This window comes from Candidatus Methylomirabilota bacterium, assembly GCA_035764725.1.
Lineage (GTDB): Bacteria > Methylomirabilota > Methylomirabilia > Rokubacteriales > CSP1-6 > DASRWT01.
In genome coordinates, this window is the sequence record DASTYT010000101.1 from 1 (window position 1) to 84,514 (window position 84,514).

Consider the following 84,514-nt stretch of genomic DNA (forward strand, 5'->3'; position numbering starts at 1 on the left):
CTGGCGGCACTTCGCGGCGGGCTGTCATCGCGTGTGCTCCTCGAGGAAGGCCACCAACATCACGCGGACGATATTCGGGAGCAGTTCGCCGCGCTGCACCTCGGTCAGCCCCGCCACGCTGTAAACGATGGGGGCTGCGGCGCGGAATATAGGGCGCTCGACCTGAGTCGCGTCCATCGCGCCGGTGCGACACGCTACCCTCAGCTCACCACCTGAGCAGATTGGGGAGCACTCCAGCACGCCCGCTGCCTGGAGGTGAGGGGCGTTCGACAGGCTGGGCATTGGCGGGAGGCTAACACGGGGCCACGATGCAACCGTGCGAAATTGCAGCGTACAAAAGGTATCTGAAGTACGCGGCTTTCCAGATATTATCATGTCGTATCAGCCCAAGGCCCTCACAGCCCAACGCTTGGCTTTAACGGTGCGGCCCGAGAGAGGACTTTTGTCTAGTGCCTATGCCGAGCAGTCCTGACCATTACGACGTCCTTCAAGTCAGCCGGGCGGCCCAGCCCATGATCATCACCAAGGCTTACCGGCTGCTCGCCGCCTTCTACCATCCAGACAACAAGGAGACCGGCGACCGCGAGGCGTTCCACAATGTCGTCGCCGCCTACCACGTGCTGTGCGATCCAGTCCGCCGGGCGGCGTACGACCGCGAGACCTTCGGCACGGCCTCGCCGCCCCCAGGCAATGGCGGTCCCCCAGAGCGAGAACTCTCGGAGCGACGTACCGAGGACGAGCGAGATTTGCGTCGTCAGCTGTTACAGGCCCTCTACAACATGCGCCGTGCTGAGCCACACCATCCAAGCTTGCCGCTCATGGTCATCCCCGAACTCTTCGGCTGCTCGATCGACGAGGCACAGTTCACGCTGTGGTATCTCCGAGGAAAGAAGTTCATCGAGATGACAGACGACGGGATGGCGATCACGGTGGCCGGTGTCGACTTCGTCGAAGGCCAGGATGTTGGGCCGACTACCGAGACTCCACCCGATCCTGCGCTGGGCCCCGGATTGTTCATGCTCGGGGCAGGCGACTAGACTGGACGGTTCAGGCCGGGGCACCATTTCGGTCCCGCCTCCCCGGAGTGCAATTCTTGTCGGTGTCATTCCCGTAACGGTCGCCGGACTGTAAGGACATCTGGCAAGTCACTGATTCGTAAGGTCCTTCCCATTGGCCCTTGCCTTGCTACTATGGTGCCTATGGAGCGGCGTGGCCCGGGACGGCATCCGAGGAGACGCGTGGTGGCACGGTGGCTTGCGCATGCCATTGTCTTGCTCGTACTCGGCTTCGCGGGCGTGGCCAGCGGCACCATCGCGGCGCTCGAGGCGGGTGAACCGCTCACGGGGCGCGTCGTGCGGGTGATGGATGGCGATACCATCGCCGTGCGCATCGACAAGAAGGTCCTCACGGTGCGCTACATCGGCATCAACACGCGCGAGTCCAAGATGCCGGCGGACAGCATGATCGCAGGCCCCACCGAGGCCGCCGAGTTCAACCGGGCGCTGGTCCTGGGGCAGACAGTGCGCCTCGAGATGGATCAACAGGAGAGGGACGCGCAGGGGCGCACGCTCGCCTATGTGTACGTGGGCGATCTCATGGTCAACGCCGAGATGGTCGCCAACGGCTACGCCGCGGTCTCGATCACGCCGCCGAACGCCATGCACGAGGACATGCTCCAGCAGCTCCAGTGGCAGGCCCGGCTGCTCAAGGTGGGGCGCTGGCGTGACTCGCCCTACATCTCGCGCGAGCCGGTGCGCAAGCCCAGCCCGCCGAGCCAGTCGGCCTCCACGGTGCCCGGGGGCGCGCGGCGGCCGGCCGCGCCGCCGCGGCAGTACGGCACCGTGGATCGTCCGGGCGCCGAGCCGCACGATGCCTGGACGTGCCCGATCTCGCACCCGGTGAAGGGCGCGCTGTTGCCGGGGTCGAACGAGCGCGTATTCCACATGCCGGGCGGCGAGGGATACGCGAAGGTCCAACCCGAGCGGTGCTACGCCAGCGCCGAGGAAGCCCGCGAGGACGGCGGGCGCCGCGTCCAGCGCTGAGCTCGCTCAGCCGCCCGGCGGCCGGTAGCCCGCGCCCTGGGCAAGCAACATCGCGTCGAACCCCTCGTCGGGCTGCATGAGCGGCGTCGTCTTGATCTCCTTCACCGCGCCGCCCGCCGCCACCGCCATCGACACCGCCGCGGCGTTCACGTTGTCGGGCACGTCGAAGAACATCACGACGTCGTAGTCGCCCCAGCAGTAGTACCAGGCGTGCAGGATCCCGCCGAGCTTCTCGATCACCGGTCGCATCGCCTCCAGCCGGTTCTCGGGGCGCTGGACCAGCTTGCTCCACGCGGTGCTCGTGTAGGCGGCCTGAACCATGTAGGTGGGCATGCGCGCCTCCTTGCCGGGCGCGCCAGCGGCGCCGCCCGGGCCGTGGGCCCACCGTAGTCCCGGGCGTCCGTCAGGGTCAAGCTGGCGGCGAGCTTCCCGAAGCCGTCGGGGAACTTTACGTCCCGATGACACTCCTCAGGGCATGAAAGCTAACTGATTGAAATGTCGCGCATGTCGTGACGGCACCAATCATGCACTCGGTGCCGCTCGGTCACCGAGAGAAGAGGATCGGCCAATCACCGGATCGGTGCAGGGGACCTCATGACGGAGCTACTCTTCCTCGTGTCGCGCCAGCGTGCCGAGCTCGCCAGCCACCTGAGCCACGAATTCGCGGGCGGCGACGTGCACGTGCTGATCGACCGGCGCAAAGCCGAGCGGCGCCGCAGCGCGGGCGGGCATCCCGGCAGGGCGCGGGAGCGCCGCGGCCACGAGCGCCGCACGCGGCGGGCGACCGATCACGAGCTCCGGTCGATCGGCTACTCCATCGTCCCGCTGGAAGCGCCGCCGGACCGCGCGCTCGAGACGGTGGCGCCGGTGAGCCCGAGCGCGGTGCGTGAGGTGGCGCGCTATCTTGGCGAGGCCTTTCGCCTCGCCACGCCGATCCCATCGTGGGACCTGCGGCGTGACGGGCAGGGGTTCGTGCTCCTCGACCAGGAAGGACGACCCGTGCATCGCCTGCTCTTCGCCAAGGAATTCCTCGACTATTACGGACGGCAGGTCGAGGACCGCATCCCGCGGCTGCTGGACGAGTGGAAGCTCGTCCAGTACGTCGAGATGGCCGGGCCCGAGATGGTGCTCGTGTCCTCCTACGGGGTGCGCACCGGCGGCTGGTAGCCTCTCCGTGCGCTAGCGCGCGCAGGTGTTGTGCCGGCCGCCGTCCACGAAGACACAGTTGCCCGTGATCATCCCCGCGCGGTCCGAGGCGAGGAAGCAGATCATGTCCGCCACTTCCTCGGGCTCGCCGATGCGCCCGATGGGGTGCGTGGTGCGGCTCCGCTCCACGAACGCGGCGTAGTCGCTCTCGCTCATGCCGCTGCGCCGGTGCAGGTTCGTCCGGGTCACCCCGGGATTCACGGCATTGATGCGCACGCCTTTCGGGGCCAGCTCGAGCGAGGTGCACATCACGAACTGGTCCACCGCCGCCTTGCTGCAGCAGTAGGCGAGCACGCCGGGAAACGCCCGCTGCCCGTTGACGCTCGAGACCACCACCACATTGCCCTTGCGGGGGATGAGGGCGGGGAGAGCGAGCTGGACCAGCCGGAACACGGAGCGGACATTGACCGCCATCATCTGGTCCCAGAGCTCGGCCGACGTCGTCTCGACGGTGCCGGTGCCGATGACGCCCGCGCCGCACACGAGCACGTCGAGCCCGCCGAAGGCGCGCACCGTCTCGTCCACCGCGCGCCGGACGTCCTCTTCGCGCGTCACGTCGGCGGTCACCGCGACCGCGCGCTCGCCCGCCGCGCCCATGGCGGCCCGCGTGGCCGTGAGAGCGGCGCGGTCCCGGCCGACCAAGGCCACACGCGCGCCCTCCGCGCCGAAGCGGGCCGCGGCGGCGCGGCCGATGCCGCTGGTCGCCCCGGTGACCAGGACTGCCTTGTCGGTGAAGCTCATGACGATCTCCTTTGGGGATGCGGGATGAAGGCCGCGTGTGCCGGCGGGCCGACGCGCGGTCGCCTCGGGGAGCCTAGCACGGCGCCGCCGTGCCGGGCGCTCGCGCGTCGGACGCCCGCATTTCTTGACTCGCGCGCGGGCCACCGCCTAGCATGAAGCCATGATCAACGCGATGCGGTCGGCTCTCGGCTACTTCGGCCTCGTGAGCGCGGACTCTCCGCGCCGCACGGACGCGATCGATCGGATGCCGGCGCTCACGCGCGGCGCGCGCGCGTCGACGACGCTTGACGGACCCGGCCTCGGCAGCCGCCTCGTGCTGCGCGGCGAGGTCAGCGGCGAGGGCGACTTCCACATCCACGGCAAGTTCGAGGGCGAGATCAACGTCACCGGCAAGGTCTTCGTCGCCGAGGGCGCCCAGGTCGACGCCAACATCAACGCCGCCGCCATCCAGATCGGCGGCGTGGTCCGCGGCAACCTCTCCGCGTCCACGCGCGTGGAGATCCTGCCGTCGGGGGTGCTCACCGGCACGCTGAAGACCGGGAGCTTCTCCGCCGCCGACGGCGCCTCCGTCAAGGGCGAGATCTGGGTGGAGCGCGCCGGTCTCGGCGCGGGCCTGGGCGCGCGTCCCGTCGAGCTCCGCAGCGGAAGCTGATACTCTAGGGGCGTGCTCGACACGCTCCGCGCCTTCCTCAGCGACTCCCGCACCATCCGCCTCGGCCTGATCGCCGTCGCCGTCCTCGTCGCCGTGGGCGCGCTCGCGCTCGGCGGCTGGGCGTGGTGGCAGAGCCAGCAGGCCCAGGGCGCGATGGCCCTGGCCGCCGCCACCGACCTGGCCCAGGCCGCCCAGGCGCCCGGCGCATCACCCGCCGCGCGCGCCGCCGCCATCCAAGCGCTGGAGGCCGTGATCTCCCAGCATCCCCGCTATGCGGGCGTTCCGCAGGCCGCGTATCGCCTGGGGAATCTCCGCTACGCCGCCGATGAATATGCCGCAGCCCGCGGCGCCTATCAGGTCGCGCTGGCCCAGGGTGCCACGGGAACCATCCGCACGCTGGCCGCGGTCGGTATCGGCTACACCTGGGAGGCGGAGAAGGACCTCGCCAAGGCCCAGACGGCGTACGAGGCGGCGCTGACCGGGCTCGCGCCCACGGACTTCCTCTACGAGGGGATCCTGCTCGATCTGGCCCGCGTGCAGGAGTTCGGCGGACGCCGCGAGGCCGCGATCGAGACGTATCAGCGGCTCCTCAAGGACGTCCCGGACAGCCGCCGCGGCGACGACGTGCGCACGCGGATCGCGTCGCTGCAGAGCAGCCCCGCCAAGCCCTAGCGCGCCATCTTCCGCCGGCCCTCGCCGGGCCCTTCCGCGCCAGGTCGGAACTTCCGATAAGAAGTATTATGTCAATCTCCGGACGAGCGGTCCGCCCGTCGACTCACCGCCTTCCTCTAGGGGTGCGCCAGCGGCGTGAACCGCACGGCGTTCCAGTCCACGTGAGCGATGCCGAAGAAGGCGCCCCGCGCAGCATCAAAGGCCCAACGTCCGTAGACGCCCCTGTTGATGGCGCTGCCCTCGGGCACGGGCAGCGGGCCCGCGGGCAGCTTGACCAGCACCTTCGCGTCGAGATCCATCGTCCACACCTCGTTCTGCCCGGCCCAGCCGTACCAGAGCCCGCTGGGGTGTTTGGCGAGCCCGGGGCCCTGCACCCGAAAGAAATCGGTGGCGCCGGTGAACGTCCACCGCTGCGCGCCGGCGTTGAGATCGTCGAGCGAGATGACCTGGATGGCGTCACACGGAGCGCCCTTATACACCCCCGCGCCCTGCGTCGCGTAGCCGCAGCGAGGACCGACGAAGAGGGCGAGGCGCCGCTCGGGGTCGATGCGGAACATCAGCGCCGGATCGGGCTCGGCCACCGCGGGCTGCGGGCCGATCACGCGCTCCCAGACGCCGGCGTCGAAGTCGTAGCGATGCAGCGCCCCGTTACGGGCCACGAAGTAGCCGAGCCGCCGCGTAGGGTCGTAATCGATCATCGCGGTGACGGTGGACCCCGGCGCGTCCGGCAGCTGCTCCCAGCGCGCGGGCGTCTCCCCGAGGTGGAGCAACCAGCTCGTCCGCAGCCCGCCACCCGACCCCGAATAACCCGAGCCGCCAACCATCCACACCGCGTCGAGATGGCTCACGTAGGCGAGCCCGGCATAGGTGTGGCGGGATGTCGGGACGCCGTCCGGATTCGGATCGACGGGATTGCCCGGCCGTGGCGGCGGGGTCTGGGAGGGCTCCGCCACCAGGCGCGACGCGCGGCCGTCGGCGTACACGGCGACCGCCCCGTTCCACCACGAGTCGGCGTGGCCGCCGCCAATGACGATCAGGCGCTGGCGACGGCTGTCGTAGGCGGCGCCGCTCCAGGCCGCGGTCACTGCCGAGCCGGCGGAACCTGGAGGCACGAGCGCGCGCAACGAGGTGCCGGGCAGCGCTTCCCAGCGGCCACCCGACGCCTGGCCCCACGCCGGCGCGGGCAGCGCCAGGAAGATCAGCAGGCCGACGCGGCGAAGCCGGTCCCCCACCCCGCCACTAGCCCGGAATCTGCGCCTCTTCCGGCAACTGATCCCATGCCGGCTTCCACTCCGGCACGGTAAGGCCGGCGGCGCCCGCCAGCGCCGTGACTTCGGCGGCGAAGGCTCGGCGCACCTCGTCGTTGTCGCGCACCTTGAGGCGATACTTCTGGTAGACGCGGTTCTTCGGCGAGCCGGGCCGTCCGAAGATGTTCATGGTGCGGACGAACCAGCGGTCGAGCGCCTGCTGGGCCTCGGCGCGCGTGGCGTCGTTCTGAGTCAGCCGCTGCACCCAGAGCTCGCCGTGCCGGATATGCATCTTCTCCTCTTTGAAGATGCCCTCGATGGCGCGCACCCACGGCCCGTAGGAGCAGTGGCGCACGTCCTCGAGCTGATGCCCGGCGCCCCGGTCCATGCAGAAGTTGAAGAAGATGAAGTCCGCCCAGCGGTCGATCGGGTAGTAGAAGATGTTCACGCGCTTGTCCGCGGCGACACGCGCGGTCCCGATATCGGCCGCGCTATCGTCGAGGCGCAGCGTGAAGTCGTGCCGTCCCACGTGGCCGGCCACGTCCACGCCCAGGTCCTCGAGGAGCCCGTACATCACGTGGGCGTGGCGCACCTCGTCCTTCACGATCTGGGCGACCACGTGCTTCTCCTCGATGGTGGGCGCCTTCATGATCCATGGCACGTAGCCGAAGGCCCCCGCCAGCTCGGAGTCGGCCTGCATGGTCATGAGATGGATGAGGTTCTTCCGGTAGTCGTCGGTCATCTCCTCCGCGGACTCGATGCGCTCCCCCGCCTCGATCCGAGCGAGCAAGCGTGCGTCCTTGCCGTCCATGCTCATCTCCTTTCCACCACCCGCACCGCTTTCCCCTCGCTGCGGGGAATCGTCTTGGGCGGCACGATGCTGATCTCGGGATTGAGGCCCAGGTGGCCGCGCAACCGGTCCGCCACCACGCCGGCGAGCGCGGTGACCTCGACGCGCCGGCCGTCGAAGCCGCCCCATGCTTCCACGGTACGCTCGGCGGGCTCGACGTGCACGGCGAGGGTCGGGAAGGCGGCGGTGCGATCCACCACGAGCTGATAGTGGGGGGCCAGCTCGCCCAGCGTCAGCAGCGCCGCCTCGACCTGCGAGGGGTACACGTTGACGCCGCGGATCACGAGCATGTCGTCGCTGCGCCCCTTGACCCGGGCCATCCGGACGGTGGTGCGCCCGCACGGGCACGGGTCGGGGTTGAGGCTGGTGAGGTCACCCGTCCGGTAGCGCAGCATGGGCAGCGCTTCCTTGGTGAGCGCCGTGAGCACGAGCTCGCCCTCCTCGCCGGGCGGGAGCGGCGTGCCCGTCGCCGGATCGATGATCTCCGGGAGGAAGTGATCCTCGTTGACGTGGAGGCCCTGCCGGGCCTCCACACACTCCGCCGCCACGCCGGGGCCGATCAGCTCCGAGAGCCCGTAGAAATCGAGCGCCGCGCAGCCCCACAGACTTTCGAGCTGGGCCCGCATCGCTTCGGTCCACGGCTCCGCGCCGAGGAGGGCATAGCGGAGACCAATCGCCCGTGGATCCAGGCCTTGCTCGCGCATGGTCTCGCCGATGTGGAGGGCGAACGACGGCGTGCACGCGAGGCCGTGGGAGTGGAAATCCTGGAGCAAGAGAATCTGTCGAAGCGTATTCCCCGAAGACAGGGGTACCACCGTGAGCCCCATGTGCTCGGCGCCATCGTGGAAGCCGAGCCCGCCCGTGAAGAGGCCGTAGCCATAGGCGATCTGGAGGAGGTGGCCGGGCTCCGCCCCCGCCGCGGCGAGGGAGCGCGCCATCACCTCGCGCCAGACCGCGAGGTCGCGCAGCGTGTACCCGACCACGGTGGGCTTGCCCTTGGTCCCCGACGAGGCGTGCACACGGGCCACGAGGGCGCGCGGGACCGCGAAGAGCCCCCACGGGTAATGCTCGCGCAGATCATCCTTTCGCGTGAAGGCGAGCGCGCCGAGATCCTCGAGGTCGCGCAGCGCGCCCGACGCGAGACCGGCCTTCCCGAGCGCCTCGCGATAGAAGGGCACGCGCGCGCCCGCCCAGCCGATCGCCGCGCGCAGCCGGTCGAGCTGCAGCGCGCGCCGGGCGTCCGGCGCCATCGTCTCCGCGTCGCGATTCCAGATCACCGGACGGTCACCGCTCGGAGCAACCAGGACTGCCGCTCCAGGAAGCGCTGGATGGTGTCGAGGAGGCGAGGATCAGACGCCGGATCGAGACGGATCCGGTCCGGGAGCACGTAGTGCACCTCCGGATAGGACACGAGCACCTTCAGGAGCGTGCGCACCTTGGGGTCACGGGCGAGGAGGCCGCCGCGGCCCGGATCCGCCGGACCGGGATCCCAGTCCGGCTGGAACGTCAGGCGCACCTCGCGGCCCTCGCTCATCCCCGGAGCGCGCCGTAGCGCGCCACCATCGCGTCGACCTGTCCTGCCGCCGAGAAGTGCCGCTCGACGACGAGCCGGCCTGCCGCGCCCATGGCCGCGCGGCGGACGGGATCGAGGAGCAGCCCGATCGCGGCGTCCGCGAGATCGCGCGCGTCGGGCTTGGTGAGGAGGCCTGTCTCGCCATCCACGACGACCTCCTCCACCCCGGACGCTCGCACTGCCACCGCGGCGAGGCCGCAGGCATGCGCCTCGGCGAGGACCAGCCCCTGCGTCTCCGTCTCGGAGGCGAAGAGGAAGAGATCAGCGGCCTGATAGAAAGGCGGCAGGGCCTCGCGCGCGTGAGCGCCCACGAGCCGGATCCGGCTCGCGGCCGGGCTCGCGGCCGCCAGGCGGCGCAGGGCCGCGGCATGCGCCCCCTGCCCCACGAGGAGGAGCTCGACTTCGGGCAGCGCGCCGACGATCAGCGCGAAGGCCTCGATGACCCGCTCCACGCTCTTCTCCCGGTCGAGCCGGCCCACGTAGAGACACGAGAGCCGCCTCGGCTCGAGCCCGAGCGCCGCCCGCGCGGCGGCGCGCGCGCCCGGGCGGAAGTGGTCGAGCGGTACACCGGTCGGGATCACAGCCACGGGCGCGCGCACGCCGCGCTCGCGCAGGGTCTCGGCGATGACGAGGGAGGGCGCGACGACCAGGTCCGCGCGGTCGGCGAAGCGACACGCCAGGCGCACCGCGAGCGCGGCGACCATGCGCTCGGGCAGCGGCACGTAGTGGGCGTACTTCTCGTAGCGCGTGTGATAGGTGAAGACCAGCGGGACGCCGAGGCGCCGGGCGAGGCGCCGGCCCGTCAGGCCGAGGAGGAACGGGTGCTGGACGTGGATGACGTCGGGGCGGAAGTCGCGGGCCAGGCGGGCGAGGCGCGGCGAGATGGGCACCGGGACCGCGAAGCCCGGGTAGGTCGGCGCGGGAATCGCGGGATAACGGAAGACGAACGGGGGATCAGCGGCGCCGCGCGCCCCCGGCGCGAAGATCCACGTCTCATGCCCTCCCGCCTCCAGCCCCGCCCGGAGCGTCTCCACCGCGGTGGTGACTCCACCCCGGAACGGCAGGTAGTTGTTGGTGAAGAGGGCGACCCGCATCCACCGCTACTCGGCCGGCGCGCCGGGATCCTTGCCGCGCTCCATGAAGTCTCCCGGCTTGATGGACTCCAGCCACTCCTTCACCTTGTCGGGATCCTCGCCGCGCGGGGCGGTCGCCGCGTCGGGCTCCTTCGCGCTCTCCGACATCTGCGCCTTGGTCACCACCGCCTCGTCCACGAAGATGGGCGCCGCCACGCGGAGGGCGAGCGCAATCGCGTCCGACGGGCGCGCGTCCACGGTGATCTCGGCGGCGCCGAGCTGCAAGTGCAGGACGGCGAAGAACGTGTTGTCGCGGAGGTCGTTCACCACCACCTTCAGCACGCGGGCTCGCAGGGCCTCGAGGATACTCTTCATGAGGTCGTGGGTCATCGGCCGCGCGGTGGGGATCTTCTCCAGCTCGTGCGCGATGGCATTGGCCTCGGCCAGGCCCACCCAGATGGGCAGGGTTCGCTTGTCCTCCTCGTCCCGCAGGATGAGGATCGGGAGCTTGGAGAGCGGGTCGAGCGTCAGTCCCTTCACCTTCATCTCGAGCCACATGACGCGCTCCCTCCTATGCGGGCGATCCGGCGGCCGCGAGGCGGTCCGCGCTCCGCGGCATCAGCACGCCGCGGAGGCTGTGGGGCAGCGCCTCGGTGATGCGAACGTGGACGATCTCGCCGACGAGGTCGCGGCCAGCGCCATCGAAATTCACCACGCGGTTGCAGCGGGTGCGCCCGCTCGCCTGGGCGGCATCCTTGCGCGAGGCCCCATCCACGAGGACCTCCATCTCGCGCCCGACGAGGCGCTGGCTCCGCGCCGCGCCCACTCGCACCGCCGCCTCGAGCACGCGCGTGTTGCGCTCGGCCTTCACCGCCTCGGGGACCTGATTGGCCATCTCCGCCGCCGGCGTGCCTGGGCGCCGCGAGTATCGGAAGGCAAACACATTATCGTAGCCGACCTCCTCCACCGCCTCCACCGTCCGGGCGAAGTCCTCCTCCGTCTCGCCCGGGAAGCCCACGATCAGGTCGGTGGACAGCGCGATCTCCGGCACGGTCTCCTTCAGCTCCGCGATGAGCTCGACGTACCGGGCGCGCGTGTAGCCGCGGTTCATGCGCTCGAGCACCCGGTCCGAGCCCGACTGCAGCGGGAGGTGAAGATACTCGACCACCTTCGGGACGTCGCGGATGGCGCGGATGAGCCGGCTGGTGAGGTTGTAGGGATTCGAGGTGGTGAAGCGGATGCGCGCGATGCCGTCGATGGCGTCCACGCGCTCCAGGAGCGCGGCGAGATCGGTGGCTGGATCGAGGTCACGCCCGTACGCGTTCACCGTCTGGCCGAGGAGCGTGACCTCGCGGCACCCGTGGGCGGCCAGCTCCGTGATCTCGGCCACGACGGCCTCGGGAGTGTGACTGCGCTCCCGCCCGCGCGTGGAGGGCACGACGCAGAACGTGCAGTGCTTCTCGCAGCCCTCCATGACCGTCACGAAGGCCTTGAGGCGCGAGGCGCCGTCGGGCTTCGCGGTGATCTTCACCAGGGGTCCCTCGCCCGTCTCGAGGACGGCGCGCCGTTCGGTCCGCGCCCGCGCCACCAGCTCGCCCACACGGGCGATGGCGGGCGAGCCGAAGACGAGGTCCACTTGCGGCGCGCGGGACTGGATGACGCCCTGACGGAGCTGCGCCATGCAGCCCATCACGCCAATGAGAAGCTCGGGCCGCCGGGCCTTGAGCCGCTTGAGCGTGCCGAGCTCAGAGTAGACCTTGTCCTCGGCCTTTTCGCGGATCGCGCAGGTGTTGAGCAGGATGAGGTCGGCGTCCTCGGGCGAGTCGGTGAGCTCGTAGCGCTCGTGCTTGAGGAGGCCGGCCACCCGCTCCGAGTCGTACTCGTTCATCTGGCAGCCGTACGTGATGAGGTGAAGTTTGGGCATGAATTCCTGGGGGTTACCGTAACACACGAGCCGAACCGCCGCTAGACCGCCTCCTCGAACACGCCGATGCGGCGGAACTTGTCGAAGCGATCCTGCACGAGCGCGTCCCCGGAGCGGGGGCGGAGATCGGCCAGGTGCTGGCGCAACGCGGTCCGCAGGTTGGCCGCGCACTCCTCCCAGTTGCGATGGGCCCCGCCCACCGGCTCCGGCACCACCGCGTCGATGACGCCGAGCTTGGCGAGGTCGGGGGCGGTGACGCGCATCAGCGATGCGGCCTCGGGCGCCTTCGCGGCGTCGCCCCAGAGGATCGCGGCGCAACCCTCGGGCGAGATCACCGAGTAGATCGCGTGCTCGAGCATGAGCACGCGGTTGGCCACGCCAATGGCGAGCGCGCCGCCACTGCCGCCCTCGCCGGTCACCACCGCGATCACCGGCGTGCGGAGCCCGGCCATCTCGCGCAAGTTGCGCGCGATGGCCTCGGCCTGGCCGCGCTCCTCGGCGCCGAGGCCCGGGAAGGCGCCCGGGGTGTCGATGAAGGTGACGATGGGCTTGGCGAACTTGGCGGCGAGCTGCATCAAACGCAGGGCCTTGCGATAGCCTTCCGGGTGCGGCATGCCGAAATTCCGCGCGATGTTCTCGCGCGTGTCGCGGCCCTTCTGATGGCCGAGCACCACCACCGGCACGCCCTCGAACACGGCGAGGCCGCCCACGATGGCCATGTCGTCGCCATACACGCGGTCGCCGTGCAGCTCCAGGAAGTCGTCGAGGAGCAAGCGGAAGAAATCGAGGGCGTGAGGACGCTTGGGATGCCGGGCGATCTGGGCCCGCTGCCAGGCGGTCAGGCTGCCGTAGACGCGGTGCTGGGTGCGGCGAAGGCGCTCCTCGAGCTTGGCGATCTCCTCGCGCGCGGCGGTCCCGTCCTCGGCCGCGCGCAGCGTGGCGATCCGGTTCTCCAGCTCGAGTATGGGTTTCTCGAACTCAAGCTCGTCCGGCATACTCCACGATGATACTGCCCGGCCCCAGCAGGCGCTCCACTTTCGCCACGAGCTCCGGCCCCGGCTCCACCGCGACTGGCGATGCCTTCAAGACCACCTCCTGCTCGGCCAGCAGCACGTGCACGAACAGCGGCGTGGCGCCGCGGTGCTCGTCGCAGGCCGCGCGCACCGCGGTCAGCGTGGCGGGCTCGACGGCGCCGCCGTTCCCCGCCCGCATCCGGATGCGGCAGGCGTGCGCGTGCCGGCCGTTCCCCTCCTCACTGCGTCCATTGGTCCGATACCCGCCGTTGGCCAGGAGCGATTCCTCCAGAGGTTTGACGTCCTCGACGAGCACCACCCGACCCTTGTCCGTCTCGTCGATGCGGCCCTTCACGAGCACAGGTCCCGGCGCGTGGAGCGCGGCGCCGCAGGTCTTGAGCGCCTCGGGGAAGATGGTGAGAGCCACCGCGCCGTCCACCGCGTCCAGCGAGGCGAAGGCCATGCGATTGCCGCTCTTGGTGGCGCGCTCGCGAAGCTGGCTCACCTGCCCCAGCAGCGCCACGCGCGCGCCCACCGGGCGCGCGGCCACATCGGCGGCAGACGCCGTGCCCAGCTGACGGGCGTGGTCCTTGTAACGCTCGAGCGGGTGACCGGAGAGATAGAAGCCGAGCACCTCCTTCTCGTAGCCCAGGAGCTGCTCGGTGGGCCACTCGGGGACGCTCGCCAGCGGGCTCTCCGCCTTGACGGCCGCAGGCGCCGCGCCGGGCGCGTCGAAGAGCGAGGCCTGTCCCTCCTCGCGATCGCGCTGGCGCCGCTGCCCCGCCTCCATGGCTTGATCGAGCCCGGCGAGGAGCGCGGCCCGCGTGGCCCCGCCGCCGTCGAACGCGCCCGCCTTGATCAGGCTCTCCAGCACCCGGCGGTTGAGCAGGCGGAGATCGACCCGCGCGCAGAAGTCGGTGAGCGAGCCGAAGGCCCCGCCGCTCTCCTGCCGCACCTGCACGATGGATTCGATGGCGGTCTCGCCCACGTTCTTGATCGCGGCGAGGCCGAAGCGGATGGTGTCGCCGTCCACGGTGAAGCGCGCGCCGGAGCGGTTGACGTCGGGCGGCGCCACGCGCAGGCCCATGGCGCGGCACTCCTCGATGTACTGGACGATCTTGTCCGTGCGCTCCATTTCCGACGTGAGCAGCGCGGCCATGAACTCGACGGGGTAGTTCGCCTTGAGGTACGCGGTCTGGTAGGCGACTAGGCCGTAGCAGGCTGCGTGCGAGTTGTGGACGGCGATGCCGTTGGCGATGAAGCTTCGCGCCACCGGGACCTCGAAGTCGTACGTCGGCTCCTCGCCGGTCACGACGTAGCCGCGCGGCCGGGACCAGCCGGTGGGCGCATCCGCGAGCGCGTGGAGCGCTGGCGAGTCGAGCTCCTCGGCGAGATACCGGAGCGTGTCGCGACGGAGCCCGCCTTTCGCCCCGTCGGAGAACATCAGCCGGTAGGACACACCCAGGGCGCGGCAGCCGGCCTGGAGGCTCGGGAAGGCCTTCGCGATCGCCTCCCGTACCGGCATGAGGCACAGGGCGCGCGGGATGACGTCCACGGTGCCGCGCGCGAGCAGTCGCGGCGTGTCCGCCGAGGCCTGGAGGAGCGCGGTGAGCGCCCGCCGCTTCCCCTCGAGGAGATGCGGCCCCACCTCGGTCGCGAAGCGTGAGAAGGCGTCACGACCGCCCAAGAGATTGACCGTGAACCCTGGACGCCGGCCGCCCCGATAGGCGAAGGACTTGCGGTGAATGGTCGAGGAGAGGCCCAGCTTGAGGAGGAGCCGCCGGACATCCAGCGCCAGCCCCTCTGACGAGGTGGCGTAGAAGATCGAGCGCGAGGGGGCATGGATGCAGCCATCGCCCTGGAACAGCTTCGCGACCAGGACCGCGATCGCAGCCCGGTCCCAGCGATCCGTCAATGCCGGTAGGCGCTTGGCGATGGCGCGCTGACCTCTGAGCCCGCAGGTCCCGAAGAGGTAGGCGACGGCCCCGCTGGGCTGCGTCCGGTCGCGCCGTGCCGGGCGCACGCAGCCGGCGCGGCCATCACGCCCCTGCTCGATCCTCGCCATCGTGTTCGGGAACCGCTCCATGACCGCGGCCATGTCAGCCCGCTCGTTCTGGCTGCTCGAATAGAGGTAGAAATGTCCCTCGTACCCGAGGCTACCCTCGGACAGGGCATAGCCAAGGAGCGCGGCGTGATGCGCGGGAACAGATTCGGCTCCCGCCGGCAGCTCGCGCGCGACCGCGACGAAGTCGTCGGCGGCCACCTCCTCCGCGTTCACCCAGCCGCGCTGCGTGAAGATCGGATGGTCGGGGGTGCAGCGGACCGTCATCCCATTGGCGAGGCGAAGCTCCCCCACCGTGCGTGTTCCGCTGGGCCGCGCGCCGAGGGCGCGGTAGGCGCCGTCCTTGGTCAGCACGCGATCGCCGGGACGAATCGCGGTGATGGGGCGGCGCGTACCGTCGGCCATCTCGATCTCGGTATCCGCGGTCAGGCATTTGTTGAAGCCGTAGCCCGCGAACTTCTCGATGAGGTCCCAGATGCGCTCGGCCTTGCGCCCGTCGACCTTGTGGGCCTTGCAGCCCTTGATGAACTCCTCGCGCTGCTGGGCCATGAGCTCGCGATCCTTCTTGCCCATCGCCTTGCGGAGGATGTCGGCCTGAGCGAGGGAGAAGCCGGCGAGGTCGGCGGCCAGGCGCATGACCTGCTCCTGGTAGACCATGATCCCGTAGGTCTCCTGGAGGTGCTTCTCCATGGCCGGATGCTCGTACGTGATCTCGGCGCGCCCGTGCTTGCGGTTGACGAAGTCGGGAATCAGGTCCATCGGCCCGGGGCGGTAGAGCGCCACCATGGCGATGATGTCCTCGATGCGTTCCGGACGCAGCCGCTGGAGGGCATCCCGCATCCCCTGGGATTCCAGCTGGAACACGCCGAGGGTGCGCGCCTCGCTCAGGAGCTGATACGTGCGCGGATCGTCGAGGGGCAGGCGGTCGGCGTCGAGCTCGATCCCGCGCGAGGCCTTCACCAGGTTGACCGCGTCCGTGATGACGGTGAGCGTCTTGAGCCCGAGGAAGTCCATCTTGAGCAAGCCGAGCTTCTCGATGGGGCCCATCGCGAAGCCGGTGATGAGCTCGGGGCGCTTGGGATCCTTGTAGAGCGGCACCCGGTCCATCAGGGGCTCGTCCGAAATGACCACCGCGGAAGCGTGCACCGAGGCGTGCCGGGTGCCGCCCTCGAGAGCCTTCGCCACGCTCCAGAGCTCCCCCACCCGCGGATCGCGCTTCACGTTCTGGGCGAGCTCGGGCGACTTCTCCAGCGACTCGTCGAGGCTGATGTTCAGCGGGAAGCTCGGCACGAGCTTGGCGATGCGGTCGGCCTCGCCGTAGGAGAAGCCGAGCACGCGGCCCACGTCGCGGATCACCGCCTTGGCGCCCATGGTGCCGAAGGTGATGATGTGGGCCACCCGGTCCTCGCCGTAGCGGTCGACCACGTAGCGGATGACCTCGTCGCGCCGGTCGTCGGCGAAGTCGATGTCCATGTCGGGCATCGAAATCCGCTCGGGGTTCAGGAATCGCTCGAAGAGGAGCCCGTAACGGATGGGATCCACGTTGGTGATGCTGAGGCAATAGGCGACCAGGGAGCCGGCCGAGGACCCGCGCCCCGGGCCCACCGCGATCCCCTGCCGGCGGGCGTAGGCGATGAAGTCCCAGACGACCAGGAAGTAGCCGGAGAAGCCCATCTTCGAGATCACGCCGAGCTCGTAGCGGAGGCGCTCGACCACGGGGTCGGCGGGCGAGGCGCCGTAGCGGGCCCGGAGGCCCTCGACGGCCAGGTGCTCGAGATAGCCGTCGAGCGTCTCGAAGCCCACCGGCAGCTGATAGTTCGGGAGATGGAATTTCCCGAACGCGAGCTGGAGATCGCAGCGCTCGGCCACCGCCAGCGTGTTGCGGTGCGCTTCCGGCAGCTCCCGGAACACCTCGCGCATCTGGTCGGCGGACTTGAGGTAGAACTCCTCGGTGGAGAACCGCCACCGGTTCGGGTCCGACATGGTGGTGCCGGTCTGGATGCAGAGGAGCGCCTCGTGGGCCTTGGCGTGCGAGGCCTCGAGGTAGTGGGAGTCGTTGGTGCCGCAGATCGGGGCGCCGAGCGCCTCGGCGATCCTGAGCGTGCCCGCTGTCACCTTGGCCTGGTCGTCGATCCCGTGGGACTGGATCTCCATGAAGTAGTGGTCGCGGCCGAACACGTCCTGGTACCAGCCCGCCACCTGCTTGGCCTTGGCGTCCTCGCCCGCCGAGAGGAGCTTGCTCACCTCGGAGTTGAGGCACCCCGAGAGGACGAGCAACCCGTCGGCATGCTGCGCCAGCAGCTCGCGGTCGACCCGCGGCTTGTAGTAGAAGCCCTCGAGATAGGCCTTGGAGACCAGCTTGACGAGGTTCCGGTAGCCCGTCTCGTTGCGCACGAGCACCGTGCAGTGGCTAGCGCCCTCGTAGCCGCCGTCCTGGCTGGAGCGCTCGAAGCGGCTCCCCGGCGCCACGTAGAGCTCGCAGCCCACGATGGGCTTGATGCCCGCCTTCTTCGCCGCGGTGTAGAAATCGATGGCGCCGAAGAGGTTCCCGTGATCGGTCAGCGCGATGGCGGGGAAGCCGAGCCCCTTGGCCGCCTCCACCAGCTTGTCGAGCTGGGCGGCGCCGTCGAGGAGGCTATACTCCGAGTGGACGTGGAGGTGGACGAAATCTCCGCGCGGGTCCTTCCCCATTATGGACGCGTGCTAAGTCCGAGTGGCACGGCATCCCTACTACGAGACCCTGTCCACAATTCGCCATAAGGCAGGACTACCCTGCCCTCTTCCGCGAGCACCCGTTGGCGTTGCCGGAGATACTCCGCCAGGCCAACCTCGTCGCCTAGGACCATTGACAGATCGTGCCCGTTGACGACGAAGAACGTCGGGCGCTTTCCATATGTGATTGACAGAGCCGCCTCGGCGGTAACGCCATTGAGACTAATGAATACTCCCCGCGTGTAAGCGGACTTGCCTTCAATCTTCCCTCTGAAGGTCAGCAGGGCCGCTTCGGAAAGTGGTTCCTTCTCCCATTTCGCCTCAAGCAGGTACGTCTCATGATCGAGATCGAATGATCCATCGATCTGTTCGCCGATGACGCGGAATGGATCTCTCGGATCGAGACCATGGAGAGAGAAGAGCCCGTTCAGAATGCGCTCGAACTCGAGTCCCGCAGCCTGAGGCGACGGCATGGCCGGAAGTCCGAAAAATCGCGTACGCAGATTGGCCAAGTCAGAGGACCGCTTGCTCTGCTTGGACGCGCGAACCTGTTCCTCCGCAAGGGCTTGCTCAACGCGGCTCTTGGCCCAATCCGTGGTCTCAAGCCGCAGAGAGGCAAGGAAGTTGGGGTCCCAGAGATCGGGAATCTTGAAGCCCAAGTCGAGAATCAGTCCGTTGAGCTTGGTGATATCCTCGGGCCCGATCGGCTTCCCGTTCTTCTGTCGGTATGGGATCGCGGCCCGAACGACTTCCAAGATCAATCGCTGAAAGCAGTCTCGCCGCTTTTCTAGAGTGGTCTCCAGCAACGCTACGGTCATCGGGTGCTTACTGCCCGGCTGCCAAAGGTTACCCACCCCGACCTTCTCTGAGATGGACCTGAAGGAGATGTGACCCTTCCAGTCGGCATGACCTGACCAAGGCAGGAAGTCGTAAGAGACGTCGGCGATGCCTGCAATTGCCTTCGACTCGCGCAGCGAGAGAGCCATAAAGCTAGAGAAGGACTACTCCCACTCGATCGTGCTCGGCGGCTTGGAGGAGATGTCCAGCACGACCCGATTGACGCCCTTCACCTCGTTGATGATGCGGCTCGAGATCCGCGCCAGCAAGTCGTACGGCAGGCGGGCCCAGTCCGCTGTCATCGCGTCCTGGCTGGTGACGGCGCGGAGCGCGATCACCTGGGCATAGGTGCGGAAGTCCCCCATGACGCCCACGGTGCGGACCGGGAGCAGCACGGCGAAGGCCTGCCAGAGCGCGCGCTCGAGATCGGCCTCACGGATCTCCTCCTGCACGATCAGGTCGGCGCCCCGGAGGATGGCGAGCCGATCCTCCGTCACCTCGCCGAGCACGCGGATGGCGAGGCCGGGCCCCGGGAAGGGCTGGCGCCAGACGATCTGCGCCGGGAGACCCAGCAGCGTCCCCACCTCCCGCACCTCGTCCTTGAAGAGCTCGCGGAGGGGCTCCACCAGCTTGAAGTCCATTTGCTCGGGTAGGCCGCCCACGTTGTGATGCGTCTTGATCGTGGCCGACGGGCCCTTGAACGAGACGGACTCGATCACGTCCGGATACACCGTGCCCTGGGCCAGCCAGGGGATGCGGCCAAGCCGGCGCGCCTCTTCCTCGAAGACCGCGATGAACTCGTTGCCGATGGCCTTGCGCTTGACCTCGGGATCGTCGACACCCTTGAGGCGGTCCATAAATCGCTTACTTGCATCGATATGGATCAGATTGATCTTGAATGTGTCGCGGAACGTCTTCACGACGTATTCGGCCTCGCCGGCACGGAGCAGGCCGTTGTCCACGAAGAGACACGTGAGCTGATCGCCGATGGCCTTGTGGACCAGAGCCGCCACCACGGACGAGTCCACGCCGCCGGAGAGCGCGCAGAGCACGCGATCGCCGCCGACCGTTTCACGGATCTTCGCGACGGCCAAGTCCACGAACGAGGTCATGGACCAATCGCGCTTTACCCCGCATGCGCGGAGGAAGTTGGCGAGCACGGTCTTGCCCTGCGGGGTGTGCGCCACCTCCGGGTGGAACTGCACTGCGTAGAGACGCCGCTCGGCATCGGCCATGGCCGCCACTGGACAGTTGGCCGTGGAGGCCAGGCTCACGAAGCCGGACGGCGGCTGCAGCACGGTGTCTCCATGGCTCATCCACACCGTGATCTGGTTACCGCGCTCCGGCGTGATGCCGTCCAGGAGCCCGCCCGTGCCCTCCAGACGCAAGTCGGCCGGGCCGTACTCGCGGCGCTCTGCCGGCACCACCTGCCCGCCGAGCAGATAGCCCATCGCCTGCATGCCGTAGCAGATGCCGAGGATGGGGATGCCCGATTCGAGGATGGCCTTGTCGGGCAGCGGCGCGCCGTCATCGTAGACACTGGACGGCCCGCCGGAGAGGACGATGCCCTGATACCCCCCGGCGAGCACCTCCGCCGCGGGCTGCGTGCACGGGAGAATCTCGGAGTAGACCGACATCTCCCGGATCCGGCGCGCGATCAGCTGGGTGTACTGCGCCCCGAAATCGAGGATCGCGATCTTGTCCAGGCCCAACCTCCTGCTAGCGCGGCGTCCCCAGCTTCTGGGCTCGCTGGAAGACCTTCCCTTCCGTCTTGATGGACGGGGCGATGATCAGCTCCGTCTGCTGCAGCTCGCGGATGTTCATGGCGCCCACCGAGCCCATGCACGTGCGAATCGCGCCGACAAGGTTGAGCGTGCCGTCCTCGGTGAAGGCCGGGCCGAAGAGAATCTGCTCGAGAGGGCCCGCCACGCCTACGCGAATCCGCGTGCCGCGCGGCAGGTTCGAGTGCGGCGTCGCCATGCCCCAGTGATAGCCGCGGCCGGGCGCCTCGGTGGCGCGCGCGAAGGCCGAGCCGATCATCACGGCGTCGGCGCCCGAGGCGAGCGCCTTGCAGATGTCACCCCCCGTGGTCATGCCGCCGTCGGTGATGATGGGCACGTACCGGCCGGTGCGCTTGTAGTAGAAGTCGCGCGCCGCCGCCGAGTCCGCGGTGGCGGTGACTTGCGGCACGCCCAGGCCCAGCACCTCGCGGCTGGTGCACGCCGCGCCGGGCCCCACGCCGATCAGGAGCGCGTCGGCGCCGCACTCCATGAGCTCGAGGCACGCCTCGTACGTCACGACGTTGCCGATGATGAGGGGAATGGCGAGGTTTTTCTTGAGGCGCTTGAGATCCACCGGCGTGTATTCGGTGGCGATGTGGCGCGCGGTGGTGACGGTGGACTGCACCACGAAGAAGTCCGCCCCCGCCTCCTCGGCGATCTTGGCGAAGCGCTCGGCCCGCTGGGGGATCGACGAGACCACCACGGGTCCGCCGCCCTTCTTGATCTCGGAGATCCGCTTGTGGATCAACTCTTCCTTGATCGGCTCGCTGTAGATGCCCTGGATGATCTTGGTGGCTTCTTCGAGGCTGGCCGAGGTAATGCGGTCGAGCACCTCGTCGGGATTCTCGTAGCGGGAGAAGATGCCTTCGAGATTGAGAACGGCGAGCCCGCCGTGCTTGCCCATCTCGATGGCGAGGCGCGGGCTGACCACGCCGTCCATGGCGGCGGCGATGATGGGGATCTGGAAGCGATGGCCGCAAAGGTCCCAGGAGATGTCGACCTCGCTGGGATTGATGGTGACCGATCCGGGGACCAGCGCGATGTCATCGAACCCGTACGCGGCCCGCGCCTTCCGCCCCCGTCCGACCCACATCCCCATGCCGTCGTCCTCCCCCCGACCGCCGCACGGGGCGGCCGCCCCAGACCCGATATTTAGAGAGCTCCCGCCGAACCCATACCGTATTTAGTAGGGACTGAGTATAAGGGGGGCTCCCGACCCTGTCAATCGGTTATCCCGCGCGGCCGTGCTTCCAGATGAGCCGCAGCCCCTCGAGGCGCAGGTCGGGGTTGACGATCTGGATGCTGCGCGCGACCTCACGCATCTGCGGGGCGAGCCCGCCGGTGCCGATCACCTTCACGTCGCCCTCGATCTCGCGCCGCATGCGCTCGATGAGGCCGTCGACGAGCCCGGCGTAGCCCAGCACCGCGCCGGACTGGATGTTGGTGGCGGTGTTGCGGCCCACTGCGGTGGCCGGCGCGACCAGCTCGACTCGATAGAGGCGCGCGGCCCGGGCGATCAGCGCCTCGGCGGCGGTGGCGATGCCGGGCGCGATGGCGCCGCCGATGAACTCGCCCCGCGCGTTCACGCAATCGAAGTTCGTGGCGGTGCCGAAATCCACCACGATGCAGGGCGGCCCGTAGATCGTCTTCGCGGCCACCGCGTTGCAGACGCGATCCGCGCCGACCTCGGGGGGATTGTCCACCGCGAGCGTGATGGGCACGTTGACGCCGGATTGCACGCTGAACGGCGTCACGCCGAAGTACGCCTCGATCATTCGCTCGAGCGTGCGCTGCACCGGCGGCACCACGTTAGAGATGGCCACGTCCGTGATCTGTCCGGGCTCGATGCCCCGCGAGCGGAGGAGGGTGTGGATGAAGAGCCCGTACTCGTCGGAAGTCTGCTCGCGTCGGCTCGTCAGGCGCCACGAGGCGATCAGCTTGGCGCCGTCGTGCACGCCCACGCTGGTATTGGTGTTGCCGACCTCAAGCAGCAGGAGCACCGGCGATCTCCCCCGAGACCACGCGCAGCAGCGCGCCGTCCTCCGCACGCACGAGCAACGCTCCGGTCTCGTCGAGGTCCACGGCCACGCCCTCGCGCCCGTCGGCGGCGCGGACGCGCGCGCCCAGGGTCACGCTGTGGCGCCGCCAAGCCGCGCGCAGATCCTCGCTCCCGGCAAGGAACTCGCGATAGCGCGCGTCGAGGGTCTCGAGCAGCGTCTCGAGCAGACGCTCCCGGTCGTGGACGCGTCCGGTGAGCAGGCGTAGCGACGAGGCGCGTCCCGCCACGTCGGGCGGGAACGACTCCTGGTTCACGTTGAGGCCGATGCCGAGGATCACCCGATCGACGCCGCCGTCGGCTCGAGTGGCCGCTTCGGCGAGCACGCCGCAGACCTTCCGCTCCCCCACCATCACGTCATTGGGCCAGCGCATGCCGGGCGTCAGGCCGGTTGCCGCCGCCACCGCGTCGATCACGGCGAGGCCACCGACCAGACTGAGCTGGGGCATGCGTATGGAGGCCACGGGAGGCCGCAGCAGCACTGACAGGAGCAGACTCTGCCCTGGCTGGTCCCACCAGCCTCGCCCGAGCCGCCCGCGGCCGGCGCGCTGGTGTCGGGCGGTCACCACCACGCCGTCCGGGGCGCCCTCGGCGGCGAGCCGCGCGACCTCGGCCTGGGTGGAGCCCACCTCGTCGAGCGCGTGGATGACCCGGCCGATGAGGCGGGCACCCCCGCGCGCCACCCCGCTCACGTGAGCGCGGCGAGGCTGGCGGTGAGCTTCTCGCGGACGGCCTGCTGCTCGCCGAGGCGCTCGCGCTCGCGGGCCACGATCTCCGCGGGCGCCCGCTCCACGAAGTCGGGGCGCGCGAGCTTGCCCTCGATGAACGCGATCTCCTTCGCCGCCTTGTCGATCTCCTTGGCAAGGCGCTGCCGCTCGGCAGCCAGATCCACCACACCCTCGAGCCGCACGTACACCTCGGCCCCCTGGGCCACCGCAAGCGCGGACTGGGGCGGTCGCACCGCGGCGGGATCCACGGTGATGCTGGCCCGGGCGAGCGTGCCCATCAGGGGGGCCGCCTCGCGGAGCGCGGCCGCGTCGAGGCCCGGCCCCGGGCGCACGATCGCCGCCAGCTCGACGGCGGGCGGAATGCGGCTCTCGCTGCGGATGGTGCGGATGGCGCTCACGATCGCGATCACACCGCTCATCCAGGTCTCGGCCTCCGTGTCGTGGCCCTTCCGCGAGGCCTTGGGGAACGCGGCGATCATGATCGAGTCGGGACCGCCCGCCGGTCGAGGCAGCCGCTGCCAGATGTCCTCCGAGATGAAGGGCATCAGGGGATGCAGCAGCCGCAGGGTGGTGTCGAGCGTCTCGACCAGGGTGTGCTGCGTCACCGCGCGAGCAAGGGGATCTTCCTTCTGATAGAGCGAGCGCTTGGCGATCTCGAGATACCAGTCGCAGAGCTCGTGCCACAGGAACTGGTACACCGCGGACGCGGCGTCGTTGAGCCGATAGGTGTCGAGCGCGCGCCGCACCTCGCGCGTCGCCGCGGCGGCGCGGCTACGAATCCATCGGTCGGCGACCGTCGGCGTGCCCTTGCGCGCGAGCTTCGGGTCATAGCCGTCGAGATTCGAGAGGACGAGCCGCGAGGCGTTCCAGAGCTTGTTGGCGAAGTTCCGGTTGCCCTCGATGCGCTCCTCGGAGAGGCGCACGTCCCGTCCCTGGGCGGCCATCGCCGCGAGGGTGAATCGGAAGGCATCGGTCCCGTACTGGTCCATGACCTGGAGCGGATCCACCACGTTGCCCTTGGACTTCGACATCTTCCGCCCTTCCGCATCGCGGACGAGGGCGTGCATGTAGACGTCGTGGAAGGGCGGCTCGCCCATGACCTTGAGCCCGAACATCACCATGCGCGCCACCCAGAAGAAGATGATGTCGAAGCCGGTGACGAGGCAGGACGTCGGGTAGAAGGTCTTGAGCTCCGGCGTGGAGTCCGGCCAGCCCAGGGTGGAGAACGGCCAGAGGCCGGACGAGAACCAGGTGTCGAGCACGTCCGGGTCCTGCCGGAGCGCGCCGCCGCACTTGGGACAGGCGGTGGGGTCCGTGCGCGAAACGATGACCTCGCCGTCCTTGTCGCAGTGCCAGGCGGGAATGCGATGCCCCCACCAGAGCTGGCGTGAGATGGTCCAGTCCCGGTATTGCTCCATCCAGGCGTAATAGGTCTTGGTCCAACCCCGCGGGATGATCTTGATCTTGCCCGAGCGCACCGCCTTGACGGCGGGTTCGGCGAGGGGCTTGATGCGCACGTACCACTGCTTGGAGACGAGTGGCTCCACCACCGTCTTGCAGCGATAGCAGACGCCCACCGCGTGACGATAGGGCTCGATGTGGTCGATGAGCCCGAGCGCCTGCATGTCCTCAACGATGCGCTTGCGGCACTCGAAGCGGTCCATGCCCGCGTACTTCCCCGCCGCCGCCGTCATCTTGCCGTCAAAGCCGATCACGGTGCGGATCGGCAAGTTGTGGCGCTTGCCGATCTCGAAGTCGGTCGGGTCGTGTCCGGGCGTCACCTTGATCACGCCGGTGCCGAACTTGGGATCCACCGCCGCGTCCGCCACCACCTGGATGGTGATGGTCCCCTCCACTGACGGGATCTCGAGCATCTTCCCCACATACTTCCGGTAGCGCCGGTCCTTGGGATGCACGGCGAGGGCCGTGTCACCGAGCTTGGTCTCAGGCCGCACGGTGCCGAGGGTGAGCGGGCCGTACTTGATGTACACGAACTCGCCGTCACGCTCCTCGCGCTCCACCTCGAGCTCGGAGAGCACCGTCTGGCAACGCGGGCACCAGTTGACGATGTAGTCGCCGCGGTAGATGAGCTTGTCTTCCCACAGGCGCACGAAGACTTCGCGCACCGCCGCGGAGAGCCCCGCGTCCATCGTGAAGCGCTCGCGCTCCCAGTCGCAGGAGGCGCCCAGACGCTTGAGCTGCTTGACGATGGTGCCCCCCGACTCCTCCTTCCACTTCCAGACGCGCTGGAGGAACGCCTCGCGGCCGAGGTCGTCCTTGGTCTTGCCCTCGTCGGCGAGCTGCCGCTCCACCACGTACTGGGTGGCGATGCCGGCATGGTCGGTGCCGAATTGCCAGAGCGTGTTGTACCCGTCCATCCGCTTGTAGCGGATGAGCACGTCCTGGATGGTGAAGTTGTACGCGTGCCCCATGTGGAGGAACCCCGTCACGTTCGGCGGGGGACACACGATGCAGTAGGGCTTGCCGGCGGCCTTGGCGTCCGCGCGGAAGTATCCCCGCCGCTCCCACTCGGCGTACCACTGCGGCTCGACGCGCGTGGGATCGTAGCGGTCGGAGATTTCCGTCATGATTATCGCGTCATTGTAGCACGGGGGCCGCGCCGGCCAGCCGCCACCCGCGCGGCTGCCGGTTCCAGACGAGCGACCATGGGCTGCGGCTGGCCGCGCCGTGGTCCGGGCGCTCCTGGGTCGCGGCCACCATCACGCTGCTCGGGGTCTCCGCGTTGGCCACGTCACACGCCGGCTCGGGCACGAGACCGCCGGGGAGCCGGGCGCGCAGCGAGGCGTCGGGCACCAGCTCGGCAAGGGCCCGCCGGTCGCCGCTCTCCACCGCCGCGAAGAAGCGCGTGACCTCGCGCGAAAGGTCCCGGTGCCATGCGTTGATCGTCTGCCGACGGACGCTCGTGATACCCTCCGCACCCTGGCGGAACACTTCCTCCTGCTCGGTCTGGCCATCGCAGCCCGGCTTCCAGCCGGGATAGCGCAGGTCGTAGCGCACGTCGATCTCGCCGACGCTGAGCCGCCAGTCCGCTGCGCGCAGGCCGTCGGGGAACGCCAACTCGGTGCTCCATGTCCGGCTGAAGCCAGCCGGCTCGGCGCGCCAGACGTCCACGCGCAACGGATAGCGGCGCGCCGCCACGGGTGCGCCGACCCACGTGAGCGCGAGCTGGGGCGAGCCGTCGCGCGCGGAGGGCCAGGAATAGGCCTCCGGTGTCCCCGGGTGCGTGATGGTGCGCGTGAGGGCGGCGGCGGCCCCGGTGCCGGTGAACACGCGCACCGACCCCGGGCCGTCGATACCGTTGAGCCCGTAGAGGGCGACGGTGAGCGCGCGCGGCCCCTCCGCTCCGAGCCGGAGCACGCGGAAGCGCGCGCCGCCCCATGCGGAGTTGAAGCCCTCGAGGCGCTCCTGGATGAAGTCGGGGCCGGCGAAGATCCCGCCGCCCCGCAGGTTCTCCACGATCTCGTCGTCGACGAGGCGGTAGAGGCCGCCCACCGCCTCCTCGCTCGGCGCCGGCCCGAGCCGCGCGGCCTGGTCGCGGTAGTCCTCGAGCCCGTCGGTGGCGGCCAGCGCGGGCGCCGCGCACAACGCGACCAGGGTCAAGAGCCGCGGAAGCAGGCGTGCGGGCCCCATTACCGCCTCATCGTACAATGAGGGGAGATGGGTCGCATCATCGACCGGTACATCCTGTCGGAGCTCCTGAGCCCGTTCTCCATGGGTGTCGGGGTCTTCACCTTCTTCCTCGTCATCGACCGGATCTACCACCTCACCGAGCTGGTCATCACCAAGGGTGTCCCGTTCTTCCTGGTGCTGGCTTTGCTGGGTTTCACCCTGCCCGCCTTCCTCGCCCTCACCCTGCCGATGGCACTGCTCGTCGCCGTCCTCATCGTCGGTGGCCGGCTGGCAGGGGACATGGAGGTGACGGCCTTCAAGGCTTCCGGGGTGAGTCCGCTGCGCCTGCTCCGGCCATTCCTGGCCGCGGGGATCGTGGTCGCGCTGATCTCGGGCATGCTCTCGATCTGGATCGCACCCATGGGCAATCGCTTGTTCCAGCAGCAGCTCTTCCAGATCCTCAAGTCGCGCGCGGCCACCGGGCTCAAGGAGCGCATCTTCAGCGCCTCGTTCGGGCAGTTCACAATCTATGTCCAGGACATCAGCGCCTCCCAGGTCGCCCTCAAGGGCCTCCTCGTCTCCGATGAGCGGGATCCCGCGCTCTCCCGCGTGATCGTGGCGAAGGAGGGCCGCCTCCTCACCGACGAGGAGCAAGGGCGCATCACTCTGCGCTTCATCGACGGCCAGATCAGCGAGGCCGACGTGGCCGACGGGCGGCGCGCGCGCTTCACCGACTTCAGCCTCTACGACATGAATCTGCCGCTGGAATCGCCGCTGGCCACCTCGTCGCAGAAGGAGAAGCCCGAGCGTGACCTGCCGTTGAGCCAGCTGGGCCCGCAGGCACGCGAGCTCGCCGCCCAGGGCCAGCCCGTGACCGCCTACTACGTGGAGTTCCACAAGCGCTTCGCGCTGCCGGTGGCGGCGATCGTGTTCGTGCTCGTGGGCTTCCCACTCGGCATCCGCAGCCAGGCCCGCGGGGGCGGCGGGCGTGGCCTCGCGCTCGCGGTCAGTCTCGGCATCGTCGTGTCCTATTACATGGTGTTCACGACCCTCGAGGGCATGTCGCTCCGCGGCCGGGTCCCGCCCTGGCTCGGCATCTGGCTCCCCGACGCCATCTTCCTCGTCGCCGGCCTCCTGCTGATCGCGGCCACCACCGTGGGGATGCCCACCGGCTGGGTGCACCGGCTTTGGCACTTGCGCGACGTGTTCCGGGCGCGCATTCCGGCATGGCGTATTCCGTGGCGACGGAGCGAGGAGGCCGAGGCGGGGCGGAGCCGGCGGCGGGCCTCCACGTTCATCATCGACCGCTACCTGCTCCGCGAGTACGTGAAGTTCATCGGCGTCTGCGTCGGCGTGGCGGCGGTGCTGTTCCTCGTCGTCGATCTCCTCCAGACGCTCGACCGCTTCCTGCGCATCAAGCCGCCCTTCACCTACATCCTCCAGCACTTCATCTTCCGGCTCCCCGGCGCGCTCTACGACGGGCTGCCCATCATGGTGCTGATCGCGACGCTGTTCCTGTTCTTGTCGCTGACGCGCGCCCACGAGCTCGACGCGCTCAAGGCGGCGGGGATGAGCCTCTACCGCGTGAGCGTGCCGATCCTCCTCCTCGCCCTCGCGCTGAGCATCGCCGCCGGCATCTTCCAGGAGACCGCCCTGCCCGCGATCAACGCGCGCGCGGAGGAGATCGACCGCGTGAAGATCCGCGGCAATCTGCCGCGCCATCTCCAGAAGCGCAACCAGCTCTGGTATCGGTCCACCGACACCCGCTTCTGGCGGATGGAGCTGCTCGATCCCGTCGAACGCTCGGTCGACGGGCTCCTGCTCCTCGAGGTGGACCAGAACTTCCAGCTCATGAGCCGTCTCGACGCCAAGCAGGCGAAGTGGACGCCGGGGGGCTGGGAGCTGAGCCAGGGCTTCATGCGCCCTGTCGTCAAGGGCACACGGATGGAATCCAAGCCCTTCGAGCGCATGGTGCTGAAGATGCCGGAGGACATCCAGGACTTCACCAACGTGCAGAATCCGCCCGAGATCATGAGCTTCTTCGAGCTGCGCGCCTACGTGCAGAAGCTCCAGGAGACGGGTCACCAGGCCGGCAAGTACATCGTGGAGCTCTATTCCAAGCTCTCGTTCCCCCTCATACACCTGATCATGGCGCTGGTAGCGATCCCCTTCGCTCTGGTCTCCCCGCGCAGCGGCGGCCGCGCTCTCGGCATCGCGATCGCGATTGTGATCTCGGTGGGGTACTGGCTCGTGCACTACATGGCGGTGGCCTTCGCCAAGGCCGATCTCTTGCCGCCCTTCCTCGCTGCGTGGACGGCCAACGTCGTCTTCGCGGGGCTGGGCACGGCGCTCTTCCTCCGGATCCGCACCTGAGCGTTGGCCGCCGCTCAGCGGCCTTCGCGAAGCTCGCGCAGGATCTCCTCGAGCTGCTTCTGCTCGATGCCGTAGGCCGCCCAGTCGCCGCGGCGTAGCGCCTCCTGACTCTTCTGCCAGGTGTCCCAGGCGCGCTGGGCGAGGACCCGGGACGCGGTCCCAGCCACCGGCGGGGCGCCCGCGGTCACCGCCGCGCGCGGACTCTCATCGCCCTTCACGCGGCCGCCGAAGATGCGCCCGAGGGCCTGCTCGAGGGTGGGCTCCATCGCGATCTGGTTCCCGTAGGCCACGATCACGCGGCGAAGCTCGGGGAGCGCCCCCTGCTCCGTCGCGGAGAGATACAGCGGCTGGACGTAGATGAGGGAGCGCTCGATGGGAATGGCGAGCAGCGAGCCCCGCAGCACCCGCGAGCCCTGCTGGTTCCAGAGGGAGAGCTGCTGGGAGATGAGCGGATCCTGGTCGATGCGCGCGTCGATCTGGCGCGGCCCGTAGACGAGCTTCTGCTTGGGGAAGGCGTAGACGATGATGCGCCCGTAGTTGGGCGCGTCCGCCCGGCCCACCATGATCGCGATCATGTTGTCGCGCCGGCTCGGGTTGAAGCCGCCGAGCAGCACGAATTCCTCGTGGGACTCGTCGGGGAGTCGCATGACCGTGTAGTACGGCTCCATCTCCGCCGCCGCGCCGCCGCGCCCCTCGGCGGGACGTCGCGGAATTGTCCACAGATCCTCCCGGTTGTAGAAGACCTGCGGATCCTCCATGTGGTAGGTGGCGTACATCTGCATCTGCAGCGTGAAGAGGTCCTCGGGATACCGGATGTGCGTCTGGAGGTCCTTGGGCATCTCCACCAGCGGCCGCAGCAGCCCCGGAAAGATCTTGGCGTAGGTCTGGGCGATGGGATCGTCGGGGTCGGCGACGTAGTAGCTCACGGTGCCGTGATAGGCGTCCACCGTCACCTTCACCGAGTTGCGGATGTAGTTCCCGATGCCGCGCACCGGCTGGGAGTACGGGTACCGGTCGCTGGTGGTGTAGCCGTCCGCCATCCAGACGAGGCGGCCGTCGTCGGTCACCACCATGTAGGGATCGCGGTCGAAGCGCAGGAAGGGCGCGACCTGGCGGATCCGGTCACGGATGTTCCGGTAGATCATGATCCGGCTGTCGGGCGACAACCGGCCCGTGATGAGGACATTGATCTCGCCGAAGCGCGCCGCGAACGCCACCCGGCGGAGGAGCGAGTCCACCGCGATGCCGCCCCGCCCCGCATAGCGCGTGTACTCGTTCTTGTCCCCCGCCGAGTAATCGAGCTCCCGCTCCTGGGTGCGGACGAAGACGTAGTCGTTGCCCGACTCGCCGTAGTAGATCTCGGGCCGGCTGATCTTGGCGAAGCCGCCCGTCACCACCGGCGGGATGTCCTTGGCGAAGAACTCGGGCAGCCCCTCGGGGCTGATGCGGTTCACCGGACCCACCACGAGGCCGTAGCCGTGGGTGAATGTCAGGTGCTCGTTGAGCCAGTTCCGGTCCTGCCCGGGCAGGTGGCGGTACGACAGCTCCCGCGGCGAGAGCATGACCTGGCGGTACTCTCCGTTCACGGTGTAGCGGTCGTTGTCCACGTCGAGGAACTTGTAGTAGGTGCGGATCTCCTGCAGCTGCCCGTAGGTGATCAGCAGCGGCCGGTGATCCCAGAGCCGGATGTTCTTGATCGTGAGCGCGTTCCGCTCGAGGGCGGCCGCGTTGAGGTGCTCCTCGACGGGGAAGTCCTTCTCCTGCACCCGGTCCAGCCCGAACGCGTGCCGGGTCATCCGGATGTTGTGCTCGATGTACGGGCGCTCGAAGGCCAGCTCGTTCGGCTTCACCCGCAGCCGCTGCAGCGCCGAGGGGAAGAGCCCGAGCCCGCCCACCCACACGACGACCAGCACCACGAGCCCGGCCACCGGGAAGAGCCATCCCGGCCGGCTCATCTGCACGAGGCACGCGGCGGCGCAGAGGAGGGCCAGCACCGTGAGCACGTTCAGGACGGGGAGCGCAGCGTTGACGTCGGTATAGGTGGCGCCGACCACCGCGCCCCGGGACGAGTAGAGGACGTCGAAGCGGTCCAGCCAGAAGCCGGCGGCGCGGATGACGAGGACGATGGCCCCCAGGGCGAGGAGATGCGTCCGCGCGGCCGCGGCCAGCCGCGGGCCTCGCGCGGTGAGGACGAGGCTGCGCTGCAGCACGTACACCGCGGCGGTCAGGACGAGGGCTCCTGCCGCGAGCGCGAGGCCCCAGCCATAGAGCAGGCGCCAGAAGGGGAGCCGGAAGAAGTAGAAGCCGAGGTCGCGCCCGAAGATCGGGTCGGTCCGTCCGAAGGGGGTCGCGTTGAGGAATTCCGCCAGCGTGTCCCACTCCGCGCTGGCACGGGCGCCGGCGATGAGCGCGATCACCGCCGTCACGGGCAGGAGGAGGCGGCGGATCAGCGGCTCGATGCTTGCCCGGCCGGGCAGGCCGAGCTGATCCTCGAGCTCCCACAGCACGTCCGGTGGGGCCGTGCGCGCGGCCACCCAGAGATTGGCGAAGAGGAAGATCCACACCGCGAGTCCGACGCCCAGCACGAGCCAGCCCCGCAGGCTGAGCACGGTGGTGAACACCTGGGTGTAGCCGGTCTCTTGGAACCAGAGCCAGTCGGTGTAGAGAGGAACGGCCTGACCCACGATCCCCAGGGCGAGGAACGCGAGCAGGAACCAGACTGCGGGCCGCGGGCGTCGCCCGTTCGCCACCTAGTCCCTCAGAGCGCGGCGGTGACGCCGTCGATCAGATGCCAGCGTCGTCCCGGAGATCTTTCACCCGGTCGGTCCGCTCCCAGGTGAACTCGGGCTCCGTGCGCCCGAAGTGCCCGAAGGCGGCAGTCTGCTTGTAGATGGGCCGGCGGAGGTTCAGGTACTTGATGATGCCGGCGGGCGTGAAGTCGAAGTGACGCCGCACCATCTGCTCGAGCTTGCTGGTGGGCACCTTCCCGGTGCCGAACGTCTCCACCATGATGGACACCGGCTCGGCCACGCCGATCGCGTACGCCACCTGCACCTGCGCCCGCTCGGCGAGGCCGGCGGCCACGATGTTCTTGGCCACGTGACGGGCCATGTAGCACGCGGAGCGGTCGACCTTCGTCGGATCCTTGCCGGAGAACGCGCCGCCGCCGTGCGGGCACGATCCGCCGTAGGTGTCGACGATGATCTTCCGGCCGGTGAGGCCCGTATCGCCCATGGGTCCGCCGGTCACGAAGCGGCCGGTGGGATTGATGTGGTAGACCGCCTTCCGATCGAGCAGGTTCGCCGGAATGGTGGGCTTGATCACCTTCTCGACGATGTCCTCGCGAATGCGCTCGAGGCTGGCGTCGGGGCCGTGCTGGGTGGAGATGACCACGGTCTCGACCGCCACCGGCTTGCCATCGGCGTAGCGCACGGACACCTGGCTCTTCCCGTCCGGCCGGAGATAGCCGAGCTCGCCGCGCCGGCGCACCTGCGAGAGGCACTGCACGAGGCGGTGCGACAGCATGATGGGCAGCGGCATCAGCTCGGGCGTCTCCGTGCAGGCATAACCGAACATCAGGCCCTGGTCGCCGGCGCCCAGATTGTCCACACCCATGGCGATGTCGCCCGACTGCTCGTCGATGGCGGTGATCACCCCGCACGTCTCGAAGTCGAAGCCGAACTTGGCGCGCGTGTAGCCGACCTCGCGGATGGTCTCGCGGGCGACCTTGGGGATGTCCACGTAGCAGGACGTGGTGATCTCGCCCGCCACCACGACCAAGCCGGTCGTGAGCAGGGTCTCGCAGGCCACCCGCCCGGTGGGATCCTGGGCCAGGATCGCGTCCAGCACCGCGTCGGAGATCTGGTCGGCGATCTTGTCGGGATGGCCTTCCGTGACCGACTCGGATGTGAACAGGTACTCCTCACGCGCCATCATGGTCCTCCGTTACGTTGATCCTGCAATCGCTGCACACGTTGGGAACGATTTCGGTCGTGCTTACGGCACGTTAGCACACCCCCCGAGAGGTCTCAAGCGAAAACCCGGATCGCGAGCGCGAGCGCGTGCTCGGTCGTCTCGCCGGGTGCCAGCCGCAGCGGCCAGCCCCACACGATCGATGACCCTTGATAGATACGCTCGAGTCCGGCCTCGGACAGCGACACGGTCTCGACCGGCGCCCAGGCGAGTTCCGCAGGCGCGGACGACGTCAGCGCCGCCTCCGCCCCGAACCACTCGTCGACCAGGGTCAGCTCCCGCTCGCCGGCGCGCGCGCCGCGCCCGCCGAGCGAGGGCTGGCCCGGCAGACGGTAATAGCGCCCGGTGGCGTCTCCGGCGGTCAGCGCGAGATTCCACTGCACCGCCCAGCGCGCGTCGAGCGCCTCCCCTCCGCGCCACGTGAGGCGGTACGCGACGCTGATCCGTGCGCCTTCCGGGTCGAGGCGCACGCGCTTCTCGACGGCGAGCGGCATCACCTCTCCGCCCTCCGCGGTGAGGACCACCGTGAGGCCCCCCGGCTCCTCGCGCACCGCATGCGCCATCGGCCGCCCGCCGAAGGCGAGGCGCGCGGCGCTCCAGGGATCGAGGGCGTCCAGCGAGGCGCCGCGATCGAGCACCCCCTCGCGCAGCGAGGCTCGGCGGAGGGTGTCATACCCGAGCAGCCGATCGAGCCCCGCCTCCTTGGCCGCCAGGCCCTCGTGAATGCTGCGCACCTGCCCCTCGGGGGGCGTCGAGTCGGTCACCTGCGGCAAGCGGGCGTGATAGGCCTCGCGCCGCCGCGTGAGCACGTCGGCGAGATCCAGCGCGCGGGGGCGAAATGCCACTTCGGTGAGGGCGCCACCGTCGTGCGGGCACACCGTGATCCCGAGCGCGCGGCTGCGCAGGCGCAGCTCGGGCCGCCCGGCCGCGTTGTCCACGCCCTCCTCCCACTCCAGCGCGGGCGCGGCCATCGCATCGGCCAGGCGGCGCTCGCTCTCGATCAGCGCCGAGCGCACGGCGCGGCGGAGGTGCGGGAGATAGCAGCCGCCGAACACGCCGTGCCAGTACGCGTCGTTGGCCTGCCCACGCCAGAGCCGGTCGCGCGCCTCGATCAGCGCGGGATCGCCCGGGCGCGCGGCCAGCGCCGTCTCGAGCCGACGCGAGAGCCGGAGCATGCGCCAGTACGCGTCGCCGACCTCGGCGTACTTGACCAGGAAGCCGCGCCAGGGACCGCCGCGCAGGAGTCCGGCCAGTCGGGAGCCGTCGGGCACCGTGCGGAGGCGCTCGCGCGCCTGCTCGACCTCGGTCGCCGCCGCCGCGGGAAGCGCCCACTCTCCCATCTCGCTGTAGGAAGCGGTGGGCAGGTACACGCGACCTCGCGGCGGCAGCGTGTCGAGCACGTCCGAGAACGTGGAGAGCTCGAGCCAGGGAAGGGCGCGGAGCGTCTCGAGGAAGCGCCGCAGCCACCCTTCCGCATAGACGAGCTTGTTCGTGCCCGGCCACACCCCGAACTTCTCGCCGTCGTCCATGAGCGTGATGCTTCCGGCCGTCCGGCGCGCCTCGAGATGCGCCACCGTCTCCGCGGGCTCCGCGAAGGGCACGAGGTAGCGCAGCCGCTCGCTGATGGGGAACACCGCGATGGCGGTCCCCTGCTCTTCAGTGAGGTAGTAGCCGCCCAGAGTCTCGGGATCCAGGCCGGCGAGGTCGAAGTGATGATCGTCGACCACCACGTATTCGATCCCGGCCGCGCGGAGGGCGCGTGGCAGATGCGCCTCCCACACGCGCTCAGCGAGCCAGAGCCCGCGCGGCCTCACGCCGAAGCTCGCGTGGAGGAACTCGCTGAGCTGCTGCACCTGCCCCACCTTGTCGACGTCGGGCAGCATGGACAGGATGGGCTCGTAGAAGCCCCCGCCGAGGAGTTCGATCTGCCCGCGCGAGGCCAGCTCGCCCAGCCGGTCGAAGGTCGGCGCGGCGTGCTCGCGCAGCCACGCGAGCAGGCTCCCCGAGCAGTGCACGCTCACTCGGACGTCGGGCTCGTCGTGGAGCGCCTCGAAGAAGGGATGGTAGGCGGTGGCGACGGCCTCGGCGATGACGCCGTCGAAGTTGCCCGCCGGCTGATGATTGTGGACGCCGAAGATGAAGCGCAGCTCGGCGCGGCGGGGAGCGGGAGCGGCGGTCACTCCCGGCCCAGGTCTCGATGGCGGACGAGCGGCGCCCCTCCCTGCCCGTCGAGGAAGGCGCGGAGGGCCTCGACGAACGCGACGGAGCGATGCTTGCCGCCGGTGCAGCCGAGCGCGATGGTCAGGTACGCCTTGCCCTCGCGCTGATACAGCGGCAGGAGGAAGCCAATGAGGTCCTCGAGCCGGGCGAGCAGTTCCTTGCTCTCCGCGTGCGCGAACACGAACTCGGACACCTCGCGGTCGCGCCCGTCGTGGGCCCGCAGCGCTTCGACAAAGTGCGGGTTGGGCAGGAAGCGGAGGTCGAACACGAGGTCGGCGTCGTAGGGGATGCCATGCTTGAAGCCGAAAGAGACCAGCGACACCGTGAGGCGCTCCCGCTGCCGCGGCATCGAGTACATCGCGACGAGGCGGTCCTTGAGCTGGTGCACGGTCAGCGAGGACGTGTCGAGGATCTGGTCGGCCGCCTCGCGCAGGTGCGCGAGCGCCTTCCGCTCCGCGCGGATCCCATCGACGACGTTGCCCTCGCCGGCGAGCGGGTGGCGGCGGCGGCTCTCGTGATAGCGCCGCACGAGGATCTCGTCGGACGCCTCCAGGAACAAGACTTCCGGTGAGTGCCCGGTGGCGCGGAGCCCGCCGAGGATCTCCAGGAGGTGCTCGAGATACTCCCCCTCGCGCACGTCCACCCCGAGCGCGATATTGCGGATGTCCCGGCTGGACTGGGCACAGAGCTCCGCGAACGTCGGGATCAAGGTGGTGGGGAGATTGTCCACGCAGAAATAGCCGAGATCCTCGAAGCACTTGATCGCGAAGCTCTTCCCCGCGCCGGACAGCCCGGTGATGATGACGAAGCGAATCGAGGCGGCGGGACTGACCGCGGGTGGGCTCATGCCACCGGCTCGACGAGGCCGTAGCCGCCGCCGCGGCGACGGTACAGGATGTTCATGGTGTCGGTCCGCGCGTTGGTGAAGACGAAGAAGGGCTCGTGGCCCAGGCCGATCTGCTCCACCGCCTCCTCCACCGACATCGGCTTGATGGGGACCTGCCGCGCCTCGAGGACGGGGGCCCCCGCAGCGTCGGTGTCCGCGCGCATGCCCTGGAGCGCCTTGCGCGCGGCCGGCTTGTGGCCGCGGATTCGGTCCTTCAGCTGCCGGACCTGACGCGTCAGCGCGGCGAGCGCCGCGTCGACCGCGGCGGCGAGATCGAGGGCGGTCTCCTCGCTGCGGAACGTGTGGTGCTTGGCGAGCAGCGTGATGGCGGCGGTGCGCCGGTTCCGTTCGCGCGTCAGCATCACCCGGGCCTCGATCGGCTTGGGTACGCGGCCGGCCGCCTTCGCCACCCGCTCCTGGAGGCTGGCGCGGTAAATCGCGGAGATCGTCAGCCCGCGCGCACTGATGAGGACCTGCATGGCGGACGAATCAACGCTTCTTGGGCGCCATCCGACGCTGGTGCGAGGGAAGGATCCCCAGCTCCTCGCGGTACTTCGCCACCGTCCGGCGCGCGATGGTGAGCCCCTTGGCGTGCAGGGTCTTGGCGATGTCCTGATCCGAGTAAGGCTTGCCCGGATCCTCCGCGGCGACGAGGTCCTGGATGGTCTTCTTGACGGAGACCGAGGACACGACATCGCCGTTGGTGGACGCGATGCCGCTGTGGAAGAACCACTTGAGCTCGTAGAGCCCCTGCGGGGTCTGGATGTACTTGTTGGTGGTGACGCGGCTGATCGTCGACTCGTGCATGCCGATGTCCTCGCCGACGTCCCGGAGGGCGAGGGGCTTGAGGTACGGCAGGCCGCGGTCGAAGAACTCGCGCTGGAACTTCACCAGGCTCGTGGCCACCTTCCGGAGCGTGCGCTGCCGCTGCTCCACGCTCTTGATCAGCCAGAGGGCCGAGCGGAGCTTCTGCTCGACGAACTGCTTGTCCTCCCCCGCCGAGCCGCGCAGGAGCGAGCGGTAGAGGGAATTCACCCGCAGGCGCGGGATGCCCTCCTCGTTCAGCACCACGACGTAGTCGTCCCCGATCTTCTGCAGCGTGACGTCGGGCGCGATGTAGCGGGAGTCCACCACGAGGAAGCGCCGGCCCGGCTTGGGCTCGAGCCCTCGGATCTCCTCCACCGACTCCATGATGCGGTCCAGGGGCAGCTTGAGGGCACGCGCGATCTCCGCGTAGCGCCGCCGCTCGAGATCCTCCATGTGCTTCTCGACGATCTCCACCGACACCGGGTCCGGCTCGGCGTCCGCCCGCAGCTGCAGCAGGAGGCACTCCTGGATGGTCCGCGCCGCCACGCCGGAGGGGTCGAAGCCCTGGACGAGGATCAGGACCTTGTCGACCTCGTCGACCGGCCGCCCGAGCTGCTCCGCGATCTCCGCCGTCTCCGCGCGGAGATAGCCGTCTTCGTCGAGGTTCCCGATGATCGACTCGCCGATCGCGATGATGATGGGGTCGTCCGTGGCCATGCGGAGCTGCTCGACGAGATGATCGGTGAGCGAAGTCTCCGTGCGCCCCAGGTTCTCGAACGGCAGGTCGTCGCGCTCCTCGGTGGAGACCGGCGTCCGCTCCTCGGGCCCGTCGTCGAACATCGCTTGGTTGATGTCGAACGGAAGATCGTCCGACCGTTCGCCGTCCACCGTGCTCTCCGTCTTGGCGGGCGCCTCGCTGGGCGGCGGGACGATGTCCGGCGTCTCCGGTCCCTGCTCCGCCTCGGGAGTCGGTTCCTGGGTGTCGGTCTGCACCTCCTCGAGGAGCGGATTTTCCTTCAGCTCCTGCTCGACCACCTCCTTGAGCTCGAGGGTCGACAGCTGCAGGAGCTGGATCGCCTGCTGGAGCAGCGGGGTCATGACCACCCGCTGGCTAAGACGCTGGACCAATCGCATGGGTCAGTGGCTCCGGACCGGCCTCAGAGCGAGAACTTCTCGCCCAGATAGATCTCGCGCGCCCGCGGGTTGCCGGCAAGCTCGTGCGCGGTGCCGGCGGCGAGGATCTGGCCGTGGTAAAGGATGTAGGCGCGGTCGGTGATGGCGAGGGTCTCGCGCACGTTGTGATCGGTGATGAGGACGCCGATGCCCCGCTCGCGGAGCCGGCCGATGATCTCCTGGATGTCCCCGATGGCGATGGGATCGATGCCGGTGAAGGGCTCGTCGAGAAGGAGATAGCGCGGGTTCGTCACGAGGGCCCGCGTGATCTCGAGCCGGCGCCGCTCACCGCCCGACAGCGTGAACGCCTTGTGGCGGGCCAGCGGGGTGAGGTCGAGCTCGGCGAGGAGCACGCGCAGCCGCGCCATCCGCTCCTCCTCGGTGAGGTCCATGGTCTCGAGGATCGCGAGGAGATTCTCCTCCACCGTGAGCTTGCGGAACACCGACGACTCCTGCGGGAGGTAGCCCATGCCCCGCCGGCAGCGCTGGTACATGGGCAGGTCGGTGATGTCCTCGCCCTCGAGGAAGATGCGCCCGCCCTCCGCGCGCAGGAGCCCCACGATCATGTAGAACGAAGTCGTCTTGCCTGCGCCGTTGGGGCCGAGGAGCCCCACGATCTCCCCGCGCTGGATGTCGACGCTCACGCGGTCGACGACGACGCGGTTGCGGAAGCGCTTCATGAGACCCTGGGCGACGAGGCCTTCCATGGCTAGGACTGCTTGCAGGCGGCGCCCGGCGCCGGACGGGCCGCCAGCGCGGCGCCCCCACCCTCGCGCTTGGGATAGAAGACGCCCTTCACGCGGCCCTGGGGGCCGCTTTCCACCACGCTGCGATCCTCGGCGAGGTAGATCGTGATCCGATCGCCGGTCACCACGTTCTCGTCCTCCCACACGCGCGCGTCCCCGATCAGCACCATGCGCTGCTCGGCGTCGTAGTACTCCGCCCGCCGGGCCGTTCCCGTGCGGCAGTCGCGCGTGATGATCTTCACCGAGCCGGTGGAGACCGTGCGCAGCACACGGTTGCTCGCGGAGTCGAGGTACACCTCCATGCGGTCGGCGTACTGGGTCGAGCCGTTGTGCTGCGCGATGACGTTGCCGGTGAAGATCACGAGCCCCTGCTTCTGGTCAGATTCGAGCTTGTCGGCGTCGACGTTCACTGGCTGGTCCGGATCGGCGCCCCGGGGCGTCTTTCCACCCGCGGTATCCGCCGCACTCGAGGGGGCCGGGGCCGCCTTGGCGGCGGGCGCGCTCGACTTGGCGGGATCGGCGGGAGCCGGCGCGGGGCGGCGGCTCTGCGCGTCGACGGCCCCGACGGTCGCGATCACCAGCGAGAGTCCCAGCGCGGCAAGGACGAGCCGACGCGTCATCGCGCCACCGGCAGCGGCGTCGCGACGCCGGGGCGTGACGACCCGGGCGCCGCCGCGTCCGGACCGCCGAACGTCGCCTGGATGCGGCCCAGGATCTGCGTGTTCCGCTCGCCCACGCGCGCATCGAGCCCCTGCCCCTTCACGACCGCTCCGTTCTGGTAAATGGTGACCGGTCTGTCCGTCCAGGCGCGCTGGGCGTCGGCGTCCCACCGCAGGAGCGTGGTCTCGAGCCGCATGCCCTCGCTCGAGATCAGGATCACGTGGCCCCTGAGCTCGACGTCTTTGCTGGCCTGGACCATTTCGCCCTCGTCTCCCGTCACCGTCCAGCTCCGGTCCGGCTCCTGGATCTCGATGCGAACTTTCCTCAGAATCGTCTTGCCGGCTTGCTCGAAGCTCTCGGCCTGATCAGCCTGGAGTTGCCAGCGCACGCCGTCCTTCATCTCTTCCTGCAAACTGACTTCCTTGATCCGGTAGTCCGCCTTCGTGTCGACCGGCTCCGCCGGCAAAGACTGAGCGCCCCGACCACGCAGCACCAGCACCCCCACGACGACCACGACGAAGAGGGTCACGCTCACGAAGATGATTCGAGAGATCCGCTGGGTATGCAATTTCAGTACCACGCTAACACACGTGGAAGAGTCGAGGCAATATTCTTCCTCGATGACCTATCTGGCCTACCGTGACGCGGAGATAGGGGGCGGCCAAGCCTTGCGGGCGCCCAGCAGCATCTCCACCGCCTCACGAACGGCGCCTCGTCCGCCAGGATACCGCGATGTCCAGTGGGCGACACTGCGGACCTCCCGAGCGGCGTCGGAGGGCGCCAGGGCCAGCCCCACGTCGCGCAGCAGCGGCACGTCGGGGAGGTCGTCGCCCATGGCGGCCACCTGCGCGCGGGTCGCGCCGAGCCGGGCGAGAAGACCGACGAGACACGCGCGCTTGTCGTCGACGCCCTGATGCACCTCCTCCACCCCAAGCTCGGCCATCCGCCGCGTCACCGCCGCGGACGCTCGGCCCGAGATCACCGCGACGGTGAGACCCGCGCGCCGCGCCGCCACCAGCGCGTAGCCGTCGCGCACGTGGAAGCGCTTGACCTCCTCGCCGGTGGGCCCGTACAGGAGCCGTCCGTCCGTCAGCACGCCGTCCACGTCGAGCACGAGCACCGTCACCTTCCTGGCGCGCGCGGCGAGAGCCCGCGTCACGCGATCTTCGAGGACAGGATGTCGTGGAGATGGATGAAGGCGGCGGGCCGCCCCGCATCGTCGGTGATCACGAGGCTCGTGATCTGATGCGCCTCCATCATCGCGAGCGCGGCGGCGGCGAGCGCGTCCGCCTCGATGCGCTTGGGGCGGCGCGACATGCAATCCCCTGCCCGCCGGTCCAGCAAGGGGCCGCCCGCCAGCTGCAGGCGCCGGAGATCGCCGTCGGTGATGATCCCGACCAGGCGTCCGGCCGCGTCGACCACCGTGGTCATGCCTCGCCGCTTGGCGGTCATCTCCTCGAGCGCCTGCTTCATCGTGGCGCTCTCCGGCACCACCGGAACCGCCGCGCCCGCGTGCATGAGGTCGCGCACCTTGACGAGCGCGCGCCACCCCAGCGTGCCCGCGGGGTGCAGGGCCGCGTAGTCCTCCGCGCGAAGCCCACGCAGCTCGAGGAGGGCCATCGCGAGCGCGTCCCCCATGGCCAGGGCGGCAGTGGTGCTGGAGGTCGGCGCGAGATTCATGGGGCAGGCCTCCTCGCGGACGCCCACGTCCACGACCACGTCGGCCTGACGCGCGAGGCTCGAGGCCACGTTGCCCGTGAGGAGCACCACCGGCACGCTCAGCCGCTTGATGGCGGGCAGGACGGCGAGCAGCTCGTCGGTCTCGCCGGAATTGGAGAACACCATCGCGACGTCCCCCTGCGCGACCATGCCCACGTCGCCGTGCACACCTTCCGCCGGATGCAGGAAGTAGGCGGGTGTGCCCGTGCTCGCCATCGTCGCGGCGACCTTGCGCGCCACGTGGCTCGACTTGCCCATGCCGGTGACGATCACGCGCCCGCGGCAGCGGTAGAGGAGGTCCACCGCCGCGATGAAGTGGTCGTCGAGACGCGCCGCGAGGGCCTGGATGCTCTCGGCCTCCAGGCGCAGCACGCGCTCCGCGAGGGCGAGGAGGCGCGCGCGATCCATCACGGAGCCCCGCCGCGGCCGCCGAGCCCGGCGCTGATCGCCTGGATCTCGCCCAGGAGGCGCGGGAGATCGTCGAGCCGCAGCATGTTCGGCCCATCCGAGAGCGGGCGCCCATCGGGCAGCGTGCGGTCGGGGTCCTCGTGCATCTCCATGAAGAGCGCGTCCACCCCCACTGCCACCGCGGCGCGCGCAAGGAGCGGCACGTACTGCCGCTCGCCGCCCGAGCGATTGCCGAGCCCGCCGGGAAGCTGCACGGAATGGGTCGCGTCGAACACCACCGGATAGCCCAGCTCGCGCATGATGGCGAGGCCGCGGTAGTCCACGACGAGGTTGTTGTAGCCGAAGCTGGTGCCCCGCTCGGTGAGGGTGATGCCCGTGTTCCCGGTGGAGAGAATTTTCTCGACCGCGTTGCCCATGTCGCGGGGCGCGACGAACTGGCCCTTCTTCACGTTGACCGGCTTGCCGGTGCGCCCGCACGCGAGAAGGAGGTCCGTCTGGCGGCAGAGAAAGGCCGGCACCTGCAGCACGTCCAGCACCTCCGCGGCGGGCCCGACCTCGGCCACGTCGTGCACGTCGGACAGGATGGGCAGCCCGGTGGCCTCCTTCACCCGGCGGAGGATGCGCAGGCCCTCCTTGAGGCCGGGCCCGCGGTAGGAATTGATCGAAGAGCGATTGGCCTTGTCATAGGACGACTTGTAGATGAACGGCAGGCCGGCGACCGTGGTGATGGCCTTGAGGCGCTGCGCCACCATGACCGCGTGCTCCTCGTTCTCGATGGCGCATGGGCCCCCGATGAGGACGAGGGGGGCGCCGCCACCGATCGTGATGCCGCCGACCCGCACGGAGTGCGGCATGATCGTGCGGCTAGCCCTTCCCCTGATGATCCAGGGCGGCCCGGATGAACGCGGCGAACAGCGGATGGGGATCCCAGGGCCGCGAGCGGAACTCGGGGTGGAACTGCCCCGCCACGAACCACGGATGCTCGGGCAGCTCGACGACCTCGACGAGCCCCTTGGCCGGCCAGACGCCCGAGATGCGTAAGCCGTTCTTCTCGAGCTGCTGGAGGTAGTCGTTGTTGACCTCGTAGCGGTGCCGGTGGCGCTCCTGGATGGCGCCGGCGCCGAACACCCGCGAGGCCACGCTGCCCTCGGCGAGTGTGATCGGGTACAGTCCCAGGCGCATCGTGCCGCCCTTGTCGGTGATCCCGCGCTGCTCGGGCAGGAGATCGATGATGTTGTGGGCGGGGCGGGGATCGAATTCGGTGGAGTTGGCGCCCGCGAGCCCGCACACGTGTCGCGCGTACTCGATCACCGCGCACTGCATGCCCAGGCAGATGCCGAAGTACGGCACCCGCTCCTCCCGCGCGTAGCGGATGGCCTGGATCTTCCCCTCGATGCCGCGGTCGCCGAATCCCCCCGGCACGAGAATGCCGTCGAGCCCGGCCACATGGCCGACCACCCCCTCGCGCTCGAGGCGCTCGGCGTCCAGCCACACCACCTCGACCGCCGCTTCGTGGGCGATGCCGCCGTGCGTGAGCGCCTCGTAGAGGCTCTTGTAGGAGTCCTTCACCTCGATGTACTTGCCCACCACGCCGATGCGCACGTGATGCCGCGGCGACTTGATGCGCCGGACGATCTCCTCCCAGCGGGCGAGGTCCGACGCGCGCTGGGGCAAACCGAGGAGCCGCAGCACGCTCTCGTCCAGCCCTTGCTCGTGGAAGGCCAGCGGCACCTCGTAGATCGTGTCCACGTCGCGCGCCGCCACCACCGCCTCCTCCTCCACGTCGCAGAAGAGCGCGATCTTGGACTTGATCGACGGGGTCAGCGGATGCTCCTTGTCGGTGCGGCACAGGAGAACATCGGGCTGTATACCGATCGCGCGCAGCTCCTTCACCGAGTGCTGGGTGGCCTTGGTCTTGAGCTCGGACGCCGCCTGGATGAACGGCACCAGGGTCAGGTGCACGTAAATCACGTGCTCCTTGCCCACGTCCTTCTTGAACTGACGGATCGCCTCGAGGAAGGGCAGGCCCTCGATGTCACCCACTGTGCCGCCCACCTCGACGATCACCACGTCGACACCCGCGGAGACCTTCCGGATCGACGCCTTGATCTGGTCGGTGATGTGCGGGATCACCTGAACGGTCCGCCCGAGGTAGTCGCCCCGCCGCTCGCGCTCGATCACGGTGCCGTAGATCTTGCCCGTCGTCATGTTGTTGTCGCGCGTCATGCGTGCCGAGGTGAAGCGCTCGTAGTGCCCGAGGTCGAGGTCGGTCTCGCCGCCGTCGTCGGTGACGAAGACCTCGCCGTGCTGATAGGGACTCATGGTCCCGGCGTCCACGTTGATGTACGGGTCGAGCTTGAGCAGCGTCACCCGGAAGCCTCGGGCCTCCAGCAGCGAGCCGATGGATGCCGCCGCCAGACCCTTGCCGAGGGACGAGATCACCCCTCCCGTCACGAACACGAATTTCGGCGTCACGCGGACTCTCCTTTCCGATGTCGGGCACGTTCGCGCTGCAGGTAGCGCGCCTCCTCGGCCGCCGTCCCGCCGTCAAGGCGGAGATCGCGGAGGGCTTCGAGCATCTTGCCGAGGGCGGGCCCTCGGGGGATACCCGCGGCGATCAGGCTCATCGCGTCGAGGCTCGGCTTGACGTGCCGGCCCTCGCGGAGGAACCACTGCAGTCGCCGCCGGGCCGCGGGTGTGGCGACGAGCCACGCGGCCAGCACCGTCTGCGCGTGGCCCCCGCGGGCGGCGGCCGCCACGGCGCTCGCGGGCAGTCCCGGCGTCGTGAGGCGGGCGGCCAGGCGGGGGCCGCGCGCCAGTGCCTCGGCGAGGCGCGTCCCGCGCCCCCCGCCCCAGCCGAGCCGCGTCAGCGCGCGGCGCCCGACGCCGGGCGGCTGATCCACGAGGACGGCGAGCACCACGACCTCGAGCGCGTCGTCCGCGGACGCGCCCTCGCCGAGCCAGGTGAGCAGCCGGCGCGCGGCCCGCAGGCGCTCGCGGAGGGGCGCACCGCCTCGCACGCCACGGTCCCAGAGCCGGAATGCGCCCCAGTCGAGCAGCAGGGCCAGGGCGCGCCACCCCGCAGGCTCGCGCAGCGCCAGGGCGACCTCGGCGAGGAGGCGCGTGCCCGATAGGGCCGGATACGCGCGCCCGTCGAGCGCCAGCCGCAGCGCGCGCCGGCCCCGCGCGTCGAGGGTGAAGCCCAGGCGCGCCACGTAGCGCGCGGCGCGAAAGATGCGCGTGGGATCCTCCACGAAGGACAGCGGCTGGAGGGGAGCCAGGCGGCGCCGGTCGAGGTCCCGCTGACCGCCCACCACGTCGACGAGGCGGCCGAACGCCCCGGGCGTGAGGGCCACCGCCATGGCGTTGATGGTGAAGTCTCGGCGCAGGAGATCGTCCGCAAGGGGCGCGCCCTCGATGCTCGGGAGGGCACCAGGCGCCGTGTAGCGCTCGCGCCGGGCCGTCGCGACATCCACCCGCGGCAGGGCCGCGCCGTCCACGGTGCGCCCGTTCTCCACCGAGGCGGTACCGAAGGCGCGATGGATGGTCACCTGCCCGCGCACCTCGTCGGCGAGGCGCCTCGCGAACGCGGGCCCATCGCCCTCGACGACGAGGTCGACGTCCAGCGGGCCCGCGTCGCGCAGCAGATCGCGCACGAGGCCGCCCGCCGCCCACACCGCCATACCCATGGCCTCACCGAGCTTGCCGGCCAGTCGCAGCAGCCAGGCGATCGTCTCACGCGCGGGATCGCCGGGCTGCTCGAGCCGCGGCGCCACCGACAGCGCGGGCCGCGCCCAGCCGGGGGCGCGCCCGTCGATCACCCCCACGATGCGGCCGCGCTCGCGCACGAGCGCCAGCGGAACGCCGTCCCGCACGAGGCGGCGCACGGCGATCTCCGACGTGTCCGCGGCGACCACCGGCAGGTCCTGCCAGGCGAGCGCGGCCGCGTCGACGCCGCCCAGCCCCCAGCGCGCCGCGCGCGCCAGCTCCGCCTGGCGCACCGCCGCGCGCGGGCCGACCAATAGCACGGTGGCGCCGGCGCGCTCCAGCGCGGCCAGCCCCGCGGCGACGCGCGTCCCCCGCCGGACGGCGAGCACACGCCGATCCATGAGCCCCGCCGCGTGGGGATCAGCCTGCGGATACGCGTGCCCGGCACGGGCCACGGGTCGCTAGCTCCGGACGCGCGCGGCGGCGCGCGCGCGTGGGTGAAATTTCCGGTACATGTCGCGCACGACGGTCGACGGCAGGTGCGTGTAGATCTGCGTCGTCGAGATGTCGGCGTGGCCGAGCATCGCCTGCACGCTGCGCAGGTCGGCGCCGCGCTCGAGGAGATGGCTGGCGAAGGAGTGCCGTAGCGTGTGGGGGGACACGCCCGAGCGTAGTCCGGCGCGCCGCACACAGCGCTTGAGGATGCCCCAGAGGCCCTGGCGGGAGAGGGCCCGGCCGCGCGGATTGAGGAAGAGGTTCCCGGGGTCGAGGCCGTGGCCGGCAACCCGGCGCCCGCCATCCAGGTAGCGGCGCACCCAGTGCAGGGCCTGAGCGCCCACCGGCACGAGGCGCTGGCGGCTCCCCTTCCCTGTGCAGACCACATAGCCCGCGGCCATGTTGAGGTCCTCTACCCGCAGGGCGATGACCTCCGACGCGCGCATGCCGGAGGCGTACATCAGCTCGAGCAGAGCCCGGTCGCGCAGGCCGTCGGCGCAAGAGGTATCCGGAGCCTCGATGAGGGCCGCAACGTCCTCGATCGACAGGGTGCGCGGCAGCCGCCGCGGCGGGCGCGGGCTCTCGACCTGCTCGGTGGGATCGCGCCGCACCGCACCCTCGCGGAGCAGGTGCCGGTAGAGTCCGCGGAGCGCAGAGAGCCGCCGGGCCACGCTGCGGGCACCCAGGCCGCGGCGGCGCAGCGTGAGCAGATAGTCGCTCACGTCGCGCGCGGTGAGCGCGTGCAACGCGCGGCGCGGGCGCTCGAGGTAGCGGCCGAAGTCGGCGAGATCGCGCCGGTATGCGAGCAGGGTGTTGCGAGAGGCCCCCCGCTCCGTCTGGAGGGCCTGGAGATACTCGACTACCGCATCCATCTACGGCTTCCGGAGGGGGTACCGCGGGCGACCGAGGGAGGCGCGACAACCGGACCTGCCTACTACGAACTGCCGGAGCATAGCGAACTCTATCACCGCGAGCGGGGGCCGAGCAAGCCCTCGCTGTGCATCAGCGGCGCCGGCGCAGCATGCCGAGCAGCGTGGTGAGCTCCGGTGCACGGAGCAGCGCGGCTGCGACCGCGAAGGCCAGCGCGCCACCGATGATTGCGGCGACGGTGAGCATGACGGCGTGGACGGTGCCGTCCCACACGGGCGCGAGGGCTCGCGCGACCAGCCAGAGCGGCGCCGTGGCGAGGGCGGTCCGGCCCACCGCACGCACGAGCGCCCGCCCGCCGATGGGCCCGAGCCGGCGCCGCAGGGCCCAGAGCAGCGCGAGCAGGTTCACGTACGCCGAGAGCGACGAGGCGAGCGCGAGGCCCGCGTGCGCGAGCGACCACATGAGTCCCAGGGCCAGGCCGACGTTGACCACCACCGACAGGAGTCCCATCAGCACGGGCGTGCGCGTGTCGCCGAGGGCGTAGAACGTCTGGGCGGCGATGCGGGTGGCCGAGAACGCGGGCAGACCTACCGCGTAGGCCGCGAGCGCGATCGTGGTGGCCGCCGCGTCCTCCGCGCCGAACCGGCCGCGCTGGAACAAGAGGCCCACGATGGGCGCGCCCAGGGCCAGGAGACCCGTCGCCGCGGGGATGGCCACGAAGGCCGACAGGCGCAGCGAGAAGCCCAGCGTATCGGTGAGGCCGGCGCGGTCGCCGCGCGCGGCCTGGGCCGCCATGGTGGGGAGCGACGCGGTGGCCAGCGCGATGCCGAACACCCCCAGCGGGAATTCCATGACGCGGTCGGCGTAGTAGAGGTACGAGATGCTTCCACCCGGGAGTAGCGACGCGAGCAAGGTGTTCAGCACCACGGTGACCTGCACCGCGGCCAGCCCGAACGCAGCGGGCAGGAGCCGCCGCGCGATGCGGGCGACCGCGGGGTGCCGCCACTCGCCGGAGGGACGGAGCGGAACGCCCACGCGATGAATCTCGGGGAGCTGCACGAGGAGCTGGCCGAGCCCGCCCACCAGCACGCCCACCGCGAGCGACACGATCGGCGGCTCGAAGCGGCGGGCGAGCAGAAGCACCGCCGCGATCATGCCCACGTTCAGCACGGCGGGGCCGAAGGCGGCGGTGAAGAAGCGGTGGTGGACGTTCAGCACCCCGGTGGCGAGCGCGGCCAGGCCCACGAGGAGCAGATACGGGAACATCATGCGCGTGAGGCTCACCGCCAGCTCGAACAGCGCGGGATCGGCGAGCCACCCGGGCGCCATCACGCTCACGATGGGGCGCGCGAACAGAATGCCGGCCAGCGTCACCGCGCAGAGGGTGAGCGTGGTCGCGCCCGCGACCGCCCGCACCATGGCGAGGAAGGCGGCGCGGCCGCCGGCGGCGAGATACTCGGCGAACACGGGGATCACCGCGGTGGACAGCGCCCCCTCGGCGAGGAGCCTCCGGAGGAGATTCGGCACGCGGAAGGCCACGAAGAAGGCGTCGGTGACGGGACCCGCACCGAACGCGCGCGCCACGACCATGTCGCGCACATAGCCGAGCACCCGGCTGGCGAGGGTCGCCGCGCCGATGCTCCCCACCGCGCTCACCACACCGGCCCGCGCGTCGTGCTGCGCTTCACTCACGGGGACAAACTCCTTGACAGTGTCTGCACCCGACGGTAAGGTCAGGCTTTCCCGCGATCCGCTCAGGCATTTCACGAGAACTCGAGGAGGAGTCAGTGGCCAACACGCGGTCAGCCCGGAAGCGCATCAAGCAGAACGAGAAGCGGCGCCTGCGCAATCGCGCCATCCGCAGCCAGGTTCGCTCCGCCGTGAAGGACGCTCGCGCCGCCGACGGCGCCTCCGCGCGCGACGCCGTGCGCGAGGCGATCCGCACCATCGACAAGGCGGTCAGCCGCGGCATCCTCCACCGCAACACCGCCGCCCGCAGGAAGTCCGCGCTCGCCCGCAAGCTCGCCGCGAAGTAGCCCATCACCGCCGTCCCGCTTCGGCCGCCGCGCCGAGGCGGGCGAGCAGCCCCACCGCGGCATCTCGCAGCAGCTCCCCGCCCCGCTCGCCGTAGAGGCTCGCGCACGCGACGTAGCTGGGGTGGGCGTACGCGTCGGCGTCCAGGAAGTAGCCGAGGTAGTCGTTCGACACGCCGGCCACGAACACATGCTCGAAGCGTCCCATCCGTGCCGCCTTGACCTCGCGCCCCAGGCGCGTCTGCAGCTCGCCGGGCACGCTCACCCACGCGCCGCCGCCGATGCGCACCGCGAGGAGCTCCGCGGTGCGCGGGAGCGCCGCCCCGAGGCCGAGGCGCAGCCAGCCCGGCAGCCAGCGCCCCAGACAGTTGCGCGCGGAGACCGCAGGCGCGGGCAGCGCGGCGCGGCCGGTCGCCAGCTCGAGCGACGCGTCGGACTCCGGCGCGACGCGCTCCCACACCGCGAGCGCCTCGCGGGCCAGCCGCTCGCCGATCTGGGCGGCGCCGCTCCATCCCCGCGCCGTCGGGCTGACGTCGCCGACCGCGCCGTTGACGAACAGGGCGGGGACGCCCAGCCGCTGTTCGATGCGCCTGGACGCCTCCGCCATGAGATCACCCGAGACGAGTAGATTGTCCCGGCCGAGGGCGGTCCCGTGGATGGCGTAGTTCCACACCATTGCGATGGGCCGCCCGTCGGTCGCCACGACCTTGAGCACGCCCAGCTCCGGATCGAGCGGCGCGCGCACGCGGCTTCGCGTGATCCCGGTCACCTCGCCGGCGCCGGTGCCCACGCGGGCGGGCGCGCGACGGGTGTAGGCCTCGCGGGCCGCGCGCTCGAGCGCGTCCAGGATGCGCCCGCGCACCGCGGGCACCGCGCGGTCGACCGCGATGAACGCGAACAGGGCCGACCCGGCGTAGGCGCCGGGTCCCGAGTGGGTGTGCGACGCAGACAGCATGAGGCCGGCCGGATTGACGCCCGCCCGCACGAGGCGGTCGCGAAGCTCGACGACCAGGCTCGGGTCGGCCCCCACGAGATCGACGGCGAGCCAGATCAGGACCGCCCGCCCGTCGTCGAGCAGCAACGCGCGCGCCTTCACGGCGTCGTGCACGCCCTGTGACGGGCGGAACCAGAAGGCGTAGGGATGGCGGTCGAGCACGTCGGGAATCCACGCCCGGCGGGGGAAGCCGCCATAGCCGGCCAGCGGCGTGCCGTCGGGCACCCCGATGTCCACGGAGGCGGCGCCGGCCAGCAGCCGGGGGGCGGGCGCGGCGGCGGCCGGCCCCGCCGCGAGCAGGGCGAGCAGCGCCACCACCCACGCGCCGCGACGGCAGGCCGCCATCAGGCGGCGCACAAATCCGCGATGAGCAGAGCCAGCTCGGGCCGGGGCGCGCCGCCCAGCTTGAGGCGGCGCTCGACTTCCCAGCAGCGCGCGAGGCGTCGCGGCGCCGCGCCGTCGCGGAGCGCGCGGGCGAGCGCCACCACCGCCGCCGCGGCGGGCGGCGGGCGGCGCAGGAGCCGCGCCACCTCGTCCTCGCGCCGCCCCTCGCGCAGCCACTCGCGGGCCTGCCAGACGGAGCGGGCCTCGCGCGCCAGCATCCCGAGCACGGCGAGCGGCTCCTCGCCGGCGGTGAGGAGCGCGCCCAGCACGGTCTGGGCCGCGCCCACGTCGCGCTCGGCCACCGCGCGCGTGAGCTCGAAGATGTGGTGCAGGCGGTGCGCCCCGACCACCGCGCGCACCTCGCGCGGCGTGACGCGGCGGTTGTCCGGCCCGCCCGCGAGCGCGGCCTTGGTCACCTCGCCGGCGAGGGTCGTGAGATCGTCGCCCACCAGCTCCACGAGCAGCGCGGCGGCGTCTTCGCTCAATTCGTAGCCCTGGGCGCCCGCGCGCGTCCGAAGCCAGGTTACGAGGGCCCGCCCCACCGGCCGGGGCAGCTCGACCACCGCCGACGCGGGGACGGCGCGGAGGAGCCAGTGCCCGGCGGCCAGCTCCACTCCGGCCAGGAGCAGGAGCACGGAAGTCGGGTTGGGCGCCGCCACGTACTCGGCGAGCGGCTCCCCCGCCTTGGCGGTGAGCGCCTCCACCCCGCGCGCGATCACGAGCCGGCGTCCCCCGAGGAAGGGTAGCGTCAGCGCGGAGCGCACCAGCGCCTCGGCGCCCGCCTCGCGCGCGTCGACCGCCTCGCGCGACAGGGCCGCGTCGGCAGGATCGGGAAAGAGGGCGCGGGTGACGGCGGCGACCAGGTCTTCGAGGAGGACGGGCTCGGCGCCGTGGACCAAGACCACCGCCGGCGTGCGTCCCGCCTCGGCGGCGCGGAGAAGCCCCGCGTAGTCCACTAGCGGGCGCTCACTAGAAGCGGTCCACCACCAGGTTCACGACCTTCCTGCCGATGTCTTGAGCGGCCTGACGAACGGCTCCCTCCTCGCGGCTGATCGTGGCGGAGACCTCGAAGGGCACGTTGAAGTCCGCGATCTCCTGCAGCCCGTGTTGACGGAACAGCGTTTCGCCCTGCTTGACGTCGCGGAACTCGATGTTGAGGGTGACGCTGAGCCGGTACTGCCGGATGTTGATCCTTCGGTCTACGGAGATGGACTGCACGTCGTAGCCCACCACCTCGCCCTCCAGAATGGAGTCGGCCTGCCCGACGGGGACCACGCGAAGCTTGCCGCTGGTGGTGAAGGCATTCACCACGGCGGCGGTCACCGTGCTCTCGACCGCGGGCTCGTGCGTGCTGTTCTTGAACGTGGGCACCGCGACGGTCCTGATGTGCGACGGGAGATTCCCCTTCGTGCTGTACCCACAGGCGGCGGGAACCGTCAGCGCGGCCAGGAGCACGACGCCGAGAAGGAACCGGCTCAAGCCCGAGTGACCACGTTCACGAGGCGTCCGGGGACCACGACGACCTTCGCGACCTGGCGGCCGTCGAGCCAGGGGCGCACCTTCGCGTCGGCAAGCGCCTTGTCCTGCACGTCACGCTCGGCGGCGGAGACGTCCACGGTGAGGCGGCTGCGCACCTTGCCGTCCACCTGCACGATGATCACGACCTCCTCCCGCTTGAGCGCGGCGGGATCGGCGACGGGCCACGCGCGGCGGAACAGGCTCTCGCGGTGCCCGAGCGCGCTCCACAGCTCCTCGGCGATGTGCGGCGTCACCGGGCCCAGGAGCAGGAGCATGGTTTCCACCGCCTCGCGGAGGAGGCGCTGCCGCTCCGCGCGCCCCATGCTGTCCATGGAGTCACGGTCGAAGTCGTGCAGCGCGTTCACGAGCTCCATCACCGCGCTGATGGCGGTGTTGAAGTGAAAGTCCTTGTCGATGTCCTCGGTCACCCGGGCGATGGTCTCGTGGACGACGCGCCGGAACGCGCGACCGGCGTCGGAGAGCTCACCCGGGGACGCTGCCCCCTCCGCGGCCTGCAGCTCGTCCCGGTGCGCGTGCACGAAGCGCCACACGCGGTTGAGGAAGCGCGAGGCGCCTTCCACCCCGCGGTCGTTCCAGTCGAGATCCTTTTCCGGCGGCGCCGCGAACAGGGAAAACAGGCGCGCGGTGTCGGCGCCGTAGCGGCGGATCAGCTCGTCGGGATCCACCACGTTGCCCTTGGATTTGGACATCTTCGCCCCGTCCTTGATCACCATGCCCTGGGACAGGAGGGCCAGAAACGGCTCGTCCGCGCGCGTCATGCCCATGTCGCGCAGCACCTTGGTGTAGAAGCGCGCGTAGAGGAGGTGGAGCACGGCGTGCTCGATGCCGCCGATGTACTGGTCCACCGGCATCCAGTAGGCGGCGGCGTTGGGCTCGAACATCCCGCTCTCGTAGAGGGGCGAGCAGTAGCGCAGGAAGTACCACGACGATTCCACGAAGGTGTCCATGGTGTCGGTCTCGCGCTTGGCGGGCCCGCCGCATTTCGGACACCGGGCGTTGACGAAGTGGGCGACCTCGGCGAGCGGCGAGCCCCCCTTTCCGCTGATCTGCACGTCCTCCGGCAGCACCACCGGCAGCCGATCCTCGCGCTCCGACACCATGCCGTCGACGGGACAGTAGAGAATGGGGATCGGGGCGCCCCAGTAGCGCTGGCGGCTGATCCCCCAGTCGCGCAGCCGGTAGTTCACCTTGGACTCGCCGAGCTTCTTCTCCACCAGCCAGTCGATGGCGCGGCGCTTGGCCTCCGGCACCGGCAGTCCGTCGAGGAAGCCGGAGTTGATCTTCACGCCGTCGCCCGTGTAGGCTTGCGTCTCCTCCCAGCCCTCCGGGCGCTTCACGGTGGCGATGATGGGCAGGCCGTGCTGCTTGGCGAAGTCCCAGTCGCGCTGATCCTCGCCGGGCACCGCCATGATCGCCCCGGTGCCGTAGCCCATGAGGACGTAGTCGGCGAGGAACAGCGGGATCTCTGCGCCGGTGAACGGGTTGGTCGCCCGCGCGTTGAGGCGGAGGCCGTGCTTGGGCCGGTCGGCGGCCAGCCGCTCGATCTCGGTCTCGCGCGCGACTTCCTTGCGGAACGCGTCGATGCGCGCGCGCTCCGCGGCGTCCAGGACGAGGGCGTCGACGAGCGGGTGCTCGGGCGCGAGCACCGCGTAGGTCATGCCGAAGGCGGTGTCGGGCCGCGTGGTGAAGATCCGGATCGCCTGCCCCGCCTTCCCCGCCACCGGCAGGTCGAACTCGGCGCCCTCGCTCTTGCCGATCCAGTTGCGCTGCATGGTGAGCACGCGCTCGGGCCAGCCGGGCAGGCGGTCACACCACTCGAGCAGCTCCTCGGCGTAGGCGGTGATCTTGAAGAACCACCCCTCGATCTCCTTCGTCGTCACCTCGGAGTCGCAGCGCCAGCAGCGCCCCGCCTCCACCTGCTCGTTGGCGAGGATGGTCTGGCAGGACGGACACCAGTTCACCGACGAGCGCTTCTTGTACGCGAGCCCGCGCTCGAGCATGCGGATGAAGATGAGCTGCTCCCAGCGGTAGTACGCGGGATCGCACGTGGCAAGCTCGCGGTCCCAGTCGTACGAGATCCCCATTCGGCGGAGCTGGCTCCGCATGTTCTTGATGTTCTCGTACGTCCACACCGCGGGGTGCACGCCGTTGTCGATGGCGGCGTTCTCCGCGGGCAGACCGAACGCGTCCCAGCCCATCGGGTGCAGCACGTTGAAGCCGCGCATCCACTTGTAGCGGGCGAGGAGATCGCCGATGGCGTAGACGCGCACGTGCCCCATGTGGATGCGGCCCGAGGGATAGGGAAACATCTCGAGGCAGTAGAACTTGGGACGACCGGGTGTCTCGGTGGCGCGAAACTGCTGCGAGCTCTCCCAGACCTCCTGCCACTTCCCCTCGATCTCGGCAAACGGATAGCGTTCGGGGCGATCGTCGTAGGCCATATTCGGCCTGAGTTTAAGTCCACTTGGCGGGGCGAAGCAAGGAACGGCTCCCCGGGGACCGTGGACGGCGGCTCGGTCCCCGGGGGATGACCCGACGGGACCTATTTCTTCTTCAAGGTGAGGTTGATGACCTTGGCCGCCTCCTCGGCCTTGGCGATGGACTCGGCGTGCTTCCCCGCGTCGTGGAGCTTCTTGGCCTCGGCGGCGAGCTCGTTGGCCTTGGCCGAATTGGCGTCGGTCTTGCCGGCCGTCGCGTCCTGGATCTGCTTGATGAGGAGCGGACACTGGAAGGCTAGGGCCTGGCCGGTCGCGAGAACGAGGACGGCGATCGCGACGACGAACGTCTTCAGCATGGGTCTCACCTCCTTCCCGGACGATCCATAGCGTTAACCCTCCGCCGGCGCCGCCGGTTCCGGAGCCGGCGCGGGCGGGTGGAAATGATCATAGATGCGCTGGGCCAGCTTGGGCGTCACCTTTGGCACGGCGGCGAGCTCGGCCACGGTGGCCGCCCGCACCCCACGCGCGGAGCCCAGCGTCCGCAGCAGCGCGGTGCGCACCCGCGGTCCCACGCCGGGTATCCGGTCGAGCTCCGAGCTGATCGTGCGCCGCGCCCGCACCTTCTTGTGGTACGTGATCGCGAAGCGGTGCGCCTCGTCGCGGATCTTCTGGAGCGCCATGAGGGCGGGCGAGCCCATGTCGAGCACCAGCGGCGTCAACCGCTCCGGCGTGTAGACCTCCTCGGCGCGCTTGGCCAGGGACGCGATGGGCACATAGTCGAGCCCGAGATCCTCCAGCACCTTGATTCCCGCGTTGAGCTGGCCACGGCCCCCGTCGAGGAGGATGAGATCGGGCAGCGGCCCCTCCCCTTCCAGGGCCTTCGAGTAGCGGCGGGTCAGCACCTCCTGCATCGAGGCGAAGTCGTCCGTCCCCGTGACGGTGCGGATCTTGTAGCGCTTGTAGTCGTCCTTCTTCATCTCACCACCCTGCCAGACCACCATCGAGGCCACCGTGTCCGAACCCTGGATCGTGGAGATGTCGAAGCACTCGATGCGGTCGGGCGGGTCGGCGAGCCCGAGCGCCCGTTGCAGCTCCTCGCGCACTGCCTGGTGGCGGTCCGTGCGCGAGAGGAGGTGGCTCTGCAGCGCGAGGGCCGCGTTCTCCTCGGCCATCTCGACGAGCTCGCGGCGGCGGCCCCGCTGTGGGGCGTGGAGCTCCACGCGTCCGCCGCGACGCTGGCGCAGCCACTCGAGGACGAGGGGGGCCTCGGCGATCTCGGTGGACAGGAGCAGCTCGGGCGCCGGCACCACGCTGCGCGCGTAGAACTGGCGCACGAACGCGGAGAGCACGTCCCCGTCGCCCTCGCCGACCAGCCGGTCGAAGAAGAAGGACTCGCGTCCGAGCAGGCGGCCCCTCCGAATGAAGAATAGTTGGATACACGCGTCCGGGCCCTGGCGGACCAATCCGATGATGTCCTGGTCGGTCTCTTCGGTGGAGATGATCTTCTGGCGCTCGCGCACCGTGTTGAGGGCCTGGATGCGGTCGCGCAGCACCGCCGCCTGCTCGAAGCGCGTCTCCGCGGCCGCCGCCTCCATCTGCCGCGTGAGCTCCTTGACGAGGTCGTCGTCCTTCCCCTCGAGGAAGCGCTGCACCTGGGCCACCGTCCGGGCGTAGCCCTCGGCGGTCTCCGCGCCGGTGCACGGCGCGTTGCACCGGTGGATGAAGAACTGGATGCACGGCCGCGGCAGGGTGCCGTCGATCTTGATGCGGCACGTGCGGAGCGGGAAGAGCTGGCGCACGAGGCGAAGCGTCTCGCGCATCGCGGTGGCGGGATAGAACGGCCCGAAGTAGACGTCGCCGTCCTGCTGCACGCGCCTCGCGACCACCAACCTCGGAAACGGCTCGGAGGTGGTCAGCTTGAGGAAGGGGTAGTGCTTGTCGTCGCGCAGGATGATGTTGTAGCGGGGCCGGTGCTTCTTGACGAGGTTCGACTCGAGGATCATCGCCTCGAGCTCGTTAGCGGTCACGATGAGATCGAGGTCGCGGATCTGGGCGACCAGCGCGTCGGTCTTGGGGTCGCGGACCCGCGAGTCCTGGAAGTACGAGCGGACGCGGCTGCGCAGCGAGGCCGCCTTGCCCACGTAGATGATCTGGTTCTTGGCGTCCTTGTAAAGGTAGACGCCGGGGCGGTCGGGAACCTGCTCGAGCTTCTCCTGAAGCGTCACGGCACGTCTATTGTATCCGCTCGCCTCGCCTTCGGCTGCGGCTCGCCACCCTCGCTCCCCTCGGACCCCATCATGTGTCCGCTCGCCTCGCCTTCGGCTGCGGCTCTCCAATCAACTGCCCGCGCGTTACCCGCCGCCTCGCCACAAGGTCACGATGAGGATGGCGAGGCCGAGGAGGGCGGGCACGATGACGCTCCAGCGAAGGGCGCGCTCGACGCGGCGGAGCATGGGGCCGCGCGGGCGCCCGGGGCGCGGGGGATCCAGGAACGTCATCAGCTTCGTGAGGACGAAGAGGCCCAGCGAGAGGACGGCGAAGAAGACGAGGACCCACTTGAAGGCGGCGCCCACGTCAACGGACGCCCAGCTCGACCCGGCGCAGCGCCTTCACCTGATCCCGCAGCTCGGCCGCCCGCTCGAAGTCGAGCCGTCGCGCCGCCTCCTTCATGGCGGTCTCGAGCTCGGCGATGCGCGCGGCCAGCGCCTCGGCGCTCTCGGGTGCCGCCTCGACCGTCTGGGGCACCGGCACCGTGTAGTAGTCGCGCTCGGACACCGTCTCCAGCAGCTCGCGAATCGACTTCCGTACCGTCTCGGGCGTGATCCCGTGTTCGGCGTTGTAGGCGGCCTGGGCGGCGCGCCGCCGCTCCGTCTCCGTGATCGCCTCCTGCATCGACCCCGTGACCCGGTCCGCGTACATCAGCACCTCGCCGTTGACGTGGCGGGCGGCGCGGCCTGCCGTCTGGATCAACGAGGTGGCCGAGCGGAGGTACCCCTCCTTGTCGGCATCGAGGATGCCTACCAAGGAGACCTCGGGCAAGTCCAGCCCTTCGCGCAGGAGGTTGATGCCGATGAGCGCATCGAACTTGCCGAGGCGGAGGTCGCGGATCACCGCCACCCGGTCGAGGGTGTCGATGTCGGAGTGCAGGTAGCGCACGCGGAGCCCGTTCTGCTGGTAGTACTCGGTGAGGTCCTCGGCCATGCGCTTGGTGAGGGTGGTGATCAGCACCCGCTCGTCGCGCTCCGCCCGCGTGCGCACCTCGGCCATGAGATCGTCCACCTGGATCGAGGCAGGCCGAACGATGATGCGGGGATCCATGAGCCCGGTGGGGCGGATGATCTGCTCGGCCACCGCCCCGCCCACGTGGGGCCGCCCGGGCGCCTCCCGTACCCCGCCCGCGCGCTCGAGCTCGTACTCGCCGGGCGTCGCGGACACGTAGAGGACCTGCCCGGTCACCGCCCGGAACTCGTCGAAGGTGAGCGGGCGATTGTCGAAGGCCGAGGGTAGCCGGAAGCCGTACTCGACCAGCGCCTCCTTCCGGGACCGGTCCCCGCCGTACATGCCGCGGATCTGGGGCACCGTGACGTGGGACTCGTCGATGATGACGAGCGCGTCCTTGGGGAGGTAGTTCATCAGCGTCGCCGGGCTCTGGCCCGGCTTGCGGCCCGCGAGGTGGCGCGAGTAGTTCTCGATGCCGTGGCAGTAGCCGATCTCGCGCAGCATCTCCACGTCGAAGAGCGTCCGCTGCTCGAGCCGCTGCGCCTCGAGGAGACGGTTCCGGGCGCGGAAGAAGGTCAGACGCTCGCGCAGCTCCTCGTGCACATTGCCGATGGCGCGCTCGATCTGGTCGGCGGGCGTCACGTAGTGGCTCGCGGGATAGATGCGCGCCGCCGGCACCACCCCGGTGGTGGCGCCCTTCAGCGGATCCAGCGTCACGATGCGGTCCACGCTGTCGCCGAAGAGCTCGATCCGGAGGGCCTCGGACTCCGCGGCGGCGGGGAACACCTCGACGACGTCGCCCCGCACCCGGAAGGTGCCCCGCCGGAAGTCGTAGTCGTTGCGCTCGTACTGGATGGCCACGAGGTCGCGCACCAGCGCGTCCCGGCTCACCACCTGCCCCGTCTCAACGCCCACGTGCATGCCGCGGTACGTCTCGGGCTCGCCGATGCCGTAGATGCACGAGACCGACGCCACGATGACCACGTCCCGCCGCTCGAAGAGCGCGGTGGTGGCGGAATGGCGCATCCGGTCGATCTCGTCGTTGATGAGGGCATCTTTCTCGATGTAGGTGTCCGACTGCGGGATGTAGGCCTCGGGCTGGTAGTAGTCGTAGTAGGACACGAAGTACTCGACGGCCGACTCGGGGAAGAAGGACTTGAACTCGCCGTAGAGCTGGGCGGCGAGCGTCTTGTTCGGCGAGATGACGAGAGCGGGGCGCTGGAGCCGGCTGATCACGTTGGCGAGCGTGAAGGTCTTCCCACTCCCCGTGATGCCTAGGAGCACATTGTGGGAGCCGCCCCCCGTGACGAGCTCGGAGAGCCGGTCGATCGCGCGCGGCTGGTCGCCCGCGGGCGAGTAATCCGACGACAGCGTGAACAACGGCGTCAGAAGCTCGACGGCACCGCGACGAGGTACTTCCGCCAGGAGTCGAGGAAGGACGAAGCGTGGGGGTGCCGGAGAAGGTGGACGGAGAAGAGGAACTGCGGGTGGATGGGCTCCCGGATCAGCCGCAATCGGGCTTCCTCGAGGGTCCGGTTGCCCTTGAAGAGATTGCACCGGAGGCATGCCGCCACCACGTTGGTCCAGGTAGTCTGCCCACCCCGCGACCGCGGCATGATGTGATCCACCGTCAGCTTCTCGCCCCGGCGCGCGCAATACTGGCAGATGTAGCCGTCGCGACGGAGGATGTTCTTCTTGTTGAAGGCCACCCGCTCCAGGAAGGGCTTCCGGATGTAGGCGGCGAGACGAATGACCGCGGGGAGCGGGTAGGCCCGCGAGGGGGACCGCACCACGCGCGGCGAGGCCTCGACGCTCTCGGCCTTGCCGCTCAGGAGAAGGGTGATCGCCCGCTTGGCGTTGGTGAAATGCAGCGGCTCGTAGGTGTAGTTCAGCACCAGTACCGCGAGATCATCCATGTCCCATCGCTAGGATAGAGAACGGGCGGAGGACTGTCAACTCACGGGGCCCGCCGCGGCGGTCGGCGGGGACGCCGGCGCGGCTAGGCGAAGGCGCGCCAGAGGAAGTGCGCGGAGCCGGCGATGAAGACGAAGAGAGCGGCGGCGGCCACCGGGTTGAGGATGGCCAGCCCGACGAGGAAGCAGAGCAGGATGAAGCACGCGCAGTAGAAGCGAAGCTCGCGGCGATCCGCCCAGCCGCCCTTCCCCACGAGCACCATGCTCCGCGCGGCGAGGTACACCGGCGAGTAGAGCAGGAAGAAGGCGAGGAAGAGACCGGACAGGGCGAGCACGCCGCTCATCGCGCCGACGAGGCCCCAGACGGCCCACGGCCAGATGGCCTGCTCATTGCCCTCCGCGAGGGACTGCGGGATGGCCTGGGGGCGGAAGTAGACGTAGAGGAGCCCGATCGTGTAGAGCGGGAGGACGATCTCCAGCCAGCGGCGATAGCGGGTCCCCAGCAGTCCCTCCATGCCCACCATTGAAGGCACGGGACGTGCCAGCCCGGCCCCCCTTCGGAACCGACGTGTTTTTCCGCCGTTACAGGACCGGCGCAAAGGCTGCGTGTCACGCGGGCGACGGCCAGCCGGTACAGGCCGTCAAGCCGTCGGCACTGTCAGCTACAGCAGGAAGCCGCCCGGGAACGGATCCCGGGGGTCGAGGAGCAGCGTGGCCCGTCCCATCGCCCACGCCCGCCCGGTAATCTCGGGAACAATGGCAGGTTTGCCGCCCACGGTGGTGAGGGCGGCGATGCGGCCCGTGAAGAGCGTGCCGATGATGGACTCGTGCCCGAAGGGCTCCCCCACACCGAGCGCGCCGCGAGCATGGAGATTCGCCAGGCGCGCGCTGGTGCCGGTGCCGCAGGGCGAGCGATCGAGGCCCGCAGGCGCGACGACCACCGCGTTGCGCAGCCGAGCCTCCGGACGGCGGCCGGGCTCGAAGAACTGGATGTAGAGCAGGCCGCGAGCGTCCGGCATCTCCGGGTGCACCAGCGGCACCTCGGCTTCGATGCGCGCGCGGATCCGCTCGCCGACCTCGATGAGCCGAGGCCCCGCCGCGGGCTCGAGCGTGAGCCCCAGCGTCCCGGCGGGCACCATCGCGTAGAAGTGCCCCCCGTACGCCAGGTCGAAGGGGACCCGACCGAGCCCGGGGACGTTCACCTCGGCGTCCAGCAGCACCGAGAAGGCGGGAACGTTCTGGAAGGAGACGGACAGCGTCTCCCCGGCTTCCCGTCGGACCCATGCGGTCACGAGGCCGGCCGGCGTCTCCAGCGTGACCGCCGTCTCCGACCCGGCGACGGGGACGCGGCCCGTCTCTGCCAGCATGGTCGCGATCGCGATGGTCCCGTGCCCGCACATGTGCACGGGCCCCAGCGGCTCGATGAAGAGCACTCCGACGTGCGCGGAGGGGTCAACCGGCTCGGTGAGGATGGCCGCGCACATCGCGGCGTGGCCCCGCGGCTCGTACAGGATGAAGCCCATGAGGTCCCGGCCGTGCTCGGCGAGCCACTCGCTGCGCGCCATCAGGGTGGCACCCGGCACGGGCGGCGCGCCGCCCACCACGATACGCATGGGCTCGCCCTCGGTGTGATAGTCGAGCACGGTCAGCTCGCGGCGCGCGGTCATCGCGCGGGGTTCCGCTTGAGGGACGGCGCGCAGGCCAGCCCCCGGCGGGACATGGCGTGCCCGATGGCGGGCCGCGCGGACAGAGCGAGCAGAACGGTGCGCATCATGGCGGGGAATCGTGCGGCAGTATCTCACACAGGATTCCCTCGCGGAGGCCGTGATCGCTCACCGTGAGCACGTCGAACCCGATCCGCGCCATCGCGCCCAGGCAGATCGCGATGCCGGGCACGATGACGTCCGCGCGGCCCGGCTCGAGGCAGGGCAGCCCGCCGCGCGCCGCGTTGGTCAGGGCGGCGAGCCGCGCCAGGATCGCCTCGATGGCCGCGCGCGTGAGCCGGTGCCCCTGCACGCGCTCGACGTCGTACTCGACCAGGCCGAGGTCCAGCGCGGCCAGCGTGGAGACGGTGCCGGCCGTGCCCACGAGGTGCGCCGCCCCCGCGGCGACGATGGCCTCGGGCACCTCCGCGCGGAGCCGTGCGCCGATCTGCCCGCGGAGGCGAGTCAGCGCCGCGGCGTCCCAGCGACCGTCGCCGGGATGCCCTTCCGCCTGCGACACCACTCCGAGCCGGAGGCTCACCGCGGCCGCGAGGGACCCGTCCCGCGCCAGGGCGAGCTCGGTGCTCCCCCCGCCAATGTCCAGCATGACGAAGCTGCCGCGGAGACCGGGCAGTCCACGCGTCACGCCGAGGAGCGTGAGCCGTGCCTCGTCCTCGCCGGACAGGACCTCCACCACCCGGCCCGTCGCCGCCTCCAGCTCCGCGACGAAGGCCGCCCGATTGGTGGCCTCGCGCACCGCGCTCGTGGCGGCGATACGCACGCGCGCGGCGCCGAGCGCCTCGGCCCGGCGGACGAACGCGGCGACGGTCTCGCGCGTCCGGGCCATGGGGGCCGCGCCGAGTGGGCCTCGGGCCGCCTGGCCCTCGCCGAGCCGGGTCACGTGCTGGGCCCGCTCCACCGGCCGCCAGCCGCCGGGCGCGGCTTCGGCGACGAGCAGGCGCACCATGTTGGTGCCGAGATCGATCGTGGCCAGGCGCATCGCGGCGCGGGCCGCCGCCGCGCTCAGACGGGGCGGCGGAGGCGAAGCGCGTCGTCGAGGATCGCGAGCACTCGCTCGAGACGGAAGGGCTTGACGAGGGTCAGATCGACGCCGCTCTGCGCGAGCAAGGCCGGATCGAGCAGATGCCCCCAACCCGTGATCAGCACCACCGGGATGCCCGGGCGCATCCGCTTCACCGCGCGCGCCACGTCGAGGCCGGAGCGCTCGGGCAGCGAGAGGTCGGTGAGGACGATGTCGAACTCGCCCCCCTGGAAGCGCGCCAGCCCCGTGAGCCCGTCGGCGGCGGCCTCCACGCGATGCCCCGCGCGGGTGAGCGCGTCCACCAGCGTCTCGCGGATCTGCTGCTCGTCCTCGAGCACGAGCACGCGCGCCGGGCCTCCCGCGCGCGCGGCGGAGGCGGCCGGCCGTGCGGCCGGCGCCTCGCGTGCCGGCGGCGCCGCGGCGGCCGCCGCCGGGGCGGGGCTCTGGGCCGCGGCGGGCCGAGCGGCGCCGACGCCGGGAAGCCAGACCCGCACGCAGGTCCCGCGCTCCACCTCGCTCTCGACCTCGATGCGCCCGCGGTGCCGGCCCACGATGCCGTGCACGACCGAGAGGCCGAGACCGGTGCGTAGCGGGGAGCGCGTGGAAAAGAAGGGCTCGAAGATCCGGCCACGCACGTCGTCGGACATCCCCTCGCCGGTGTCGGTGAGCACCAGCTCGACGCCGTTGTCCTTGGGATGCGTGCTGAGGCTCAAGTGACCACCGCGCGGCATCGCGTCGATCGCGTTGAGCACCAGGTTGGTGACGGCCTCGCGCAGCTCGGCCGCGTTGCCGCGCACCGCCGGCCCATCCTGCAGGTCGAGCGACACCTCGATACGGATTCCGCGCGCCTCCGCCTCGTCCTTCCAGAGCCCGCGGGTCAGGGTCACCGCGTCGTGGACGAGGCTGTTGATGTCGATCAGCCCGTTGCTGTCATCCGGGCGCGTCGCCGCGAAGCCCTGGAGGCGACGCACGATGTCGGCGGCCCGCCACGCCGCCTCCTCGACGTGTCCCAGCCCCTCGCGCACCGTCTCGTCGGTCGAGCGCGCCAGCATGAGCTGCGTCTTGCCGAGGATGATGGCGAGGATGTTGTTGAACTCGTGCGCGATGCCACCGGCCATGCCGCCCAGCGCGCGGGCCTTCTCGGACTGGACGAGCCGGTCCTGCGCCGTCTTGACCGCGTCGAGCGCGCCCCGCACGTCGCCGTAGAGTCGCGCATTCTCCACCGCGAGGGCGGCCAGCGTGGCCAGCACCTGCGCCGCCTCGACCTCGTCGGGCGCGAAGTCGCGCGGACGGGGATCCGCGAGGTAGAGCACGCCCACGGTGCGGTCGTGGACGGCCAGAGGCACGAGCAGCGCCGCGCGCAACCCCAGCGCTCCGAGGAACGCCTCGGCCTCGCCGGCTCGCGCGTGAAGGTCGCGAACGGCGAGCGGTCGCGCCGCCGCGTACACGTCCCGGGCCAGCCCGTGCTCGCGATGTGCCGACCACTGCGTGGCGCTGTCCTGCGGCAGGCCGGAGGCCGCGGCGAGCCGCAACCGTCCGTCGACTCCCGACAGTCCGATCGCGGCCACGCGAACGTCGAGGAGGCGGCCGCCCACCTCGCACGCGCGCGCGAGGACCTCGGTGAGGTCGCGGTCGACCACGGCCTGGCCCGAAAAAGCCCCGAGCTCGCGCAGGCGCGCGAGGTGATCGGCCGCCCGGTCGACGAGCCGCTGATGCGTCAGCGCGGTGGCCACGCGATCGGCGATCACCAGGAGCAGGATGGTGTCCTCGGTGGTGAAGGGCACCCCCCGCCCCCGCCGGCCCGCGAACAGCACGCCGACGACCTGAGAGTCGGCCCGCACCGGCACCACGAGGGCATCGCGAACGGGGAAGCGCGCGACGAAGGGATCGCGCGGGGCCGACTCTGCGGTGCGGCGGTAGGCGAGCGCCCGGCCTTCGACGAAGGCGCGGCCGATCACGCCTTCGCCGGGCGGAACGCTCAGCCCCCCGAGGTCGTCGCGCCGGAAGCCGCGCGCCGCGGTCGGCACGAGCGCGGCACGCTCCGGATCGAGCACGAAGAGCATGGCGCGGTCGGCGTCGAGAAGCCGCGCCGCGCGGTCCATCACGAGACCGAACACCTCGGCGGGTGACAGCCCCGAGGTGGGCACGGTGAGGATCTCCTGGGTGGCGGCCAGGGCCTGGGGGTCGACTCCCAGGACCACCTCGCCCGACGGATCGGGCTCGCCCGTCGCCGACGCCTCCCCGATCTCCAGGCGCCGGATGCGATCGCGCAGGCCCTCGAGCGCCCGGCCGATCTCGCTGATGGACTCGGGAGCGGTATGGGGCGGGCGGCCGCCCGCGGTCGTCGGGTCCTCGGTCATCGCGGTGCCCGGCGGCGCGGCGCGCTCGTCAGCGTTGACATGGGAGACAACAGAAGATAGCACCACGCATGCCAACCACCCTTCGCACCAAATTTTCTCCTAACCTATTGATTCCACTTGCGTGAACGCCTCTGTGTAAAGCTCTGAGGGCCTCGCAAGTCGTGCGCGGTGGCGATTCCGTAAGATTCTCCGACTCTTGGCACCAGGGACGTGATGCGACGGTGGAGCCGCCCTCCGCCCGGGGCGGGGTGGCACCTGCCTTACTTGCTCTTCAGCGAGCGGATGTAGTGGACGACCGACCAGCGATCGGTCTCGGGAAGATGCTTCCAGGACGGCATCGGGCCCCGGCCATTGGAGATCTTCCAGAACAGCTCGCCGTCGCTCTCGTCCTGCACCCGCTTCGAGGTCCAGTCTGCGGGCTTCGGATTCAGCGCGGCCGAGCCTGGCCCATTGCCCTTGCCGGACTCGCCGTGGCAGAGGACGCAGTTCACCTGCGCGACCTTCTTGCCCGCGTCGACGGCCTTGGCGCCGCCGGCCACGGGATTCTTCTTCGTCTTCTCGGCCACCGGCGCTTCCCATGCACCCTGCGCCCACGCCCCGCTCGCCCCACCGAGCAAACCGGCGAGGATCGCCGCGCTGAGCACTCGGCGCCCGCACGCTCTCGACATCGCACTCCTCCTGTTCCACGTCGTGATGAGGTTCACAACCTGCGACATTTAACACCGGCGCCGTGGAAACGGTCAAGCCACCGGCGTGATATGGTGGCAACTCGCGTCGACTTCCGGGAGGTTCCATGGCTCACGAATCCGTCTACGTGGTCGCGGTGGTAGGGGCAGGCCCCGCGGGGCTCTTCGCGGCGCGCGCCCTCGCCGCGAACGGCTGTCGCGTCCTGCTCTTGAATCGCGACATCAAGCCGGGCGGCCTCGCCGAGTACGGGATCTTCCTCGACAAGTACAAGATGAAGGGTGGCCTGCGCCGCCAGTTCCAGAAGATTCTGACCGATCCGCGTGTGACCTACTTCGGCAACGTCACCTTGGGCCAGTCCGCCGACCTCGCGGTGGACGATCTCCGGGCCGCGGGGTTCGACGCGCTCGTGTTCGCCATCGGCGCCCAGGGAACCAAGTACCTCGGCGTGGAGGGCGAGCGCCTCCCGGGCGTCTACCATGCCAAGGACCTCGTCTATCACTACAATCGCCTGCCCCCGTTCGCGGAGCAGCCTTTCCCCATGGGCCGTCGGGTCGCGATCGTGGGGGTGGGCAACGTGATGGTGGACATCGCGAACTACTGCGCCCACTACTGCGACTGCGACGCGGTGATCGCGATCGCCCGCCGTGGCCCCTACGAGAAGGCGTACGACGATCGGGAGTTCGAGGACATCGAGGACGCGTTCGACCGCGATCTGTACCGCGCGGAGATCGCCCGCATCCGGCCGCGCCTGGAGGCGGCGGGCCAGGACGCGGACGCGCTGCTCCACGCCCTCGGACAGAAGCCCGAGTCTCTGACGCGCACGCGGGCGCGCCTGTCCTTCCGCTTCCTTGCCTCGCCGCGCCGCGTGGTCGCGGAGGCCGGCCGGGTGACCGGGCTCGAGGTCGAGGAGACACGGCTCGAGCGCAAGGGCGAGCGCATCAACGCCGTCGGGACCGGCGAGCTCAGCGTGGTCCCCTGCGACACCGTGGTCTTCGCGGTGGGTGACCGCGTCGATCCCGCCGCGGGCCTCCCCTACAAGGACGGCCTCTACCTGACAACCCCGGGCGAGGATCCGGCATACCGTGTCTGGGATCCCGCGACCCAGCAGGTGCTGAAGGGGGTCTACGTGGTGGGCTGGGCGCGTCGGGCGAGCGACGGGGTCGTCGGCCGCGCGCGCCTCGACGCCGAGACCGGCATCAAGCAGGTGGTGGCGGACCTCGCCGCCCTCCCTCCGCGGCCCGCCGCCGAGGCCGATCGCGTCATCGCGGGCGTGATCGACATGCTGAAGGCGCGCGGCGCGGTGGTGGTCCCCTACGCCGACGTGGTGAAGATCGAAGAGGCGGAGCGCGCTCGCGCGAGCGCGGCCGGGGTCGAAGAAGACAAGTTCCGCTCGAACCGCGAGATGCTCGAGGCGATCCGGCGCGCCTAGGCGCGCGGCGCCGGACGAAGCGCCGCCAGCAGCAGGAGCAATGCGGCGGCGAGGCCGTAGGCGCCCGCGATCCGCAGCGGCGTGCCCGACGGCACCGACCACGGCCAGAAGAGTCCGCCACTCGGCAGCGGCGAGTGCACGAGGCCGACTAGGGCGGCCAGGCTCGCCACCCCGAGCACCGCGGCGGCCTCGACGAGCCTCCGCTCAATCATCCTCACCACCGCGGCGGCCCACAGCAGCGCGGTCACGATGAAGCCGTGCCCCAGCACGAGCATGCTGTCCCACGTCGCGCGACCCGGGCCGGTGAGCTGGTCGGCGCTACGCCCCACCCCGCTGAGCAGGGTGCTGCCTTCGATCAGCATCAGCGCCGCCGTCGCGGGGATGAACGCGATGGCCACCGCGGCGGCGTGGCGCGGGGGTGAGGCGATGAAGGCCTGGGCGGTGATCTCGAGCCCGATGAAGATCAAGATGGGCGCCACCGCGGCCTCCGGCAGGAGCGCCACGAGGAGCGGGACCACTCCGAGCGCCGCCCCGAGCCCGATGACGAGGCCGGTGGCGAGCGTGTAGCCGGCGCGCGCGCCCATGGTCTTGTAGGCGGGATGGCCGATGTACGGCGTGTTCTGCACGACGCCGCCGCACACGCCCGCCGCCATCGTGCCCAGCGCCTCGGTGAGGAGCATGTCGCGCGTGCGAAAGGGGTCGCCGGCCGCCACCGCGGACTCGGTGTTGTCGATGCCGCCGATCACGGTGGCCAGCGCGAAGGGCACCGTGAGGGCCAGGTACGGCCCGATCAGATCGAGCGTCTCCACCCACGCCAGCGTGGGCCAAGGCGGCGTGAGGCGGAAGCCGGTGATGGCCAGCGCCGTCTCGGTGGGCGCGGCGCCTCCGAGGAGGGCGCGGCCCCAGTACACCGCCGTCCCCGCGAGCACCGCGGCGAACGCGCCCGGGAGCCCGCCGGGCAGCCGCACGCGGCCGATCAGCGTGACGAGCACCAGCGTCAGCGAGACGAGGCCGACGAGGGGATCCCCGAACACCTTGAGGGCGGGCAAGAACGCGATGAGCAGCGTGGCCACGCCGGCAATGGAGCCGAGCAGGGCCGCGCGCGGCACCACCCGCCGGGCCCAGTCGCCCGCAAAAGCCAGCACGAGCTTGAGCGTTCCCATCGCGATCGTCACGCCCATGCCGATCTTCCACGCGAGGACGGCGTCCCCGGTGAGGATCTTGGCGGGGCCGAGCACGCCGAACACCATGCCGAAGAGCGTCGGCGTGTCGATGCCGAACGGCATCGCCGTGATGTCGTCGCGGCCCTCGCGCCGCATGAGCGAGATCGCGAGCCACGTGTAGACGAGGTTGCCGATGAGGACGCCGGCCGCCGTGCCCGGCACCATCACGTAGAGCACCAGGTCGGAAGGGAACCCGAAGACGCCGATGAGCAGGCTCGACAGGATGACCAGCTGGGTCATGTTGTCGAGGGCGAGACCGAAAAAGGCGCTCCAGTCGCCGGCGGCGTACCAGCGGGGGAAGCGGCCGCCTACGCGGATTTGCCGGCTCCCCGCTCCTGCTCGACGAGACGCCGGGCCAGCTCGCGCACCCGCTCCGCCAGCTCCGCGCACCAGGCCATGCTGCCCCGGCGCTGCGCAACGTCCGGGTAGGCGAACTCGAGCGGCGCGGCACCCGGCGCGGGCAGGCGCCGCTCACCGAGGCGCAGGCTCAAGCCGTAGCTCTGACCCTCGTGCGCGCCCCCCGTGTCGAGCGCCGCCTCGACCCGCGGGCTCTCACGCTTGGCGTGGGAGGTGGCGAAGTTCTCCAGCCAGCGCCCCACTTCCTCGTAGTCACCGCCGGAGAATGCCATCGAGCCTCCTCGTATCCGCTCGCCTCGCCTCCGGCTGCGGCTCGCCTAGCATTCGTTGAAGCCGCAGGAGACACACTTCTTGCAGCCTTCCTCGTAAATGAACGTGGCCTGGCCGCATTCGCGGCAGAGGTCGCCGATCTGCCGACGCTCCGCGGCCGGCTCCTCCGCCGCGGCCTCCGCGTGCCCCACGTGCTCGCCCAGGGTGCGCGCGAGCGCGTCGGGGAGCGAGAGAATCTTGGCGGCGCCGAAGCCGGTGGGCTGGCCTCCGCCGATGCGGGACAGCTGGCTGATGACCTCCTCCACCCGCCGCCGCGCCGATAACGGCGAGGGCAAGCGCAGGATCAGGGAGATGAGCCGACCGAGCGCCTCCGCCACCGCCATGGTGTCGGAGCCGGCCTTGCCGACCTGGACGAACACCTCGAAGGGATCGCCCCCGGGCGTGTCGTTGACGGTGATGAACGCGGTGCCAACGGGCGTTTCCATCCGATACGTCGAGCCGGCGAGGCTGTGGGGTCGCGGCTTGACCACGCGCTCGGCGGGGCCACCGCCCGCGGTGTCCGCCCCGCCGACACCGACGTGGAGCACCTGCACACCCTTGCTGCCATCGCGGAACACCGTGATCCCGAGGCACCCCTTCTCCCACGCGAGCCGGTAGGCCTGCGCCACGTCCTCCTCGGTCGCCTCGTGGGGCAGGTTGATGGTCTTGGACACGCCGTTGTCAGTATGGCGCTGGAACGTCGCCTGGTGGAGCACGTGCCACCGCGCGTCGATCTCGTGGGCGGTCTTGAACACCGCGCGCACGGACTCGTCGAGGCCGGCGATCCCCTGCACCGAGCCGCGCCGGACCACCTCGGCCATCAGCGCATCCGAGTGGAAGCCGCGCGAGCGCGCGAGGCGCTCGAACGTCTCGCTGATGAACGGCAGGACGCGCTCGCCGTCGGGCCCGTGCACACGATGCTCGAAGGCGAGGGCGTAGGTCGGCTCGATGCCAGACGAGCAGCCCGCGATCATCGAGATCGTGCCGGTCGGGGCGATGGTCGTGACGGTGGAGTTCCGCAGCGCGCGGCCATGGCGGTAGATCGAGTGCGGGAACGCCGGGAACGGGCCGCGCTCCTCGGCGAGGCGCCCGGACTGATCGTGGGCCTTCTCCTGGATGAATCCCATGAGGCGCTCGGCAAGGGCGAGAGCCTCCTCGGAGTCGTAGGGGATGTTCAGCTGGAACAGCAGATCGGCCCAGCCCATCACGCCGAGGCCGATACGCCGGTTGGCTTTCACGGTGGCCTCGATCTGGGGGAGCGGATAGGGGTTTACCTCGATGACGTCATCGAGGAACCGCACGGCGAGCCGTACCACTCGCTCGAGCTCCTCCCAGTCGAGCCCGGCGCCCCCGCCCGCCGTCTCGCGCACGAAGCGCGCGACGTTGACCGAGCCGAGATTGCACGCGTCGTTCGCAGAAAGTGGTTGCTCTCCACAGGGGTTAGTCGCCTCGATCGGGCCCAGGGCCGGCGTGGGATTCGCGCGGCTGCGATTGATGCGGTCGAGAAAGATGAGCCCGGGATCGCCGGTGCGCCATGCGGCACGGACGATCCTACGGAAGACTTCAGTCGCGGCGAGGCGACCCGTCAACGAGCCATCACGCGGGTTCACGAGGTCGTACTCGACGCCCGCCTCCAGCGCATCCATGAACGCGTCGGTGGCGCCGACCGAGATGTTGAAGTTGCTCACGCTGCCGTCGAGCTTGGACTCGATGAACTCGAGGATGTCGGGATGATCCACGCGCAGCACGCCCATATTGGCTCCGCGTCGGGTTCCCCCCTGTTTCACGGCTTCCGTCGCCGCGTTGAATACGCGGAGGAAGGAGACGGGCCCCGAGGCGCGGCCGCCCGTGGAGTGCACGATGTCGTTCTTGGGCCGCAAGCGCGAGAACGCGAAGCCGGTGCCGCCGCCCGACTGCTGGATGATCGCGGCCGCCTTGATCGCCTCGAAGATCTCGCTCATCGAGTCGCCGACGGGGAGCACGTAGCACGCCGAGTACTGGAGGGCGTTGCCCTTCCCCGCGTTCATGAGCGTCGGGGAGTTGGGCAAGAAGTACCCGTCCACCAGCATCTCGTAGAAGGCGGTGGCGATCTCGCGCTGGGCGGCGGGGCTCCGGCCGAAGCGCGCCTCCGCCGCCGCGATGGCCAGGGCCACCCGCCAGCACATCTCCTCGGGCGTCTCGACGACGTCGCCGTGCTCGCGCGCCAGGTAGCGCTCGCGCAGAACGCGCAGCGCGGCCTCGCTCCACCGTCCGGTCTTGGCCGGACGGGTCTGGACGGAGGTCATAGGGTCGCTCACGAGGCTCCTCGGGTGCCACTACATGCGGCGCCGTATTCAGCCTAGCACACGGCGGGTTGGGGTGGGAACGGATTTCCCCTGGAATGGAGACTACTTTGCGACCGTCTGAAGAACCGATAGAATGCTGGCCCATGGTAAGTTCGCGAATCGGCGCGCCCGTCTGGCCGCCGCCCCCTGATCGGACCCCTCCCCGCTCATGAGCGCTCTGCGGCGGTACCGGGTGGGCGCGGCGCTGATGGTGCTGGCCATCATCGTCGGCATCCTGGTGTTTTATCGGCTCAAGGACCAGCAGGCCCGCGCCGTGCAGCGGCCGCGCGGGGACACCCTGGTCGGGGTGGTCGCCCCCGTGCGCAAGGACCTCGAGGTACGCTTCGGGACTACCGCCGATATCCTGGCCAACCAGCAGGCGGCGATCTTCTCGAAGGTGTCAGGGTATATCCGGCGGATTCACGTCGACCGCGGCGACTTCGTCAAGGAGGGCCAGCTCCTCGTTGAGATCGACGACCAGGAGCTCCAGGCGCAGCTCCAGCAGGCGCGCGCGGGCCTGCTCACGGGCCAGGCCAGCCACCAGATGGCGCGCTCGACCCTGGACGGCAACCGCGCCAATCTCGAGAACCAGCGCGCCAATCTCCTGAAGTCGCGCGCGGTCGCCGACAACGACGCGCGACAGTCCGACCGGATGAAGGCGCTGTTCGAGCGCGGCCTCGTCTCGGCGACCGACTGGGAGAACGCGCGCACCACCGCCGAGGCCTCGCGGGCGCAGCTCCAGGCCACGGAGGCGCAGCTGCGCGTGGCCGAGAGCCAGATCCTCACCTCGGAGAGCCAGGTCCGGCTGGCCGAGGCGCAGATCGAGACCTATCAGGCCGCGCTGAACCTGGCGCAGAGCAATCTCGCGAACACTCGGCTCGTCGCGCCGTTCGCGGGCTACGTGTCGCAGCGGAACCTCGACGCGGGCGCTGCGGTCAGCGCGGGCTCGTCGGGCACCAACACGTCGTCGCTCGGCATCCTGGTCGTGCAGGACATCAAGAGCGTGAAAGTCCAGGTCGACGTCCCAGAGCGTCAAATCGCTCGTGTCATTCCGGGCGTCCCGGTCCGTCTGTCGGTGGATCCCTACACCGGCCACGTGTTCCGGGGCACCGTGAGCCGCATCGTGCACGCGCTCGACCCGCGCGCCCGCACCATGGGCGTCGAGGTCGACATCCCCAACGCGGACGGCCGGCTCAAGCCGGGCATGTTCGCCCGGGTGGATCTGGTGGTGGATCGCCGCCCGGGCGCGCTCGCCGTGCCGGTCGAGGCCGTGCGCCTCGGCGACGGGCGGCCCTCGGTGGTGGTCGTGCGCGGGGGCGCCGTCGAGTTCATCGCGGTCGAGCTGGGCGTGACCGACGGCGGCTGGGTGGAGATCGTCCAGGGCGTCGGGGACAAGGACTCCGTGATCGTGCAGGGCAAGGACCTCGTGAAATCCGGCCAGAAGGTCAAGGCCGTGCCGGCCACGGGAATCTGACCGCGTATGTGGCTGACCCTCATGGCCATGCGGAACGGGATCGCGATCCTGATGTGCTCGCTCGCGATCGTGCTCCTCGGGGCGACGTCGCTCAGCCGCACCCCGGTGGATCTCTTCCCAAACATCAACTTCCCCTCGATCCGGATCGGCACCATCTACAAGGGCGCCAACGTCCAGGACATCGAGCGCACCGTCACCTACCCCATCGAGAAGGCGGTCTCCGCGGTGGCGGGCGTCCGCTACGTGGAGTCGCGTTCGCGGCAGGGGCTGTCGGTGGTGGAGGTGCAGTTCAACTGGGGCTATGACCTGGACGCGGGCCTCACCGAGGTGGTGCAGCGCATCCAGCAGATCATGAACACGCTACCCACCGGGGTGCAGCAGCCTTTCATCCTCAAGTTCGACCTCTCCAACATCCCTGTCTGCATCGTGACAGTGTCGGGCGGCGGCCTGGACGAGAAGCAGCTCTACGATCTGGCCTACAACACCGTCGAGCCTCAGCTCGAGCGCATCCCCGGGGTCGCCTCCGCCAACGTCGACGGGGGCAAGATCCGCCAGATCACGGTGAACTTGAACCGCGACCTTCTCTACGCCAAGGGCATCTCCGTCACCGAGGTGGCGCGCGCCTTCAACGACGCGAACTTCCTCCTGCCCTCCGGGGACGTGAAGCTGGGGCAGCTGGACTACAACGTCTTCACCAACAATCAGTTCTCCGTGGTGGAGCCCATGGAGAACGTCGTGGTGCGGCGCACCCCCGGCGGCACCGCCATCCGCGTCCGCGACCTCGGCCGCGTGGAGGACTCCGCGGAGACGCAGCAGTCCGTGGTGCGGGTCAACGGCGAGCGCGCGGTGTACCTCCGGGTGAACAAGCAGCCGGGCGGCAACACCGTGGATGTGGTTGACCAGGTGCGGGCCCTGATGCCGAAGCTCCTGGGGATCCCCCCCGGGGTCAACGTGCAGATGACGTTCGATCAGTCCACCTACATCAAACAGTCCATCAAGAGCCTCTGGCACGAGGCGGCCATGGGCTCGGTGCTCGCCTTCGGCGTGATCCTGCTCTTCCTCCGGTCGCTCACCTCCACGTTCATCATCTCCATCGCCATCCCGCTGTCGCTGCTCCTGACCATGATCGCGATGTACATGCTGGGCCAGACCCTCAACGTCTTCACCCTGGGCGGTCTCGCCCTCGCGGTGGGCCGCCTGGTGGACGACTCGATCGTGGAGCTGGAGAACATCAACCGCCACATCGCCATGGCCGACAAGCCCCGGCGCACCGCCGTGCTGGACGCTGCGCGGGAGGTGGCGATGCCGATCTTCGTCTCGACCATCACGACCATCGTGGTGTTCCTCCCCACGGTGTTCCTCGAGGGGCAGGCCCGCCTCCTCTTCATCCCCCTGACGTTCACGATCTCCTGCTCGCTCTTCGCCTCCTTCCTCGTCTCGCGGACGGTCACCCCCCTCCTCTGCTACCACTGGCTCCGCCCGCCCACCCCGCCGCCGCCGGGCACGTGGAATCCGCTCACGCTCGTGCTCGCGTGGAGCTCGCGGCGGCTCGAGCAGCTGGACGCGGTGTACCAGCGTGCCATCACGTGGGCCCTCGCCCACCGGAAGATGGTGATCGGCGGCGTGCTCGCCGCGCTGGTGTCCGCGCTGGTCCTGGTTCCCCTCATCGGGACGGAGTTCTTCCCGCCCTCCGACGAGAGCCAGTTCATCATCCGCGTGCGCGCCCCCGTGGGGACCCGCGTTGAGGAGACCGAGCGGCTCATCGCGAAGATGGAGGGGCTGCTGAAGGACACGCTCAGGCCGGGCGAGTACAGCACCATCCTCTCGACGGTGGGCGTGCCCGGCGGGCGCTCCGGCCTCTTCTCCCAGAACACCGGGCCCCACGCCGCCCAGCTCCAGGTCTATCTCGCCACCGCGGATAAGCGGAAGCGCTCGGACCGGGACATCGTGGCGGCGGTGCGGCCCAAGCTCGCCGGCCAGTTCCCCGGCACCACCTACACGGTGCAGTTCGGCGGCATCGTGTCGCGCATCCTGAACTTCGGCGCCCAGTCCGCCATCGAGGTGGAGCAGCTGGGCTACGACCTCAAGGACGCGGAGCGAGTGGCCCAGGACGTGACGCGGGTGCTGCAGGAGACGCCGGGCATCGCCGACGCCTTCGTGAGCCGCGAGGAGAACTACCCGCAGTACGACATCGTGGTGGACCGCGAGAAAGCCGCCGCCGCGGGGGTGAGCCAGCGCGACATCGCCCAGGCCGCGCTCTTCTCCCTCAACAGCAACGTGAGCGTGAATCCCTCGATCTACACCGACCCGCGCACCGGCAACCAGTACAACGCGGTGGTCCAGCTCGACGAGGAGTTCCGCTCGAGCCCCGAGGACCTGGGGCGCCTGTTCGTCACCGGCGACGGCGGCCGGCCGGTGCTCCTGGGCAACCTCGCCGAGATCCGCCAGGGCACCGGGCCGGTGATGATCGAGCGCAAGTACCAGCAGCGCATCATCAAGATCTCGGCGAATCCGACCGGGCGCGACCTCGGCGCCCTCTCGGAGGAGCTCGAAGCCCGCTTCAAGCAGCTCCCGCTGCCGCCCGGCTTCTCCCTGCAACTCGGCGGGCAGACGGTGCAGCAGCGCGAGGCGTTCGGGAGCCTCAAGTTCACCACGCTGCTCGCCCTCGTCCTCGTCTACATGGTCATGGCCTCGCAGTTCCGCTCGCTGCTCGACCCCTTCCTCATCATGTTCTCGGTGCCGCTGGGGATGATCGGCGTAATCTGGGCGCTCTTCCTCACCAACACCACGCTCAACGTGACGTCCTTCATGGGCATCATCATGATGGTGGGCATCGTGGTGTCGAATGGCGTGCTCCTCGTCGAGTACATCAATGAGCTGCGCCGCCACGGTCAGGAGCTCATCCCCGCCGTGATCAACGGCGGCCGCACGCGGCTCCGTCCCATCCTCATGACCAGCCTCACCACCCTGGCGGGCCTCATGCCCATGGCCCTCGGCATCGATGTCGGCAGCGAGGCCAACGCGCCCCTGGCGCGGGCGGTCATCGGCGGCCTCGCCGTGTCGACGGTGCTGACCCTGATCCTGATCCCGACGCTCTACGTCATGGTGGAGACCCGCTTCCCGCGGCGCGTGGAGGATCCGCATCCCGCGTTCACGCCCCAAGGAGAGACCGCATGACCCCAAGCCACGCTCAGCGCATCCTCGCGGGGCTCGCCCTCGCGATGCTCGTGCTGCTGCCCGGCACGGTGACGGCCCAGCCCTCCCCCGCCGATCCCTTGGCGCCGAGGGAGCCGCTGCCTGCCCCGCCCCAGTTCCGGGCCTTCCCGGTCCCGCAGGACATCGCCGGGCGCGAGCTGGCCCTGGCCGAGGCGGTGCGGATCGCGCTCGACAATGCCCCCGTCATCATCCAGCGGTTCGGGGAATACGTGGCCGCCCAGCAGCGTATCGACCAGGCGTTCTCGGCCATGCTCCCGCAGCTGAGCCTCCTCGGGCAGTCACTCTATTCGGACTCCACGACCCGCCTTTCGAGCTCGACAGGTTCCACCACCTTCAGCAACACCAGCAAGCCGACCATCGGCACGGGGTCGCTGTCCGCGTCGCAGCTGCTGTTCGACTTCGGCAAGACGTGGGCCGCCACCGACGCCGCCAAGGCCAACTCGGACTCGGCCCGCGAGAACGTCGAGCTTCAGAAGGACCTCATCGTGCTGTCGGTGAAGGAGAACTACTTCCTGCTGCTCCTGTCGAGCCGCCTCGTCGTGGTGAGCGCCCAGGCGGTGGACCGGTCGGAGCTGAACCTCAAGAGCGCCAAGGGGTTCTACGACGTCGGCACGCGGCCCAAGTTCGACGTGACCCGCGCGGAGGTCGACGTGGCCAATGCGCGCGTGGCCCTCATCCGCGCCCAGAACGCGGTGAGCCTGTCGCGCATCGGGCTCAACCAGGCCATGGGTATCGCCATCAATGCGCCCACCCGGATCAAGGACATCCTCGCCTACGAGCACGTGGAGTTCGACAAGGACAAGCTGGTCGTCGAGGCGCTTCGCCAGCGCCCCGAGTACAAGCAAGCGCGCTTGAGGTCGGATGCCGCCGAGGCGACGGTCCGGCAGAACTTCCGTGATTTCTTCCCCGGGCTCTTCGGGGTGGGATCGGTCGGCGCCGGTCGGGCCCAGAACGACTTCCAGGGGCAGGGCGGCGGGAATACCCCCGGCGTATTCACGCGCGCGGACAAGGACTGGCAGGTTGGCCTGGAGCTGCGCTGGTCCATCTTCGACGGCGGCAACAAGATCGCGCGGTACCGGGAAGCCAAGGCGCTCCTGGAGGCGGCCGAGGCCGGGGTCCGGGACACCGAGCTGCAGATCTGGCAGCAGGTGGAGCAGGCCTACGTCAACGTGGTGGCGGCGGAAGAGCAGATCGGCGCCGCCCAGAAGGCGGTGGAGTCGGCCCAGGAGAACTTCCGGCTCAGCCAGGGGCGGTTCGACGCGGGCGTGGGCACGATCATCGAGCTGACCGACGCGCAGCTCGCGCTCACCCAGGCGCAGGCCACCGAGGCGCAAGCGCTGTCGGACTACCGGGTCGCGATCGCCCGGCTCGAGCGGGCGCTGGCCCGCCGGTAGCGCCCCGCCGTCGGCCAGCATATCCTGTAAATATGGGAGGCCAGGAGCCCGTCTCACCGGCATGACGCGACGACTGCGCTGGCTCGTGGTGGTGGTACTCCTGGCCGTCGGCCTGACCGGGGCCTATTTCTATTCGCAGAGTACCGGCAACGCCCCCCGGTTCCGCACCGCGCCGGTGACCCGGGGCACCCTCACCGCCTTCGTCACCACCACGGGCAACCTCAACGCGGTCATCACCGTGCAGGTGGGCTCGCAGGTCTCGGGGCAGGTCAAGGAGCTCTTCGCGGACTTCAACTCCGAGGTCAAGCGCGGCCAGCTCATCGCCCGCATCGATCCCGCCACCTTCGAGGCCACCGTGGCCCAGAGCAAGGCCGAGGTCGAGGCGAGCGAGGCCACCGTCCTGAACCAGGCGGCCCAGGTCGAGCGCGCCCGCGCCGACGTGGACAATGCCCGCGCGGCCCTCGCGGTGGCCCGGGCGCAGACCACCAAGTCCAACGCCGCGCTCCTCGACGCCCGCCGCGACCTCAACCGCAAGCAGGACCTCTTCCGGCAGGAGCTGGTCGCGCGCAGCGACCTCGACACCGCGCAGGCGGTGCACGACCAGGCCGACGCACAGCTCGAGTCGAGCCGGGCGCAGGAGCAGGCGCTGGCCTCCGCGATCAAGGCCTCGGAGGCCCAGCTCCGGGTGACGGAGGCGCAGCTCAAGGGTGCGGAGGCGGCGGTGCGACAGAAGCGCGCCTCGCTCCAGCAGGCGCAGGTGAACCTCGACTACACCTTCATCCGCGCCCCCGTGGACGGGGTGGTCATCTCCCGAAACGTGGACGTCGGGCAGACGGTGGCCGCGAGCCTCCAGGCGCCCACCCTCTTCACGATCGCCCAGGACCTCACCAAGATGCAGATCGACACCAACGTGGACGAGGCCGACATCGGGCGCACCCAGGTGGGGCAGCGCGTGACGTTCACGGTGGACTCGTTCCCGACCGAGACCTTCAGCGGCCAGGTAGTGCAGATCCGGAAGGCCTCGCGCACCGTGCAGAACGTGGTCACGTACAATGTCGTGATCGCGGTGAGCAACCCGGACCAGAAGCTCCTGCCCGGCCTCACCGCCAATGTGCGGATCGTGACGACGACGCGACCCGACGTGCTCCGCGTGTCGAACGCCGCTCTCCGCTTCCGCCCCCCCGGCGAGGACGCCCCCGCCCCGGCAGGGAGCCCTCCGCCGAGCGGACCCGGCGCCACGCCGTTCCAGCGCCCCACCCCTCCCTCCGCCGAGGAGATCAAGGCGCGCCTGGTCAAGGAGCTCAAGCTCACCGAGGAGCAGCAGAAGAAGCTCGACCCCATCCTCGACGAGGCGCGGTCGCAGTACTCGGGGCTCAACCGCGTCCCGCAAGAGCAGCGGCGCACCGCCGCCCAGCGGATCCGGGAGGAGTCGCGCGTGAAGATCCGCGCGCTGCTCACTCCCGAGCAGCAGGCCCAGTTCGACCAGATGCCCCAGGGCCAGGGGCGAAGCGGCAGCGGCGGTCAGAGCGGGCGCGTCTGGGTGCTCGGCCCCGACGGCAAGCCGCGCGCCGTGACAGTGCGGCTGGGCATCAGCGACGGGACGTCGACGGAGCTGCTGGGCGGCGAGTTGAAGGAGGGCGAGGAGGTGCTGACGGGCACCCTGGCCCCGGGCACCGCCGCGCCGAAGGCGCCCAGCGGGACGTCGCAGCCCCAGCAGCAAAGCCCGCGCATGCGGCTCTAGGGTCCGCGTGCTCGTCGACGTCCGCGACCTCAGCAAGGACTACGTCATGGAGGCGCAGACCGTCCACGCGCTCCGTGGCGTGACCCTCGCCATCGACGCTGCCGAGTTCGTGGCCGTCATGGGCCCCTCGGGCTCGGGCAAGTCCACGTTCATGAACCTGCTCGGGTGCCTCGACAGCCCGACCACAGGGCAGTATCTCCTCGACGGCCGGGACGTCTCGCGGCTGGCCGCCAACGAGCTCGCGCGCATCCGCAACCAGAGGATCGGCTTCGTGTTCCAGGGCTTCAACCTGCTCGCGCGCACCAGCGCCCTCGAGAACGTCGAGCTGCCGCTCATGTACAGCGGGCTGCCCGCCGCGGAGCGCCACGCGCGCGCCCGGCGCACGCTGGAGGCGGTGGGACTGTCCAATCGGGCCGACCATCAGCCGAGCCAGCTCTCCGGGGGACAGCAACAGCGCGTGGCCATCGCCCGTGCGCTCGTGAACTCACCGGCGCTGATCCTCGCCGACGAGCCGACCGGAAACCTCGACACCCGCACGAGCGTCGAGATCATGGCGCTGCTCCAGGACCTCAACCGCCAGGGCATCACCGTGGTCCTGGTGACCCACGAGCTCGACATCTCCGCATATGCGAGCCGGGTGATCCAGTTCCGTGACGGCCGCCTCCGTAGCGACGATCGCAGCGGACGGCCCCGCGACGCCAAGACGGAGCTCCTGACCATGCCTGCGCCCGAGGACGAAGCGCCCGTCCCCGCCGGGAGCGCGGCGTGAACATCCTCGTCTGCGCCCGGGTCGCCCTGCGCGCGCTCCGGGTCAACCCCCTGCGCAGCATCCTCACCATGCTGGGCATCATCATCGGCGTGGGCGCGGTGATCGCGATGGTCTCGGTGGGCGCGGGGGCACAGGCCCGCGTGGCCGAGCAGATCCGCAGCCTGGGCTCCAATCTGATCCTCATCCTCCCCGGCAGCGTGGCGAGCACCGGCGTGCGGCTGGGCTTCGGCACGCGGCCGACCATCACCCAGGAGGACGCGCTCGCCATCGCCCGGGAGCTGCCCTCGATCCACTCCACCGCCCCGTCGGTGCGCGGGCGCGATCAGGTCGTGTGGGGGAACACGAACTGGTCCACGGGCATCCAGGGCACCACCCCGGACTACGAGGAGACGCGCCAGTGGCCGGTGGTGGCGGGTCGCTGGTTCACGCCCGACGAGGCCGAGGGCGCCGCCAAGGTGGTGCTGCTGGGCCAGACGGTGGCCGAGAACGTGTTCGGCGGCGCCGATCCGGTTGGCGTGGTGGTGCGCGTGGCCGGCGTGCCCCTCACCGTGATCGGGGTGCTCGAGCGCAAGGGCCAGTCGAGCTGGGGTCAGGATCAGGACGACGTCGTGATCATCCCGATCTTGACCGCGAACAAGCGGGTGCTCGGACCCACGAAGCCCTCCGCGACGTCGGTCAACGCGATCACCGTGCGGGTGCGCGACGGCATGGACATGAAGGTCGCCGAGCAGGAGATCCGCGACCTCCTCCGCCAGCGTCACAAGCTCCAGGGCTTCCAGGAGGACGACTTCTGGATCCGCAACCTCTCCGAGATGCTCCAGGCCGAGGAGGCTTCGTCGCGCGTGCTCACGATGCTCCTGGCGTGCATCGCGTCGGTGTCGCTCCTCGTGGGGGGGATCGGGATCATGAACATCATGCTGGTCTCGGTGACGGAGCGCACGCGAGAGATCGGGCTCCGCATGGCGGTGGGCGCCCGGGGCCACGACATCCGGACCCAGTTCCTGGTGGAGGCGGTCACGCTGTCCCTCACCGGCGGCATGATCGGCATCGTCGTGGGGCTGACCGGCTCCTACGCCATCGCGTATTTCGCGGAATGGCGCACCCTCGTCAACGCACAGGCCATCGTCCTGGCCTTCGGCTTCGCCGCTGCGGTGGGCATCTTCTTCGGGCTCTACCCCGCGCAGAAGGCCGCGCAGCTCAACCCCATCGAGGCCCTGAGATACGAATGACCCTGCCCTACGCAGCCTTCGCGCTGCTGTTGCTCGTGCTCTGCTCGGCCGGAACCCTCGTGGTGCTGCCGGTCTCCGCTCAGACCTACACGCCGCAGTCCTCCTCATCGCTCACCGTGACATTTCAGAGCGAGCGGGTGGGCGCCGGCCGCGTGATCATTTTCGGCGACGTGCGCAACTCCTCGTCGAACGCCTACGAGCGGGTGACGCTGCTCGCCGAGGGCCTGGACGAGACCGGCGCCGTGGTGTCGCGCGGGCGCGCGTACGTCTCCGGCACGGTGCCGCCGCGGGGCACCGCGCCGTTCGAGTGCCGGATACCCTCGGGCGGGCGCGAGCGCCGCTTCCGTGTGACGATCGAGGCCTTCCAGATCGCCGGGCAAAGCCCCTGATCGGGTTGGCGTGGCTCGCCGCCGCCCGCTCCGCCGGCCCGCTCGGCCCTCCCGCCCCGCGGCGCCTCGCCCGGCGCCGACTCGCCCCGTCTCGCCGCGCCGCGCCCCGCTCGGTCCGCCCGCGGTCGAGGAGCGCGCGCTGCCCATCGTGCGCGAGCTCGCGCGGGTGGCGCGCAGCTCCGAGCCGCCCGGCGTCAAGCTCGAGGGCGCCCTCGAGGTGCTGTTCGGGGCATACGCCGAGGGCGACCCGCATTTCTCCGACGTCCTGATCGCGGGCTGGGCCCGCGCGCGCGACGACAAGCAGTTCCGCCTCACGATGGCGTGGCTGCGCGAGCAGAGCCGTCTGTCCCTGGAGGAGATTCTCGACGAGGGGATACGGGCGGGAAGCTTCCGCGCCGGCCTCGACGCGGGCGCGGTGGCGACGGCAATGCTCGGCGCCGCCGAGGGTTGCCTGCTCCAGGCGGCCAGCTCGGGCGGCGCCGTGCCGCCGGGGCGCCTGGTGCGCGCGTTGCTCGATCTCGTCGTGCGCGCACCCCGCGGTTAGCGGGGCTTGAGCTCGATCAAGTAGCCGTCGGGATCCCGGAGGTAGAGCGACGGGCCCGTGCCGAAGGCGCCGCGGCGCTGGACCACGTCGCCCTCCAGCGTCACGCCGCGCTCCTGCAGCCACGTCGCGACGGCGCCGAGATCGTCACACTTGATGGAGAGACAGAAGTGGTCCATCCCGTCGGAGCCCCGGCGGCCCGGCAGGAGATCGATGAGCTGCTCGCCGAAGCGGAGCTGGACCAGGCGCACGCGCTCGTTGACGTGATCCAGCGTGCAGCCCAGCACCTCCGTGTAGAAGCGCTCGGAGGCGGCCTGATCGGCCACGCGCAGCACCACGTGATCCAGCCCGAGCGGCTCGTAGCCTCTCACGAGGCGAGCCCCCCGCGCCGCGCCTCGAGAAGCAGGACGAGCACGCCGGCGGCGAGCACCCCGAGCCCGCTGAGACTGGACAGGGCGTGTAGCCGCCCGAAACGGGCCGCCTCGGGCGAGCCCGCGACCCCGGCGGCGCGGGCCGCCAGCACCGCCTCGCGCAGCGCTTCGATCTGCGGGAGCAGGACAAAGAGCGAGAGCGCGGTCAGCGCGAGCATCACGAGCACGAGCGCGAGCGGGAGGCGGTCGACCCAGCCGCCCGCCACCTCGCCCCGCCGCAATACCATGCCCGCCAGCCCGAGGACGCCCAGGCCCAGCGCGGCCCAGTGATAGCGCGGCATCACCCAGCCGATCAGCCGGGCCGCGACCGGCCGCTCCAGGACGCCGAAGGCGGCCGGGGCCACCACGGCGGCGAGGAACCCCAGCATGCCGAGCCAAGCCGAGATCGCCGAGATGGTCAGGGTTTTCATCGCGCTGGACGCCTCTCCTTCAGGACTCGCTGGAGAATGGTAGCATGACCGCGTGACCGCCGCTCCTCAGGCCCGGCCGACGGCGCCCCGTCGCGCCGCGCGCGCGCCACAGCTCGCGCCGGCGAAGAGCCGCCTGGCCGTGGGCCGACTCATCGCCCGGATCCGGCGCGTCCAGCCCTCCTGGCGCACCACCACACTCGCCGAGGTGTCCAGCGAGCGACGCGACCCTTTCTATGTCCTCATCGCCTGCATCCTGTCGCTCCGCACCAAGGACGAAACCACCGGCCCGGCGGCCGCACGTCTCTTCGCCCTCGCGGAAGGGCCCGAGGCGATGGGGCGCCTGACCCCGCGCCAGATCGAGCGCGCGATCTTTCCCGTCGGCTTCTACCGCACGAAGGCCCGCGTGATCCTCGGCATTTGCCACGATCTCCTCGCGCGCTTCGGGAGCGCGGTGCCGGACACCATCGACGAGCTCCTCACCCTCAAGGGCGTCGGGCGCAAAACCGCCAACCTCGTGGTGACGATGGGCTTCGGCAAGCCCGGGATCTGCGTCGACGTCCACGTGCACCGGATCTCGAACCGCTGGGGGCTGATCCGCACGCGGAATCCCGAGGAGAGCGAGATGGCGCTGCGGCGGCGGCTGCCGCGACGCTACTGGATCGGCTACAACGATCTGCTCGTCGCTTTCGGCCAGAACATCTGCCAGCCGGTCTCGCCGCGCTGCTCGGTCTGCCCGATCGCCGCCGTCTGCCCGCGCATCGGGGTCGGGCGCTCGCGCTAGCTGGCGCGCCCGCCTCAGTCGCCGAGGGCACGCGACACCTCGCCCAGCTCTCGCCGCAGCCGCTGGAGCCGCCGCGCCAGCCCGGGGCCGCGGGCGCGGGCGCGGAGCATGCCGCCTTCCAGGAGGTCGAGGAACGCCGCCGACACCTCCTCGGCCCCCCAGCGGCCCGCGGGGTTGTACCACTTGTAGAGCCAGTTGAGCATGCCGAGCATGCCGAACACGACGAGGCGCGGCGGCACGTCGCGGAAGACGCCGCGCCGCACCCCCTCCGCCACGATCGCCTCCACGCCCTTGTCGTAGCGGTCCTTCTGCGCGGCGAGGGCCCGGGCGATGCGCGGGGGCAGGTTCGGCTCCTCGCTGAAGAAGACGGTGAGAAACGAGCGGTTGGCGATGACGAAGCGCACGTGCTGCCGCACCACCCGGCGCAGCTTCTCCTCCGGGCCCAGGGCGGAGCGCTGCACGAGGGCCAATTCCCGCGTGAAGCCCTCGATGGTCTCTCGCGAGATCGCCGCGAGCATGTCCTCCTTGGCGTGGAAATAGCCGTAGAGGGAGGCTTTCGACATCGCGAGCCGCGCGGCGATCTCGTCGAGAGTGGCGGCGCGATAACCACGCTCCCGGAAGAGATCGGCCGCCGTGCGCAGGATGCGGTCGCGCACCGCCTGGCGCCTCGGCTCCATGCCGGGAGTCTACTTGACCCCGCGCGCCAGGCCGTGGTAAAAACTAGCCAGTTCAAAAAGTTGACCGCCTAGTTCACCACCAGACGCAGGAGGCTTCGGATGGATCGGCGCGTCATTCCCAGCTCGATGGACACGGTCTTCGAGTTCGACTACACCGTGCAGGCCGAGGACATGCGAGGCCTCTACGAGAAGGCCAAGCGGGACCAGTGGAATGCCACCCGCGACATCAAGTGGGACGCCCCCGAGCCCGCGGACGGCCGCGTCCTCGCCGACGAGCTGGTGGACATCCACGGCAGCCCCATCTGGGAGCGCCTCTCCGACAAGGACCGCGTCGAGCTCAATCGCCGCATCACCGCCTGGCGCCTATCGGTGCTTGTCTATGGCGAGCAGGGCGCGCTGCTCGCGTGCAGCCAGCTCGTGGACACCGTGAAGGGGACCGACGCCAAGTTCTTCCAGGCCACCCAGGTCGCCGACGAAGCCCGCCACAACGAGGTGCTCGAGCGCTACATCCAGCACCGGCTGGGCGGGCTCCATTACCCCATGCCGGAGAACGAGCGCTTCATCTTCGACGCGATCCTCACGGACTCCCGCTGGTACATCAAGACCATCGCGCTGCAGCTCGTGGCCGAGACCTTCGCGGTGTCCATGTTCCGGATGATGCAGGAGTGCGCG

General features: G+C 70.1%; 73 protein-coding genes. 19 read left to right on the forward strand and 54 right to left on the reverse strand.

Translation table 11 applies throughout. From position 1 onward, the window contains the following. The 3 genes from VFX14_16265 to VFX14_16275 form a co-directional block, all read left to right on the forward strand. The coding region (locus VFX14_16265; protein ID HEU5191240.1) for a hypothetical protein at positions 1 to 216 on the forward strand (216 nt) is incomplete at its 5' end. Between the two features lie 239 nt (positions 217 to 455). Beyond that, positions 456 to 1,037 carry a J domain-containing protein gene (locus VFX14_16270; protein ID HEU5191241.1) on the forward strand — a complete coding sequence of 194 codons (582 nt, stop codon included), beginning with the start codon at positions 456 to 458 and terminating at the stop codon, positions 1,035 to 1,037. 204 nt (positions 1,038 to 1,241) lie between these two features. After that, a complete protein-coding gene (locus VFX14_16275) occupies positions 1,242 to 2,042 on the forward strand; it encodes a thermonuclease family protein (GenBank protein ID HEU5191242.1) in 801 nt (266 codons plus the stop codon). A gap of 6 nt (positions 2,043 to 2,048) precedes the next feature. On the opposite strand, the gene VFX14_16280 is transcribed toward VFX14_16275, so the two are convergent. Then, complete coding sequence (locus VFX14_16280; protein ID HEU5191243.1) at positions 2,049 to 2,375, reverse strand: GYD domain-containing protein; 327 nt, start codon at positions 2,373 to 2,375, stop codon at positions 2,049 to 2,051. 261 nt (positions 2,376 to 2,636) lie between these two features. Here VFX14_16280 and VFX14_16285 point away from each other — a divergent pair, with 261 nt between their 5' ends. After that, positions 2,637 to 3,209: a hypothetical protein gene (locus tag VFX14_16285; protein HEU5191244.1), complete on the forward strand. Its 573-nt coding sequence runs from the start codon at positions 2,637 to 2,639 to the stop codon at positions 3,207 to 3,209. 12 nt (positions 3,210 to 3,221) lie between these two features. Here the strand turns inward: VFX14_16285 and VFX14_16290 are convergent, their stop codons facing one another. Further along, the gene (locus tag VFX14_16290) at positions 3,222 to 3,989 is read right to left on the reverse strand and encodes a glucose 1-dehydrogenase (GenBank protein ID HEU5191245.1); all 768 of its coding nucleotides are present in this window, start codon (positions 3,987 to 3,989) and stop codon (positions 3,222 to 3,224) included. 160 nt (positions 3,990 to 4,149) lie between these two features. Between VFX14_16290 and VFX14_16295 the strand changes: the two genes are divergently transcribed. Then, on the forward strand, positions 4,150 to 4,641 hold the full coding sequence (locus tag VFX14_16295) for a polymer-forming cytoskeletal protein (GenBank protein ID HEU5191246.1): 492 nt from the start codon (positions 4,150 to 4,152) through the stop codon (positions 4,639 to 4,641). Between the two features lie 12 nt (positions 4,642 to 4,653). Next, a complete protein-coding gene (locus VFX14_16300; GenBank protein ID HEU5191247.1) occupies positions 4,654 to 5,313 on the forward strand; it encodes a tetratricopeptide repeat protein in 660 nt (219 codons plus the stop codon). A gap of 116 nt (positions 5,314 to 5,429) precedes the next feature. Here the strand turns inward: VFX14_16300 and VFX14_16305 are convergent, their stop codons facing one another. From VFX14_16305 to VFX14_16380, 16 genes are all read right to left on the reverse strand, one after another. Beyond that, positions 5,430 to 6,545, reverse strand: coding sequence for a hypothetical protein (locus tag VFX14_16305; protein ID HEU5191248.1), 1,116 nt, complete (start codon positions 6,543 to 6,545; stop codon positions 5,430 to 5,432). Between the two features lie 7 nt (positions 6,546 to 6,552). Continuing rightward, positions 6,553 to 7,371 (reverse strand): Phenylacetic acid catabolic protein, encoded by an 819-nt coding sequence (locus tag VFX14_16310; protein ID HEU5191249.1) that lies wholly within the window; start codon positions 7,369 to 7,371, stop codon positions 6,553 to 6,555. A 2-nt stretch (positions 7,372 to 7,373) separates the two neighbouring features. After that, on the reverse strand, positions 7,374 to 8,687 hold the full coding sequence (locus VFX14_16315) for a phenylacetate--CoA ligase (protein HEU5191250.1): 1,314 nt from the start codon (positions 8,685 to 8,687) through the stop codon (positions 7,374 to 7,376). After that, complete coding sequence (locus VFX14_16320; GenBank protein ID HEU5191251.1) at positions 8,684 to 8,944, reverse strand: hypothetical protein; 261 nt, start codon at positions 8,942 to 8,944, stop codon at positions 8,684 to 8,686. The genes VFX14_16315 and VFX14_16320 overlap by 4 nt, the downstream gene beginning before the upstream one ends. After that, entirely contained in the window at positions 8,941 to 10,077 is a 1,137-nt protein-coding gene (locus VFX14_16325; protein HEU5191252.1) for a glycosyltransferase, read from the reverse strand. The genes VFX14_16320 and VFX14_16325 overlap by 4 nt, the downstream gene beginning before the upstream one ends. Positions 10,078 to 10,083: 6 nt before the next feature. Continuing rightward, positions 10,084 to 10,614 (reverse strand): bifunctional nuclease family protein, encoded by a 531-nt coding sequence (locus VFX14_16330; GenBank protein HEU5191253.1) that lies wholly within the window; start codon positions 10,612 to 10,614, stop codon positions 10,084 to 10,086. 13 nt (positions 10,615 to 10,627) lie between these two features. Then, complete coding sequence (miaB, locus tag VFX14_16335) at positions 10,628 to 11,980, reverse strand: tRNA (N6-isopentenyl adenosine(37)-C2)-methylthiotransferase MiaB (protein ID HEU5191254.1); 1,353 nt, start codon at positions 11,978 to 11,980, stop codon at positions 10,628 to 10,630. Positions 11,981 to 12,021: 41 nt separating this feature from the next. Next, positions 12,022 to 12,975, reverse strand: a complete 954-nt coding sequence (locus tag VFX14_16340; GenBank protein ID HEU5191255.1) for an acetyl-CoA carboxylase carboxyltransferase subunit alpha — start codon at positions 12,973 to 12,975, stop codon at positions 12,022 to 12,024. Beyond that, the gene (gene dnaE / locus VFX14_16345; protein ID HEU5191256.1) at positions 12,959 to 17,746 is read right to left on the reverse strand and encodes a DNA polymerase III subunit alpha; all 4,788 of its coding nucleotides are present in this window, start codon (positions 17,744 to 17,746) and stop codon (positions 12,959 to 12,961) included. Before dnaE ends, VFX14_16340 begins: the two co-directional genes overlap by 17 nt. Next, a complete protein-coding gene (locus VFX14_16350) occupies positions 17,746 to 18,753 on the reverse strand; it encodes a restriction endonuclease (protein HEU5191257.1) in 1,008 nt (335 codons plus the stop codon). The genes dnaE and VFX14_16350 overlap by 1 nt, the downstream gene beginning before the upstream one ends. Positions 18,754 to 18,768: 15 nt before the next feature. Further along, positions 18,769 to 20,310: a glutamine-hydrolyzing GMP synthase gene (gene guaA, locus VFX14_16355; protein HEU5191258.1), complete on the reverse strand. Its 1,542-nt coding sequence runs from the start codon at positions 20,308 to 20,310 to the stop codon at positions 18,769 to 18,771. Between the two features lie 13 nt (positions 20,311 to 20,323). Continuing rightward, the gene (locus VFX14_16360; protein HEU5191259.1) at positions 20,324 to 21,484 is read right to left on the reverse strand and encodes a GuaB3 family IMP dehydrogenase-related protein; all 1,161 of its coding nucleotides are present in this window, start codon (positions 21,482 to 21,484) and stop codon (positions 20,324 to 20,326) included. A gap of 130 nt (positions 21,485 to 21,614) precedes the next feature. Then, positions 21,615 to 22,385: a type III pantothenate kinase gene (locus VFX14_16365; GenBank protein ID HEU5191260.1), complete on the reverse strand. Its 771-nt coding sequence runs from the start codon at positions 22,383 to 22,385 to the stop codon at positions 21,615 to 21,617. Continuing rightward, positions 22,369 to 23,133 (reverse strand): biotin--[acetyl-CoA-carboxylase] ligase, encoded by a 765-nt coding sequence (locus VFX14_16370; protein ID HEU5191261.1) that lies wholly within the window; start codon positions 23,131 to 23,133, stop codon positions 22,369 to 22,371. Before VFX14_16370 ends, VFX14_16365 begins: the two co-directional genes overlap by 17 nt. Beyond that, positions 23,130 to 25,763, reverse strand: coding sequence for a valine--tRNA ligase (locus tag VFX14_16375; GenBank protein ID HEU5191262.1), 2,634 nt, complete (start codon positions 25,761 to 25,763; stop codon positions 23,130 to 23,132). Before VFX14_16375 ends, VFX14_16370 begins: the two co-directional genes overlap by 4 nt. A gap of 4 nt (positions 25,764 to 25,767) precedes the next feature. Beyond that, entirely contained in the window at positions 25,768 to 26,820 is a 1,053-nt protein-coding gene (locus tag VFX14_16380) for a hypothetical protein (GenBank protein HEU5191263.1), read from the reverse strand. 27 nt (positions 26,821 to 26,847) lie between these two features. Between VFX14_16380 and lptG the strand changes: the two genes are divergently transcribed. Continuing rightward, complete coding sequence (gene lptG, locus VFX14_16385) at positions 26,848 to 29,172, forward strand: LPS export ABC transporter permease LptG (GenBank protein HEU5191264.1); 2,325 nt, start codon at positions 26,848 to 26,850, stop codon at positions 29,170 to 29,172. Positions 29,173 to 29,186: 14 nt separating this feature from the next. Here lptG and VFX14_16390 read toward each other — a convergent pair whose 3' ends face one another. The 16 genes from VFX14_16390 to murJ form a co-directional block, all read right to left on the reverse strand. After that, positions 29,187 to 31,922 carry a UPF0182 family protein gene (locus VFX14_16390; GenBank protein HEU5191265.1) on the reverse strand — a complete coding sequence of 912 codons (2,736 nt, stop codon included), beginning with the start codon at positions 31,920 to 31,922 and terminating at the stop codon, positions 29,187 to 29,189. Between the two features lie 34 nt (positions 31,923 to 31,956). After that, complete coding sequence (metK, locus tag VFX14_16395; GenBank protein ID HEU5191266.1) at positions 31,957 to 33,105, reverse strand: methionine adenosyltransferase; 1,149 nt, start codon at positions 33,103 to 33,105, stop codon at positions 31,957 to 31,959. Positions 33,106 to 33,200: 95 nt separating this feature from the next. Continuing rightward, complete coding sequence (locus VFX14_16400) at positions 33,201 to 35,324, reverse strand: alpha-amylase/4-alpha-glucanotransferase domain-containing protein (GenBank protein HEU5191267.1); 2,124 nt, start codon at positions 35,322 to 35,324, stop codon at positions 33,201 to 33,203. After that, a complete protein-coding gene (gene rapZ, locus VFX14_16405; protein ID HEU5191268.1) occupies positions 35,321 to 36,211 on the reverse strand; it encodes an RNase adapter RapZ in 891 nt (296 codons plus the stop codon). Before rapZ ends, VFX14_16400 begins: the two co-directional genes overlap by 4 nt. Beyond that, on the reverse strand, positions 36,208 to 36,729 hold the full coding sequence (locus VFX14_16410; protein HEU5191269.1) for an HPF/RaiA family ribosome-associated protein: 522 nt from the start codon (positions 36,727 to 36,729) through the stop codon (positions 36,208 to 36,210). Before VFX14_16410 ends, rapZ begins: the two co-directional genes overlap by 4 nt. A gap of 10 nt (positions 36,730 to 36,739) precedes the next feature. Next, positions 36,740 to 38,191, reverse strand: coding sequence for an RNA polymerase factor sigma-54 (gene rpoN / locus VFX14_16415; GenBank protein HEU5191270.1), 1,452 nt, complete (start codon positions 38,189 to 38,191; stop codon positions 36,740 to 36,742). 23 nt (positions 38,192 to 38,214) lie between these two features. After that, positions 38,215 to 38,937: an LPS export ABC transporter ATP-binding protein gene (gene lptB, locus VFX14_16420; protein ID HEU5191271.1), complete on the reverse strand. Its 723-nt coding sequence runs from the start codon at positions 38,935 to 38,937 to the stop codon at positions 38,215 to 38,217. Between the two features lie 2 nt (positions 38,938 to 38,939). Then, the gene (gene lptA, locus VFX14_16425; protein HEU5191272.1) at positions 38,940 to 39,596 is read right to left on the reverse strand and encodes a lipopolysaccharide transport periplasmic protein LptA; all 657 of its coding nucleotides are present in this window, start codon (positions 39,594 to 39,596) and stop codon (positions 38,940 to 38,942) included. Then, positions 39,593 to 40,171, reverse strand: a complete 579-nt coding sequence (lptC, locus tag VFX14_16430) for an LPS export ABC transporter periplasmic protein LptC (protein ID HEU5191273.1) — start codon at positions 40,169 to 40,171, stop codon at positions 39,593 to 39,595. Before lptC ends, lptA begins: the two co-directional genes overlap by 4 nt. A 99-nt stretch (positions 40,172 to 40,270) precedes the next feature. Next, the gene (locus VFX14_16435) at positions 40,271 to 40,795 is read right to left on the reverse strand and encodes an HAD hydrolase family protein (protein HEU5191274.1); all 525 of its coding nucleotides are present in this window, start codon (positions 40,793 to 40,795) and stop codon (positions 40,271 to 40,273) included. Then, on the reverse strand, positions 40,792 to 41,763 hold the full coding sequence (locus VFX14_16440; GenBank protein ID HEU5191275.1) for a KpsF/GutQ family sugar-phosphate isomerase: 972 nt from the start codon (positions 41,761 to 41,763) through the stop codon (positions 40,792 to 40,794). Before VFX14_16440 ends, VFX14_16435 begins: the two co-directional genes overlap by 4 nt. Further along, complete coding sequence (gene kdsA / locus VFX14_16445) at positions 41,763 to 42,617, reverse strand: 3-deoxy-8-phosphooctulonate synthase (protein HEU5191276.1); 855 nt, start codon at positions 42,615 to 42,617, stop codon at positions 41,763 to 41,765. The genes VFX14_16440 and kdsA overlap by 1 nt, the downstream gene beginning before the upstream one ends. Positions 42,618 to 42,627: 10 nt before the next feature. Beyond that, the gene (locus VFX14_16450; GenBank protein HEU5191277.1) at positions 42,628 to 44,238 is read right to left on the reverse strand and encodes a CTP synthase; all 1,611 of its coding nucleotides are present in this window, start codon (positions 44,236 to 44,238) and stop codon (positions 42,628 to 42,630) included. Further along, positions 44,235 to 45,926, reverse strand: coding sequence for a hypothetical protein (locus tag VFX14_16455; GenBank protein HEU5191278.1), 1,692 nt, complete (start codon positions 45,924 to 45,926; stop codon positions 44,235 to 44,237). The genes VFX14_16450 and VFX14_16455 overlap by 4 nt, the downstream gene beginning before the upstream one ends. Positions 45,927 to 45,932: 6 nt before the next feature. Beyond that, positions 45,933 to 46,838, reverse strand: a complete 906-nt coding sequence (gene xerD / locus VFX14_16460; GenBank protein HEU5191279.1) for a site-specific tyrosine recombinase XerD — start codon at positions 46,836 to 46,838, stop codon at positions 45,933 to 45,935. 130 nt (positions 46,839 to 46,968) lie between these two features. Then, on the reverse strand, positions 46,969 to 48,528 hold the full coding sequence (murJ, locus tag VFX14_16465; GenBank protein HEU5191280.1) for a murein biosynthesis integral membrane protein MurJ: 1,560 nt from the start codon (positions 48,526 to 48,528) through the stop codon (positions 46,969 to 46,971). A 95-nt stretch (positions 48,529 to 48,623) separates the two neighbouring features. On the opposite strand from murJ, the gene rpsT reads away from it, so the two are divergent. Beyond that, positions 48,624 to 48,872 carry a 30S ribosomal protein S20 gene (rpsT, locus tag VFX14_16470; GenBank protein ID HEU5191281.1) on the forward strand — a complete coding sequence of 83 codons (249 nt, stop codon included), beginning with the start codon at positions 48,624 to 48,626 and terminating at the stop codon, positions 48,870 to 48,872. 4 nt (positions 48,873 to 48,876) lie between these two features. Here the strand turns inward: rpsT and VFX14_16475 are convergent, their stop codons facing one another. The 14 genes from VFX14_16475 to VFX14_16540 form a co-directional block, all read right to left on the reverse strand. Then, positions 48,877 to 50,208 (reverse strand): neutral/alkaline non-lysosomal ceramidase N-terminal domain-containing protein, encoded by a 1,332-nt coding sequence (locus tag VFX14_16475; GenBank protein HEU5191282.1) that lies wholly within the window; start codon positions 50,206 to 50,208, stop codon positions 48,877 to 48,879. Next, the gene (gene holA / locus VFX14_16480) at positions 50,208 to 51,203 is read right to left on the reverse strand and encodes a DNA polymerase III subunit delta (protein HEU5191283.1); all 996 of its coding nucleotides are present in this window, start codon (positions 51,201 to 51,203) and stop codon (positions 50,208 to 50,210) included. The genes VFX14_16475 and holA overlap by 1 nt, the downstream gene beginning before the upstream one ends. Before the next feature lie 13 nt (positions 51,204 to 51,216). Beyond that, on the reverse strand, positions 51,217 to 51,726 hold the full coding sequence (locus VFX14_16485; GenBank protein HEU5191284.1) for an LptE family protein: 510 nt from the start codon (positions 51,724 to 51,726) through the stop codon (positions 51,217 to 51,219). Beyond that, positions 51,723 to 54,227 (reverse strand): leucine--tRNA ligase, encoded by a 2,505-nt coding sequence (gene leuS, locus VFX14_16490; GenBank protein HEU5191285.1) that lies wholly within the window; start codon positions 54,225 to 54,227, stop codon positions 51,723 to 51,725. The genes VFX14_16485 and leuS overlap by 4 nt, the downstream gene beginning before the upstream one ends. Before the next feature lie 101 nt (positions 54,228 to 54,328). Beyond that, complete coding sequence (locus VFX14_16495) at positions 54,329 to 54,580, reverse strand: hypothetical protein (GenBank protein HEU5191286.1); 252 nt, start codon at positions 54,578 to 54,580, stop codon at positions 54,329 to 54,331. A 33-nt stretch (positions 54,581 to 54,613) separates the two neighbouring features. Further along, positions 54,614 to 56,449 carry an excinuclease ABC subunit UvrC gene (uvrC, locus tag VFX14_16500; GenBank protein HEU5191287.1) on the reverse strand — a complete coding sequence of 612 codons (1,836 nt, stop codon included), beginning with the start codon at positions 56,447 to 56,449 and terminating at the stop codon, positions 54,614 to 54,616. A 126-nt stretch (positions 56,450 to 56,575) separates the two neighbouring features. After that, on the reverse strand, positions 56,576 to 56,797 hold the full coding sequence (locus tag VFX14_16505; protein HEU5191288.1) for a hypothetical protein: 222 nt from the start codon (positions 56,795 to 56,797) through the stop codon (positions 56,576 to 56,578). Position 56,798: 1 nt separating this feature from the next. After that, on the reverse strand, positions 56,799 to 58,832 hold the full coding sequence (gene uvrB, locus VFX14_16510) for an excinuclease ABC subunit UvrB (protein HEU5191289.1): 2,034 nt from the start codon (positions 58,830 to 58,832) through the stop codon (positions 56,799 to 56,801). After that, positions 58,829 to 59,359: an HNH endonuclease gene (locus tag VFX14_16515; protein ID HEU5191290.1), complete on the reverse strand. Its 531-nt coding sequence runs from the start codon at positions 59,357 to 59,359 to the stop codon at positions 58,829 to 58,831. The genes uvrB and VFX14_16515 overlap by 4 nt, the downstream gene beginning before the upstream one ends. A gap of 83 nt (positions 59,360 to 59,442) precedes the next feature. Beyond that, positions 59,443 to 59,889, reverse strand: coding sequence for a hypothetical protein (locus VFX14_16520; GenBank protein ID HEU5191291.1), 447 nt, complete (start codon positions 59,887 to 59,889; stop codon positions 59,443 to 59,445). A gap of 129 nt (positions 59,890 to 60,018) precedes the next feature. Further along, entirely contained in the window at positions 60,019 to 61,023 is a 1,005-nt protein-coding gene (locus VFX14_16525) for a proline racemase family protein (GenBank protein HEU5191292.1), read from the reverse strand. Positions 61,024 to 61,126: 103 nt separating this feature from the next. Beyond that, on the reverse strand, positions 61,127 to 62,059 hold the full coding sequence (locus VFX14_16530) for a Ppx/GppA phosphatase family protein (protein HEU5191293.1): 933 nt from the start codon (positions 62,057 to 62,059) through the stop codon (positions 61,127 to 61,129). Positions 62,060 to 62,082: 23 nt separating this feature from the next. Next, the gene (locus VFX14_16535; protein ID HEU5191294.1) at positions 62,083 to 64,461 is read right to left on the reverse strand and encodes a GAF domain-containing protein; all 2,379 of its coding nucleotides are present in this window, start codon (positions 64,459 to 64,461) and stop codon (positions 62,083 to 62,085) included. A gap of 260 nt (positions 64,462 to 64,721) precedes the next feature. After that, the gene (locus VFX14_16540; protein HEU5191295.1) at positions 64,722 to 65,129 is read right to left on the reverse strand and encodes a cytochrome c; all 408 of its coding nucleotides are present in this window, start codon (positions 65,127 to 65,129) and stop codon (positions 64,722 to 64,724) included. Between the two features lie 125 nt (positions 65,130 to 65,254). On the opposite strand from VFX14_16540, the gene VFX14_16545 reads away from it, so the two are divergent. Then, positions 65,255 to 66,577 (forward strand): FAD-dependent oxidoreductase, encoded by a 1,323-nt coding sequence (locus tag VFX14_16545; GenBank protein HEU5191296.1) that lies wholly within the window; start codon positions 65,255 to 65,257, stop codon positions 66,575 to 66,577. On the opposite strand, the gene VFX14_16550 is transcribed toward VFX14_16545, so the two are convergent. The 3 genes from VFX14_16550 to VFX14_16560 all read right to left on the reverse strand — a co-directional run bounded on the left by VFX14_16550 (position 66,574) and on the right by VFX14_16560 (position 70,751). Next, positions 66,574 to 68,040, reverse strand: coding sequence for an MFS transporter (locus VFX14_16550; GenBank protein HEU5191297.1), 1,467 nt, complete (start codon positions 68,038 to 68,040; stop codon positions 66,574 to 66,576). The two genes, VFX14_16545 and VFX14_16550, sit on opposite strands and share 4 nt — an antisense overlap. A gap of 68 nt (positions 68,041 to 68,108) precedes the next feature. Next, entirely contained in the window at positions 68,109 to 68,429 is a 321-nt protein-coding gene (locus VFX14_16555; protein HEU5191298.1) for a hypothetical protein, read from the reverse strand. Positions 68,430 to 68,474: 45 nt separating this feature from the next. Then, complete coding sequence (locus tag VFX14_16560; protein ID HEU5191299.1) at positions 68,475 to 70,751, reverse strand: vitamin B12-dependent ribonucleotide reductase; 2,277 nt, start codon at positions 70,749 to 70,751, stop codon at positions 68,475 to 68,477. Positions 70,752 to 70,959: 208 nt separating this feature from the next. Here VFX14_16560 and VFX14_16565 point away from each other — a divergent pair, with 208 nt between their 5' ends. The 8 genes from VFX14_16565 to VFX14_16600 all read left to right on the forward strand — a co-directional run bounded on the left by VFX14_16565 (position 70,960) and on the right by VFX14_16600 (position 81,546). Then, positions 70,960 to 72,264 (forward strand): efflux RND transporter periplasmic adaptor subunit, encoded by a 1,305-nt coding sequence (locus VFX14_16565; GenBank protein ID HEU5191300.1) that lies wholly within the window; start codon positions 70,960 to 70,962, stop codon positions 72,262 to 72,264. Positions 72,265 to 72,270: 6 nt separating this feature from the next. Then, on the forward strand, positions 72,271 to 75,441 hold the full coding sequence (locus VFX14_16570; protein HEU5191301.1) for an efflux RND transporter permease subunit: 3,171 nt from the start codon (positions 72,271 to 72,273) through the stop codon (positions 75,439 to 75,441). After that, positions 75,438 to 76,874: a TolC family protein gene (locus VFX14_16575; protein ID HEU5191302.1), complete on the forward strand. Its 1,437-nt coding sequence runs from the start codon at positions 75,438 to 75,440 to the stop codon at positions 76,872 to 76,874. Before VFX14_16570 ends, VFX14_16575 begins: the two co-directional genes overlap by 4 nt. Positions 76,875 to 76,935: 61 nt before the next feature. Beyond that, positions 76,936 to 78,615: an efflux RND transporter periplasmic adaptor subunit gene (locus tag VFX14_16580; GenBank protein ID HEU5191303.1), complete on the forward strand. Its 1,680-nt coding sequence runs from the start codon at positions 76,936 to 76,938 to the stop codon at positions 78,613 to 78,615. A gap of 46 nt (positions 78,616 to 78,661) precedes the next feature. Next, a complete protein-coding gene (locus tag VFX14_16585; protein ID HEU5191304.1) occupies positions 78,662 to 79,384 on the forward strand; it encodes an ABC transporter ATP-binding protein in 723 nt (240 codons plus the stop codon). Further along, the gene (locus VFX14_16590; protein HEU5191305.1) at positions 79,381 to 80,613 is read left to right on the forward strand and encodes an ABC transporter permease; all 1,233 of its coding nucleotides are present in this window, start codon (positions 79,381 to 79,383) and stop codon (positions 80,611 to 80,613) included. Before VFX14_16585 ends, VFX14_16590 begins: the two co-directional genes overlap by 4 nt. After that, the gene (locus tag VFX14_16595; GenBank protein HEU5191306.1) at positions 80,610 to 81,002 is read left to right on the forward strand and encodes an FxLYD domain-containing protein; all 393 of its coding nucleotides are present in this window, start codon (positions 80,610 to 80,612) and stop codon (positions 81,000 to 81,002) included. Before VFX14_16590 ends, VFX14_16595 begins: the two co-directional genes overlap by 4 nt. A 148-nt stretch (positions 81,003 to 81,150) precedes the next feature. Further along, positions 81,151 to 81,546, forward strand: coding sequence for a TetR family transcriptional regulator C-terminal domain-containing protein (locus VFX14_16600; protein ID HEU5191307.1), 396 nt, complete (start codon positions 81,151 to 81,153; stop codon positions 81,544 to 81,546). Here VFX14_16600 and VFX14_16605 read toward each other — a convergent pair. Next, entirely contained in the window at positions 81,543 to 81,914 is a 372-nt protein-coding gene (locus tag VFX14_16605) for a VOC family protein (protein HEU5191308.1), read from the reverse strand. The two genes, VFX14_16600 and VFX14_16605, sit on opposite strands and share 4 nt — an antisense overlap. Then, positions 81,911 to 82,384, reverse strand: a complete 474-nt coding sequence (locus VFX14_16610) for a DUF4149 domain-containing protein (GenBank protein HEU5191309.1) — start codon at positions 82,382 to 82,384, stop codon at positions 81,911 to 81,913. Before VFX14_16610 ends, VFX14_16605 begins: the two co-directional genes overlap by 4 nt. A 52-nt stretch (positions 82,385 to 82,436) precedes the next feature. On the opposite strand from VFX14_16610, the gene nth reads away from it, so the two are divergent. After that, complete coding sequence (nth, locus tag VFX14_16615; GenBank protein ID HEU5191310.1) at positions 82,437 to 83,165, forward strand: endonuclease III; 729 nt, start codon at positions 82,437 to 82,439, stop codon at positions 83,163 to 83,165. Between the two features lie 14 nt (positions 83,166 to 83,179). On the opposite strand, the gene VFX14_16620 is transcribed toward nth, so the two are convergent. Further along, positions 83,180 to 83,842: a TetR/AcrR family transcriptional regulator gene (locus VFX14_16620; protein ID HEU5191311.1), complete on the reverse strand. Its 663-nt coding sequence runs from the start codon at positions 83,840 to 83,842 to the stop codon at positions 83,180 to 83,182. Positions 83,843 to 83,941: 99 nt separating this feature from the next. On the opposite strand from VFX14_16620, the gene VFX14_16625 reads away from it, so the two are divergent. Then, positions 83,942 to 84,514 (forward strand): diiron oxygenase (locus VFX14_16625; GenBank protein HEU5191312.1); only part of this gene is annotated, 573 nt, incomplete at its 3' end.

What these genes read in the sequence shown, in the direction of transcription:
- VFX14_16270 (HEU5191241.1), top strand. Translation starts at nt 456, where the DNA reads ATGCCGAGCAGTCCTGACCATTACGACGTCCTTCAAGTCAGCCGGGCG.
- VFX14_16280 (HEU5191243.1), bottom strand. Translation starts at nt 2,375, where the DNA reads ATGCCCACCTACATGGTTCAGGCCGCCTACACGAGCACCGCGTGGAGC.
- VFX14_16285 (HEU5191244.1), top strand. Translation starts at nt 2,637, where the DNA reads ATGACGGAGCTACTCTTCCTCGTGTCGCGCCAGCGTGCCGAGCTCGCC.
- VFX14_16290 (HEU5191245.1), bottom strand. Translation starts at nt 3,989, where the DNA reads ATGAGCTTCACCGACAAGGCAGTCCTGGTCACCGGGGCGACCAGCGGC.
- VFX14_16295 (HEU5191246.1), top strand. Translation starts at nt 4,150, where the DNA reads ATGATCAACGCGATGCGGTCGGCTCTCGGCTACTTCGGCCTCGTGAGC.
- VFX14_16310 (HEU5191249.1), bottom strand. Translation starts at nt 7,371, where the DNA reads ATGGACGGCAAGGACGCACGCTTGCTCGCTCGGATCGAGGCGGGGGAG.
- VFX14_16320 (HEU5191251.1), bottom strand. Translation starts at nt 8,944, where the DNA reads ATGAGCGAGGGCCGCGAGGTGCGCCTGACGTTCCAGCCGGACTGGGAT.
- VFX14_16325 (HEU5191252.1), bottom strand. Translation starts at nt 10,077, where the DNA reads ATGCGGGTCGCCCTCTTCACCAACAACTACCTGCCGTTCCGGGGTGGA.
- VFX14_16330 (HEU5191253.1), bottom strand. Translation starts at nt 10,614, where the DNA reads ATGTGGCTCGAGATGAAGGTGAAGGGACTGACGCTCGACCCGCTCTCC.
- miaB (HEU5191254.1), bottom strand. Translation starts at nt 11,980, where the DNA reads ATGCCCAAACTTCACCTCATCACGTACGGCTGCCAGATGAACGAGTAC.
- VFX14_16340 (HEU5191255.1), bottom strand. Translation starts at nt 12,975, where the DNA reads ATGCCGGACGAGCTTGAGTTCGAGAAACCCATACTCGAGCTGGAGAAC.
- dnaE (HEU5191256.1), bottom strand. Translation starts at nt 17,746, where the DNA reads ATGGGGAAGGACCCGCGCGGAGATTTCGTCCACCTCCACGTCCACTCG.
- VFX14_16350 (HEU5191257.1), bottom strand. Translation starts at nt 18,753, where the DNA reads ATGGCTCTCTCGCTGCGCGAGTCGAAGGCAATTGCAGGCATCGCCGAC.
- VFX14_16360 (HEU5191259.1), bottom strand. Translation starts at nt 21,484, where the DNA reads ATGGGGATGTGGGTCGGACGGGGGCGGAAGGCGCGGGCCGCGTACGGG.
- VFX14_16380 (HEU5191263.1), bottom strand. Translation starts at nt 26,820, where the DNA reads ATGGGGCCCGCACGCCTGCTTCCGCGGCTCTTGACCCTGGTCGCGTTG.
- lptG (HEU5191264.1), top strand. Translation starts at nt 26,848, where the DNA reads ATGGGTCGCATCATCGACCGGTACATCCTGTCGGAGCTCCTGAGCCCG.
- metK (HEU5191266.1), bottom strand. Translation starts at nt 33,105, where the DNA reads ATGGCGCGTGAGGAGTACCTGTTCACATCCGAGTCGGTCACGGAAGGC.
- rapZ (HEU5191268.1), bottom strand. Translation starts at nt 36,211, where the DNA reads ATGAGCCCACCCGCGGTCAGTCCCGCCGCCTCGATTCGCTTCGTCATC.
- VFX14_16410 (HEU5191269.1), bottom strand. Translation starts at nt 36,729, where the DNA reads ATGCAGGTCCTCATCAGTGCGCGCGGGCTGACGATCTCCGCGATTTAC.
- rpoN (HEU5191270.1), bottom strand. Translation starts at nt 38,191, where the DNA reads ATGCGATTGGTCCAGCGTCTTAGCCAGCGGGTGGTCATGACCCCGCTG.
- lptB (HEU5191271.1), bottom strand. Translation starts at nt 38,937, where the DNA reads ATGGAAGGCCTCGTCGCCCAGGGTCTCATGAAGCGCTTCCGCAACCGC.
- lptA (HEU5191272.1), bottom strand. Translation starts at nt 39,596, where the DNA reads ATGACGCGTCGGCTCGTCCTTGCCGCGCTGGGACTCTCGCTGGTGATC.
- VFX14_16440 (HEU5191275.1), bottom strand. Translation starts at nt 41,763, where the DNA reads ATGGATCGCGCGCGCCTCCTCGCCCTCGCGGAGCGCGTGCTGCGCCTG.
- kdsA (HEU5191276.1), bottom strand. Translation starts at nt 42,617, where the DNA reads ATGCCGCACTCCGTGCGGGTCGGCGGCATCACGATCGGTGGCGGCGCC.
- xerD (HEU5191279.1), bottom strand. Translation starts at nt 46,838, where the DNA reads ATGGATGCGGTAGTCGAGTATCTCCAGGCCCTCCAGACGGAGCGGGGG.
- VFX14_16475 (HEU5191282.1), bottom strand. Translation starts at nt 50,208, where the DNA reads ATGGCGGCCTGCCGTCGCGGCGCGTGGGTGGTGGCGCTGCTCGCCCTG.
- leuS (HEU5191285.1), bottom strand. Translation starts at nt 54,227, where the DNA reads ATGGCCTACGACGATCGCCCCGAACGCTATCCGTTTGCCGAGATCGAG.
- VFX14_16495 (HEU5191286.1), bottom strand. Translation starts at nt 54,580, where the DNA reads ATGCTGAAGACGTTCGTCGTCGCGATCGCCGTCCTCGTTCTCGCGACC.
- VFX14_16515 (HEU5191290.1), bottom strand. Translation starts at nt 59,359, where the DNA reads ATGGATGATCTCGCGGTACTGGTGCTGAACTACACCTACGAGCCGCTG.
- VFX14_16525 (HEU5191292.1), bottom strand. Translation starts at nt 61,023, where the DNA reads ATGACCGCGCGCCGCGAGCTGACCGTGCTCGACTATCACACCGAGGGC.
- VFX14_16530 (HEU5191293.1), bottom strand. Translation starts at nt 62,059, where the DNA reads ATGCGCCTGGCCACGATCGATCTCGGCACCAACATGGTGCGCCTGCTC.
- VFX14_16535 (HEU5191294.1), bottom strand. Translation starts at nt 64,461, where the DNA reads ATGACCGAGGACCCGACGACCGCGGGCGGCCGCCCGCCCCATACCGCT.
- VFX14_16540 (HEU5191295.1), bottom strand. Translation starts at nt 65,129, where the DNA reads ATGTCGAGAGCGTGCGGGCGCCGAGTGCTCAGCGCGGCGATCCTCGCC.
- VFX14_16545 (HEU5191296.1), top strand. Translation starts at nt 65,255, where the DNA reads ATGGCTCACGAATCCGTCTACGTGGTCGCGGTGGTAGGGGCAGGCCCC.
- VFX14_16550 (HEU5191297.1), bottom strand. Translation starts at nt 68,040, where the DNA reads ATGACCCAGCTGGTCATCCTGTCGAGCCTGCTCATCGGCGTCTTCGGG.
- VFX14_16555 (HEU5191298.1), bottom strand. Translation starts at nt 68,429, where the DNA reads ATGGCATTCTCCGGCGGTGACTACGAGGAAGTGGGGCGCTGGCTGGAG.
- VFX14_16560 (HEU5191299.1), bottom strand. Translation starts at nt 70,751, where the DNA reads ATGACCTCCGTCCAGACCCGTCCGGCCAAGACCGGACGGTGGAGCGAG.
- VFX14_16565 (HEU5191300.1), top strand. Translation starts at nt 70,960, where the DNA reads ATGAGCGCTCTGCGGCGGTACCGGGTGGGCGCGGCGCTGATGGTGCTG.
- VFX14_16570 (HEU5191301.1), top strand. Translation starts at nt 72,271, where the DNA reads ATGTGGCTGACCCTCATGGCCATGCGGAACGGGATCGCGATCCTGATG.
- VFX14_16575 (HEU5191302.1), top strand. Translation starts at nt 75,438, where the DNA reads ATGACCCCAAGCCACGCTCAGCGCATCCTCGCGGGGCTCGCCCTCGCG.
- VFX14_16580 (HEU5191303.1), top strand. Translation starts at nt 76,936, where the DNA reads ATGACGCGACGACTGCGCTGGCTCGTGGTGGTGGTACTCCTGGCCGTC.
- VFX14_16585 (HEU5191304.1), top strand. Translation starts at nt 78,662, where the DNA reads ATGGAGGCGCAGACCGTCCACGCGCTCCGTGGCGTGACCCTCGCCATC.
- VFX14_16595 (HEU5191306.1), top strand. Translation starts at nt 80,610, where the DNA reads ATGACCCTGCCCTACGCAGCCTTCGCGCTGCTGTTGCTCGTGCTCTGC.
- VFX14_16610 (HEU5191309.1), bottom strand. Translation starts at nt 82,384, where the DNA reads ATGAAAACCCTGACCATCTCGGCGATCTCGGCTTGGCTCGGCATGCTG.
- VFX14_16620 (HEU5191311.1), bottom strand. Translation starts at nt 83,842, where the DNA reads ATGGAGCCGAGGCGCCAGGCGGTGCGCGACCGCATCCTGCGCACGGCG.